This is a genomic window from Paraburkholderia sp. 31.1 (genome assembly GCF_014397645.1).
Lineage (GTDB): Bacteria > Pseudomonadota > Gammaproteobacteria > Burkholderiales > Burkholderiaceae > Paraburkholderia > Paraburkholderia tuberum.
The window spans coordinates 1-92,028 of the sequence record NZ_VZQN01000034.1 but is presented as its reverse complement, the minus strand read 5'-3'; the positions used below and the strand labels follow the sequence as shown (position 1 = coordinate 92,028).

The 92,028-nt window shown below is 62.5% G+C and carries 81 protein-coding genes and 6 pseudogenes; 40 read left to right on the top strand and 47 right to left on the bottom strand.

The window, feature by feature from the left end:
* Nucleotides 1–183 (top strand): hypothetical protein (locus F6X37_RS36435; RefSeq protein WP_222944927.1); only part of this gene is annotated, 183 nt, incomplete at its 5' end.
* A gap of 163 nt (nucleotides 184–346) precedes the next feature.
* Here the strand turns inward: F6X37_RS36435 and F6X37_RS24940 are convergent.
* The 9 genes and pseudogenes from F6X37_RS24940 to F6X37_RS24900 all read right to left on the bottom strand — a co-directional run bounded on the left by F6X37_RS24940 (nucleotide 347) and on the right by F6X37_RS24900 (nucleotide 9,384).
* Nucleotides 347–907: a phosphonate degradation HD-domain oxygenase gene (locus tag F6X37_RS24940; RefSeq protein ID WP_184054891.1), complete on the bottom strand. Its 561-nt coding sequence runs from the start codon at nucleotides 905–907 to the stop codon at nucleotides 347–349.
* A gap of 3 nt (nucleotides 908–910) precedes the next feature.
* Nucleotides 911–1,830 (bottom strand): annotated as a pseudogene (locus F6X37_RS24935) (aldehyde dehydrogenase family protein).
* Nucleotides 1,827–3,092 carry a phosphonoacetate hydrolase gene (phnA, locus tag F6X37_RS24930; protein ID WP_262420011.1) on the bottom strand — a complete coding sequence of 422 codons (1,266 nt, stop codon included), beginning with the start codon at nucleotides 3,090–3,092 and terminating at the stop codon, nucleotides 1,827–1,829. Before phnA ends, F6X37_RS24935 begins: the two are co-directional and overlap by 4 nt.
* A 121-nt stretch (nucleotides 3,093–3,213) precedes the next feature.
* Complete coding sequence (locus F6X37_RS24925; protein WP_187613139.1) at nucleotides 3,214–3,957, bottom strand: phosphonate utilization associated transcriptional regulator; 744 nt, start codon at nucleotides 3,955–3,957, stop codon at nucleotides 3,214–3,216.
* 107 nt (nucleotides 3,958–4,064) lie between these two features.
* Entirely contained in the window at nucleotides 4,065–4,928 is an 864-nt protein-coding gene (gene phnV / locus F6X37_RS24920) for a 2-aminoethylphosphonate ABC transport system, membrane component PhnV (RefSeq protein WP_187613138.1), read from the bottom strand.
* On the bottom strand, nucleotides 4,918–5,880 hold the full coding sequence (locus F6X37_RS24915) for a 2-aminoethylphosphonate ABC transporter permease subunit (RefSeq protein ID WP_184068117.1): 963 nt from the start codon (nucleotides 5,878–5,880) through the stop codon (nucleotides 4,918–4,920). Before F6X37_RS24915 ends, phnV begins: the two co-directional genes overlap by 11 nt.
* Nucleotides 5,858–6,958, bottom strand: a complete 1,101-nt coding sequence (phnT, locus tag F6X37_RS24910; RefSeq protein ID WP_090806214.1) for a 2-aminoethylphosphonate ABC transport system ATP-binding subunit PhnT — start codon at nucleotides 6,956–6,958, stop codon at nucleotides 5,858–5,860. The genes F6X37_RS24915 and phnT overlap by 23 nt, the downstream gene beginning before the upstream one ends.
* Before the next feature lie 73 nt (nucleotides 6,959–7,031).
* The gene (gene phnS / locus F6X37_RS24905; protein WP_187613137.1) at nucleotides 7,032–8,123 is read right to left on the bottom strand and encodes a 2-aminoethylphosphonate ABC transporter substrate-binding protein; all 1,092 of its coding nucleotides are present in this window, start codon (nucleotides 8,121–8,123) and stop codon (nucleotides 7,032–7,034) included.
* A 505-nt stretch (nucleotides 8,124–8,628) separates the two neighbouring features.
* Nucleotides 8,629–9,384: a DeoR/GlpR family DNA-binding transcription regulator gene (locus F6X37_RS24900; RefSeq protein WP_184068108.1), complete on the bottom strand. Its 756-nt coding sequence runs from the start codon at nucleotides 9,382–9,384 to the stop codon at nucleotides 8,629–8,631.
* 295 nt (nucleotides 9,385–9,679) lie between these two features.
* Here F6X37_RS24900 and F6X37_RS24895 point away from each other — a divergent pair, with 295 nt between their 5' ends.
* Together F6X37_RS24895 and F6X37_RS24890 are read left to right on the top strand one after the other, a co-directional pair.
* On the top strand, nucleotides 9,680–11,236 hold the full coding sequence (locus F6X37_RS24895) for an ABC1 kinase family protein (protein ID WP_187613136.1): 1,557 nt from the start codon (nucleotides 9,680–9,682) through the stop codon (nucleotides 11,234–11,236).
* An 86-nt stretch (nucleotides 11,237–11,322) separates the two neighbouring features.
* Nucleotides 11,323–12,190 (top strand): annotated as a pseudogene (locus F6X37_RS24890) (DMT family transporter).
* Nucleotides 12,191–12,226: 36 nt separating this feature from the next.
* Here F6X37_RS24890 and F6X37_RS24885 read toward each other — a convergent pair.
* Complete coding sequence (locus tag F6X37_RS24885) at nucleotides 12,227–13,174, bottom strand: L,D-transpeptidase (RefSeq protein WP_187613135.1); 948 nt, start codon at nucleotides 13,172–13,174, stop codon at nucleotides 12,227–12,229.
* A gap of 450 nt (nucleotides 13,175–13,624) precedes the next feature.
* Here F6X37_RS24885 and nadE point away from each other — a divergent pair, with 450 nt between their 5' ends.
* Entirely contained in the window at nucleotides 13,625–14,485 is an 861-nt protein-coding gene (nadE, locus tag F6X37_RS24880) for an ammonia-dependent NAD(+) synthetase (RefSeq protein WP_187613134.1), read from the top strand.
* A gap of 111 nt (nucleotides 14,486–14,596) precedes the next feature.
* Here the strand turns inward: nadE and F6X37_RS24875 are convergent, their stop codons facing one another.
* From F6X37_RS24875 to F6X37_RS24855, 5 genes are all read right to left on the bottom strand, one after another.
* Complete coding sequence (locus tag F6X37_RS24875; RefSeq protein ID WP_090806224.1) at nucleotides 14,597–14,863, bottom strand: hypothetical protein; 267 nt, start codon at nucleotides 14,861–14,863, stop codon at nucleotides 14,597–14,599.
* A gap of 427 nt (nucleotides 14,864–15,290) precedes the next feature.
* Nucleotides 15,291–15,653: a hypothetical protein gene (locus F6X37_RS24870; RefSeq protein ID WP_187613133.1), complete on the bottom strand. Its 363-nt coding sequence runs from the start codon at nucleotides 15,651–15,653 to the stop codon at nucleotides 15,291–15,293.
* Between the two features lie 79 nt (nucleotides 15,654–15,732).
* A complete protein-coding gene (locus F6X37_RS24865; protein ID WP_187613132.1) occupies nucleotides 15,733–16,404 on the bottom strand; it encodes a hypothetical protein in 672 nt (223 codons plus the stop codon).
* Between the two features lie 183 nt (nucleotides 16,405–16,587).
* Nucleotides 16,588–18,252 carry a S10 family peptidase gene (locus F6X37_RS24860; protein WP_187613131.1) on the bottom strand — a complete coding sequence of 555 codons (1,665 nt, stop codon included), beginning with the start codon at nucleotides 18,250–18,252 and terminating at the stop codon, nucleotides 16,588–16,590.
* Between the two features lie 80 nt (nucleotides 18,253–18,332).
* Nucleotides 18,333–19,892, bottom strand: a complete 1,560-nt coding sequence (locus tag F6X37_RS24855) for a protease pro-enzyme activation domain-containing protein (RefSeq protein WP_187613130.1) — start codon at nucleotides 19,890–19,892, stop codon at nucleotides 18,333–18,335.
* 311 nt (nucleotides 19,893–20,203) lie between these two features.
* Between F6X37_RS24855 and F6X37_RS24850 the strand changes: the two genes are divergently transcribed.
* Nucleotides 20,204–20,716 (top strand): DUF1993 family protein, encoded by a 513-nt coding sequence (locus tag F6X37_RS24850; protein ID WP_187613129.1) that lies wholly within the window; start codon nucleotides 20,204–20,206, stop codon nucleotides 20,714–20,716.
* A gap of 35 nt (nucleotides 20,717–20,751) precedes the next feature.
* On the opposite strand, the gene F6X37_RS24845 is transcribed toward F6X37_RS24850, so the two are convergent.
* Both F6X37_RS24845 and F6X37_RS24840 read right to left on the bottom strand, forming a co-directional pair.
* Nucleotides 20,752–21,078, bottom strand: a complete 327-nt coding sequence (locus F6X37_RS24845) for a YnfA family protein (RefSeq protein ID WP_187613128.1) — start codon at nucleotides 21,076–21,078, stop codon at nucleotides 20,752–20,754.
* Between the two features lie 161 nt (nucleotides 21,079–21,239).
* Nucleotides 21,240–21,920: a LysE family translocator gene (locus tag F6X37_RS24840; RefSeq protein WP_187613127.1), complete on the bottom strand. Its 681-nt coding sequence runs from the start codon at nucleotides 21,918–21,920 to the stop codon at nucleotides 21,240–21,242.
* A gap of 154 nt (nucleotides 21,921–22,074) precedes the next feature.
* Between F6X37_RS24840 and F6X37_RS24835 the strand changes: the two genes are divergently transcribed.
* Together F6X37_RS24835 and F6X37_RS24830 are read left to right on the top strand one after the other, a co-directional pair.
* The gene (locus tag F6X37_RS24835) at nucleotides 22,075–22,545 is read left to right on the top strand and encodes an Lrp/AsnC family transcriptional regulator (RefSeq protein ID WP_018425024.1); all 471 of its coding nucleotides are present in this window, start codon (nucleotides 22,075–22,077) and stop codon (nucleotides 22,543–22,545) included.
* Between the two features lie 86 nt (nucleotides 22,546–22,631).
* The gene (locus F6X37_RS24830) at nucleotides 22,632–22,865 is read left to right on the top strand and encodes a hypothetical protein (protein ID WP_013091435.1); all 234 of its coding nucleotides are present in this window, start codon (nucleotides 22,632–22,634) and stop codon (nucleotides 22,863–22,865) included.
* A gap of 70 nt (nucleotides 22,866–22,935) precedes the next feature.
* Here F6X37_RS24830 and F6X37_RS24825 read toward each other — a convergent pair whose 3' ends face one another.
* On the bottom strand, nucleotides 22,936–23,412 hold the full coding sequence (locus tag F6X37_RS24825; protein ID WP_090806238.1) for an OsmC family protein: 477 nt from the start codon (nucleotides 23,410–23,412) through the stop codon (nucleotides 22,936–22,938).
* Nucleotides 23,413–23,459: 47 nt separating this feature from the next.
* Entirely contained in the window at nucleotides 23,460–23,861 is a 402-nt protein-coding gene (locus F6X37_RS24820) for a hypothetical protein (RefSeq protein ID WP_187613126.1), read from the bottom strand.
* Nucleotides 23,862–24,012: 151 nt separating this feature from the next.
* Between F6X37_RS24820 and F6X37_RS24815 the strand changes: the two genes are divergently transcribed.
* From F6X37_RS24815 to F6X37_RS24800, 4 genes are all read left to right on the top strand, one after another.
* The gene (locus tag F6X37_RS24815) at nucleotides 24,013–26,016 is read left to right on the top strand and encodes a bifunctional DedA family/phosphatase PAP2 family protein (RefSeq protein WP_187613125.1); all 2,004 of its coding nucleotides are present in this window, start codon (nucleotides 24,013–24,015) and stop codon (nucleotides 26,014–26,016) included.
* A gap of 788 nt (nucleotides 26,017–26,804) precedes the next feature.
* Entirely contained in the window at nucleotides 26,805–28,046 is a 1,242-nt protein-coding gene (locus F6X37_RS24810) for a phospholipase A (protein ID WP_187613124.1), read from the top strand.
* Nucleotides 28,047–28,342: 296 nt separating this feature from the next.
* The gene (locus F6X37_RS24805) at nucleotides 28,343–29,575 is read left to right on the top strand and encodes a hypothetical protein (RefSeq protein WP_176078987.1); all 1,233 of its coding nucleotides are present in this window, start codon (nucleotides 28,343–28,345) and stop codon (nucleotides 29,573–29,575) included.
* A gap of 16 nt (nucleotides 29,576–29,591) precedes the next feature.
* Nucleotides 29,592–32,189: a response regulator gene (locus F6X37_RS24800; RefSeq protein ID WP_187613123.1), complete on the top strand. Its 2,598-nt coding sequence runs from the start codon at nucleotides 29,592–29,594 to the stop codon at nucleotides 32,187–32,189.
* Nucleotides 32,190–32,225: 36 nt separating this feature from the next.
* On the opposite strand, the gene F6X37_RS24795 is transcribed toward F6X37_RS24800, so the two are convergent.
* From F6X37_RS24795 to F6X37_RS24775, 5 genes are all read right to left on the bottom strand, one after another.
* The gene (locus F6X37_RS24795; protein WP_187613122.1) at nucleotides 32,226–33,332 is read right to left on the bottom strand and encodes a porin; all 1,107 of its coding nucleotides are present in this window, start codon (nucleotides 33,330–33,332) and stop codon (nucleotides 32,226–32,228) included.
* Nucleotides 33,333–33,439: 107 nt separating this feature from the next.
* Nucleotides 33,440–34,699 (bottom strand): MFS transporter, encoded by a 1,260-nt coding sequence (locus F6X37_RS24790; protein WP_187613121.1) that lies wholly within the window; start codon nucleotides 34,697–34,699, stop codon nucleotides 33,440–33,442.
* A gap of 92 nt (nucleotides 34,700–34,791) precedes the next feature.
* Nucleotides 34,792–35,754 (bottom strand): PDR/VanB family oxidoreductase, encoded by a 963-nt coding sequence (locus tag F6X37_RS24785; RefSeq protein WP_187613120.1) that lies wholly within the window; start codon nucleotides 35,752–35,754, stop codon nucleotides 34,792–34,794.
* A 14-nt stretch (nucleotides 35,755–35,768) separates the two neighbouring features.
* Nucleotides 35,769–36,551 carry an SDR family NAD(P)-dependent oxidoreductase gene (locus F6X37_RS24780; protein WP_187613119.1) on the bottom strand — a complete coding sequence of 261 codons (783 nt, stop codon included), beginning with the start codon at nucleotides 36,549–36,551 and terminating at the stop codon, nucleotides 35,769–35,771.
* Nucleotides 36,552–36,655: 104 nt separating this feature from the next.
* The gene (locus F6X37_RS24775; protein WP_187613143.1) at nucleotides 36,656–37,930 is read right to left on the bottom strand and encodes an aromatic ring-hydroxylating dioxygenase subunit alpha; all 1,275 of its coding nucleotides are present in this window, start codon (nucleotides 37,928–37,930) and stop codon (nucleotides 36,656–36,658) included.
* A 141-nt stretch (nucleotides 37,931–38,071) separates the two neighbouring features.
* Here F6X37_RS24775 and F6X37_RS24770 point away from each other — a divergent pair, with 141 nt between their 5' ends.
* Nucleotides 38,072–38,860 carry an IclR family transcriptional regulator gene (locus tag F6X37_RS24770; RefSeq protein ID WP_187613118.1) on the top strand — a complete coding sequence of 263 codons (789 nt, stop codon included), beginning with the start codon at nucleotides 38,072–38,074 and terminating at the stop codon, nucleotides 38,858–38,860.
* 306 nt (nucleotides 38,861–39,166) lie between these two features.
* Here F6X37_RS24770 and F6X37_RS24765 read toward each other — a convergent pair whose 3' ends face one another.
* On the bottom strand, nucleotides 39,167–40,651 hold the full coding sequence (locus F6X37_RS24765) for a mannose-1-phosphate guanylyltransferase/mannose-6-phosphate isomerase (RefSeq protein WP_187613142.1): 1,485 nt from the start codon (nucleotides 40,649–40,651) through the stop codon (nucleotides 39,167–39,169).
* A 306-nt stretch (nucleotides 40,652–40,957) separates the two neighbouring features.
* Between F6X37_RS24765 and F6X37_RS24760 the strand changes: the two genes are divergently transcribed.
* Complete coding sequence (locus F6X37_RS24760) at nucleotides 40,958–41,197, top strand: NAD-dependent epimerase/dehydratase family protein (RefSeq protein ID WP_262420010.1); 240 nt, start codon at nucleotides 40,958–40,960, stop codon at nucleotides 41,195–41,197.
* 12 nt (nucleotides 41,198–41,209) lie between these two features.
* Here the strand turns inward: F6X37_RS24760 and F6X37_RS24755 are convergent, their stop codons facing one another.
* Together F6X37_RS24755 and F6X37_RS24750 are read right to left on the bottom strand one after the other, a co-directional pair.
* Nucleotides 41,210–42,478, bottom strand: a complete 1,269-nt coding sequence (locus F6X37_RS24755; protein WP_316251997.1) for a glycosyltransferase family 1 protein — start codon at nucleotides 42,476–42,478, stop codon at nucleotides 41,210–41,212.
* A gap of 323 nt (nucleotides 42,479–42,801) precedes the next feature.
* Nucleotides 42,802–43,812, bottom strand: coding sequence for a GlxA family transcriptional regulator (locus F6X37_RS24750; protein WP_187613117.1), 1,011 nt, complete (start codon nucleotides 43,810–43,812; stop codon nucleotides 42,802–42,804).
* 477 nt (nucleotides 43,813–44,289) lie between these two features.
* Here F6X37_RS24750 and F6X37_RS24745 point away from each other — a divergent pair, with 477 nt between their 5' ends.
* On the top strand, nucleotides 44,290–45,057 hold the full coding sequence (locus tag F6X37_RS24745; RefSeq protein ID WP_187613116.1) for a class I SAM-dependent DNA methyltransferase: 768 nt from the start codon (nucleotides 44,290–44,292) through the stop codon (nucleotides 45,055–45,057).
* Between the two features lie 223 nt (nucleotides 45,058–45,280).
* On the opposite strand, the gene F6X37_RS24740 is transcribed toward F6X37_RS24745, so the two are convergent.
* Both F6X37_RS24740 and F6X37_RS24735 read right to left on the bottom strand, forming a co-directional pair.
* A complete protein-coding gene (locus F6X37_RS24740; protein ID WP_187613115.1) occupies nucleotides 45,281–46,441 on the bottom strand; it encodes a DegT/DnrJ/EryC1/StrS family aminotransferase in 1,161 nt (386 codons plus the stop codon).
* Nucleotides 46,438–46,959 carry a hypothetical protein gene (locus tag F6X37_RS24735; RefSeq protein WP_187613114.1) on the bottom strand — a complete coding sequence of 174 codons (522 nt, stop codon included), beginning with the start codon at nucleotides 46,957–46,959 and terminating at the stop codon, nucleotides 46,438–46,440. The genes F6X37_RS24740 and F6X37_RS24735 overlap by 4 nt, the downstream gene beginning before the upstream one ends.
* 396 nt (nucleotides 46,960–47,355) lie before the next feature.
* Between F6X37_RS24735 and F6X37_RS24730 the strand changes: the two genes are divergently transcribed.
* On the top strand, nucleotides 47,356–48,306 hold the full coding sequence (locus F6X37_RS24730) for a GDP-L-fucose synthase family protein (protein ID WP_187613113.1): 951 nt from the start codon (nucleotides 47,356–47,358) through the stop codon (nucleotides 48,304–48,306).
* 170 nt (nucleotides 48,307–48,476) lie between these two features.
* Here the strand turns inward: F6X37_RS24730 and F6X37_RS24725 are convergent, their stop codons facing one another.
* The 12 genes from F6X37_RS24725 to F6X37_RS24670 form a co-directional block, all read right to left on the bottom strand.
* Nucleotides 48,477–49,535, bottom strand: a complete 1,059-nt coding sequence (locus F6X37_RS24725) for an IS630 family transposase (protein WP_187613112.1) — start codon at nucleotides 49,533–49,535, stop codon at nucleotides 48,477–48,479.
* 38 nt (nucleotides 49,536–49,573) lie between these two features.
* The gene (locus F6X37_RS24720) at nucleotides 49,574–50,740 is read right to left on the bottom strand and encodes a glycosyltransferase (RefSeq protein ID WP_187613111.1); all 1,167 of its coding nucleotides are present in this window, start codon (nucleotides 50,738–50,740) and stop codon (nucleotides 49,574–49,576) included.
* A complete protein-coding gene (locus F6X37_RS24715) occupies nucleotides 50,725–52,107 on the bottom strand; it encodes a hypothetical protein (protein ID WP_187613110.1) in 1,383 nt (460 codons plus the stop codon). Before F6X37_RS24715 ends, F6X37_RS24720 begins: the two co-directional genes overlap by 16 nt.
* A gap of 45 nt (nucleotides 52,108–52,152) precedes the next feature.
* On the bottom strand, nucleotides 52,153–53,271 hold the full coding sequence (gene gmd, locus F6X37_RS24710; RefSeq protein ID WP_090806278.1) for a GDP-mannose 4,6-dehydratase: 1,119 nt from the start codon (nucleotides 53,269–53,271) through the stop codon (nucleotides 52,153–52,155).
* Nucleotides 53,272–53,328: 57 nt separating this feature from the next.
* Nucleotides 53,329–55,575, bottom strand: coding sequence for a polysaccharide biosynthesis tyrosine autokinase (locus F6X37_RS24705; protein ID WP_187613109.1), 2,247 nt, complete (start codon nucleotides 55,573–55,575; stop codon nucleotides 53,329–53,331).
* Nucleotides 55,576–55,952: 377 nt separating this feature from the next.
* Nucleotides 55,953–57,950, bottom strand: a complete 1,998-nt coding sequence (locus F6X37_RS24700; protein WP_187613108.1) for a hypothetical protein — start codon at nucleotides 57,948–57,950, stop codon at nucleotides 55,953–55,955.
* Between the two features lie 99 nt (nucleotides 57,951–58,049).
* The gene (locus tag F6X37_RS24695) at nucleotides 58,050–59,477 is read right to left on the bottom strand and encodes a lipopolysaccharide biosynthesis protein (protein ID WP_187613107.1); all 1,428 of its coding nucleotides are present in this window, start codon (nucleotides 59,475–59,477) and stop codon (nucleotides 58,050–58,052) included.
* A 141-nt stretch (nucleotides 59,478–59,618) separates the two neighbouring features.
* Complete coding sequence (locus F6X37_RS24690) at nucleotides 59,619–60,770, bottom strand: glycosyltransferase (protein WP_187613106.1); 1,152 nt, start codon at nucleotides 60,768–60,770, stop codon at nucleotides 59,619–59,621.
* A 50-nt stretch (nucleotides 60,771–60,820) separates the two neighbouring features.
* Complete coding sequence (locus F6X37_RS24685) at nucleotides 60,821–61,690, bottom strand: glycosyltransferase family 2 protein (RefSeq protein WP_187613105.1); 870 nt, start codon at nucleotides 61,688–61,690, stop codon at nucleotides 60,821–60,823.
* On the bottom strand, nucleotides 61,653–62,291 hold the full coding sequence (locus F6X37_RS24680) for a putative colanic acid biosynthesis acetyltransferase (protein WP_222944926.1): 639 nt from the start codon (nucleotides 62,289–62,291) through the stop codon (nucleotides 61,653–61,655). Before F6X37_RS24680 ends, F6X37_RS24685 begins: the two co-directional genes overlap by 38 nt.
* Nucleotides 62,292–62,357: 66 nt before the next feature.
* Nucleotides 62,358–63,908: a GMC oxidoreductase gene (locus tag F6X37_RS24675; RefSeq protein WP_187613104.1), complete on the bottom strand. Its 1,551-nt coding sequence runs from the start codon at nucleotides 63,906–63,908 to the stop codon at nucleotides 62,358–62,360.
* Nucleotides 63,898–64,713 carry an aldo/keto reductase gene (locus F6X37_RS24670; protein ID WP_187613103.1) on the bottom strand — a complete coding sequence of 272 codons (816 nt, stop codon included), beginning with the start codon at nucleotides 64,711–64,713 and terminating at the stop codon, nucleotides 63,898–63,900. Before F6X37_RS24670 ends, F6X37_RS24675 begins: the two co-directional genes overlap by 11 nt.
* A gap of 635 nt (nucleotides 64,714–65,348) precedes the next feature.
* On the opposite strand from F6X37_RS24670, the gene F6X37_RS24665 reads away from it, so the two are divergent.
* The 4 genes from F6X37_RS24665 (at nucleotide 65,349) to F6X37_RS24650 (ending at nucleotide 68,580) form a co-directional block, all read left to right on the top strand.
* Nucleotides 65,349–66,602, top strand: coding sequence for a glycosyltransferase WbuB (locus F6X37_RS24665; protein WP_090806297.1), 1,254 nt, complete (start codon nucleotides 65,349–65,351; stop codon nucleotides 66,600–66,602).
* A 93-nt stretch (nucleotides 66,603–66,695) separates the two neighbouring features.
* The gene (locus tag F6X37_RS24660; RefSeq protein ID WP_187613102.1) at nucleotides 66,696–66,911 is read left to right on the top strand and encodes a hypothetical protein; all 216 of its coding nucleotides are present in this window, start codon (nucleotides 66,696–66,698) and stop codon (nucleotides 66,909–66,911) included.
* A 429-nt stretch (nucleotides 66,912–67,340) separates the two neighbouring features.
* The gene (locus F6X37_RS24655; protein WP_187613101.1) at nucleotides 67,341–67,604 is read left to right on the top strand and encodes a hypothetical protein; all 264 of its coding nucleotides are present in this window, start codon (nucleotides 67,341–67,343) and stop codon (nucleotides 67,602–67,604) included.
* A gap of 70 nt (nucleotides 67,605–67,674) precedes the next feature.
* Complete coding sequence (locus F6X37_RS24650) at nucleotides 67,675–68,580, top strand: GlxA family transcriptional regulator (RefSeq protein WP_316251996.1); 906 nt, start codon at nucleotides 67,675–67,677, stop codon at nucleotides 68,578–68,580.
* 399 nt (nucleotides 68,581–68,979) lie between these two features.
* Here F6X37_RS24650 and F6X37_RS24645 read toward each other — a convergent pair.
* Nucleotides 68,980–69,399 (bottom strand): annotated as a pseudogene (locus F6X37_RS24645) (transposase); the annotation flags it as partial.
* A gap of 136 nt (nucleotides 69,400–69,535) precedes the next feature.
* Between F6X37_RS24645 and F6X37_RS24640 the strand changes: the two are divergent.
* Both F6X37_RS24640 and F6X37_RS24635 read left to right on the top strand, forming a co-directional pair.
* Entirely contained in the window at nucleotides 69,536–69,838 is a 303-nt protein-coding gene (locus tag F6X37_RS24640) for an ArsR/SmtB family transcription factor (protein WP_018424976.1), read from the top strand.
* Between the two features lie 83 nt (nucleotides 69,839–69,921).
* A complete protein-coding gene (locus tag F6X37_RS24635) occupies nucleotides 69,922–70,980 on the top strand; it encodes an alkene reductase (protein WP_187613099.1) in 1,059 nt (352 codons plus the stop codon).
* A gap of 91 nt (nucleotides 70,981–71,071) precedes the next feature.
* On the opposite strand, the gene F6X37_RS24630 is transcribed toward F6X37_RS24635, so the two are convergent.
* Nucleotides 71,072–71,599 carry a GNAT family N-acetyltransferase gene (locus tag F6X37_RS24630; protein WP_187613098.1) on the bottom strand — a complete coding sequence of 176 codons (528 nt, stop codon included), beginning with the start codon at nucleotides 71,597–71,599 and terminating at the stop codon, nucleotides 71,072–71,074.
* A gap of 150 nt (nucleotides 71,600–71,749) precedes the next feature.
* On the opposite strand from F6X37_RS24630, the gene F6X37_RS24625 reads away from it, so the two are divergent.
* The 4 genes from F6X37_RS24625 to F6X37_RS24610 all read left to right on the top strand — a co-directional run bounded on the left by F6X37_RS24625 (nucleotide 71,750) and on the right by F6X37_RS24610 (nucleotide 74,995).
* A complete protein-coding gene (locus F6X37_RS24625) occupies nucleotides 71,750–72,397 on the top strand; it encodes a VTT domain-containing protein (RefSeq protein WP_187613097.1) in 648 nt (215 codons plus the stop codon).
* A 120-nt stretch (nucleotides 72,398–72,517) separates the two neighbouring features.
* Entirely contained in the window at nucleotides 72,518–72,970 is a 453-nt protein-coding gene (locus F6X37_RS24620; RefSeq protein ID WP_187613096.1) for a MarR family winged helix-turn-helix transcriptional regulator, read from the top strand.
* A 45-nt stretch (nucleotides 72,971–73,015) separates the two neighbouring features.
* Complete coding sequence (locus tag F6X37_RS24615) at nucleotides 73,016–73,594, top strand: isochorismatase family protein (protein WP_187613095.1); 579 nt, start codon at nucleotides 73,016–73,018, stop codon at nucleotides 73,592–73,594.
* Nucleotides 73,595–73,645: 51 nt separating this feature from the next.
* A complete protein-coding gene (locus F6X37_RS24610; protein WP_187613094.1) occupies nucleotides 73,646–74,995 on the top strand; it encodes an MFS transporter in 1,350 nt (449 codons plus the stop codon).
* Nucleotides 74,996–75,035: 40 nt separating this feature from the next.
* Here the strand turns inward: F6X37_RS24610 and F6X37_RS37090 are convergent.
* A pseudogene (locus F6X37_RS37090) lies at nucleotides 75,036–75,300 on the bottom strand (LysR family transcriptional regulator); the annotation flags it as partial.
* Between the two features lie 230 nt (nucleotides 75,301–75,530).
* Here F6X37_RS37090 and F6X37_RS24605 point away from each other — a divergent pair.
* From F6X37_RS24605 to F6X37_RS37080, 3 genes and pseudogenes are all read left to right on the top strand, one after another.
* The gene (locus F6X37_RS24605; RefSeq protein ID WP_187613093.1) at nucleotides 75,531–76,934 is read left to right on the top strand and encodes an MFS transporter; all 1,404 of its coding nucleotides are present in this window, start codon (nucleotides 75,531–75,533) and stop codon (nucleotides 76,932–76,934) included.
* Between the two features lie 51 nt (nucleotides 76,935–76,985).
* Nucleotides 76,986–77,141, top strand: a pseudogene (locus F6X37_RS37085) (gfo/Idh/MocA family oxidoreductase); the annotation flags it as partial.
* Nucleotides 77,132–77,218, top strand: a pseudogene (locus F6X37_RS37080) (3-dehydroquinate dehydratase); the annotation flags it as partial. The pseudogenes F6X37_RS37085 and F6X37_RS37080, both read left to right, overlap by 10 nt.
* Before the next feature lie 37 nt (nucleotides 77,219–77,255).
* Here F6X37_RS37080 and F6X37_RS24600 read toward each other — a convergent pair.
* A complete protein-coding gene (locus F6X37_RS24600) occupies nucleotides 77,256–78,335 on the bottom strand; it encodes a hypothetical protein (protein WP_187613092.1) in 1,080 nt (359 codons plus the stop codon).
* A 119-nt stretch (nucleotides 78,336–78,454) separates the two neighbouring features.
* Here F6X37_RS24600 and F6X37_RS24595 point away from each other — a divergent pair, with 119 nt between their 5' ends.
* The 5 genes from F6X37_RS24595 to F6X37_RS24575 all read left to right on the top strand — a co-directional run bounded on the left by F6X37_RS24595 (nucleotide 78,455) and on the right by F6X37_RS24575 (nucleotide 82,597).
* Entirely contained in the window at nucleotides 78,455–79,360 is a 906-nt protein-coding gene (locus tag F6X37_RS24595) for a LysR substrate-binding domain-containing protein (protein WP_187613091.1), read from the top strand.
* 98 nt (nucleotides 79,361–79,458) lie between these two features.
* On the top strand, nucleotides 79,459–80,133 hold the full coding sequence (locus F6X37_RS24590) for an HAD-IA family hydrolase (RefSeq protein WP_187613090.1): 675 nt from the start codon (nucleotides 79,459–79,461) through the stop codon (nucleotides 80,131–80,133).
* Between the two features lie 34 nt (nucleotides 80,134–80,167).
* Nucleotides 80,168–81,316: a DSD1 family PLP-dependent enzyme gene (locus F6X37_RS24585; protein ID WP_187613089.1), complete on the top strand. Its 1,149-nt coding sequence runs from the start codon at nucleotides 80,168–80,170 to the stop codon at nucleotides 81,314–81,316.
* 143 nt (nucleotides 81,317–81,459) lie between these two features.
* Nucleotides 81,460–82,296: an RNase A-like domain-containing protein gene (locus tag F6X37_RS24580; RefSeq protein WP_187613088.1), complete on the top strand. Its 837-nt coding sequence runs from the start codon at nucleotides 81,460–81,462 to the stop codon at nucleotides 82,294–82,296.
* 7 nt (nucleotides 82,297–82,303) lie between these two features.
* Nucleotides 82,304–82,597: a contact-dependent growth inhibition system immunity protein gene (locus F6X37_RS24575; protein ID WP_184071466.1), complete on the top strand. Its 294-nt coding sequence runs from the start codon at nucleotides 82,304–82,306 to the stop codon at nucleotides 82,595–82,597.
* A 29-nt stretch (nucleotides 82,598–82,626) separates the two neighbouring features.
* Here F6X37_RS24575 and hpaR read toward each other — a convergent pair whose 3' ends face one another.
* Nucleotides 82,627–83,034 carry a homoprotocatechuate degradation operon regulator HpaR gene (gene hpaR, locus F6X37_RS24570; protein ID WP_018424961.1) on the bottom strand — a complete coding sequence of 136 codons (408 nt, stop codon included), beginning with the start codon at nucleotides 83,032–83,034 and terminating at the stop codon, nucleotides 82,627–82,629.
* Nucleotides 83,035–83,225: 191 nt separating this feature from the next.
* Here hpaR and F6X37_RS24565 point away from each other — a divergent pair, with 191 nt between their 5' ends.
* The 7 genes from F6X37_RS24565 to hpaI all read left to right on the top strand — a co-directional run bounded on the left by F6X37_RS24565 (nucleotide 83,226) and on the right by hpaI (nucleotide 89,241).
* Nucleotides 83,226–83,999, top strand: a complete 774-nt coding sequence (locus F6X37_RS24565; protein ID WP_187613087.1) for a fumarylacetoacetate hydrolase family protein — start codon at nucleotides 83,226–83,228, stop codon at nucleotides 83,997–83,999.
* The gene (locus F6X37_RS24560; RefSeq protein WP_090806337.1) at nucleotides 83,996–84,754 is read left to right on the top strand and encodes a fumarylacetoacetate hydrolase family protein; all 759 of its coding nucleotides are present in this window, start codon (nucleotides 83,996–83,998) and stop codon (nucleotides 84,752–84,754) included. Before F6X37_RS24565 ends, F6X37_RS24560 begins: the two co-directional genes overlap by 4 nt.
* A 40-nt stretch (nucleotides 84,755–84,794) precedes the next feature.
* Entirely contained in the window at nucleotides 84,795–86,252 is a 1,458-nt protein-coding gene (gene hpaE / locus F6X37_RS24555) for a 5-carboxymethyl-2-hydroxymuconate semialdehyde dehydrogenase (RefSeq protein WP_187613086.1), read from the top strand.
* Nucleotides 86,253–86,334: 82 nt separating this feature from the next.
* Nucleotides 86,335–87,198, top strand: coding sequence for a 3,4-dihydroxyphenylacetate 2,3-dioxygenase (gene hpaD, locus F6X37_RS24550; RefSeq protein ID WP_187613085.1), 864 nt, complete (start codon nucleotides 86,335–86,337; stop codon nucleotides 87,196–87,198).
* A 19-nt stretch (nucleotides 87,199–87,217) separates the two neighbouring features.
* Nucleotides 87,218–87,616 carry a 5-carboxymethyl-2-hydroxymuconate Delta-isomerase gene (locus tag F6X37_RS24545; protein ID WP_090806343.1) on the top strand — a complete coding sequence of 133 codons (399 nt, stop codon included), beginning with the start codon at nucleotides 87,218–87,220 and terminating at the stop codon, nucleotides 87,614–87,616.
* Nucleotides 87,617–87,623: 7 nt separating this feature from the next.
* The gene (gene hpaH / locus F6X37_RS24540) at nucleotides 87,624–88,427 is read left to right on the top strand and encodes a 2-oxo-hept-4-ene-1,7-dioate hydratase (RefSeq protein WP_187613084.1); all 804 of its coding nucleotides are present in this window, start codon (nucleotides 87,624–87,626) and stop codon (nucleotides 88,425–88,427) included.
* A 10-nt stretch (nucleotides 88,428–88,437) separates the two neighbouring features.
* Entirely contained in the window at nucleotides 88,438–89,241 is an 804-nt protein-coding gene (gene hpaI, locus F6X37_RS24535; RefSeq protein WP_187613083.1) for a 4-hydroxy-2-oxoheptanedioate aldolase, read from the top strand.
* A gap of 21 nt (nucleotides 89,242–89,262) precedes the next feature.
* On the opposite strand, the gene F6X37_RS24530 is transcribed toward hpaI, so the two are convergent.
* Nucleotides 89,263–91,584, bottom strand: coding sequence for a bifunctional diguanylate cyclase/phosphodiesterase (locus F6X37_RS24530; RefSeq protein WP_187613082.1), 2,322 nt, complete (start codon nucleotides 91,582–91,584; stop codon nucleotides 89,263–89,265).
* Between the last annotated feature and the right edge of the window lie 444 nt (nucleotides 91,585–92,028).

Genomic DNA, 92,028 nt, shown 5'->3' with positions numbered 1-92,028 from the left:
CATTCCGCATCAAGCGCCCACACTTATCGACTGTTAGTTTTTAAAGATCGGTCCGCCAAACCCGCCGCGCCTGAACCACCACTACCCGGCACCGCTTCGTTTGCGTCGCTGCGTCTGCAGCAGAGAAGTGGGATTATGGAGAACTTCCGTCGGATCGTCAACAGGTTTTTATCACTCGCCTAACCTGCCCACGCCGCCGAAGCCCACGCCATCAAAGGCTTCCCGCTTCTCCGCACCCCGGCGTCCGGAGCGCGAAAGAGCGGCATTCTAGTCGCCGACATCGGGACTTGCAAGCGATATTTTGACCGCTCGGCGCGCAACCTACCGCGACCCAAAACACCTCGACTCACGCAGTCGCATGCGCGCGCATCGCCCGTTCGACCACGGCCAGATAATGGTCGATCCCCGGCGTCGCGCGATCCTTCTCTTTCGCGCGATCGTCCCATCGGCGCAAACGCATCGCGTCTTCGGCGTACGGTTTCTGCATAAACGCCTGCGCCTCTTCCCTGCTGAAGACCCCGCCCTGCAATTGCAAGCTGCGCACCGAGTCGGCGGACAGCTGGCCAAAATAGGTGGCGTCGATCGCGCACAGGCAGCGCTTCGCGTCGACGTGCAGGCGAATCGGCTCCAGCACCGCGTCCGACAACACCGGCCGCAAAAACGGCAAGGCGAAATACTGATGCAGATCGTCGACACCCCGTTCCGTCGGCGTCTCCCCTTGCAGGTTCAGCAGATGGCCGAGGTCGTGCAAGAACGCCGCGGCGACCAGTTCGTCGCTCGCGCCTTCCGCCTCGGCGAGCGCGCCGCTCTGCAACGCGTGCTCGAGCTGCGTCACCGGCTCGCCGCTATACGCGAGGCTGCCGTGTCGCTCGAAGAGCACACGGATATCGTCGAGACTCAATGCCACCTGTTACTCCCAAGGTAATGAAAACGTCTTCAGATTGGTAAAGCTCTTCATCGCTTCCTGAACGCCTTCCTTGTAGCCTAGCCCCGAATCCTTGATGCCGCCGAACGGCGTCAGCTCGATCCGATAGCCTGGCACTTCCCACACGTTGACGGTGCCCACGCGCAGCTCATTAATGAAACGCGTGATCGCGTCCTGCCGGTTCGTACACACGCCCGACGACCGCCCGAGCGGTGTTCCGTTGCTGATGCGAATCGCATCGTCGAGCGTGTCGAACGCGATGACCGGCGATACCGGCCCGAAGGTTTCCTCGCGCACGAGTGTCATCGACGGATCGACGTTGTCGAGCACGGTCGGCGCATACAACGCGCCGCGGCGCTCGTTGCCGAGGCGCAGGCGCGCCCCCGCGGCCACCGCCTCATTAGCGCGACCTGGTTCATCGGATGATTGAACGGCGTGATCGCGACGATCACGCCCGCGAGCGGCTCGCGCTGCGAGAACACGCGACGCCTTTTGCCATGCGGCGTCAGATCGCACGAGAAACGCTGACCGTCGTCGCGCAACGCCTCGAACGAGGCAAAGCGGAACACGTCGGCGACGCGGCCGATCTCGTAGCGCGAGTCCTGCTTCGACAGACCCGACTCGAGCGAAATCAGATCCGACGCCGGTTCGATCCGCTCACGCAGCAGCACCGCCGCGCGCTCGATAATCTGCGAACGCTCGTAGCGCGACAGCGTCGGCCGATACGCGAGCGCGTAGTCGAACGCGGCGCGCACATCGTCGATGCTGGCGAAGGGCACCGTGCCGACGCGCATGCCGGTATAAGGATCGAACACGTCGAGCGTCCGGGCGCGCGTCGCGCGCTCGCCGCTCAGCCGCAGCGCTTCGGCGCGGAACTCAGGATGGTCCCGCGGCGCCGTGTTCACGATGTCGACACGCGATTGAGCGCGACGTCGAAGATATCGAAATTGCGCAGCCGTTTGCCTTCGCTGCCGGTGGCTGATGGCTGAACGCGCCGGTTGAACAGCAGCGGCACTTCCTGCTCGGAAATCCCGCCGTGCGAGCGCAACGGCACGGTGAGCCCGGACAGGTCGTGCTCGTCGCGCCGCGTGCCGAGCACCACATGCTTCGTGCCGATCACGACCAGATCGCCGATGCGATCCTCAGGCAGCCCGAAGCGCGCACACGCGGCGCGTCGATCGAGCACGACTTCGATTCCCGGCAGGCGGCCGATCCGCGCAATCACGGACGCAGCATCGACCTCGCGCGGCAAATAGACCGTCGCGAACGAACCCAGCGCGCCATGATGCACGACGTACGGATCGGTGATCGGCAGAATCACGCGCGCCGTCGACGCGTCGAGCCAGTCGTCGAGCAAGTCCTGCAGATAGATCACGTTCGGCTCGCCGGTCTGCGGATCGTGCTTCGCGTTCATGCCGTGATCGGCGGTGAGGCCGATCACCCAGCCGAGCGCGTCGAGCTTCGCGAGATAGCCGTCCATCATCGCGTAGAACGCGTTCGCGCCTTCGGTGCCGGGCGCCCATTTGTGCTGGATATAGTCGGTCGTCGACAGATACATGAGGTCGAGCTTGCGTGTCTGCGCGAGCCGCACGCCGGCCGCGAACACGAATTCCGACAACCCCGCGCTATACACGTCGGGCAATGGCAGGCCAACCAGATCGAGCACGTCGTCGATGCCGTTTTCCTCGCGCGTCACCTCGTCGGCTTTCTCCGCCGAAAAGCAGATGCCCTTCAACTGCGAGCCGAGCAGCCCGCGCAGTTTGTCCTTCGCGGTGACGACGGCGACCGCGGCGCCCGCGTCGGCGGCGGCCGCGAGCAGCGTGGGCGCGCGTAGGTAGGCGGGATCGTTCATCATCACCGCCGCGCCCGCGCCGTCGTTCGCGTGGGTGTCCCAGAAGTAGTTGCCGCAGATGCCGTGCACGGACGGCAATACGCCGGTCACGATCGACAGGTTGTTCGGGTTCGTGAACGACGGGATCACGCAGTCGCCGCGAAACGCCGCGCCGCCCTCGAGCATCGAACCGATGAACGGCGCGACGCCGGCCGCGACCGCCGCTTCCAGGTACGCAAACTCGCAGCCGTCGACACAGACAACGACCGTCGGTTGCGAAGGCAGCCGGTAGCTCCGGCCGTTGACCTCGATCGTGCGTTGCTCGGGGTGTGTCATCGCGTGGTTTTCCATTGCCGGGGTTGTCATTGCAAAGTCTTAATCGCCGGGTTGTCTGTTCGTGGGGCGAAGCTGCCGCGGCGTTTGCCGGTACGCTTGCCTCGGCATCATCGCCGCGCCGTCATCGCCCGCGCGAGCCGGCCGCACCCGCGCCTGCCGGGAGGCGCTGCTCGTGCGCCGCCTCGCAGGCCGCATGCGCGCGCTGCAACCCGCCCTGCACATGCGCGCGCATCAACTGCGCGGCCTGCTCCGCATCGCGCGACGCGAGCGCTGTCAGAATCGCGCGATGCTCGGCGAGCGAGCGCGCCATCGCGTCGGCCTGCACGACTAGCGCCGCACGCCGAAACAGGCTCAGCTCGCTGACGAGCCTGCGATACGTGTCGTACAACTTCGTGTTGCCCGCCGCCGCGACCAGCGCATCGTGAAACGCGACGTTCGCGCGCGCATACGCATCGTGATCGTGCGACGCGAGCGCCGCGCGCATCGCGTCGACCCAGTCGCGCAGCACCGCGAGCTTGCCCGCATCGATGCTCGACGCGAGCATCCGGCACGCCCCCTCTTCGAGCACCGCGCGCACCGCGTAAATCTCGTCCGCCTCCGCGAGCGACACCGTCCGCACGAACACGCCGCGATTCTTCTCGGTGCGCACCAGACCCGCCTGCTCTAGCGCGCGAAACGCCTCCCGCACCGGCCCGCGCGACACCTGCAATCGCACCGCCCAGTCGGCTTCGTTGAGCTTGTCGCCCGGCGCCAGCATGCCGCCGACGATATGCCGCTCGATCTCGTCGCGCACCAGCGTCGTCAGCGAATGGCGGCGCAGGACCTCGATCGGATCGACGGAAGCAGAGTGCATATATTCTGTCATTTTGACAACTTTTGCCACATCTACATCGATGCTCACCGGTTCGCGCGCGTGCTTCAGATCAACGAAATCGCTCGCCGATCACTCGGCTCAGTCGGGGCTCAGTCGGCTCAGTCGATCCGGCGCCGCGGAGCGCGCGCCGCGATCAGCAGCAGAGCGACCAGCGAGACCAGCAGCAGAATCAGCGACAGCGCGGAAGCCGGCAGGTAATAGCCGCGTTCCACCTGCCCGACGACGACGATCGGCACCGTCGCGAAGCCTGGCGGATATACGGTCAGCGTCGCCCCGAGTTCGCCGAGCGACAGCGCAAAGCCGAGCGCGAGACTCGCGCGTATCGCCGGCACCAGTTGCGGCAACACGACGCGGCGCAGCACCATCGACGGCGGCGCTCCGAGGCTCGCGGCCGCTTCGCGCAACACGGTCACCTCCGGGCGCAGCGCGGCGGCCGCGCAGCGGTAGCAGAACGGCAGTACCAGCGCGAGCTGCACGAACACCACGATCGCCGCCGAGCTCGACAGATCGAGCGGCCGTTTGTGATACGCGATCAGCACCGCAAGGCCGAGCACGACGCTCGGCACGCCGTTGGGCATCATCGCGATCGTGTCGATGACGGCGCCGAGGCCGCGCCGGTCGCGTCCTTCGAGCGCGAGCGCGAGCCACAAACCGAGGATCGTGCCGAGCACCGCGACGCCCATGCCGACTTCGAGGCTGGTGGTCAGCGCGTCGAAGTCGCTCGAACCGAGGCGCTCGAACCAGCGCATGCTGAAGCCGTCGGGCAGGATCGTGCCGGACCAGTGCGACGCGACGCTCGATAGCGCGACGACCAACACCGGCAGCACGAACAGCCAGAAGCACAGCAGCGCGGCAAAGCCGAGAAACAGACCGCCGAGCAGTCGCACCGCGAGGCTGTGCCGCACCGGCCGGCCCTTCTTGTGCATGACCGGCAGCACGGTCGGATCGAGTTCAACGGCCATGACCGGCTCCTTTCACCTTGCGACGATTGACGCGCCGGTACAACGCGTACAACGACAACGACATCAGCAGCATCACGACCGCGCCGGCGGCGGCGGTCGGCAGATCGAGATCGACGGTGGCGGCGCTGTAGATCGCGACCGGCAGCGTGATCAGATGGGCGCTGCCGAGCACCAGCAGAATGCCGAACTCGTTGAGCGTCAGCAGAAAACACAGGATCGTGCCGGCCGCGATGCCCGGCCACGCGAGCGGCAGAATCACCTTGAACGCGACCATCAGGCCGTTCGCGCCGAGGCTGCGCGCGGCTTCGATCAGTCGCTGGTCGAGCAGCGCGAACGATGCCAACGTCGGACGCACGACGAACGGCGTATAGAACACGACTTCCGCGAGAATCACGCCGCCGATGCCGAACAGAAAATCGAGCGGCGGCGCCTGCAGATTGAACAGCCGCTGCAGCCCGATGCTGACCGAGCCTTGCGAGCCGTACAGAAAGATCAGCGTGAACGCGACCAGAAACGACGGGAACGCGACGAACAGTTCGAGAAAGCGCGTGACCATGCGCGCGCCCGGAAATGGCTTGAAGAACAGCAGCGACGCGAGCGCCACGCCGAGCAGCGACGCCAGGCTCGCACTCGCGAACAGGATGCCGAGCGTGGTGCCGATCACGCCGCGCGTTTCGGGGTTACCGAAGAACGTTACGTACGCGTGGCCAGACAGGCCATGCGCGCCGGTCAGACTCAGCATCACGAGCCGCACCAGCGGATAGATGACGAGCGGTCCGAGCACCACGACTGCAATGAACAGCAGATGCCATTGCGCGAGGCGCTCGCGCCGCTTGACGGCGGCCGCGTGCGCCGCCGCGCTCGCGAGACGGCGCGCGGCGGCGGCTTCGACCTCGGCTTGCGCGGCAAGGTCGAGCGGGTTGGACGTATCAGGGCTTGATAAGGACGACATCGCCAGCCTCGTAACGCAGGGAAACACGCGCGCCCTTCTCTGGCGTCATGCCGAGACCACGCTGCAGCGTGACGAGCACGGGGTCGTTCGGCAGCGCATCGAGCACGACCGATACCGACAAGGCCGCGCCGTACCACTCGACCGACGCGATCGCGCCGTGCAACTGCCCCTCTCCGAGCGGCACGATGCGCAGCGCCTCCGGACGCAGACACGCGACACGTTCGCGCTCGTTGTAGCGCGCGTCGTCCATGCCGAACGCGACCTGTGGCGGCAGCAGATTGGCCGCGCCGAGGTAGCGCGCGACGAAGCCGTCGGCCGGCGAGTCGTACAGCTGCTGCGGCGTGCCGAGCTGCGCGATATGGCCATCGCGCATCAGCAGCGTGCGGTCGGACAGCACGAGCGCGTCGTCCTGATCGTGCGTCACGCAGACGATCGTCAGATTCGGCAGGCGTTCATGCAGCGCCTTCAGTTCGGAGCGCACCGACGCGCGCAGATTGGCATCGAGCGCCGACAGCGGTTCGTCGAGCAGCAGCACGTCGGGCTCGATCACGAGCGCGCGGGCGAGCGCCACGCGCTGCTGCATGCCGCCCGACAGTTGTGCGGGCATCACGTGACCGGCATCGCCGAGCTGCACGAGCTTCAGCACCTCGGCGACGCGGCGCGCGACGTCGCGCGCGGGAATACGCCGCGCGCGCAACCCGAACGCGACGTTCTCGAATACCGTCAGATGCGGAAACAGCGCGTAGCTCTGGAATAGCAGTCCGAGGTTGCGCTTGTGCGGCGGCATGTGCGTCAGATCGCGGCCGGCCACCGTCAGCGTGCCGGCCAGACCGTCGGCCTCGATGAAGCCCGCGATGAAGCGCAGCAAGGTCGTCTTGCCGCAGCCGCTGCGCCCGAGCACGGTGAGCAACTCGCCGCGCCGGATGGTCAACGACAGATCGTCGAGCACCGTGCGCGCGCCGAAGCGCACCGTCAGGTGATCGATCTGCACGCCGCCCGGCGCGTCCGAACGCGCGGCGTCGAGCGCATCCAGCGGAGCGCCGGGCGCAGTGGGGTGAGCGAGACTGGCCGTATTCACCGGAGTCGTCCTCCAACAGGATTAATGCTGATGCGGCGCCGCGCATTTCGTGCGAAGCGCCGCCTGAATCGACTTACTTCGGCTTGACCACTTCGATCTCTTTGCCCGACGAACCGATCACGTCGCTCTTCCAGCGCGCGGTCCAGTCGGCCTTCTTCGCCATCACGTGGTTCCAGTCGACCGGAATCAGCTTGACGCCGCTGATCGCCTGCTTGACCGCTTCGCCGTTCTTGCCCGCGAGCGGCACGTCGCTGCGACCCGGAATGCCGAAGATGTCCGGCACCTTCGACTGCACTTGCGTCGACATCAGATAGTCGATCAGCTTCTTGCCCTCGGCCTGGTTCGGACCGTTCTTGATCAGCGCGATCGCGTACGGCAGCTGGAACGTGGTCGGCTGACCGCCGGGCGTGGCGGCGAGGAACACCGGTTTCAGCGACAGGCCGCCGTTGGCCGCGTCGTCGAGATCCATCTGCAGATCGCCGTTGGCGACCGCGATCTCGTTACGCGACAGCAGCACGTCGAGATAGCCCGTGCCCTTGGTGTGGAACTTCGCGCTCTGCTCGAGCTTCTTCAGATAGTCGAACGCCTGGTCTTCGCCCATCAGCGACGAGGTCAGGATGATCACCGCCATGCCGTCGCCGGCGGTCGCCGGATTCGAATACGCGACCTTGCCGGTGAAGTCCGGGTGCAGCAGGTCCGCGAACGTCTTCGGCTCGGTTTTCGTAACTTCGGGGTTGATCGCGAACGAGAAGTAGTTGTTCACGAAGGTCGCCCACGCGCCGTTCGGCGCCTTCGCGATGGCCGGCACGTTCTTGTAGTTGGCGCTCTGGTACGCCTGCAGCAGGCCGCTCTGGTCGGCCTGCTGAATGAACGGCGGCAGGGTGACGAGCACGTCGGCCTTCGGCTGATCCTTCTCGATGGTCGCGCGATTCACGACTTCGCCGCTACCCGCCGTGACGATATTGACCTTCACGCCCTCCTTCTTTTCGAAGGCCGGCAGCACATCCTTGTACAGATTTTCGAGGCCGTCGGCCGTGTACAGCACGACGGCGTCGGCCGCATGAGCCTGCATCGCGGCACCGCCGAACGCGGCCGCGGCGACCAGCGCCGGCAGCAGTTTGCGCGCGAGGCCGGTCGCGGCGTGAAGGGAATTCGTCTTTTTCATGTCGCTCTCTCCGAAGCTAAAAACCAGACGGTCGGGATAACCCATACCTGTAGTGATTGAACGGCGGCACGCGCCGCTTGCGTGTTGCCCGCTGCGGTTGCCGCGCCGGTCTGTCGTGGATTGCAGATTGCCGACAACTTTGCCGCTCCTCGCCCAGCCTGACTGACAGCCCCTATCACACCCGCGCTGCCTGCCGCGCCTGAGCGGGCACGGCAAGAATCACAGGTTTCGATGACAAGGCCATGACGATTGCGCCGAATTCCAAAAAAAGACACAAATTGCCAACTCGCGCCAACCGACGGAATTCGTCGCGCCACCCCAAAGCGGACCCCGCGCGCCGATCCCGTGTGGATCGTACATGGCGAAAATGACGATGTATGCACGGTGCGTCGGGAAAATGCGGAGGCGGCGGGTGGCTTTTTTGTATTTAGATTTTGGCGGGCGCGGAATGTCGCTCAGCGCGAGCGGCGTACGAACGCGGCGGGAACCGCCCCGCCAGCCCGTCTCAGGCGATCAGAATCTCCGGACCATGCGCGGTGATCGCCGTGCCAAGCGCGCGCTCGGGCGCCAGTTCGGTGACCAGATACCGCGCCGACTCGATCCCGTTGATGCGCACCGGCGTCACGCGTCCGAATTTCGAATGATCGGCGACGACGACCACCATGTCGGCCGCGGCGATCATGCGGCTGCGTACCTCGGCCGCCATGCGGCTGTAGTCGGTGAGATAGCCGTCCGGCGAGATTCCGCCCGCGCCAATGAACGCGAAATCGGCGTGGTACTGCGTGAGCTGCTGAACCGTGTCGAGGCCGAAGGTCGCGTCTTCGATATCGGACAGCTCGCCGCCGAGCAGCGTCACGCGATTGTCGTTGCGTCGGCCGAGCAGCAAAGCGATGCGCCAGTCGTTGGTGTAGACCGTCAGCCGATGCCGGTCGAGCAGCGCCCGCGCGACCGACTGCGTAGTACTGCCCGAATCGATGATCAGCGACGCGCCGTCCGGCACGAACTCGGCCGCGCGCTCGCCGATCGCACGCTTCGCGCCGGCGTTCTCGGCTTCGCGCGTATCGAGATCGGGCTCGCGCCGATCGCTCGACAACGCGCCGCCGTGTGTCGTCACGAGCAGGCCGCGGCCGGCCAGCGCGTTGAGGTCGCGACGGATCGTTTCGCGCGATACGTTCAGTTCGCGCACCAGTTCGGCGACCGACAGCGCGCCGTTCTTTGCGACTTGCGCGAGGATGTATTGATGACGTTGTTCTGCGAGCATCTGAGAAGGCCGGAAGCCGGCACGCTTGGGTTTCGCCGTGGTTGAGGAAGGCCGCCGTATTGTATTACGCGTATTGAGCGTCGTCGGTGCTGGCGTGCAGGTGGCGCTCAGGGTGGCGTGGGGGCGCGTTCATGGCGCGCTCGGCTTGCATCGAGCCGCCCTTGCGCGCGAACACGCCAGCCATCGCGCCGACCTGCTAACCTTGACGGCTGGACTCGCCGGCCATGCGGCGAACGCAACGCCGCCGCCCGGCCGAGTCCCGCGCACAACGCCTCGCCCGTCAACCGAACCGCCGATGCCGCCACTGTTTCGCCGTCTACTGCTGCTGTTCCATGCGCTGCGTTACGGCGCGCGCCTGATCTGGCTCGCCGCCCCGCCCGACCACAAGCTGCACTGGATGATCGAACTGATCGGCCGCGTGCATGCGTCGGAGCGCAGCGGCGCGCAGTTGCATGGTCTGCTGCCGGCGCTCGGTCCGCTCGCGAGCCGCTTCGCGCAGACGCTCGCCAGGCGCCCCGAGCTCGCGAGCGGCACGCTGCATGACGCGCTGGACGCCATCGATCACATGGAAGTGCCGCTGTCGCCGGACGACTCCGCGCTGGCTTTGACTCGCGCGTTCGGCCGGCCGCTCGGCGAGCTGTTCAGCGCGGTCGACCTCGTGCCGGTACGCAGCGGCTTCGCCGAGCAGACCCATTTCGCGCGGCTCGCGATGCCGCTCAAAGGTCATCACGAAGTCGCCGTCAAGCTCGTGCGCGCGCAGCAATTGCAACAGATCGGCGATGAACTCGCTTTGTTGCGCTGGGTCGCGCGCTGGCTCGAAAAGCTGTCGCGCGTCGCGCGCCGGCTGCAGTTGCGCGCGCTCGCGCAAACCTTCACCGACGACATCCTGCGCCGCTTCGACCTGCGCGCCGAAGCCGCGAATCTGAGCCAGACCGGCCACCATTTCGACGGCGACAAGCGCATCGTCGTGCCGGACGTGATCTGGGAGCTGTGCACCGACCACACGCTGACGATGCAGCGCGTCAACACGCTGTCCGCGAGCGACCTGCCCGGTCTGCACGCGCACGGCATCAAGCTGGCGCCGCTCGCCGCGCATATCGTCGAGGTCGTCACCGAGCAGGCATTCGAGCATGGCTTCTTCCACGCGACGCTCGATGCGCGCCGCGTGCGCGTCAGCATCGAGCCGGACACGCTGGGGCGCCTCGTGCTCGCGGAGTTCTCGATCATGGCGACGCTGTCGAGCGACGAGCGCGAATTTTTCGTGCACGGCGCGACCGCGTTGTTCGACCAGGACTACGGGCGGCTCGCCGACATGCATCGCGAGGCCGGCCACGTGCCGGACGACACGCGCGCCGAGCTGCTCGAAGCCGAGTTGCGCACGCGCGCCGAAGCGCACTTCGCGGCGGCGCCCGAGGATCGCTCGGCGGGTTCGCTGTTTCACCATCTGCTGCACGGCGTGCAACGGTTCGACGGCCACGTGCCGGGCGCGCTCGCGACCGCGCAGCGCTCGTTCCAGCAGGCGGAGATGCTCGCGCGGGCGCTGCATCCGGGCATCGATACATGGAACATCGCGCGCGGCGTGCTCGCCGATATCGCGCGACGCGATCTCGATCATCGCGGCTGGCTCAAGCGACTGTCACACGAGCTGCCGCATCTCGCGCATATGCTGCCGCGCGTGCCGCAACTGGCGGTGCGCTATCTGCAGCAGCACGATCGCACCGGCACCCCGCAGCAGAACGCGCAACTGCTCGCGGATCTCGCGCGCGAATACCGGCGCACGCGCTGGCTGCTGTGGGCATGCGTCGTCTGTGGCGGCGTGCTCGGAGCGGGGATGACGCTGCTCGCGTGGTGACGGTCCCGCGCGCGCGTTGCAGCTTTGAACAAGACGCGCGCCGCCCGTGCCGCCAACATGGCGGCTTTTTCACGCCTCCCGCCTCGATGCTCGCTTCCTTTCTTGCCGCCGTCTTCGTCGTGCTGTGGTCGACCGGTTTCGTGGTCGCCCTCGCGATCACGCCTTATGCCGATCCCAATCTGTTTCTGCTTGCCCGCTTCGGCGGCACCGCGCTGGTCTTCGCGCTGGCCACGCTGGTCGCGCGCGCAGCCTGGCCGACCGGACGCGACTTCGGCAAGCACCTGGCCGCGGGCGCGCTGCTGCAAGGCGTCTATCTCGGCGCCGGCTACTGGGCCGTCGCGCAAGGTCTGAGCGCCGGCGTGATGGCGCTGCTCGGCGCGCTGCAGCCGCTCGCGACGGCCGCCGTCGCCGCGCCGCTGTTCGGCGAGCGCTTGTCGCGGCGCCGCTGGAGCGGCATGGCACTCGGCCTCGCCGGCGTCGTGCTGGTGCTCGCGCCGAAGCTCGCTGCCGCGACGCCGCCCGCGCACGGCAACGCACCCGCGTGGCTGGTCGTGCTGATATCGATCGTCGCGGTGGGGGCGATCACGGCGGGCACGCTGTTCCAGAAGACCTCGCTCGCAAAGGCCGATATTCGCAGCGCGCGCCGTGCAGAACGTCGGCGCGGCGATCGTCGCGGGAGTGCTGGCGCTGGCGCTCGATGAGCATCGCTGGATCGCGTCGCCGACGCTGTGGGCATCGCTCGCGTGGGGCATCGTGATGCTGTCCGGCATCAGCGTCACGTTGCTCGTCTGGATGGTCCGGCGCGGCGATGCGGCGCGCGCGACTGCTCTGCTGTTTCTTGCGCCGCCGCTTGCCGCGCTCGAAGGGTATCTGGGGTTCGGCGAAACGCTGCTGCCAGTGCAGATCGCCGGATTTGCGGTCGCGCTGGCCGGCGTGTTGTTGGCGAGGTCGTGAGGGGCGCCGCGCGCCAGTATTGCCACCAAGCGCCCGTCAGTCGGCCGTATCCGCGCGCGCGGGCATTTTCGCTCGCGCAACCGCGCCCGGTGCTGGCGACCACGCCGGCCGACTCTTGCGCTGCGAATCGACCACGACGATAAAACGCCCCGCCCACGGCATGATCTGCCGGTCGCTTTTCAGCACCCACAGCGATTGGCCGGAATCGACGAGCTGCGCATATGCTGCGTCGAGAATCCCGTAGTGATCGAGAAACGTGTTCAGCGATGCGGGAATCCGCACGCAGCCCTTCGAATGACGAATGCCGAGCAGCGGTTCGAGCCGCTCGGGGTCGGTTGCGTGCATCTGGAAGCGCATCTGCGACATGCCGCCCTTGCCCCAGCCGCGCTCACCCAGCGCCCAGCCGAGGTCGAAGATGCGCATATCGCGCCGTCCGTAGCCGCGAATATGGTTTTCGTTCTGCGTGCCCTCGGAGCGGAAATCCATGTTGTCGGGCGTATGTTCGAACACGCCGAGCGGCGTGATGAAGTGGTCGTACTCGCCGGGCCGTCCCGTGGATACCGGCGATGCGCCGATCATCTGCCAGTTGTCGGCGGGCGCCGGGCGGAAGTAAATCAGGAGCGCCTGCACGTTCGCATTGCGATCGACGAGCACCACGTACTCGCCCGACAGATTGCCAAGCTCGTTCTCATTGAGCGCCGTCTCCAGACGGTTGGCGTACGCGCGCTGCGCCGCGACGGGCAGTCTGAGCCGGCGCGTCACGTCCCGCGCGAATACGTCGCGCAGCAGGAACGCCCGGCGCGGATCGACGACGCCAGCCGCGTCGGGCGCGGCGATGGTGGCGGCGTCGATCGTGGGCAACGGCCGGCTCGCGCCATTCCACGCGTTGGCCGGATTGGCCAGATTCACCGTATGCGCCGCTGATGTCGCGGATGCAGGTGACTGAGCGCTACCGGGCGCCGCCGCATGAACCGGCGCCGCCATCGCACCGGCACTCGAGACGACGGCTGCGCAAACCCACGCGCAAATCCTCAGGCGGTTCAATCCAGGCTGGCCAGGCCGATCTGGGTATCTCATCGCGTCTTGGAGCAAACATGATTATTATTGATCGCACGCCGGGTCTCTGCGGCGTTCGGCACGACCGATGTTACTCAGCGAAGCGAGGCGTGTCGATGAAAATACCTTCTAACCTGCGAACTCTTCAAAAATGATCGGCTATTTTTCGACAATCGACATGCCAGCGAAAACGCAATTAATACGCAATTAAATCGGTCATCGGAAAATCAAACCCCAAAAGGCAATATACGATTTCGTTCGACGAAAGGTAGACCGAAGACGGCGTCACGTGCCGATACGCACGCCGTTTTTCAACCTGCTTGCAATCTGTTTCAAGCCACTTCAATCGCTTTTTCTCTCGCGAGGACAACAACGATCATGGCTCAATCCGATCCAGCCGCGCGCCAGGCCCGCATCGCGACCGAAATGCACGTCGCCGCCGAATTCGACGCAAGCCGCGAAATCGAGCGCCGGGTCGATTTTCTGGCGAACTATCTGCGCAACAGCCACCTGAGAACTTATGTGCTCGGCATTAGCGGCGGCGTCGATTCGACTACGGCCGGGCGTCTCGCGCAACTCGCGGTCGAGCGTTTGCGCGCGAACGATTACGACGCGAGTTTCGTCGCCGTCCGTCTGCCTTACGGCAAACAACGCGATGAAGCGGATGCGCTCGATGCATTACGCTTCATTCGCGCCGACGAAAATCTGACTATCGATATCAAACCCGCAGCCGATGCGATGCTCGAGTCGCTCGATAAAAGCGGCGTGTCGTTCAAGGACGAATCCCAGCGGGATTTCGTGCACGGCAATATCAAGGCGCGCCAGCGGATGATCGCGCAATACGCGGTGGCTGGCGCGCGCTCGGGCGTCGTGATCGGAACGGACCACGCGGCCGAATCGGTGATGGGCTTTTTCACGAAGTTCGGCGACGGCGGCGCCGACGTGCTGCCGCTCGCCGGGCTCAGCAAGCGCCGCGTGCGTGCGGTCGCGAATACGCTCGGCGCGCCCGACGCGTTGGCGCATAAGGTGCCGACCGCCGACCTCGAGATGCTGCGGCCGCTTCGTCCCGACGAAGACGCGTATGGCATCCCATACGACGCGATCGACGATTTTCTCGAAGGCAAGCCGGTCAGCGATACCGTGCGTGACGTGGTCCTGGAGTTTTACAACGCGACGCGTCACAAGCGGGCGCTGCCGTATACGCCGTTCGATTGGCCGGCGTCGCCGGATGGGCAATGATGCGCCCGCGAACGGCGCTCTCAAACGAATAAAGGCGGTGGACATGCGCGCGTCGTCGCGCCTGTCCACCGCCTTCGAAAACAATAGAGCTTACTGCGCCATCCGCGGCGCTTACTGCTCGGGCGGCGGTTCGTCGCTGAACAGATCGGCGCTCGCTTCGAGCGGCTGGCCACCCAGTTGCTTGCCTTGAATCTGCCGCGCGATCACGTCGCCGACATACGGCACACTCGCGTCGAGTTCGATCGTCGCGTAGGCGCCAGGCTTGCCGGCGTCCACCACCTCGACGTGTTTCGCGTAACGGCCGAGTTCGCGCTTCAGAAATTCCCGCACATCCTGCTCGCTGCACGATTCGGCGATATTGCGCACGGTCAGGTTCATGCGGCCTACCCTCGCCGCGCCTGGCGGTCCGTCCGTCGGTCTGGGCTTGCGATACGCACCGGTCGCAGCGCGGCACGCTGCTTCGTCTGAGTCGCGCCGAGTGCGCGAAGTGCGACGACGCCGGTCGCGCCGGCTAACCCCATAGCGAGCCATGACAAGTAAAAGGCCATCGTTCAAATCTCCTGTGCGAATTGCATCCTGTTGTCAGGATAGCCCGCTTCGACAGCGAACACACTGTGACGCAGCGTCGTAGGCAATGGCGAAACGTCCCCGTCGATGCACTGTACCTGAATCGGTCGCGCCAATCCTGGGAAGACATCGGCTGCCTCGGCACCTTGCATGCCTGGCCAGCCCCGGCCTGGCACGCAGACCTATCGTCGAAGGCAGCGTGCGGGGGACGTGGGCAAAGGCGGACTGATCGCGCCGATCAGTCCGCCGCTTGCACGTTCGCCGCGCTCACCCACCACGCATTCTTACCTTGCGGCAGACGGACCAGCACCGCGGAAGGATCCTCGACGCCGTCATCGGCGATCTGGCATACCGGCAGGCCGTCGGGCAGACGCTTCACTTCGCCAGCGGCCTCGAACAGCGCGATTCGCTGCGCATCCAGCGGGCGCAGTTGCCGATACACGTCGAAGCTGAGCGCTGCGGGCACGTCGCCGCGAATCTCGAGCTCATTGGCGCGCGCGCAATGCGGGGGCGCGACGGCAACTGCGGCGGCGCTGCCGCTCAGGCAGCCGCTCAGGCAGCCGATCGTCAGCGCGACGGCGGCGAGACGGGAATGGATCATCGTGTTTCTCCGAAAAAAGTGAGGGGCAGCGAACCGTGGTTCCGCGCGGAATGCGCAAGCGTGCGGACGCGCGGCGCGCTCAACGCTGGCGGGCATGCGCGTCGCGTCGGCTGTCTTCGCTGTCGACGCCATCGTCGTCGCGAGTCGCGAACTCGAGCCGGCTCACGTCGCAGGACGCCTGGCCAAAGCCCGCATACACCGCCGACCAGTTGCCGACGATCACCGCTTGCGCCTGCGCGAGACTCAGCTTGCCTTCGCAGACGCAACGCTTGAGCAGCGCCGCCGCGCGTGCCTTGCGGCGCTCGCCCTGCGGGCCGGACCACGGCAACAGATCGAGATTGGCCGGCGCATCGGGCGATCCGCCGAGCATGACCGGCACACGCCGGTCGAGCGCGAACGCGGCGACGTCATCCGCATCGATGCCGCGTGCGGCAAGCATGCGATCCTTGTGCGCCATCAGTTCGTCGAACGGCGGCGCGACGGTTTCCGCATAACCGGGGCGGCAAATCGTCTGGCCGATCGACTGCTGGGTCACGCGTTCGTCGAGCACGGCGCTCGGTTGCGCGGCGGCATCTCCGATGCGCAGCGCGAGCAGTGCGCCAACGGTGACGAGCAGCGCACGGTGCGTGATGCGCACGCGCGGACGAAGGACGCGCGTGCGTCCGAGCCGCGGCGCGTTGGCCGTGTCATTGCTGCTGGTCGTGTCGCGGGAAAGACCGCGCCGATGGGTGTCTGCGATGCCTGCGTTCATTCGTCGGCGCGCCGGCGGCGGCACGCGGTAGTTCAATTCGCAAGGCAATTAAAACACATTCAATATGGATGAGTACAAAAGCCGGACATGAGGGCGCGGCGTTTGCCGGCTCGCGGCAGCCGCCGCGAGCCAGCGCAGACCAACCCAGCGCGACGTCGCGATGAGTGGGGCGCCCCGCCGCCTCTACTTCGCCACCCGCGCCTGCAACGCGCGGATCCGCCCGAGCGCCTGCGCGTTCGACACCGTCTCTTCGTACATCTTTGCGAGGTCGGCTTTCAGCGCGGTGCGCGAACCGCCATCGAGATAGACCATATGCCCCGACGGATAGAACCGTGCCGACAGGTTCTGCCGCACCTGCTGACTGACCAGCGGCATCTGCTGCAGATCGAGCACGGTCTGATAGAACGGCGTGACGAAATCGAAAAAGCCATTCGCCGACAGCACCTTGAGGTCGGGATTGAGCGCCATCACGGCGGCAAGGTCGCCGGCCGTGTACAGAATGATGTTGCCTGTCGAGTCGAGCCCCTTCTGCGCGCCGGTTGGATCGATATGGCCGAAATCCCAGTACTTGAACGCCTGATCGTTGAGGTCGGTGAACGACGAGTTCGACGTGTACTTCAACTGCTCGTTCAGATAGACGTTCCACATCGTCGTGTAGACGCCGGTGACCGCGGTCATCGTCGGATCGTTGCCGCCGGAGTTCGGGTCGATCTTGCCGGCGATGCCGGTGTCGATCGCCGTTACGCGGCCGTCGTAGGCGCCGAGCGCGAGGCCTTGCGACTTCAGCAACGTGGTCAGGAACAGCGAATTGCCGCGGCTGTCGTAGCCCGCGATGTCGAGGCTCCACGCGAGCAGCGTCGTTTTGTCGATGCCGGTGTATTCGCTGAGCTTTTCGGTGGTCGCGGAATCTGTGGTCGGGAACTTGCGCAGCGCGGCCAGGTAGTCGGTGCGCGCGAACTGCGCGACCTCCTCGGCGAACGCGCCGAGATCGGTCGGCCGCGGCGCGACGCCGAGCTTCTTGTGATACCACGCGTCAGCGGCCGCCGTGGGCAGCGCGCCGACCGGATTGCCCGATTGCGTGTAATCGAGAATCGACGATTGCAGCGTAATGCCGTTCAGATCGACCCCATCCTCGTGCAGCCGGTACGCGAGCACGCAGCTACGCGCCGTGCCGTAGGACTCGCCGAATAGATACTTCGGCGAATTCCAGCGGTTGTTCTTCGTCAGAAAACGCTTGATGAACTGCTTGATCGAATCCGCGTCCTGATCGACGCCCCAGAAGTCGCGATTCTTCTTCGGCGCGATCGCCGCCGAATAGCCGGTGCCGACCGGATTGATGAACACCAGGTCGCTCTTGTCGAGCAGACTGTCCGGATTGTCTTCGAGTGAATAAGGCGCGGGCGGCGTGAACCCCGGCATCGACGTCTTGATGCGGCGCGGCGCGAACGAGCCGAGCAGCACGAATACCGACGACGACCCCGGCCCGCCGTTATAGAAAAACGTGACCGGCCGCGTTTCTTCCTTCTGATGGTCCTGCGTGAACGCGACGTAGAACATCCTCGCCGACGGTTGCGAGCTGCTCGGATCGACGATCACCAGATGGCCCGCGGTCGCCGTGTAGTCGATCTTGTGAGCGCCGATCGTCACCGAATGATGCGTGATCGCGGCCGTCTCGACTGTATCGGTAACCGAATCGTCCGGGCCGTTGCCATAGGCGACCGGGTCGAAGAGCGGCTGGTCGCCGGCCTTGTGCGGCGCGCTCGTGGCGGTGGACGCGCCTGCCGAGGCCGTGGCATGCGTGTTGTGCGGCGAATGCTGGCTACCGGAAGCTGATTCTGTATTCGTCATGATCGCTCCAAGGGTTCGTTTTACTTGCCATGCGTCCTCGTTCTTACGTCTCGTTGTTGTGTTATGCGCTGCGTTGCAGACTATAGTGCGCCCGCCACCTTCCCGCCATTGGGGCTGCCCAGTCCCGTGCAGGCATCCCACCCCTTCGACGCCGCGAAGCTGCCGTTGTTGCCCTGCGTGATGTCGTTGCAGACGCCCGGCGCCTTGTACAGCTTAGCGTTGACGAAGCCGGCCGGCTGTCCCTTCGCCGCGTTGATGCGCGCGATCAGCGCCGCCCACAGCGGCGCGACCGCGCTGGTGCCCCCCACCACCGTTTGCATTCCGTCGACCAGCACGTCGTAGCCGGTCAACGGCGAGGCATCGCCCGCGACATCCGGCACGCCGCGCCCGCCGAGCGGCTGGCCGCCGCCGCCCGTCGCCGTGACCGACAAACCCTGCTGCCACGCCGGCACCGGAAACGCGCGGCTCACGCCGCCGCCGCTGGCCCCACCCTGCTCGCCGTCGTTCCACACGACCTCGCGCGTGATCGTCGAACCGGACGAGCTCAGGTGCGTGCCGCCGCAAGCGAGCACATACGGGCTCGACGCCGGGAAGTCGACCGCGTCGCCGCCGCCCGAGCCGTCGCTCGATCCGCTGTCGCCCGAGGCCGCGCAGATGGTCACGCCGAGCGCCGCCGCCGATTGCAGTACGCTGTTGAGCGCCTGCATCGACTGGCTGGTCCACACCGATTCCGGCGCCCCCCAACTGATCGAGATCACCGACGGCTTGTTAGTTGTGTCGTGCACCGCGCGGCTCACCGCGTCGATGAAGCCGGCGTCGCTGTTCTGCGTGAAGTACACGGCGATGGCCGCGCCCGGCACGATGGCGCCGACGATCTCGATGTCGAGCGTGACCTCGCCGTCCGGCCCGTTCGGATCGCCGCTCGGCTCGTTGCCAGCCTGGTCGACGCCGACCGGGGTCACGGTCGGCTCGCTTACACCGAGGCTCGAGAAATAGGTCTTGAGGTCCGACGTGTTGTAGCCGCCGCCGAGTTCGATGATGCCGACGCACTGACCGCCGCCGTCGCCTTGCGGAAACTGGTAGAGCGAGGCGAGCTGCGGCGGCGAGTACGACGTCTGCCCGGCGCGCGCCGGCACGAACGGCGGCCGGATGCGAAAGTGCGGACGCGCCTGCGGCCGGTTGTCGAGTCCGAGCACCGCCTCCACCACGCCATGCAGATCGTCCGGCACGCTGATCGTGCCGGTGCGGCCACGGAACTGGCCGGCCGCGTGATGCCGGTAGAGCTCGAGCTTGACCTCGAACGCGCTCTGGAACTGCGCGATCGTGCCGCTCAGCAGCACCGAGCGCGCCGCCGGATCCTCGCGCGCGACGGTGAGCCCATGCGCGGCCGCGAACGCGCGGACCTTCGCGATGTCATCGGGCGCGGCGCCGTAGTCCTGGGCGAGCGCCTCGCGCGACAGCGGCTTCACGCTCGCGTCGCCGGCTTCGATGCGTTTCATCAAGGCGTCGAACTGCGCCTGCTGCTGGCGGCGCAGCATCACGAAGACCTCGATCCGCTCGGCGGGATCGCATTGCCCGATGATCGTCGTGCCCTGCGCGACCTTTCGCTCGCTGCCCGGCAATGGATGCTTGGTGACCATGGTATCGACTCTCCTGTTAGCGTGGCTTAGCACGCGGTCATGCACGACCGCGCAGCCCGGCGGCGGCCAGGCACGCCACGCGCCTGCATGAAGCGCATCGTGGCGATACGCGGCAGGGGTTGTTCAAGAACTTCGTCCACGCGTCCGACCAAAGCATTCGAACACAGTTCCGGCCAGCGCGACAGTCGTCCGCATGGCCAGGGTCTAATGCGCGGCGTGGATGCGACACGCTATGATGCTGCAGCGGCATTCCCGCCGTTTCATTGCCGCGCGCGCCGCCTGCGCGCACGATCGAGAAATCAGAGGAACCCATGTCAATTTCGATGTATCAAGCATCAGTGCCTGTGCTGATTCGCGGCCTCACGAACCTGCAGGCCATCCTGGTCAAGGCCGAAGCGCACGCGGCCGCAAAGCAGATCGAACCGTCGGTGTTCACGAATGCCCGGCTCGCGCCGGACATGCTGCCGTTCGTGCGCCAGGTGTATATCGCGAGCGATACCGCGAAGGGTTGCGCGGCGCGCCTCGCCGGCGTCGAGCCGCCGAAGTTCGACGACGTCGAGCAGACTTTCGATGAACTGCAGGCCCGTATACAGAAAACGATCGATTACCTGAAGGAATTCAATGCGGCACAGATCGACGGTTCGGAAAGCCGCACCATCACGCTGAAAATGCGGACGGGTTCGATCGAGTTCACCGGAGCGTCATATCTGTTCGGTTTCGTGCTGCCGAACTTCTATTTCCACGTGACGACCGCGTATGACATCCTGCGTCATAACGGTGTCGAGCTCGGTAAGCTCGACTATCTGGGCGGGATGCAGCAGTAAACGGAGCAGGCGGGTCGTCGATCGCGCGGCCGCCCTCACGCGTGCAGGCGCGGCTGGAATGCGATCACCGCCATGCCGGCCAGCGTCAGCGCGACGCCTGCCGCGTCCCACGGCGTGGGCCGCACCTCGTCCACGACCCACAGCCACGCAATCGCGACCGCCACGTACACGCCGCCGTAGGCCGCATACACGCGGCCCGCTGCGGTGCCATGCAGCGTCAGCAGCCACGCGAATAGCGCGAGGCTTGCCGCGCCTGGCAGCAACAGCCACGCGGAGCCGCCCTGTTTTAGCCAGCGCCACGGCAGGTAACAGCCGAGAATCTCGGCGACAGCGGTCACGACATACAGCAGGAAGGTTTGCATCGATGAGCGTGAGAAGGTGGTTGTGTCGCCGCGCGTGCGCGCGGCCGACCGCGCTATCGGCTTTATTAACACAATCACTTGGCACCGCGGCCTTTGCATCGGCTGTATGCGCACGCGCGACGAATGCAAAAGCCAGCTCCAAGTTTCAATCCAGCGAAAGTTCAATCGAGCGAAAGCCGCAGCGCGAAGCCGATCAACGCAGCCGAGAAGGTCCACCGTTGTACCGTCTGCGCCAAAGGATGGACGCGCATCCAGTTGGCGATGCGCGCAGCGCCGATCGCATACAACGCGTCGAAGCATGCGCCGATCACGAGCAGCACGACACCAAGCTCGATCATCTGCCACGCTACCGGCCCCGCTTCCGGCCGCGCGAATTGCGGCAACAGCACGGAGCAGAACAGTAGCGCCTTCGGGTTGAGCAGGTTCGTCAGCAGACCTTTGACGAACGCGGTCCGCAAGGGCCGCACCGCATTGCCCGCATCGCTCGAAGCAGTGGATTCCACTCGCGGCGCACCGGCCGCTTGCCCGTCGCGCGACCCGGCCGGCAATGCGAACCCGGGCGAGCGGAAGATTTGAATCCCCACCCACGCGAGATAGACGGCGCCGGCATAGCGCACCGCGTCGTACAGCCACGGCGCGTTGCGCAGCAGCGCCGCCATGCCGCACGCCGACAGCGTCACGTGCGTCGCGCGCGATACGCCGAGCCCCGCCGCGGCCGCGAAGCCGCTGCGCACGCCGCGCGCGATGCTGGTTTGCAGGATCAGCGCCATGTCCGGCCCAGGCACCGCATAAACGACAATCAATGCCGCCACGTAGACGGCCAGCAGGTGAGCGGAAATCATCGGCGCCTCCTTGTTGTTCGAGGCTCCATGTTGCTATCGGATGCGGAGCGTTTGCTGGCGACTTTCAGTCCTCTGCATTCAAAAAATAGCGGAATGCGCTAATATTTCGACATCTGACGACGCCTTCCACCACCCTGCAGCCCCCCTCCCGACCATGTCCACGGACGATCTCGACAAAACCGACCGCGCGATTCTCGCCGCGCTGCAAAACGACGGCCGCATGTCGAATGCGCGTCTCGCCGAGATGGTCGGCCTCAGCGAGACGCCTTGCGCGCGGCGTCTGAAACGTCTGGAGAACGATGGTTACATCGACCGCTACCGCGCGGTGCTGTCGCGCGCCGGGCTCGGTCTGGGCGTGATCGCGTTCGTGCTCGTGCGCTTCGCGGTGCACGACCGCGTGGTGGCCACGCGCTTCGAGCGCGAGGTGCAGGCGATCCCGCGGATCCTGTCGTGCCACAACGTGTCGGGCAGCGCGGACTACATCCTGCAGATCGTCGCCCGCGACCTCGACGACTACGGCACGTTCATGCGCGACGAACTGCGCGGCCTGCCGGGCGTGACGTCGGTGGAATCGGCCTTATCGTTGCGCGAAGTGAAAGCGTTTGGCGGTCTGCCGCTGTCCTGAGCGCGAACGTGGCATAGTCCCCCCTTTAGTCCCCTTTTGAAGCGGCGCGAGCCGTTCCGACGCAACCCGACGACCCCGGAGTTCTCATGGATCACGACAAGGCGCGAGCCGAAGAAACCGCCGCAATGGAACGCGTGTTGACCGCCACCAAGCGGGTGCAGACCGCGTTCGCGTCGCTGCAATCGCAATTCCCGCCGGCAGGCAGCGGCAAGCCCTCGCAATTTGCGTTGCAGACTTTCGACGCCGCGCTGCAGGAACTCGAAGATGCACAAGCCGCGTTCGACGAACTGCTCGGCGATCTGCTCGACGGCAATCGTTGAGCGCTAGCGAGCGTCTGGCCGGCGCCCCGCTCGCCAGCCGGCTCGCACGCTTCGCGCCGCCGCATACGCGTTAACGCGCGTCCGTCTCCACCACCGGCTCGCAGAGAATCGGAAAATTGACGGAGTTCGCGACGTAGCACTTCTGATGCGCGACGTGATGCAGATGCGTGGCCAGCTCGACATCGCCGCTCGCGCGGATCGTCACGCGCGGGCGCAGCACGATCTGCGAAAAGCGGCCTTCCTGCGCGGTATCGAGCATCGTGCCTTCGGCGTCGTCGCGATAGTCGAGCACGACGATGCCCGCCTCCGAGCACAGATGCAGATACCACAGCTTGTGACACGCGCTCGCCGACGCGACCAGCAGGTCCTCGGGATTCCAGCGCGTCGCGTCGCCGAGAAACGCCGGATCCGACGAGCCCGGAATGTCAGGCTTGCCGCCGGAAGAAATCACGTGATCGCGGTCGTAGTCGCGGTAGCCGGAGGTGCCGCTGCCGCGGTTGCCGGTCCATTTCACCGATACGTGGTACTTGTGCTCGCCGTGCGCCATTCGCTTCCCCTTTGGTCGGATCGGACCTGCATTCTATCCGCGCCACACTAGCGCGGCGGCGCCGCGCGGCCGGTCACGTTCGGCGCGCGTGGGTCGGGATTCATATAGAGCGCCGTGCCGTTCGCGCGCATGTTGTTGAGCGCGGCGCCCGAGCCGGTCGCGCCACCCGAGCCGAGCCCGTACGAGCCGCCCGCCGACATGCCGGGCCCCGGCATGGCACTCGGACTGACGCCGGTACCGATGCCCATCGCGCCGCCGACAGCCGCATTGCCGCTGCCCCCGCTGCCCCCGCTGCTCCCGCTGGTGCCCGCGTTCGTGCCCGCATGAGTGCCGTTTTGGCTGCCGCCAGGATTGCCCGGTTGCTGGGCCTCTACCGTTGCAGCGGCCCCCACCGTCAACAGCGCCGCAAGCAACGCCGACCACACGATCCCACCTGTTGCTGTCTTCATCGCTACCCTCCAACCGCATCGATCCGCCGAGCACGATATCTATTCTGAGCCGATCGCGCGACCGATGCAGCGGCGCCGCTCCCGCCCGCGCCCACGGCGTGTCCGTGCGCGTTATGATCGATCGTTACGCCCGAACGGCCGATCGCGCACGATGGAGCACGCCTACATCCACCTTTTGCATCTGCTCGCCGGCCACTCGACGTGGATGCTCGCGGTCGTTTTCCTCGCCGCTTTTTTCGAAGCGATCGCGGTCATCGGCACCTTCGTCCCCGGCAGCACCGCGATGTTCCTCGCCGGCGCGGTGACGGGCACCGGCTCGCTGAGCCTTGCCTGGGTCTTCGTGTGGGCGATCGTCGGCGCGGTCGCCGGCGACGGCGCCAGCTTCTGGCTCGGCGATCGCTACAGGGAGCGCATCGTCACGCTGTGGCCGTTCCGCGCACACCCCGGCGTACTCGACGCGGGCCAGCGCTTCTTTCTGAAGCATGGCGCGAAGAGCGTCGTGCTCGCCCGCTTCATCGGCCCGCTGCGGGCGATCGTGCCGGTCGTCGCGGGCATGATGGGCATGCGGCCGCTGCGCTTCCTCTCGATCAACGTGCTCTCCGCGCTGCTGTGGGCGCCCGCGCACATCCTGCCCGGCGTCGTGTTCGGCGCGTCGGTGCTGCTCGCGGGGGCGGTGTCGTTCCGGCTCGTCGTGATCATCGCGATGCTGGCGTGCATCGTGTGGCTCAGCTTTCGCGGCGCTGGGTTTCTGGTGTCGCACGCGAATGCGTGGTCGAGCGCGGCAGGCCGTCATCTCGGCAGCTGGGCATGCCGCCATCCGGGTCCGCTCGGCCGCATCGCGCGCCGCATGCTCGACCCCGACACGCCCGATGCGACCCACCTGCTCGCGATGTCGCTGATCGTGCTGGTGGCCGGCGCGCTTTTCTTCGGGATCCTTGACGACGTCGTCAGCGGCGATCCGCTGACGACCATCGACCTGTCCGTTTATCACTTTCTGCAATCGATACGCACGCCGTGGGGCGACACGTTGCTCGCGGCGCTCGCGACGCTCGGCAGCGGCATCACACTGTTCGCGCTGGTCGTCACGGTTGCCCTGTGGATGGTGTGGGAGCGGCGCTGGCGCACGATCGTCTACTGGCTCGCGGCGGTCGTGTTTTCCCAGCTGCTGATTCTCGGCCTGCAACTCGCGATGCGCCGCGCCCCGCCCAACGAACTCATGAGTGGCCACTTCGTGTTTCCGAGCAATCACGTCGCCGCGACGGTGATCATCTACGGCTTTCTTGCGTTTCTGCTCGCGCGCCGGATCGGCAAGCTCGGAGGCGTGCTGGTTGCCGGCGCCAGCATCATCGTCGTGATCGTGGTCGCGCTCGCGGGCGTCTACTTCGGCCGCTACTGGGTGTCCGACGCGATCGGCGGCGCGGCGCTCGCGTATGTGTGGGTCGCGCTGATTGCGCTGACGGCGATCTGGAGGCATCCGCAGCCGCCGCCGCCGCGCCGTTTCATGCCTCTCGTGGTGCTCGCGGTCGTAGCGCTCAGTGTCGGCCTGCAGCTCGGCCTCGCAATGCCGACGCCGCCGGACGGCGCGCCGCAACCACCCCCCGTGCAGTTCACGCAGACGCAGTGGAAGCTCTCCGGGTGGAAGCGGCTGCCGTGCTTTCGCTCCGACATGGGCGGCGATCGCAAGGAGCCGCTGACGCTGCAATGGGTCTCCGAGCCCGCTTCGATACGCGAGCAGTTGCGCGCGCAGGGCTGGGTCGAGGGCACCGACGTGTCCGCGCACAGCCTGCTGTCGCTCGCTTCGCCCGACGTCGCGGCGGTGTCGCTGCCGGTGCTGCCGAAGCTGAACAATGGCGTGCCGTCGTCGCTGGTCTTCGTGCGACCGGGCAATTCGCGCGAGGAACGCTACGTGCTTCGCTTCTGGCCGAGCGGCTACGCGGTCGACAACGGCACCTCCGCGGCGCCGCTGTGGGTCGGCGCGTTCACGCACGAGCGGCTGACGCGGCCCTCCTGGCCGCTGAACATTCTGCGCATCGATCACGACGCGAGCCCGTTCGACGCGCCCACCAGGTCGGGCGTCGAGCTCGGCGCGACGGTTCTCGCGGAGGTCGATTGTCACGGCGTGCCGGTGTCGCTGCTGGTCTCGCCGAGGCAATGAGCTGCACATCCAGGCACATCCAGGCAACTTCAGGCATCTCAGGCATCCCCAACTCGACGGTTCGATAAAGGAGACAACCGTGGGCCGCTTCGGAAGTCCACATCGACGTACCCGGCGCCGTCTATCAGCAATTGGCGCCACGGGCGAAACGCCTGCTGCACCATATGCCGCGCGTGAGCGAACTCGACAATGCAAGCGCGCCGGAGCAATACCGGAAATTCGCCTATTGAAGAAAGCATTCAGTCGCCGCATTGGCCGCGCAACGAATTGTCACGAAAGCGAATCGCCAATTGACGCGCAATTGCCATAACGGAAATGACTGAGGCGACCGCGGGGATACACCGGGTCGCGAATGACAATCGATTTGACATTTAAGCCTTCGTTGCGCAAATGCAACGACACACCGGCATTATCCCCACTTCCCCCCGCTATTTGCACCGATAGCGCTCCTAATTCATTTTTCCACTCACGCAATCCGTAATCGCACTGGCAGAATGAGCAGAATGCCAGATAGCGGGAACCGGCACGCGTCGCCATTTCCGCACTGAAACACGGCGGCCGCGATTTTCTACCCAATTGCACGCATTAACGCTATTGTCTCTTTGCGACCTGAACTCGTAGACCACCAGGAGCTTCGTGTGCGGAATCGATCGATGTCTCGCGTGAAGAAAGACCGCCAGTCCGCCGTTCGCAGCCACCGCTCGCGTGTTTCCCGATTATCTTCAAGTCCGCTTTCCGGCTCGGTTTCCAGCTCGCTTTCCAGGCTTCTCCCCTGGTTATCGCTTTGCATGACTGCGCTGGTGCTCGGCAGCTACTCCGCGTATAGCGTCGCCGGCGTTTCCGTATTGCGTCCGCCGCGCGAAGCGCTATCGAGCAGTCCACTCGAAGTGACGATCGTCTATGCCGGCGATCAACCCGGTGGCACCGAAGTCGACGTGCCGGCGCAATTGAATATCGCGATCAGCAATACCGACGTGGTACCGCATCGGCTCGCGCTCACGCGCGAAAGCGGCGCACCCGAGCATCTGAAGCTCGCCGCCGGCGAACTGAAGGCAGTGCGCTATACCGGCACGTGGCCCGAATGGGCGCGCGGCGCGATGCAGATCGACGTGCCGGATCTCGACGTGTCGCCATCGTACGTGCTGCTGACGCGTCCGCCGCGCTCCGGCAAGGACGCGGCGCTCGCGTCGGCCGGGAGCGCCAATGGAGCAACGGCGGCGGCCACCGCGAGCGGCGCACCGTCGTCGACGAGCCTGATCGCGTCGTCGCCCGCGCCATCACGACCGGATGCGCCCGTGCCGCAAATCAACACTTTCCTGAGCCGCTTCTCCGCCTTCGAACCGATGTATTTCGCCGATGGCGGCGGTAGCGAGTCCCTCGCGAAATTCCAGCTCAGCTTCAAGTTCCGCCTCGTCGTTCCGGACGACCCGCGCTCGCGTGGTTTCGCGGACAACCTGTACTTCGCCTATACGCAAACCTCGCTGTGGGATCTCAAGAAGTACTCGGCGCCGTTCCGCGACACCAGCTATATGCCGGCACTCTTTTATTACCTCGAAGACACCGGCTGGAAGAGCACGTGGTGGAGCAGAATGGGCGTGATGGCCGGCTACGAACACGAATCGAATGGACGCGACGGTCCGGAATCGCGCGGCGTCGACTATGTGTTCCTCAAGCCGATCTGGGATTTCGGCGACATCCACAGCTACCATCTGACCATCCAGCCGAAGATTTATTACTATACGCACATCGCCGGCGAGAACCATGACATCGCCGACTACCGCGGCTACGTGGACCTGCGGTTCATCTACGGCAGCCCCGACGGCGCGCAATTGGACACGACGCTGCGCAAAGGAACGCAAGGCGGCAAAGGCAGCGTCGATACGCAGTTCACCTATCCATTGGCGAAGCTGATCAATAGCCGCTGGGGCGGTTATCTGTGGCTTGGCTTCTTCAGCGGTTATGGCGAGGACATTCTCGACTACAACCAGCATCGCTGGATCGCGCGAATCGGCTATAGCATCACACGCTAATCCGGAATTCGCCCGGCATGCAAGCAAAGGGCCGCCGAGCGGCCCTTTTCCATTCGATGACGGCCCCCGACGCGCCCTAATACATCGAAACTTCTGCCGTAATCCTTCAAAAGTTTGCCCAAAGCCGACCTCCACCCGGCGGGCAACCCGTCATGGACCGCTCGTGAATGCTGTGTGCACGAACAGACGGGCATATCGGTGTGGATTTCTCTAGAGTTGAAGGGTCGCCGGTCCAACCGGCTGGCCACGCCGCGCGCTGACTTTTCCAGCGTCTAATCAAAACCACGGAAAAACCAATGAAAACCGCTCTCCTTAAAGACGTGTCGCCTGTTTCAAACGAGCCAACCGGACTTCTTTTGCATCGGAATAGTGCACCGCTTGCGCTCAAGCACGAAATTCACCCGGAACAGATCCGGGACAGCCTGCCGGCCCGTCAGGGAGGAGTCGGCTTTCTGTTCCACGCGACCGATTGGGAAACCCTTTCATTTTCTTTTCACAACGTTCGCGAACGAAGCGAATCGTTCGAAGAGGAGTTGTGGAAAACCAGGCCTTTCATCGCATCGCCGATCTATTCGGGCGCGCAGGTGATCGGCGCGAATATCGCCTGCCCGGTGCCGCTCGAAATGTGGCTCGGCAGCCCGCGCGGCATCAAGCGCTTTCGCGAGACGCAATTCTTTCCGGCGCTCGAGCTCGCCCGAAAGGCGGGCTTGAACATGGTCGCGATGGGCGCGTCGACGCCCTACGCGTGCAACTACGGCGCGCTGCCCCGGCCGGTCAAGCCGCCTCACATCACGACGGGCCACGCGGCGACCGCGGCGATGCTGAAGGACTGGGCGATGCATTGCTGCGAACAGCTCGACCTCGAGCTCGGCAACACGAAGCTCGCGCTGTTCGGCGCGGCCGGCCGGCTCGGCACGACGGTCGCGAAGTATCTGCTCTACAAGGATGCGCCGAAGGAGCTGGTGCTGATCGATCTGCCCGACAAGATCAACCTGCTGATCGATCAGGCGAACGAGCTGCTCGCGTCGGACCTGCTCGGCAAATCGAAAGTATCGGTGCATACGTTCAGCCCGGACACGCCGCTGCCGGACTTCGACGGCGCGATTCTCGCGAGCAGCACGAGCGTGCCTTACCTGAGCGCCGCCGATCTCAAACGTGCGCAATTCTGGATCGACGACTCGCATCCGCGCGCGGCAAGCGTCGCAGCGGAACTCGCATCTCGCGGTCATACGCTCTATATTGAATGCTTCGCGCGCGGGCCCGCCGGACTCGACACCGCGTTCCCGTTCAGGCTGCCATCCACCCGCGATTGCTATACCTGCTTCGCCGAAGGCTATTCGGCATGGCAGGAAGGTATCGCCTCCGATTTCATCATTGGCAGCCCGCCCGTGTGGTCGGTCTCTTATACTCATGGTCTGCTGAAGAAGTATGGCTTTTCGGTCGGACCGTTTCACGGCAAGAACGGCGATTCGCTCGCCGAAGTCGTCGAATCACAGCAATTCAATACGCATGAAATGATGGGTTCCTAATGAACTCGGAGGCCTGATGGCGATACTGCGCGAAAGCATGCGGGATATGCTGGAACGAAGCAGGTTCGCAATTCGATGGGGAGGCGCACTCGGCCTCCTGTGTCACCCCATCTATTACGTCGTCTGGACCTACATCCTTCCGCAGCCTTACGACAACCTGCTGCTGCGGCTCAGCGCGGCGGCCGTCTGCATTCCACTGCTGTTCCATGCGCGCTGGCCGAGGCGCTACAACCCCGCGCTGCTGATCTACTGGCATTGCTGTCTGATTTACGTGCTGCCGTTCGTCTGCACGTTCCTGACCGTCAGAAACGGTTTCTCCACGATGTGGATGATGACCGAGGTCATGATGATCTTCATTCTGGCGCTGTGTATCGACAACCCCCTGCTGCTAATAACGTGCATCGGTATTGGCGTGTTTTCCGGCGGGCTCGCCGGCGTGTGGAGCGCGCCGACGCCGGTCGTTCTCAGCGCGCAGGACAAGTCCAATCTCGCGTTGCTGCCGGTGGTCGTGCTGTGCAGCATGGCGTTCAGTCATGCGATCAGCAAGGGACGCATCTTCGTCGAAAAGAACCGCGCGTTGCAGGCGCTCGCGGGGTCCATCGCGCACGAGATGCGCAATCCGCTGAGCCAGTTGCGGCACGTGCTCGACCGCGTCGAGGAAGCGCTGCCCGCGGCGACCGAAGCGGGCGCGGCGCCGACGCTAACCGACGGCACGGCCTCGCTGATGTACAACCACCTCGCGCAGGGGCAATTGTCGATCGAGCGCGGCCTGCGCATCATCGCGATGACGCTCGACGAAGTCGCCGCGAAATCGATCCGCCCGGATAGTCTCAGCTACCTCCATGCTGGCGCGACCACGCGCAAGGCGCTCGCCGAATACGGCTTCGACAACGACAAGGAACGCGCGAAGGTGAGCGTCGTCGTCAGGCGCGACTTCGTGTTCAAGGTCGACGAGACGGTCTATCTGTTCACGTTGTTCAACCTGATCAAGAACGCGCTGCATCACATCGTCGCGTATCCGCAGGCGACGCTCACATTGACCGTCGACCGCGACTCGGTGATCGTACGGGACACCGGCCCCGGCATCGCGCCGGAGATCCTGCAGCATCTGTTCGAGCCGTTTCGCACGGCCGGCAACTCGGGCGGCACCGGGCTCGGGCTCGCGTACTGCCAGCGCGCGATGCGCGCGTTCGGCGGCAGCATCGACTGCGAATCGGGACTCGGCAAGTTCACCGCGTTCACGCTGCGCTTTCCACCGGTAGCGGCCGACGAGGTCGAGGAGCACGAGCGGCGCCTGTTCGAACGGGCGATGCCGGCGTTCAAGGGCAAGCGCGTGCTCGTCGTCGACGACGACGACACGCTGCGCGCCCGCACCCGCCGCGTGCTGACGCAGGCCGGCGCCTATGTCAGCGAGGCGTCGGGCGGCGAGCTTGCGCTCGCCACGTTGCGGCGCGCGCCGCTCTACGATCTCGTGTTGATGGACATCAGCATGCCCGCGATGGACGGCTACACGACGACCGAGCGCATCCGCGCCGACAGAGACTGCCCGAACCGCAACGTGCTGATCGCCGCCTATACCGCCGAACCGGGCATCGCGGTGCGACTGCGCGCGCGGCGCGCCGGCATGGACGAGATCATCAGCAAGACGTCGAGTGTGCAGGAGCTGCTCACCGCGTTGCAGACCCTCTTCGACAACGGTGCGCATCATCAGCCGGGCGAACTGCCCGATGTCTTCGCCGGCAGAACCTTTGTGATCGCCGACGACGACACCTACAGCCGGCTTGTCGCGAAGGCGTATCTGGAGCGCTGCGGCGCGAGCGTCGTCGAGGCCGACCACGGTCAGGCGGTGCTGACCAAACTGCACGAAGACGGCTTCATCGACGCGATCCTGATGGACGTGAACATGCCGGGCATGAACGGCATCGAGACGACGAAGTCGATTCGCGCGCGCACCGATGCCTACGCGACGCTGCCTATCATTGCGCTGACCAGTCACACCGATGCCGAAGCGGTGCAGGCCTGCGTTGCCGCCGGGATGAACGAGGTGTTGATCAAGCCGGTGCAGGCCGGCTCGCTGTACGCATGTCTCGCGCGGCAGTTCGGCACACGCGGCGCGCTGGTTGCGGACGCTCCGCAACGAATCACGGAAACCGCGGGCGGAGCCGCGCAAACGGATTTTGCGGCGACGCCGGTGGCATTGCCCCCCACTGCGAACGCGCCCGCGGCCGCCACCATCGCTGAAGAAAGCCTGCTCGACGAAGCGCACCTCAAGGAACTGGTCTCGCTCGATCTGCTTGACGAATCGTTCCTGAACGGCATCGAACAGATTCGCTCGCTCGTCGTGCGCCTCGCAGGCAACAGCGCGGCCGTCGATATCAAGGCGACGCACGCGAGCTTGCATGCGTTGCTTGGCGTCAGCGGCAACATCGGCGCGAAGGCACTGCATCGCTACGCGCGGCAGATCTATCCACGCGTGATCGCCGGTGAGTGGCCAGTGGAAACCGACTGGCACGCGCAGATCCGCGCGCTGGGCGCGCGCTCGACCGACGCCTTGCAGCGGTATTACGCGTCGGCGAAAGGGCGGCGCGATCATCGCGACGCGCTGAGCGATTGAGAGGGCGGCCTCGGTCGCCCTCTTTGCAGCGTTAAGTCAGAACTTGTGCAGCACGCCGACCGCAACAGCGAGCTGGTTCGCGCCGGTCTTCACGGTCGTCGTCGCGACCGAAGTCGCCCACCCCGTCGCACTCAGCGCGGCCTTCGAGCTGTTGATCACATACGTGATGTCGGTATACAGCGCCGTGCGCTTCGACAGCCAGTAGTCCGCGTTGACACCGGTGCTCAATGCGTGCGCGTCGACCTGGCGATACGCGTGGTAGTAAGTCGCGGCTGCGAGGTCCAGCGCCGGCGCCACCCTGTAACGCACGCCCGCGAACGCCATCGACTGCGGCGGCGATGCGGCGAGCGTCGACCGGACGTCGTTCAGCAGCAATTCGTAGCCGCCGTACAGCGTCGCCTTGCCGATCTGATACGAACCGCCGGCCACGTAGCGGCGCTCGCTGTCGCCCGATGACGCAATGGCCGAGCCTTGCCGCTGCTCGTACACGAACGTCAGATTCAGCGGCCCCTGCACATAGCGTCCGCCGATGTCGTACTGCTTGCCGACGCGGAACGAGCCCGCCACCGGCACGTTGTAGGTGACTGCGTCGTAGCCGAGGCTGTAGAGCGCATTCAGCTCGAATGGTCCCACATGGCCGAGATACGACACCGCGTTATCCGCGCGACCGACGAACTGCGCGTCCTGCGCGGAAAGGCCGTAACTCGAATAACCGAGCGGGTCGAGCGCGAGGAAGTAGCGATACATCGGCGTCATCTGCCGGCCGAGCATCATCGCGCCGTAGCGGTCCGATTCAAGTCCGACGAACGCCTGCCGGCCGAACAGCCGCCCTCCTTGCTGCAGGGCACCGGTATTCATCGACATGCCCGATTCGAGCGTGAAAATCGCCCGCAGTCCGCCGCCGAGATCTTCCTTGCCCGTGAAACCCCAACGCGAATTCAGCCGGTTGCCGGTGCCGAGAGCGACCTGCGTGCCCGACGATCCCTGCGACGTGACAGCGTGAGTCACGTAGGTCACCCCCGAGTCGACGATGCCATAGAGCGTGACCGACGACTGCGCATGCGCCGCGCCGCTGATGCCGATACCAATACCACATGCAAAAAGGACCTTCGACGGCCTGGCGAGAGGCTTGTGCTTCACCATGTATCTCCTGCTGGAAAGTGAGTTGTTTTGTGATGCGGATTAGTTATCGTTCGACCCCTGTCGTCGCGGTAGCCGGCGCGGGGCCGCGTCGGCTACCGGAGAATCGGTCATTCGCGTGCGATGTGCGGGTCGACGAAGAACATCGCGATGACCGCGATAGCGGGTCCGATCGCGAGTGTGAGGAGCGCGAGCATGAACGAATGGCTCGCGCCATACAGCGAGCCGACCACCATCGGCGACACCGCGCTGCCGGACTGCCAGATAGCATTGGTCCAGCCGGCGCTCGCGCCCGCGAGACGCTTGCCCGATGCGTCGCTGACCTGAGCCATCAGCACCGGCAGATAGCCGAACGAGAACGCACCGAGAATCGGCGCGACCAGATAGAACTGATGCACCGTCGAGCAGTAGCCGAACACCAGCAGCGCGATCGCGAAGGCGATCAGGCAACCGATCGACATCATCCGCCGCGACACACCAGGCAGGTCGGAGATCCAGCCGAGAGTCGGCTTCGCGATCACCGCGCCAATGCCGAACGAGGCGACGATCGATCCGGCGACGATCGGCGCAATGCCGTATTGGCGCGTCATCAGTGCGTTGCCCCATGCACCGAAGCCGACGGTCGCCCACAACCCGCCGCAGCCCGCGATCGACAGCGCGATCAGGTTACGGTTGCGCAACAGGCCAAGCATTTCCTGGAGGCTGTTGCGCGCGGGCTTCGCTTCGTTCGAAGGCCGGTTCTTCAGCAGCAGCAACGTGACGATGCCCCACGCGAACGTGACGATGCCGAGCATATGGAATGCGTTCGACCAGCCGTGCCGCGCGGAAAACGACGGCACGACCGCATTTGCGATCACGACGGCGAGCGACGTCGCGGTCGTGTAGAGGCCCATTGCGCGGCCACGGTCGCGCGTGAACCATGCGGGAATGATCTTCATGCCGGCCGAGTAGTCGGCGCCCGCCGCGAAACCCATCGCGGCCTGAATCACGATGCCGAATGCGAGCGAATGCGTATAGCCGAACGTGAACGTGAGCACGCCGAGCGGCAGCAGCGCAAGCGTGAGCATCGCGCGACCGCCGAGCAGATCGGTCAGCATGCCGCCAACCACGTTCGCGATCACATAGCCCGCGTAAAACGCGGTCACGAACGCACCGAGCATCGACACGCCAATGCCGAGCGACGCGCCGACCGGCGCGGCTACCGTACTCCACGCGACGCGGACCACATAGCTGAGCAGAAACGCGGCCCAGACGATGAACAGCGCGACCCAGCGATACGGGCTCGTGTCGGCGCTACTCGCCGCCCTCGCATCGTTCCCGGTCCAGACGCTCGCGGGCATACCCTCCGACGACGCCAGATTCTTCTCCATGACTCCTCCGATGCCGGGCGTGCCAGCGGCCGCCCGTTTTCTTTCTGATGGATGGCGCCGACCGCGCCTGGCGGCCGGGCCGGCGATTACGGTTACAGATCGAGCACGAGCACCCTCGACTTCGCGCGTGAACAGCACGGCAGGAACTGATCGTTGCGGGCCTGCTCTTCTGGCGACAGGAACAGGTCGCGGTGGTCAGGTTCGCCTTCGAGCACCCGCGTGACGCAGGTGCCGCAAATGCCCTGCTCGCACGACACCGGCACGTCGACGCCCGCCGCCGCGAGCGCCTGGGTGACCGTGCAATCGGCCGCAATCGACACGACGCGGTCCGAGCGCGCGAGCCGCACGTCGAACGACGCACCATCACCCGACGGCTGCGCCGCCGCGAAGTATTCGTAATGCAGACGCTCGTCACTCCAGCCGAGCGAGCGGGCCGTGTCGAGCACCGCGTTCATGAAGCCCTGCGGACCGCACACATATAGATGCCGGTCCGCGACGGCGTCCGTCAGCAGTGCATTCAGATCGAGCATGCCGTGCGCGTCGTCGAAGTGGTATTGCACGTTGTCCGCCCACGACGACGCGGCGATTCGCTCGACGAACGCCGCACGGCTCTTCGAGCGCGCGCAGTAATGCATTTCGAACGCCGCGCCCATTGCCGCCAGCTGCTCCGCCATGCAGAGAATCGGCGTCACGCCAATGCCGCCCGCGAGCAATAGCGGCGTCGCGTCATGCCGGGCGAGCGGGAAGTGATTGCGTGGCACGCCGATGCGAATCGCGTCGCCTTCGTTCACCGCGTCGTGCATGCGCTGCGATCCGCCGCGCGAATCGGCGGCGCGCAACACCGCGATCTGATACCGGTGACGCTCGCGAGACGCGTTGCACAGCGAGTACTGCCGCACCGGCCCACCCGGCACGTAGACGTCGATGTGCGCGCCCGCCTCGAACGGCGGCAGGTCGCGGCCGTCGATGTCGACGAACTCGAAGCCGGCAATCCCGTCGGCTTCGTCGCGTCGTGCGGCGACACGCACCATCAGCGTGGAATCGGTCATGTTCATGCCACCTCCTCCGCTCACATCGCCGACAGGCCGCCGTCGACCATCAGCGTCGTGCCGGTTATGTACGAAGCCTCGTCGCTCGCGAACCACAGGATCGGCCATGCAATCTCTTCGGGCGACGCCCAACGGCCGATCAACGACGTGTCCTGGCGTTGCGTCTTCAGCACTTCGACGCTTTTACCCGATGCAATGGCCCGGTTCATGTGGAATTCGGTCAGCGTCGAACCCGGGCACACCGCGTTCACGCGCACGCCGTTCGCGGTCTCCTCGAACGCGAGCGTGCGGGTCATCGCGAGCATGCCGGCCTTGGTCGCGTCGTACAGGCCCATGCCCTTGCGGCCGGTCACCGCGTAGCACGACGACACGTTGACGATGCTCGCGCGGCCCGCGCGACGCAGGAACGGCAGCGCTGCCCTGCAATAGTTGGATGTGCCGACCAGATTGACCGACACCATCGCCTGCCACTCGGCCGGCGTCGCGTCGGCGAGCGCGCTGTAGTTGCGCATCGCCGCGTTGTTCACCAGCACGTCGAGCCGGCCGAACGAATCGGCGGCGAGTTGCGCCGCGCACACCGCGTCGGCGTCGTGCGACACGTCGGCCGCGAACGTCTCGACACGCGCGGACGGATCAGCCGCCTTCAGTTCGTCGGCGACACGCGTGAGCGCCTCCGGGTTCGCATCGACGAGCACCACCGCGGCGCCCTCCGCGCAGAACACGCGCGCGGTCGCGGCACCGATGCCGCCTCCGCCGCCGGTGATCAGCGCGACCTTGTCCTCGAGTCTTTTACGTTGCTGCATTGCATGCCGGCGCGCAGCCGGCCTCCTTTTGCGGAATGGGCAGAAGGTCCAATCGGACCAGACGACGACACGCGGGCCGGACCAGAGTCCGGCGCCGCCGTGCATCAGATCGAGTAGATCGGCTGGTCCTTGCCGTCGTGCAGATGGATCACCGCCCATTCCTGCGGCTTCTGATCGCGCGGCAGCAGCACGCCGGCAGCACGTACGCGCTGCTGGTCGGCGTCGATCGCGGGCGGATCGGTGTCGGGCACCAGCGCCGTTGCCGCCTCGTACATCATGCGGCGCGCCATCACGATCGCGCGGTCGGTCGGCAGCAGCTTTTCCTTGCTGTGATCCTGGATCGGACCCATGCTTTCCTGCAGCGACGCATCCTGCATCGCAAAGCCGAACACGCCCGAGTACGCGCGCTTTTCCTTCTGAGCCTGGCGGTCGATCAGGTAGTCGTTGTCCTTGTTCGCTTTCGGCCGGAACGTGCCACCCTCCTCGTAGTCACAATGAATGCCCTTGCCGGCGTTCAGGTCGGCCAGTTCCTGCTCGTCGAGCGGACGGTCCGGGCGGAAGTTGAGGCTCCACGCCCAGCAGGTGTGATCGTCGATCGGCACCCATACGTGGCCCGCGAGCGAGTGATCGCCGAACGGCGGGATCAGCGTGTACCACGGGAACAGCCACTGCGTGACGCGCCAGTAGTACGAATCCGGCTCGCCGTTGCGGCGGCCGAACAGCGTGAGGCCGAACGGCTGCTTCTCGATCTCGAAGATCACGTTGCCGTCCGCCTTGATGTAGTCGAGTGCCTTCGTGCCCTGGTGCATCGGGTCCTCGTCGACTTCGTAGCGGTGTACATACGACACGTGACTCGTGTCGATGCCGCCTTCCATCGCCTGCAGGTAGTTCGATTCCTGCAGCCGCTTCGAGACGAACACGTGGCTCTCCGGCAGATTGCACCACTCGAGATCCGGCGGCGCCGGCTGGCGGTCCTTCGGCCCCATGTATGCCCACACGATGCCCGCGCGTTCGATGCACGGATACGCGGTGATGCCCATGTGCTTGCACGCCTGCGGCGCGGACGGCACTTCCACGCAGTTGCCGTTGCGGTCGAATTTCAGACCGTGATACGAGCAGCGGATGCCGTTCTCTTCATTGCGGCCGAAGTACAGCGACACGCCGCGGTGCGAGCAGAACTCGTCGATCAGCGCCGGCTGGCCGTCGGAATCGCGAAAAGCGAGCAGCTTTTCGCCGAGGATCTGCACGCGCACCGGCGGGCAATCAGGCTCTGCGATTTCGCTGGCGAGGAGCACCGGCACCCAGTAGCGGCGCATCAGATCGCCCATCGCCGTGCCTGGGCCAGTGCGAACCAGAGTTTCCGACATGTTTTTGTCCATCATTCCTCCGAATCCTGTTGTCCGTTGTATGAGAATGTAGTCTCATTGTACGGACAGATTGATCGACGTCAAGTTCTTGCGGCTAGGGACTTTCACTACAATGTGCAATCGACGCGGACCGCCGCAGAAAGGAAATTTCAAATGGAAGAAAAAAAACCGCACGAAAATGTGCGGGCAGTCGAACGGGCGCTAGAAATTCTTCTGGCGTTCCGACCCGGGGACAAAGAATTGACCGTCGCGGAGCTGCTGACCCGCGTGGACCTGAGCCGACCGACGCTGTACCGCCTGCTGAATACGCTCGAACAGAACGGCTTTCTCGCCTCGTCGGGAGAGCCGCAACGCTTCAGGCTCGGCAGTTCGGTCGCGCAGCTCGCGCACGCGTGGATGGCGAACAATACGATCGCGCAGCTCGCGCAGCCGATGCTGCGTGAGCTTTGGGAAGCGACATCTGAGACGGTCGCGTTGTTCGTGCCGGAGGGGACGTACCGGATCTGCGTGGCCGAACTGGAAAGTCCGCAGCCGCTGAGTTTCCGGCGCGGGGTCGGCTATCGCGAGAAGCTCGTGCTCGGCGCGAGCGGCCGCACGATTCTTTCGCAGATGCCGCTGTCGCAGGACGATCTGCGGCGCTATCTGACCGATCCGGATCAGGACGTCGCGGCGCTAGCCGCCGATCTCGACGCGGTCCGCGCACGAGGCTTCGGTACCAGCCATCACGAGCTGATCGCCGGCGCAGTCGCGGTAGCCGCGCCGTTCTTCAACGGCGCGAACCAGGTGGCAGGTTCGGTGTGCATCTTCGGGCCGAGCGTGCGCGTAACCGATGAGCGCGTCGCGCAGTTCGCGGAGTTGCTCAAGCGCGAGGTGGGCAATCTGTCGCGTGCGCTTGGGCATCAAGGGGAAACTGGACGGCCGCCGGGTACGGCACGTCGGTGAAATCGGCCTCAAAGGCGCTGGCCAACGCCGGGAGCGTCGTCAGAAAGGTCGACGCTTTGCTCCGGCTCCCGCTGATTCAGGGCTGAAGCCGAAACCAGCCGGATGGCACGCAGTTCGACATTCACGAGGTTGGAGTGTGATGTGCCCGGAGGGCCGACGGGTTGCTGAACGTAACCGATAATCAGATGGGGCACATCTCCCGGATCGCAGTGTCCGGCGCAGCGCGCATAAAGGATGAGGCCGGCATGACACCGGCGGATAGAAGTTGGTGAGACGTTGGTGTCTCACGTGCGCATCAACCGAGGGTCAAATTCGGCCGTAGCAGTCGTCCAGGCGCACAATATCGTCCTCGCCGAGATAACTGCCCGATTGAACCTCGATGATTTCGAGCTGCACTTTGCCCGGATTCTCCAAACGATGCTGCACGCCGAGCGGAATGAAGGTCGATTGGTTTTCTGAAAGAAGAAACTGGTCCTCGCCCCGTGTCACGAGCGCGGTGCCGCGCACGACGATCCAGTGCTCGGCGCGATGGTGGTGCATCTGCAATGACAGGCGAGCGCCTGGCGCAACCACGATGCGCTTCACCTGAAACCGCTCGCCGCGCTCGATCGCATCGTAGAAGCCCCACGGACGGCGCACCTTCCGGTGCGTCTCGGCTTCAGGCGCGCGCTGCTCGCGAAAGCGCGCCACCAGCGTCTTGATGTCCTGCGCGTGTGAGCGGTCGGCGACGAGCACGGCGTCGTCCGTGTCGACGACGACTACGTTGGAGGTGCCAACGCATGCAACCAGCCGCCCGCCCTCGGCGCGCACATAGCTCGAGGTCGCGCCTTCGAAAACGACACGCCCGCTCGCGACGTTGCCGAGCCCGTCCTTCTCCATCGCTTCCCACACGGCATCCCAGGATCCAAGGTCCGACCATCCCGCCGCCAATGGCACGACCACGCCTTTGCAAGGCGAGCCGGCCGCGCCGATGTGCTCCATTACCGCATAGTCGATGGAATCCGCCGGCACACGGCCGAACTGAAACGGGCAAGGACGAATGAAGTTGTCGTCCGCCTTGCCTTCCGCGAACGCCGCGGTGCAGGCCGCGTGCATGTCGCCGTTGAGCTTGGCTAGCGCTTCGAGCCACACGCCCGCTCGTACGATGAAGATGCCGCTGTTCCACCAGTAGGTGCCTGCAGCGACGTACTGCGCGGCGAGTTCGGTCGTGGGCTTTTCGACGAAGCGGTCGATCAGATGTGCGCCGTTTTCGAGGGCGTCGCCGATTCGGATGTAGCCAAAGCCGGTATCCGGCCGTGTGGGCGCAACGCCGAGCGTCACGATCATGGAGCGTTCGGCATATTCAGCGGCAATTGCGATCGCACGATGCAGCGCCGGAATGTCTGAGATGGAATGGTCAGACGGCATCACCACCATGATCGCGTCGTCATCCTGATTAACGGCTGCGAGCGCCGCGAGCGTGAGCGCCGGCGCCGTATCGCGCCGCGCAGGCTCGACGATAATCTTCGCAGAGACGCCGCACGCCCGCACCTGCTCTTCTGTCTGGAACCGGTGTTCCTCCCCACACACGATAATCGGCTGAGTGTCGACGTCGAAGCCGCCGACGAAACCCGCCATCCGTGTGACGGTAGCCTGCAGCAATGAATCCCGTCCGACCACATCGATCAACTGCTTTGGAAACTGCTCACGCGACATCGGCCAGAGGCGCGTGCCCGATCCGCCTGCGAGAATGACCGGGACGATGCGCCGACAGGAGTGCCCGAGCGACGCTTCTGCGATCGCCGCTGCCATTGCGTCTTCAGAACTCACCGCGTCTTCCATCATCCACCCCTCTGGTCTTGCGTCGAACACGTACTTCCCGGCATCGCCAATTCGATTCATCGGTTATGGGTTCGCCGTGAAGCGCACTTTCTCCTGCTCTCCCACCTAGGGGCCCCGCTTGATGAAGAGAGAACGACCTCACGCGTCTGCAAGCATAGGAGCAGTTCCAGGGTCACTAGACGGGTTGACCGAATATGCCATGACGTTGGCTGAAGCGAGTTTCGCGGTACCGGGTGGTCTCACACGCACCACCTGATTGCTCTTCTTTGGTTCATCATGCACTTATCCAAAGTGTTGCCCGCAGCCCATAAAGGTACGGCACACGAGGCAAAGCTCAACGGGGTTCAGTCGATTTCCGTCTGGAGCTCCGGCTCTCCGAACCGGGAGTTCCCGCACGTCGACGACCCCGGGTCCGCCGCACTGGCCTTGCTCGACGCCGACGGTGCCGAAGGCGTGTTCAATATCGGATACGGACGGGGACACTGCAATCGCGGATCTTGCCCGTCTCGTCTATGACCTCACCGTACTCTAATTCATCCAGACTTCCTCTCCCCAACACACCGCACGGGTGCGATATCGTTCGAGCACCCGCGCTAGCGTCGACAAGCGGGCTGCGTCATCGTTGCTCGCAAGACGCCGCGTGCCGCGCTCGATCATCAACTGGCGCAATGCAGGCTGGTCGATCAGACTGAAAAGCGCCTCCGCCATGCTGTCGGGCCGAGCCAGATCGACCAGCAGTCCCGCGTCGCCGACTTGCTCGCGCAGCGCCTCGAGGTCCGGGTAAAGGACCGGTACGCCCAGACTGAACGCCTCGAGTGGCGGCAGATTGGTCGGGCCGAAATATGTGGGCATCACTAACGCGATCGACTCGCGATACAAGTAAGGCACGTCGCCGTCCGGAACGAAACCGAGAAAGAACACACGCTCGCCCAGACCGAGATCGGCAGCGACCGAACGCACGTATCTCATGTTGCCGAAATCGCTTCCTGTGAAGACCGCACCTACACGGATGCCATAGCGGGACTCCAGCGCGTGCAGTCCCTTCAACAGAAACACATGGTTCTTGTGCGACCAGAACTGCGCGGGATAGTAGACGTATTTCAGATCGCGCGGAATTTTGTACTTCGTCTTGACATCGACGAAGTGCTCCACGTACGCCTCCTCGGAAAGCACTGTCGCGCGGGCGGGCGAGAATGGCATCAAATGCACGCGTTCGCTGTCTACTCCATATCGCCTGACAACCTTCTCGCGGCCGGCCTGCGAATCGACGAAGATGCCGCAGGCCTTCTTCAAGGCAGATCCGTACAGAAATTCGCGACGCTCGAATTCGTGCTTGATCCGGACTTCGGGAAACTCGACGTCGTCGCGGTGGGACAGATCCCAAACGGTGAACAGGTAGTTGAATCGATCAATCGCCAGTGCGAGGTTGGACGGCGTTGTGAAGTACGCAATGTCCGCGCGCATCACCGAAAGCAAGCGGTCCACCGAAGCCATCTTGCCCGGTTTCCGCAGAAACGCGCGCGGGCCTCCACGGCTATATATTGAACCGAGTCTCGCCGCCAGTCCGCGCAAGCGGGGCACCGGGAAAAAAATAGGCTCAATGCCGCTGCGTCGCAGATCATCGATGGTGGATCGCCGCGTCGTCACAAACTCAACCGCGCAAAGTTCCGGCGGAAGACTCTTTAGCAGCAAGGCAGCATTCTTCGCCTGCTGATAACCCCCACCAGAGGTATGTTCATAGTCTATAAACGCGACCATGCGAATAGGCCGTTCCAAGGAACCGTTTGAATTCGTCACTCCTCGCTCCACGTTTCTTGGCCATCTATATAACGATTGCAGCGCTCGACAACGGTTTTCGCGCTCGGTTTGAATTTAGATTGCGCGAGCTTGCTGGTGCCGTTCGTGACTGATTAAGGCAGGTATTTGGCCGGTCCGACGGCTTCCCGATAAAAGCCCTTGTGCAAGGCTCATATGACGCTCATGCGGCCCTCGGACATCGAGCTTCCGAGGCGAACAGATGCGTGAAGATCCGTTTCTCCTCGAAAATATTTGAATCTGAATGCCGACCAACTGATTCGAAGGCCTCCTTGTCTCGCGGCGAAGCTTTCCCTCGCCAGCTCCTAAGCGGACATCTCCACAGGATCGGCCGTGGCGCCGCTTTTCTTTCGACAGCGGTATTCCGTCGCCGACATCGAGAATTGCCTCCTGAACACTTTCGAAAGCCGCTCGCCGTTCGTCAGTCCAACCCTGCGAGCGATCTTGTCTATCGGCAAGTCGCTTCTGGCCAACAGTTCACAACTGAGATCGAGGCGCGCTCGCAAAAGATATTGCGACGGTGTCACTCCCATCTCGCGCTTGAACAGACGCAGGAAGTTCCGCTCGCTCATCGCCACCGTACGAGCCGCGTCGCCTATTGAAACCGGGCGTCCGCAATTTCGCTCGAGCCAGCGCGCGGATTCCTGTGCCTTTTCCGCCTGCGTGTTCGTTCCCATGGTGCTCAGCATGGTCGTCAAATTCTGATCTTTGGAGACGGTGAAGTGATCGGCAACCGCTGTCGCGATGTCGTATCCGAGGTCCCGCTTCACGAGCGCAAGCGAGTTGATCAGCGCATCGCCGCCTTCGGTCGACGCCGCGACGTTAGACGTCTCCGGACTCCAGATGCCCGGATCGACCGAAGCCCAATCGCGGCGAGAAATGCCCGCTGCCGCCAGCAGCAAGTCGCCGTTGCCGAGAGGGTTGACGACGCCGGTCTGCGAACATGCTATGGTCAATAACCCAATGAGCACCTCGTCGGCGGCTGCACGCTTTGCGCCGGGTCCGCCCGCAATATACAGTGCGTCGAAGCCTTGGAACCGCTGGCCGCCCAGGCGCTCGGTCCAAACGCAAACGGATGACGAACAGGCTATCATCCCACCGCAGGCAGAGACTAGACGGACGCTGTAAGTTGCGTTTCTTCTCAGACTGCGAGACTGAATCTCGTTGGCGATATGAAGCACCTCGGCAAGGGTGCCCGCTTCCAGCAGCGAAAAACCGTCGTACAACAAAATTCCTATGAGCTTGACCGCGCGTTCTTTAAATCGGTGGAAAATACCGTTATCTCCTGCATCGCCTAAGCTAGTAGCGTGGGACATGCCGTTACCTCCATTTTGCTTCGGTTCTGGATCGCTGCTCTGGCTTGCGTTGGAACGCTGTGGAAAGCGTATGACCTCGTGAGCTTAGTGCCATATTCGATCCACCATTGCCGTGGTGTCCGCCAAAAGCATGTTTCTGGCCGAGAACGTCGCTCCCAGTATCAACAAGACCAAAACATCGTCTGATTTCTTTAGCGCTGAAAGTGAAAACCATAAAGCCGCTCATCAGGGTTTCCCGACCCACAGGACTTGCTGAGCGATAGACCGATCAGACGGCGAATGCTTCAGCAAGGAAACGACCGGTCAACACCTTGCTGAAAACAGTCATGCATGTAGTCTGAAAATCCCCGCTAGTTACCCTTTCTCATGAGCACCCTGAGCTTTGGCTTTGGCTTTGGTTGCCTTCGAATAAACAAGAGTGCGTTCGCGTCACGCGTGACTTCGCCACCGCCATACGACCAGACATGGAGTCGCTTCATGAGCTTCAGCACGAGATATTCGCAATACTATGATCTTTTCTATCATGACAAGAACTACAAGGCGGAAGCGTCGTTTGTCACCGGATTGCTCGGGCGGTACGGAATAGTTGGAGGTCACGTGATGGATCTAGGTTGCGGCACCGGACGCCACGCGGCGGAATTCGCAGCCGCGGGATTTTGTGTTTCTGGCGTTGACATGAGCGCCGGTATGCTTGCCCGAGCCGCTGCCAGGTGTACCACTTTGCCAGGCGCAGTAGCGAAGCGACTGACGTTTCAGCAAGGCGACGCGCGGATCGTCCGCACGAATGAACTCTACGACGCAGTCGTGTCGCTCTTTTATGTTGCGAGCTATCAAACGACCAACTCCGATTTCATGGCGATGTGTCACACCGCCGCGACGCACCTGCGGCCATCAGGACTGTTCGTGTTCGATTGCTGGTACGGTCCCGCGGTCCTCGCCGCTCCGCCCGACGTACGCATCAAACGCGCCTCCAGCGAAGAGACCGCGGCGATACGAATCGCCGAGCCCACGATGCGTCCTCATGACAATACTGTCGCGTTCAACTACACCGTCCTGCTAACGGATTTGAAAACGCAGTCGGTCGAGACCGTCCTCGAGACGCATGTGATGCGCTACATGTTCAAGCCCGAGATCGAACTGATGCTGGACCTCAGCGGATTCGAGGTCCTGGACAGTTTGAAGTGCATGGGCGGCGAGTTGAGCGCTACCGATCTCTCAGCGACATTCGTCGCGAGAAAACGGTGATGCTCGGAAACAGCCCGAGCGAGAAAACGTCGGAAAATACAACGAATGGCATGTCATAGCCAGCCTCGTCGATGAGTCGAGGCTGAACCGCCAGGCAGTCCTGCGCTGGCTAAGCGCATCGCGTCAAAGCGGCTCGCCGAAAGCCGCGTGCCACCACCTGCCACCCGGATCAAGTGTTTGTTCCGTTGCGTGACGGGCCATATTTGCTGCGGCGAGCAGTGGGTCAGCACCGCGCTGAACTTGACCTGCTGTTGCAGAAACTTCGCGAAAAGGCGGTGGCCAGCATGTCGCGCACCACGCCCACCGTGTAGTCCTGCTGTGCTTCGGTAAGCGCGAGACCACTCGGCAGATACAATCCCCTGCGACTCATGCGTTCGGCAATCGGGAAATTCTCTCCCTTGAACATCCCTTGCTTGAGAAAAACCGGCTGTTCGTGCATCGGCCAGAAGAACGGCCGCGCGCTGACACCTTCCTCCGCCAGCATGGACCGGAGCTCGTCGGCATCAAAGGGCAAGCTGTCGTCCAATACCATACCGAAGACCCAATAGATATTCTCGGCATATGGCAATGCCACCGGCGCCATCCCGATTCCCGGCACTCCCCGCAAAAGGCTTTCGTAGCGGCGGCCCAACTCGCGCTTTCGCGCGACGTGCGCATCTAGCTTCTCGAATTGCGCTAGCCCGACAGCCGCCTGGAGGTTGCTCATCCGATAATTCCAGCCAAGCTCTTCGTGGACGAATCGCCTCTCTGGCTTGAAACACAGGTTTCGCAAACTTCTCGCGCGCGTAGCCAGTTCGTCGTCGTCGCAGACGATCATGCCCCCCTCCCCCGTCGTGATGTGCTTGTTGGCGTAGAAGCTGAAGCACGATATATCGCCGAAACTGCCGCACTTCGCTTCGTTATAGGTTTGTCCGATTGCCTGCGCAGCATCTTCGATCACAACGAGGCCGTATTTCCTTGCGATATCCAGCAACGGAGCCATGTCCACCGGCAGACCGAAAGTGTGCACGGCCATGATCGCCCGTGTCCGGCTCGTGATAGCGCTTTCGATCTTCGTCACGTCCATGTTCCACGTATCCGGACTTGAGTCGACCAGTCTCAAGCGGGCACCGGTGCGAACAATGGCCGATGCGCACGATATGATCGTGTGCGTGGGGATGATAACTTCGTCGTCGGGACCGAGCCGCAGAGCCACCGCCGCCACGTCCAACGCAGCGCTGCCGTTCGCGACGGCAATCGCGTGTCTGCGGCCGACGTAACCCGCCATCGCACGTTCGAAACGCTCGACGAACGCCCCGTCCGAAGAAATCCACCCGCTTTCAATGCATTCGTTCAGATAGACGCGCTCCTTTCCGTCGAGCAGCGGTTCGTTGACCGGGATCATCGCGCGCCGTCCTTAACTTCAAGCTCGACGCCTGGGCCGTTACTCGCTTCACTGCATCGGCTCAGGTGTGCGGACGCGAAGCGCAATTTTTCCTGCTCTCCCATATAGGGCCCTTGTTTGACTTCGAAGAAAGACGCGTCCTCGAGCATCTCGAAGCCGTGACCACCCGACGCCAGCAAGATGACATCGCCCGCGTACAGTACACGGCTCGACAGGTAGTCCTTATCGGGCGTATAGAACTTCACCAGGACACGGCCACGCTTGACGAAGAGCACCTCTTGCGTCCATTCGATCTGCCGCACCAACTTGCAGTGAAGATGCGCGTCGATCACTTTTCCGGTGGGATGTTCCATGTACGCGAGTTGCTGAGGAAACTCCTTCGGCGTAAAGAAACTCACACCACTTCTCGAGAACGAATCCCGGATGATCATGGCGAGCGTTTCACCTTCGAACGAGACTACTTCGACATTCGAGTCATGAACGACCTCTGCGTTGCCCGTTATCGGTAGAGCTTCCATTTTTTTTCCTCGAAGAGAGCCGATAGTATCCCGACACACCGAACCTTCCGGGAGCAGGGCCGCTTACGACATAAATTGGCCCACGGAGATCCTTCATGCGTCCCCGAAGCATAGGATCGGTTCGACGGTCACACGGTCAGATGGCCGAATACGGAATGAAGTTGGCTGACCGGGGTATTACGTTGCAGCGTCACCTCGCGCATCTTTATATCCTCGGCAACGACCGCGCAGAGGTGCACATGGACCGCGCCAATATATTGGCACCGTCCGCCATGACCTTGAATGGTCCATATGCATTGCTAAGCTGATGAAACCGCACGTCGTAGCCCTTTGAATCAGGTGGCGGGGCAACTCACGTTCCGACCGACGTGTCTCTCTCGACTATTGGCCATTCACATGAACAGAAACTCTCGCATCTATGTCGCCGGACATAAGGGAATGGTCGGCTCGGCTCTCCTTCGGCGCCTTGCCAGTTCCGGATATGATCACGTGATCACGGCCTCGCGACAGTCGCTCGACTTGCTGGATCAGCGCGCCGTGATGGATTTTTTCGCTCGGGAGCATATAGACGTCGTCCTCCTGGCCGCAGCCAAGGTCGGCGGAATTCATGCCAATTCGACTCAGCCGGCTTCGTTTCTCTACGAGAACCTCGTCATCGAAACCAATGTGATTCATGCAGCATTCAAGAGTCACACGCAGAAGCTCGTCTTCTTCGGTTCATCGTGCATCTATCCAAAGCTTTGCCCTCAGCCCATAAAAGAGGATTACCTGCTCACGAGCGCTCTCGAACAAACCAACGAAGCCTATGCCATCTCAAAGATCGCGGGTCACAAGCTTTGTGAAGCGTATAACAAGCAATACGGAACGCGCTTCATATCGGTGATGCCCACGAATCTCTATGGCCCCAACGACAACTATGATCTTCAAGGCAGCCATGTGCTGGCCGCGCTCATCCGCAAGGCGCACGAGGCAAAGCTGAACGGACTCGAATCGCTCCCGGTATGGGGCTCCGGATTGCCGAGACGGGAATTCCTTCATGTAGACGATCTGGCGTCCGCGGTTCTCGTCCTGCTGAGCAACGACCTGGTCGAGGGCATGTTTAATGTTGGATATGGAAAGGACATAGCGATTGCCGACCTCGCACGACTGATCTGCGATGTCGTCGGTTTTTCTGGATCGCTGAGATTCGACTCGTCGAAGCCCGATGGGACGCCGCGAAAGTTGCTCGACGTATCGAAGCTCGCCGCTCTGGGTTGGGCGCCCACGATTACGCTCAGAGATGGCATCGCCTCAACCTACGCCGACTTCGAGAATGACGTGCAGCGTACCGGGCTCGCCAGCGCCTGACGAATTCACGCGGCGTGCGCGATCCTGCACCACGGATTGAAGTTCCGCCCCTGGTATCCAGGGCACCCGTCTGCCGACTGCGGTTCCTGTCCCTCAATGCCAGCAAATCATGTCACGTTCAAGGCCACGACAGGTCATTCCGGTTAGAGCGGCTTGATCAACGCATCGGCCTAGTCCGTTGAACCGGATGAATTGCACCGGATTCGCCGCGATGGATCGGAGTACTTCCATTTCAATGGGCGCGCCTGCTTGTTGTATTGACAGATATAACGCATGAGCTTTTTGTTGAGATCCTTGGTGCTGGTGAATACGCCACGCGCAATGTCGTCGCGCTGGATGCGTGCAAACCAGTTCTCGACCTGATTCAGCCATGACGAATACGTCGGGGTGTAATGTATCGACACTTTCGGATGGTCAACCAGAAATGTTTGAACGGCGTTGGTTTTGTGGCTGCTCACGTTGTCGCAGATCACGTGAATCTCCTTTCCGCACGGCTGTGCCCATACCACCTCCGTGAGGAACGCAACAAACTGGGCACTGGTATGGCGGGGCGCGGTTTTGCCCTGCACCTCACCGGTGGCAACATTCAATGCGGCGAACAGGCTCAGGGTGCCGTTGCGTTTGTATTCAAAGCCATGGCTCTCGGCGCGTCCAGGCGAGAGCGGCAACATCCGGTCCTTGCGATCCAGCGCCTGGATGGCTGTCTTCTCGTCCACGCAGAACACCACCGCATGCAACGGCGGATTGAGGTACAGCCCGATCACGTCGGCTGCCTTCGCCTCAAAGTCGGGATCGTTGGACACCATGTGGGTATCGAGACGATGTGGCCGAATGTCGTGCTTGCGCCAAATACGCTGCACCGTCACGAAGGCCATGCCCAACTGTGCCGCCAGTTTGCGGCTGCTCCAGTGTGTCGAGCCGTCGGCCGGCTTACGTCGCAGTGTGTAGTCGAGCACTCTCGCTTCAAGGACCGCCAGGTCAGGTCGCGGTGCCCGGCCTGGATGTCTGCCGTACAACCCAGCCAAACGCTCACAGGTGAAACGCATTTGCCACGTTGTAATGAAACGCGAATCGCAACGCAATTCCGCCATGATCGCCGCACGCGAGGCTCCTTCGTCGAGCAGCAAGATCAACCGCGCACGCCTCACCTGGCCAACGGCCATCGTGCGGCTGCGCTGCATCGACATCAGCTCTTCGCGCTCGGTTTCACTCAGATTCATTTTGCCCATGCACTATTAGCTCAGTGCAATTTCATTGGTTCAATGGACTAGTCCTTGATTCGACTGCTCAAAGCCCTGGATATCGACCTTTCTAGCGCGTCTCGAGTCAGAAGTTGGGCGGCTGCTTTCATTGCCCGCTCGATGCTCATGCGTTTGCGGCGATACGTCTGCTCTGCGTTTGCCAACGCATCAGCGATGGACCTTGCATCCGCGGAAACAAAGCATATGGCGTCGTGAATCTCCTTCATGCTCATCGGGGGAAGTTCGGTGGAAATGACCAATCTTCCCGACGCGACATATTCGACAACCTTGAAAGGAAAGACCCCATTACCCATTTTCTCTATCGAAACATGCGGGTTCACCAGCACGTCACAGTCGGAGATCAATTTGAACAAGACTCTTTCGTCCACCCGACCGTGGAAGTGCACCGGGTAATCTTCGGCGGACAGCCTGACGAACTCGCGTGCCAGCGGACCCGTTCCGCAGACGTGAAACATGAGGCGTCCGCCGGACTTCCGGATCAGGTCGAGAACCACGTCAGCACCCTTCTCGACGCTCAGCCCACCGAAATAGCCAACCATCGTTCTAGCATCTGCCGTTCGCGAGAATGGACGCCGCTGTCCACAAGCCTCAATGAGATCGTCCGACACCACGCCCGGACACAGCACCACGGGACAACCGCTGCGTTGATGTTCGCGTGTCGATAAGTGATCGTTAACCGCAAGACATAACGATGGAGCGGGTAACACGTATCGCCATGCGATGAAGTCGAGCAACGGCTTCGGATGCCAGCGGCGACGAGAAAGCAGCCAATCTTCGAACTGGAGGATCAGACGCGCACCGAACCGGTGCGTCAGCACGCGAGCGAGCATCGACTCGAACGCGTAAGCGTTATAGATCCATACGGCTTCGGGCTTGCCGACCTTCGCTATCTCATCGCTCAGCGCCGAGACTTCGAAGAGGTTCAGCAGCTTGCCGATGGACCTTACAGGGTAGCAGCGAAGCGAAATCTCCCGAATGCGTTGCGTGCCGATGACGGAATCCCGACATTTTCTACGTGACCATCCTGCCTCTACGTGGCCCGTATTGATCAAAAGAACATCCTCGGAAAGTTGCGATGCCAACGCCAGAAAAAACTCCACCTTGCGTGCGGCGCCCAGATTCACATTCGCCCCACGATTAGAGGCGCTGTAAGGCGCTATGAAAACAAGCATTTCTGCTGCTCCACGTCAGCGACTCCTGGTTCAGTGCCACGCAAGTCAACGCCACGTGATCGACGCGTGGACAAATACGCGCCGAGAGAGCACCCGTAGATGTCCCCAAAGCAGAGCATCAGCGTCGTCACCAGTGGATACTGCTCGAATAGGTTGATGTCCATGCAGGCTGCAATCGTGATCCCAACGAACACCACATATCGAACCGACTGACGCCTCGAATGACGCGGACGGATGCGCCAGAAAAACGCCGTCGCACCCGTCGCGAAAATTAGCATACCCACAATTCCGATTTGAAACTGCATCGTCACGAAGGCGTTATCGATGATCTGATTGAACCGGTATTGCTCAGGGTCGACGCCCGCACGCTGGAGGAGCATGACGGCTGTGTTCGTGCCTACGCCGAGGCCCCGCCCCAAAAAGAGTTCTCCCGGCGTTGCCTCTGACAACTGCTCCGCTATCTTCCCGAGGTTGGATAAACGACCGCCTTCGTCGAGTTGATCAGTCAGCACATCACCGCGGCCGACCGCTTCCACCATGTGAGAATAGCCAACGATTGCGAGGCAAATAGCGATCGGTAGCGCAGTCACCACCAGCAGCATCCGATCATTACGGCTCAGCCGTCCCGCAAGCGTTTCCCAAACTACTACGCCGACGATGGACGCGATACTGAGCATAGCGAATCGCGTTCCCGAAGAGACGGCAATCGCGACTGCGAGGCAGAGCAATATAAGCCGATAACACAGCCGGGCGCGGTCCAGAATGAGCACCATGCTTGCAAGCGAAATCGCATACATGCCTGCTAGCGCCGCGTTACTGAACAGGCCCGTGTACCGATCCTGCGTAAATAGAACTTGTTGTATTTGTCCGAGTTGTATCCATTGTCGCAGAACAACGTAAAAGTCCAATGCGGCAAGCGCGAGCAACGCGAGGACGAGGGCCGTTTGTCCCTGCTTCTCGGCCGGCAGCAAACTCGCGAACAAAAACAGGCCGAATGACGCATGAATCAGCAGAACCCAGCGCAATCCCGCAGGTAGGAAGAACAATGGCGTCCAACCTGCGATGAACGGCACGAGTCCCACCGATACGATGCAAAGAATCCACGTGAAGAACATCAGAATAAACGTACGCATTCCCCCCCGAAAGCGATTCAAACCGAGCGCAAGAGGCCACCCGACTCCGATCAAGGCGATGCTCGCGTCCTTCACGTACTTGACAGCACCTGCGTCATCCATGGCGGCCGAATTTAGGTTCCAGACGTTGATTGCTCCGGTGCCGAGCGCGCCAAGCGCCTGATCCGCGTATTGAGCCAAGCCTGCCGCGAAGACCGTAAAGACTGCGAGTGAAAATACGAAACGCGGCGACATTCCACACGCTCCTGAGTTACATGCCGACTCGGCCAAACTTCGTCCTTACTCGTGATGCTCCAACGCCCTGTAGCCAGCCAGCGTGATCAGCGCATCCCGCTTGGCGATCTGATAGTCGGACAACACCATTTCCCTCACAAGAGCGCCGAACGTCACGGTCGGTGCCCATCCCAGCTTCGCGTGGGCTTTCGACGGATCGCCGAGCAAGGTCTCGACCTCTGTCGGTCGAAAATAGCGAGGATCCACTCGCACGATGACCGTCCCGGGCGCGACCCGGCATTCCCGGCCGCTCACACTTTCGACGATCCCGACTTCATCGACTCCGCTTCCGTCAAACCGAAGCTTGATGCCGAGTTCGCACGCCGCCTGCTGAACGAATTCGCGCACGCTGTATTGCACGCCAGATGCAATGACAAAGTCTTCCGGCTCGTCCTGTTGCAACATGAGCCATTGCATCTGGACGTAATCGCGCGCGTGTCCCCAGTCGCGTTTCGCCGACAAATTGCCAAGGTAAAGGCAATTCTGCGAACCGATTGCAATACGTGCGAGGGCGCGCGTAATTTTGCGCGTAACGAACGTCTCGCCCCGAACGGGCGATTCATGATTGAACAGAATGCCGTTGCAAGCGTATATGCCATACGCCTCGCGATAGTTGACCGTGATCCAGTACGCGTACATCTTCGCTACCGCATACGGACTGCGCGGATAAAATGGCGTGTTCTCCCGTTGCGGCACTTCCTGCACGAGTCCGAACAACTCCGATGTCGACGCCTGATAGAACCGGGCGGTCTTCTCGAGGCCCAGAATTCGCACGGCTTCCAGCATGCGCAGCGCACCCAGGCCGTCCGCGTTCGCCGTGTACTCAGGCTCTTCAAACGAAACCGCAACGTGGCTTTGCGCGGCGAGGTTATAGATCTCATCCGGTTGCACCCGCTGAATAATTCGCAAGATGCTCGACGAGTCGGTCAGGTCACCATGGTGAAGATGAAAGCGGCGCTGCGATGCATGGTCATCCTCGTATAAATGGTCGATGCGATCCGTGTTGAAGAGCGAGGTGCGCCGCTTGACGCCATGCACTTCATATCCTTTGTCGAGCAGGAATTGAGCAAGATAAGAGCCATCCTGGCCTGTGATACCGGTGACCAGTGCAACCTTGTTCGACATGGTTCCTTCTCCTTGTTTTGATACTTCGCTGTGTGCGTGATACTTCTTGCGATTCGTTCAGGCTGTCCTGACATTGGACTCGCCGCCGCTTTTGCCGTACCCGTCCGACCTGCCGTAGCCTGAACCGTATCGCGCCTTGTCGAGCGGAACATCGGTAAAGAGAGTTCCTGCCACGTTCACGCCACTACTGCGCAACCGGTTGAGCGCCTCATACAGTTCGTCCACCGGATGCCGACCGTGCCGAACGACCAGCAGCGTTGTACCGGCCTGCCGGCCGATCAGCGTTGCATCGGTGACAGCAAGCACAGGCGGCGTATCGACGACGACAGCGTCATACCGCCGCGATGCAACATCGAGTATCTCGCTCAGTCTCCGGGTCGTGAGCAAGTCCGCGGCGTTTGGCGTCTCGCCCCCGCGCGGGATCAGGTCGACGCAATTCATGACATCGCGCACGACCACGTCGTCAAACGCCGCACCTTTTAGCAACTCGGTCAAGCCGGGGCCGCCAGCCGGGTTGAAGGATCTGTGTATGTCGCCCATGCGCATGTCGGCATCGATCAGGAGCACCTTTTTCCCGCCCGTCGCCAACACGATTGCAAGATTGGCCGCGACAAACGACTTTCCTACCCCGGGACGGGAACTTGTGATCATCACGACATTGTTCCTGACTTCCGATCCGATCGATTGCAACGCTGTTCGCAAGCTTCGCACGCCTTCGACCGCGACATCCCCCGGCCATACCGCAGCAAGCACATGTATGCCCGGAGCCTTGCGGCGCATTGCCTCCTGCAAACGAATTTGCCGTTCGCTGTGCGGCACGACAGCGCAAACGGGTATTCCAAGGGCTGCCTCGATCTCGGCGCTTCGCTCGATTCCACCAGACACCGCCTTGCGAAGGAACGCGGTGACGATTCCCAGTACAAGCCCAAGCACGGCAGACAACGACAATAGTACCTGCCAGTTAGGCTTGCTCGACTTCTCGGCGGGCACCGCGAGATCGACAATGCGCACGTTGCCTACGTTGCCCGCCTTGACGACACGAAGCTGTTGCGCACTGTTCAGGAGATTCGTATAGAGGTCTGTGTCGACCTGAACGTTGCGCATCAGACGCACTGCGTTTTGCTCCTTATCCGGCAAACTGGCAACACGCTGGCTCAGCGCTTCGCGGTCTTGTTGCAATCGGGCGATCTTCGAGTCCACCGCCGTAAGTAGCGGGTAACCCTCCTTGTAATGCTGCGAGATGTCGTCGCGCTGCTGCAAGAGTCCGCGCAAGGCGGTATCGAGATCGACAACCTGTTGCAGCAACAACCGGCTTTCCACACTCAGATCGACGGTTCCATTGCTATTACGAAAGGCGTTGTACTTATCCTCGGCTTGCTGTAATTCGTCCCGCAGCTTCGGCAATTGACCCTCGAGGAAGAGAAGCGAGTGTTCGGCCTCGGACGTACGCCTTGCAAGATCCTGAGCGAGATACTGCTGAGCAACCGCATTGACGATGTCCGCAGTGCGCGCCGGGTCGGGTCCCTCCAGGGCAACACCGATCATGCCGGTTTGCGACTTTCTTTCTGAAATGACCAAAGCATCTTTCAGCGCGAGAATCGTGGCCTCTACCGAACTTGACTTCAGTGTAAATTCACCGCCGGGAGAAGCGGATAACTTATTGACGAGAAGATGCACCTTGCCGTCGCCGAAAGGCACTACCAGCTCGTGGCCGACTTCTCCTGTTCCGAGCGTTTTGCCGTCAGGTGCAATCAACTTGAAGTACGGGGCCTGTCTCGCCTTTACGATGAATTCGTGGCCGATTGCAGCATGAGGAACATCGAATTTCAATACTTCGATCGACTCGTCGCTCCAGGCGAACTGCCGCAGTCCAAACAGGGGTTTCATGCTGGCGGATCCGCTGCGGAGTCGCGCGATCCAACGGCCAATAAGTGGGAAGTACCGAGGTTGCGCCGTAGTTTGGAGATTCAGTTGCTGCACCGCCTCGCCGACCACCATGCGTGAGCGAATGAGTTCCATCTCGGCGTCTGCACTGGCTTTCACCCTCGAATCGAATATCGAGGCGAGCCGGCCCAACGCTTCGGCTTCGGGAGAGCTGGACGCGGGTGTGCCAATCTGTATGAGCGCATCGGCCCGGTACAAGGTCGGATGCATCAGGCCGTACAACGATCCCAGCGCGAGAACGCCGAGCGCAATCATGCCGATTAGACGCCAGCTCTCGCCGATTGTGCGAAGGTAATCCGAGATGGAGATCTCGTCGCCCTGCAGCGGATCATCGCGCGTGATCTGTTTCCTTGAGGCCATGGTTTCTCGGGTGGAGTGCTTTGCGCCCGCCAGCGGGATAACGCCAGGGGCAACCAGTTACGGGAGCGACGACGCGACGCATTGACCGTGCGTCCATTTAGACAGGTACTCTGCTACTACTTCAATGACTGAAATTCGAGAATGCGGAACATTCGCCGCCGCAGTCTATTTTAGATAAGCCTGCTGCTTGCGCCGTGTCGAGACCGAAATTGCCAAGATGTTGTCGGGCATGATAGGACGGTCGTTTAGAATGAAACGATCCACTGGCCAGTAGCGTGACCCTTGGTGTCGTGGGTTGGAAATTCGTTTCATTAATCGGTTTTGCTGCCAGCGGTGACGAAGTGCTGCTTGAAGAGGCGTTCAGATGCGGGGTCGGTCTAAGTCTCGAACGGTCGGTTGCCGATCATCACGACGTGGTGTGCGCCATGGACAGTAGCTCGTAGTTCCAGCGTGTTCCGCGGACTTACAGCAAAACGCAGGACATCGCTTCCCGACACGAGCGTTCCAACCGGAGCGCTCGTACTATTACGCGAAAGCTGCAGCAGATAGAGACCGGACGACGCGCTCTCTACGCGGTTCGCATCGCGTGACACCAGCACCATGACTGCATGCCCTTCTTCGTCCTTCGGGCAGGAAATCTCAGTGTCGAAACTGCCGCCATCGAAATGCATGGTGTAGAGGCCCAATCCACCGATCCGATGCCTGGCATCCTCCAATGCGCGAAGCGCTCCACTGCGTATCGTCACATCGTCGGTGAAAGTGGTGGCAGGCAGGGTGTAGCGAGGCTGCGGTTCTTTGAAAACACAGTCCGATGACTGGACGGATCCGACAGGGCCGTCAGATCGAACGACCGAAACGCCGAAAGACTGCTGGATGTTGACACCGGAAACGCAGGAGGAGACGTCGAGTTCTCCGATGAACCCCGGGACGAGGACGCCATGACCAAGGTAAGGATCGTCCCATCCGGCGCCAACGGCACCGGTTCGCTTGCGATGGTCGCGATAGCCGACGCGTTCCATATAAACGCCGTTGAAGACAGCCGATTGGCATGCATCAACCAGCACCGCTGGACGCGGCGAGTAAGCGTGCGTTATTTGCATGAAGACATTGCTATTCGACGGGCGCGCATAGCGCGCCATGACGCGTATGCAGAATCCGCAAATGCCCCGATAGGGATACGCCCTGGCCGGTGACGCGGCATTAGTCGGCGCGCTGAGTCTGCGCTCGCTGTTGATTGATTTGAAGAACGTGGCATCGAACCATTGATCGATCTTGCGCTCATCTTCGCCATAGACGCGGTCATAGATGTTACGTACGTTGATGATGGTGCACTTGTCCGCGAAGCCGCCTCGTTCGTTGTAGTCGTCGTTGCGATCGACCCATTGCCCTCCGACAAGAACAGGGACGCCCGTGCGCAGCGCCTCGATATTGCTGAACGTGCACTGTTCCAGCACAGCCGCATAGATACCCACCCCGCAGCCGATAAAGTGAAGTCTGTCAAAGATGCAGCCTGCGAGCGTCGCGGACAGGGCGCCAAAAGCCATGAAACAATCCACGCATGTCAGATTCTCGAGCCCTGCATCCATCGCCGTGTCGAATTGATCGAGCAAGCCGAAAGTGACTGGCTGCGACGCGTCCGCCATGCCGTAGCGATAGTTGCCCTTCACCACGGCGTTATGTCCATATAGTTTGACCCCCGGCCATACGCCTACGCAATAGGGCTGTCGCATGGCAGGCTCAGACGGGAGTCTCCTGCCTTTTCCCTGCTTAACCGTGCCATCGTCGTGACAAGGGATGGCCAGCGTTCCGCGCGCGGCTGCAAGGTAGAACGTGCCGTTATCAAGCACAACGCACTGAGTCCGGCCCGTCGATGCATAGAGCGATCCTGCGAATGCGACGGCGCGATTGATCGCGTCACCGTCATCCGTCGTGCCGTCACCGCGTGCACCGAACCATCGGGCATGGATGTCGCCCTCGAATACGCGCTTCCAACGCTTTCCGCTCTTCGAAACCAGCACTGTGCCACCATTGTCCCGGCTCAAGACGTCGGTAGGATCGAGCCAATAATATGCAGCATCCAAATCGCGTTCGCCCGCAGCGTGCTGGAAAACGAGCAGTCTCGTAAGCGATCCGCCGTAGTCACGCAAGCTGGCGTAGCCCTGAATCGGACCTTGCGCAAGCACAAATTCAGCGAGGTGTCGGATTTCGGTGTATGCGAGCGAAGACCTGGTGACTATCACCCTGTCGTCGGGCGACAAGTCGCTCACGGGCTGCATCGAGGTCGAACCGCTCTGCGTGTGCGACGGCTGCAGTCCCGATGCCTGCCGCTGCGCCGCTTGTGCAGATGCGCCAGACAGGCCGAAGCAGGCGGCCATGATTCTCCTCAAGGCTCCACGTCTGTTTTTGAGCGCGTCTCCCGCCAACCGCAACTTTTCCTGGAAGTCGGCCATACGTTCAGAAGGAGGGTGTGAGAGTCACGAAAGCGGACCGAGCGACGCGTGCGCAAGAATCTGCTTCCTGCAGAGGCCGATATAGACGCCATAGTCGGCGATGATGCTCGCAATGATGGACGACCAGACCACCCATTCCACTGTGCCGAACTTCAAGAGCAGACATACCTTGAGCGGAATGGATACCGCGCTAAAGATCAGCACGGCAAGCAACTGGGGGCGTAATTCGCTCATTCCATTCAGAAAGATGGTGAAAGCGTTTCCCATTGCTTCGACCACCGCCAGCATCCCCGCCGCGCACAGCAATGGGAAAGGTACAGCCAGGTGATTGCCCGTCCAAACCTTCAGAAGCCAGGGGGAAGCTGCCAGAATCAGCGCGCTTGTCAGCACCGCGATGCCGCCCGTGACGCCCATGGACACCTTCAGCGTGTGCCTGATGAACATCTTCTCACCGCGCGAGTGTGCGTCGGCATAGAGACCCCAGAGCGGCCCCGACAGCATGGCCATCCCGACTGTGATCGCCTGGAACAACCGCTGCGCAACGGCCAGTCTCGCCACTTCCTTCGCGCCGAGAATGTTTGAAACGATCAGGGGATCGCATGCGCTGCCGCATATCATGCCAAGTTGAAGAATAAGGAACATGCCGCTCGTCCGCAGTAGCAGCCTCGAGTCTTGCCACCCCGTTTCCAGCCATATGCCGCGATGAACGCGAAAAATCCGCTCCCGGCGAAGACGCCAAACGAGAATCAACGTCGTGCCGACCTGCATGCCATAGGTAGAAAGCACGAGATACGGCAACGGTGCGCGATAGCGGTTGCAGAGATAAAGAAGCGGTAGCGAGAAAAAGTATCCGATCGCAGCAGCGATATGTGGCTCCCATGCTCGCTGAAGACCATAAAAAACCTTTCTCACGCCGCTTAGTGGGATGTTCACGCAAAACAGCGTGACGAAAACCACGGTTGACTCCACCGCTTCTCTTGTGACGTCTGCCGATTCGATCTTGAGCAGCCTTTGGAAGTCCAGCAACCTCACGGCACCAACGAGCACAGCCCCAGCGGCTGCGCCGATCACCACGAGCAGCAGTACGCCGCGAGTCGCAATCGTTTGCAGTTTCTCTTGATCACCGCTCGTTTTCGCGTCCGCAACCAGGTTGACGAGGCCATTCGCCACGCCAAGGTCAAGCACCGACAACATCACTGCGAGGCTTGATATTGTCATCCAGATGCCAAAGCGCTCTTGCCCGAGATACGGAAGCGTCAAAGAGACCGAGAGCAGCACTACCGCAAAGCCCATCGCGGCACTCACCGCATTGCATGCAGCGGAACGCGCGGCGCGCACATAGCGATCCCTGTCGCGCCCTTCCGAGGCTCCGATACCAAACGGCAAGCGACGAAAACAGAGCCGCAGGATGGAGACCGGTGCGCGCACGAAAAAATTATCTGCAAGCGGCATTGGAGCGTGTGATCCTCTGACGCTGCTCTTCCGCGAATGAGATGTCCCGGAAGGGGCAGCAACGGTTGAGCGTAAAATCGCGCTGACGAACTCAACTTCCTGCGACAGCCATCCTGCACGCGTGTGTTAAAGCAGAAATGCTTACGCGACCTGCTTGCTCATCAACGCGATATAGTTCTGCGCGACTCTGGAGATATGAAACCGATTGTTGAAACACCGCTTTGCCGAACATTGCATCGCAACCTTCTCGTCGTCCGGCAGCATTGCCCATTGCGTCAGAAGGCGGGTGATACCCTCTCGCGTGTCGTCGTCCACGAACCCGGCTCCATCGGCAATGACCTCCTGCCAGATTCCGACCTTGTCGGTCAAGAGCACCGGCACGCCGCACGCTAGTGCTTCGGCCACCACCACGCCGAAGTTTTCCTGATGCGAGGGCAAAACCATGACGTCGGCAGCGCGCAGCAGGGACCACTTGTGCGCCCCCGTTACCATGCCAGGCCAGCTGACACGATCCGCGATGCCGAGCCGCACGGCCTCGCGACGCAATCTCGCCCCGAGTCCATGATCATCGGGGCCTGCGACGACGAGGCGATAGTCGGTGCTCAAGTTCTGGAGATCGCGAAACGACTGGATTAGCAAGTCGCAGCCCTTCTTCTCGTGAATTCGCCCGAGAAAGAGGATAATCTTGCCCGGCGTCGCTAGCGAATGCCGCTGCGCAACGTCCAAGTTTTCCGTCGAAGGTGGCGGTGCCGTGCCAATCATCATCATCAGCTCCTTCGCCCTGTACAGCGGAAACGCCAGGCGCGCCAGTTCGCGCTCACTGTCGGTGGTGAAGAGAACCCCCTTCGCATTGCTGATGACATGACGCTCCACAAATATCCAATAGACTAGCTTCTTGGCATGTTTCAACGGGCGGCCGATGTTGAACCATGGATCGAGCATGCCGTGCGGCATCACGAAATATGGGATCTTTTTCGGAAGAAGCGAAAGAACGGCCGCCGCGCTGTGGAACTGCCATATGCCGTCTACGATAATTGCATCGTACTTGTTCGCATGCTGTGTCAGCCACCCAACAAGCCTGAAGTTGAGCGCGTATTTGCCAGCGTGGTGGCCTAGCCTGACAACCAGATCGAAAGCATTGTCGTCCGATTTGTCAGCATCAATAGATGAGTCAAGACAGACAATGTCGGTAGTGTGTCCGGAAAGCCGGAGCTCCGTCGCGAGCCGTTTGAGCGCCTCAGCAGGACCACCATATCTTCGCTCGATTGACGAGATAATGTGAAGGGTTCTCAAGGCGGGATCTCCGGCTCAAACTGACATTCATCATAACGCGCATGCGCGGTTCAACTCTTCAATTCTTCGCTTAACGTAGGGCGATCGACTTGCGTTCTCGCCGCCCTCATCTTCTCCCTGACTTTCAGAACGATGAAGTACTCATAGACCGACTGCAGCGTCGCATACACCAAGCCCGGGTGTCCGTCGAGGAAGCCTCGACGAACCAAGTAAAGTAGAACGAACTTGATCACCGGGCGGCATGGAAGTTGGTAGAACAGGCGCTTTTGATGATAGCGGCGAGTCTGGAAATCGGCCGCAAACAGCGCCTTGGAAAGGCTGAACTTGTTGCCGTTCGCCTTATTGCGAAGGAACTGATCTGCTTCCAGCGAACTGTAGGCGTTATGCCGTGAAAGCCAGTGCGATAGCCCCTTGCTGAAAGGGAAGTGATCGAGATAGCCGTCGAGCCGGCCAGTCTTGCCATCCACCACGGTGACGGGATTGACGAGCCGTTCATAGTGGATATGCTGGGGCCTGAAAAGCCGAACGAAGTACGGTGAAGCCTGCACGTGCCTGAGCCATCTGTCATCGAAGAAATCGCGGCGTCTAATCTGAAACGCCACCGCATCGCCGGCGTTCGAGACCGCCGTTTCAATCTCCGGTACGAGCAATGGGGGAACGCGCTCGTCGGCATCCAGATACAGCACCCATTCGTGCTTGAATGGGATGTTTTTCAATCCCCAGTTCTGGTGAGTGGACCAGTCGTCGAATGGTCTGGAGATCACGTTCGCGCATACCGAGCGAGCGTACGCGACGGTCCCGTCTGTGCTGAGCGAATCAAATACGTGGATGTCGTCGGACCACCCGATGACGGTCTCAAGACAACCAGGCAAATCCTGTTCTTCATTCTTCGTCAGCACTAGTACAGACACTTTGCTCATTGGGCTCTCCATGCTTGACTCTAAGAGAAATCTTCCGTGCTGGCATGCCGGCATACACAGTCCACTCATCCAGCAGACTCCGCGTTACCACTGATCGCGCGCCTACAACCGCTCCCGGCGCGATATGAATGCCAGGGCAAACGAAGACTTCAGAGCACACCCACGCGTCCGATCCGACAATAATCGGCTTTGCCGTTAGCTGAAACGTCGGATGGTTGTAGTCGTGACTTCCTGTACAGAGCTGCGCGCCCTGCGATATCGTGCAACGCTCACCTAACGTGATGCGTTCGATGGAATACAAGTTCACTCCATTGGCAACGCCTGTAAAGTCGCCGATCGAAAGATTCCATGGCGCCCAGATGCGCACACGCGGATAGACGTGAACACCTGCGCCTATAGTGGCCCCGAATAGTCGCAGAATCCAGCGACGCCACGCATGAAAGACACGCGGCGTCGGCGCGAAGAAGACGATATAGATGACGCCCCAAAGAACCCTCAGAAATCTGTTCGACAACGAAAATGAAGGTCCCTGTCTCGAATTCACGCCTTTCAGGATTATGCTCGGACGAACGCCTTCCCGGTTGATTGCATCTTTAGGCATAGACTCCTCTCTCAACGGACCATCGTAGCGTCCACACGGCTCAATACCCGCGGTTGGCGGAAAGCATCAAGCTTTTGGCGGGGTGCTGCCGGCAGCGTGCTGATTGACACATCGCATCCCCAGCAGCAGGAGCATCATAGTCGGATTCGCCCCACCTCCCGTCGGCAAGACTGATGTGGCAAGCAGCTGGACATTCGCGACACCGAAGAGGTTGAGGTTTTTGTCCACCACGCCATCGGCGGGGCAAGCACCCATGCGAGTCGAACCTGTGGGATGGAAAATGCCTTCTGCGTTATCGATGTTGGCCCAGATTTGCTGTGGCTCGATCGATTTCCATACGCCAAGCGAGGCGAATTTGCTCGTTCTCCAAGTTCTTTTAAATAGTTCCGATGTCTCGATTACGTTTTCTTTGTCTTCCGCGGACAACCTCCAGTTGATCTCAGCGAGTGGCAAGCCGAAGCGGTCGCAGCACGTATCGCTGAGAGTGATACGATTGTTGGGAGATGGAAGCTGCTCAACCACCGCATGGACAATCAGGCGCGAGTGGGCGGGAAACAGTAGACGTTTGTTCACGAGCCTCCACCACATGGCGCGCGCAAGCCAGGGGGTATTCGCAATCAAATCGAACATTACTCGTGGCGGCGGTGACTTACGACGCTGTACATTCCGGAATATCTCCCGTAGCACATCAAAGCCACCGGGTTTCTCAACCTCGAACCCGATGTGGCAGAAACCTGGCGGCAGATGCCGCCGCGCCTCCGCTTGTGGCGCTAGCTCGAAACGAATATTGCGCATTGAACCGGCGGCGCCGAATCGAAAGCCGACGATCTTATTTAGCAAAGCGCTTTCGGAGGCGACGATTTCCGCTACTTCTGCGGAAATATGATCCGTGAAGTTATGACCGAGCGCAGACGTAAGGGCGGAGACGGCTCCATTGTTCTGACGGTCGATTAGCAATGCCAGACGGGTTGTTTCGATTGCGCCAGCGGCGACGATGAGCTTCCTCCCCGAAATAGCTAGCCTGTCACCATTTGGCGATACCGCTTCCAGTCGGACGCCTTCAGTCTGAGTTTTGATGTTGACGACATGGGCATTCAACCAGACCTGAAGGTTGGCTGCCGCAGCGACGTCAGCGTCCAACAACGCCGCTACATTGCGCTTCCGGAATTCTGGCCACTTGGCGAGACGATTGACATGGGTCCCACCGAGTTCGAACGGAAAGGAGACGTCGGAATACGGGCCCGGCTCCAGGGAGAATAGCCGCTCGACGTCACCGATGAAAGGGGTTAGTTCATCGAGTGAGATCGGCCAGTGGGCATTGCAGAGATCAGAGTTTTGGAAGGGAATGAGGGCACCGCCCCATCGCATCGAGGTACCGCCCAGGCATCGGAAGCGTCCGTGCGAGGCGCCCTTGTAGAACATCCCCTGCTGGACGACTTCATTGAGCGGATGCGTGTCCTCTTCCTGGCGCAATCCGCCGGTTTCCAGGCAGATGACGGTTGCGCCTGTCTTCCGCGCCAGTAGTACGCTGATCGGTAGGCCGACGGTTCCCGCGCCGATGACTATGAAATCGGCTGCCCGCGAAATCGCGCCCTGCCCGCCCAGGTCATTGAGCATCGGCCGTTTCCTCCACGAGCCGGGCATATTGCTGCAGCCTGGCCAACTGCTTCGTGCTCACGATGATTGCGCCATTGGTATTGCGAAGTAGTGCCCGACGCAGAACCTCTGTCACGGACAGCGGCGCCCCCTCCTTGCGGGACGCGGAGACATAACCATAAGTGATCTGGAAGGGCTTGCGGTAGCAGGTCAGTACGTCAGCCTCGCGACCGGTGAGACTGTCGTGGACCTGAATGAAACGGGTCAGTTCGGAGCCGGCAGCGAGGAACGGTTCGACCTTATCCGTAGTTAGCGCGAGGCCGAAAGTACGGACCGTTCCGTCGCGTAGGAGACTCTCGAGCCATTTTAACCATTCATCAGTATTGAGCAGGGAAAGTTCAGGCTCGTGCAGCGCGTAGATGTCGATAGAGTCACGCTTCAGACGACGCAAACTGCCCTCGAGTGTTCTCTTCGCTCGGGCGACTGAGAAATCCACCGTTGGACCCGAGATGGTCTTTATAAAGCGCCCTGTCGCCTTGCGAACAAAAACAGCGGCCCCGCTTTGCTCCTCGCCGCCGGGCGAATAGATACCGACTTTGGTGGTGACAGTGACCTCCGGTCGTGCTTTGAGAACGTGGCCAAGATCGCGCTCGGCCAAGCCAAAGCCATAGTAGGGGGCCGTGTCGAAATGGGTGAACCCGGCGTCCACCGCAGAGAATAATAGTCGTCGCCTTGCTTTTTCGGAGCCACTGTTGAAAAGACTGGCGGTGCCGAATATGAATCTCGAAAGTACGATGGGAGTCCCGGTCAACTGAACGCTTTGCACGATTAGCTCCCGCTAAATGCTCGTCAAGCCCGCGCCTTGAATTGAATGACGAGAATGTTCTACCCACGATCAGCGTTACCGCGGCGATAAGACGTCAGTTCCTTAGTAAGGTCTGTGCGTAGTCCGCCAGATTAACCGTGTCAGTATCCATGGCATGGTTGTACGAGCTCTCCGTCAAATCCGCTGTATACCGAGCACTGGATGGGTTAGCACAGCGTGTTCACGCGATCGCATGTAGCGAACTTGAATCTTGTCGACGTAAAAGGAATATAAGCGCCGCGCCCTGATGCCCCCGGTCAAGACGGAAATCGGCAAGAAGTTGTCGGCTTTCGCCCACCGCGAGTGGCAAGAGACCGGCACCAGGCCTCCTGCGCCCACACGACTTGCGATCATATGTCCTCGTTGGCGAAGCCCATCTAGGCGAGGCACGACAAGCATTTGTCCGACCGGGCAATTTGATATCTGCGATCTTCGAATCAAAAGGCGAACGCGCAGCTTTGACACAACGCGAATACGAATGCGACTGCGAGCAAGCCACGGAACGATAGCCTCCATCAGAGTCCGAACGCATGGGTCGTACGTTCCCGTGCCCAACGCAGACTTGATCTTCTTTTTCCCAAGATGTGGATTACTCAATGAAAGTGCTGATAATCTCGCTCAACTATGCCCCAGAGGTGACAGGGGTGGGAAAGTACTCCGCGGAGCTTGCGGAGTGGCTCGCATTACAGGGACACACGATACGCGTGATAACCGCGTCTCCATACTATCCTGAGTGGCGCATCAAGGCTGGCTATAACGCGTTGACGTACTCGACTGAGCAAATCAACAACGTTTCCGTCATACGCGTTCCCTTCTGGTGCCCCAAGCGCCCGTCGGGTCTGAAGCGCGTGCTACATCTGATGAGCTTCGCGGTCTTCGCGAGTCCGGCCGCTCTGTGGCAGATCGCGTGGCGTCCGCACGCCGTGTGGCTCGTAGAGCCACCTTTGTTCGCGTCTCCCGTCGCGTTGTTCGCCGCCCGCGTCGCCAGCGCCTCATGTTGGCTTCATGTACAGGACTACGAAGTCGACGCAGCGTTTCGACTGGGCATACTGAAAGGCCATGTCGCAAGAAAGCTGGCTTTGCGCGTGGAAAGATGGTTGATGTCACGCGCCGACGTCGTCTCGACACCCTCCGCAGCGATGACACGGCTCGCCGTGCAGAAGGGGGTCTCCTCGGAAAAAGCTTTCACCTTTCCCAACTGGGTCGATACTCAACACGCGCATCCAAACAGCACGGACAACCCCTATCGCGCGCAGCTCACCATCGGCCACGGAGCGCTGGTCGTCCTCTACTCAGGCAATCTCGGACTGAAGCAAGGTCTGGAAATCATTGTCGACGCTGCAAAGCTTCTCACGTGGCGCGCGGACATCATGTTCCTGATCTGTGGCGCTGGACCAGCAAAAGATGTCCTGCTCGAAAAGGCCCGTGACGTACCGAACGTCAAGTTTCTCGGGCTGCAACCTAAAGAGCGGTTCAATGAATTGCTATCGGCTGCGGACATACACGTCCTTCCACAGCTTGCGGGCGCCGCGGATCTCGTCATGCCTTCGAAGCTTGGCCCAATGCTGTCGAGCAGCCGACCGGTAATTGCGACTGCGAATGAAGGTACCGAGTTATGGAGCGTCATCAACTCGGTCGGCGTCGCAGTCGAGCCCGGCTCTTTCACGGCATTGTCACACGCCATCCTTCGTCTCGCCGACGACCCGTCGCTTCGTGAGCGCCTTGGCACCCTCGGACGGCAATACGCCGCATCCAATTTCTCGAAAGAAACGATTCTCCTCCAGTTTGAGGCACGGCTTCGCAGCTCAGTTCTCGGCAAACGAGACCTCGGAGACCGCGCGACGACGTAGGCCCACTTAACAGTCTTCGGATCCGGTGCTAGCGCAAATGAGCGAGATCCAGCTTGCTTCGTGGACCTCACAAGGTATCCTAAGGAGGCAGGGATGAATTCAGAATGGCTTAGTGCTGACCTTCCCGTAGACTGGACGGATGAGGAGTCGGAGTTCTTTATGCGTGCAGTGGAGGCGATCGCACTGGCCTACAAAGAACAGACCATCACGCTTGAAGAGGCCGGAGACCGGATTTGTATCGTTGCGGTCACGAGACTCGGTGAAGCCATGGGCATGGATGATTCAATCGGATGTATTAGCCGGGACTAGATCTGAAGCAGCCGGGACTAGATCTGAAGCGGCTTCGCCTTGCAGCGCTTTTCGTCCACCAAGACGTCAACACCAGGACTTTTGCAGACCTTCCCTACTAACTCACCAAGGTATGCGGCCAGTTTAACGCGCCGTAGTTTCATTAAGTCAAAACTTAGCCCTGTCCGGCCGATAAAGGTTGAAAGTAATTGGTGCGATTTTTTTTCACGCGGTAAGTTATGGCGTGTAACGATATTTACGTGGCACAACTGCTTATTATCTCGCCAGTTTATTTTCAAAGTCTACTATATGAAGAATGCGCTTGAACCAGGAATACCGATATATGGGAACCTCGCTGGTTCTCATTGCTTGTTATTACTATTTTCTTTCTGATTACCGGGGTTACTGCCCATATTGCAGTGACGCCTCCGCTATTTTGAAGCGGACACCTTGCATCTCGACATTGAGGCAAGGCCGCTGCATTTTCCGCTGGCAGTCGTTTTTATCGCGCGCCGCGACCTGGATGCCGGGCTTGCATCACCGCCCTTCGGCAACGTATTTTTCTCGCCTGAAACCTTGTCGACTAAAAACGGCAAGGATAAATCTGAAAACGAGAGAATCGAAGTCCGACACCACATGGAAATCCTGGCTTTTTTCCGTGTGACGAATAGAAACCTGCCGAACTGGAGGCCGCATGACGCCAATCTTATCTGACGCGCTAGCACCGCTTGATTGTCCGAGACAGGACATTCGGTCTGTTCAGTGTTCGACAATCGTGAAGCACGTGGCGATTATTTTGTATGACGGATTTTCGTTGCTGGACGCCGGCACGCTCGCCGAAGCTCTGCATGTCGCTAATGAATTACAATCGCAAAGTTCGAATCATTCCGTGACATATCGCGTGAACCTCATCTCGGCTGGCGGTGGAGCGGTTGCGTGCTCGTCATCGATGATGGTTTGGACAGAGCATTTTTCCACGCGCGATTTCGATCGTCTCGACAACCTCTTCGTTCCCAGCGGAAGTGGTGTCGCGCACGCCTCCGTCGACGACAACCTCATTGATCTGTTGCGACTGGTTTGTGCAAGAGGCGTCCGTGTCACCGCGATCGGGAATGGGCACATGGTTTTGTCGGCTGCCGGCGTGGCGCGGCGCGATTGGCCTTCGATGAAGCATGATATCCGTCTCCGATCGTTATCCGCGAGCGCTGCGGAGCATGATCGCGATCAGGCTTTGGTGACCTCGCTCGCACTGCTCAAGATGGATCTGGGAGCGGAGTTGGCCGCGCGCGTGGCGGACCGTCTCGGCTCGGATGGCGGGCGTACATTGGCCCCCGCGTTCGAAGAGATGGATGGAAAGACGCTCGCCGAGAAAGCACGTGCGTCGGCGCGTTGGATCGTCCAGAATTGCGCGAAGCCCATATCGGTGGGCGATGCGGCGCGCACGTCTTCGATGAGTGAGCGCAATTTCCTGCGTCTGTTCAAACGGGAGCTCGGTGTTACGCCTTCAAAGTACCTTCTTGGTGCGCGGCTCGATCTTACGTGCAAGCTGCTCGCCAACAGCGATCTTCCGGTGGACAAGATCGCTCGTAGAACCGGTCTTAGCAACGGAGAGAGACTGTCGAAGCTTTTCCGTAAAGAGCTCTCGATGTCGCCTACTGAGTTCCGGGCGCAGAGTCGACGAAAGAGTTGACGTACGAACAGCAATCCAGATGCGCAAGTGGGGAGTCACGTCAAGCGCACCGGTGAACCGCCCCGGGAATCGTGAAGGCTGGTTGGTTTAAGTTAATGCGAGTTCGGCGACCGTTGTTTCAAGTTGCCGATAGTAGTTTGTATATGAACGTCTCCCGTTTGAGCAAGCTCTCTTGTGCGTAGACGGACAGGATGGGTTGCAGCTGTATATTCGGCCTTGCTGCAGCTGGTTCTTCCGCTGCGGGCCACTATGGAATCCGCTGACCCGCACCTCATTTTTCTCACGAGTTCGGAGCTCTTGGAGCCATTCAGGTTTAGCGAATCACGGTCCGACCTGTGTTGCCATCACTCTCGATTGCCAACGCAACCTTCGACGCTCCACTTCAACAGAGTCAATTTCTTACGAGACGTTTCCCACTTCCGCTGGATGTATGCTCACGTATCCCTTCTGGTACGGACGATCATTGGCTAGTACCGCCCAGATCGTGCGCGCCATTCTGTTTGCCAGTGCGACAATCACCACGTTCGGATGCCGCCGCTTTTTCATCTGCTCGACCCACGCGCCTGGTTCTTTCGCATTTATCAACACACTGCGTGCACCGTGGATTAGCAGCGTTCGCAAATATGTGTCGCCGCGCTTACTTATGCCGTGAAAGTTTAGCTTGCCACCCGAACCGGTCTGCTTCGGCACCGACGCCCGTCCTTTAGCCGTAACTTCGCCGTACTCGGTTAGCCGTCCGCGCAAGCCGTTGATTTGCATGGTCCGGAACTTCACAAGTTGCTCGCGCATGCGATGCAGCGCCAGCATTGCCTGCTGCATTCGATACCTATCGCCCCATTCGCAGTAGTGTTTTCAAGCATATCGTTAAATTCCGATATATGATTCGTTCTGTAGCGATGCATGTCGCGCACGCCATGCGGCGTGCCGGTTGCCGAATCACCTGAAAACCATCCACATGACGCCCGATTTCGACGCGATCCACAAAGCGCTGGCCAACCCGGTCCGCCGGGAGATTCTCGGCTGGCTGCGCGAGCCGCACGCGCATTTTGCCGATCAGGAGTTGCCGCTCGACCACGGCGTGTGCGCGGGCAAGATCGACTCGCGCTGTGGTCTGTCGCAGTCCACCGTGTCGGCGCACCTGGCCGCGTTGCAGCGCGCGGGGCTCGTCACGTCGAAACGGGTTGGTCAATGGGTGTTTTTCAAACGCAACGAGCCCGTCATTCAGGCGTTCCTCGAATACATGAACACGAAGCTCTGAGCGCCGCATTCGCATCGCCGCGCTTCCTTTTTCACGCAGTTTTTTGAGGCTCGGGCCTTGCCCGCCGCCAAAGGTGAACTCTTATGCCGACTCTTTTCGATCCGCTGCAAATTGGCGATATCACGCTGCCGAACCGCATCATCATGGCGCCGCTCACGCGTCAGCGCGCCGAGGAAATCCGCGTGCCGAACGCGTTGATGGCGCGCTACTACGCCGAGCGCGCGAGCGCCGGTCTGATCCTCAGCGAAGCGACATCGGTCACGCCGCAAGGCGTCGGCTACGCCGAAACGCCGGGCATCTGGTCGCAGGAGCAGGTCGAAGGCTGGAAGCTCGTCACGCAGGCCGTGCACGACGCGGGCGGCAAGATCTTCCTGCAACTGTGGCACGTCGGCCGTATTTCGGATCCGGTGTTCCTGAACGGCGAGCTGCCGGTCGCGCCGAGCGCGATCGCGGCGGGTGGTCACGTGAGCCTCGTGCGTCCCGAGCGTCCGTTCGTGACGCCGCGCGCGCTCGAGCTCGATGAAATCGCCGGTGTCGTCGAAGCGTTCCGCAAGGGCGCGGAAAACGCCAAGGCCGCGGGCTTCGATGGCGTCGAAGTGCACGGCGCGAACGGCTATCTGCTCGACCAGTTCCTGCAGGACAGCACCAACAAGCGTACCGATGCCTACGGCGGCCCGATCGAAAACCGCGCGCGTCTGCTGCTCGAAGTCACCGACGCGTGCATCAGCGTGTGGGGCGCAAACCGCGTCGGCGTGCATCTCGCGCCGCGCCGCGACGCGCACACGATGGGCGATTCCGATCCGGCCGCAACGTTCGGCTATGTCGCGCGCGAACTCGGCAAGCGCAAGATCGCGTTTATCGCGGCACGTGAAGCGCTCGGCCACGACCGCCTCGGCCCGCAGTTGAAGGAAGCGTTCGGCGGCCCGTATATCGCGAACGAGAAGTTCACCAGGGAAAGCGCGCAGCAGGTGCTCGACTCCGGTGAAGCGGATGCGGTGGCCTGGGGTCAGCTGTTCATCGCGAATCCGGATCTGGTGCGCCGCTTCGCTGAAGATGCGCCGCTGAACAAGCCGGTCCCGGCGACGTACTATGCGCGCGGCGAAGTCGGCTACACCGATTATCCGGCGCTCGAAACGGTGTAATCGGTAGCGACAGCGGGCTCATGTCCGCTGTATGAAATGACAAAGCGGCGGGCGTGACTGAATTCCAGTCACGCCCGCCGCTTTTTGTGCGCTAGACAAGCTCGCGCCGCATAAACACCCGTTTCGATTCATCGAGTCCGCGCGCGATATGCGCGTCGCGCCGCGCGAGCAACGCCGCGTCGAGCTCCGACGTGTCGAGATCGCGAAACCCGAGCCGCCGGTAATACGGCGCATTCCACGGCACGTCGCGATAGGTCGACAGCACCAGTTGTGTCAATTGTCGCGCGCGCGCGATTCGCGCGACCTCTTCGATCAATGCCGCGCCGATGCGCCTGCCCGCGTGCGAGCTCAGCACATCGAGCTCCTGAACGTAGATGCGCGTCGGCTGCGGCTCGAACATCACGAAGCCCGCGCAGATCGTCTGCTGGTCGAGCGCGACGATGATCTCGCGCGCCTCGATCTTGCGCTCGACGACCTCGCGCGCCATAGGCGGCGCGTCGGCAATCCCGGTCATGCCGACGCTGACGAAACGCTGGCCCGCTTCGAATTCGATGGCACGAATCGTTTCGGCTTCGTGCAAAGAGGCAAAACGGAAAGTGATGGCGGAATCGTGCGACATGGCGTTGCGTCCGATGAAGACCGCCCGAGTTTGACATCGGCACCGCAACATCGACAAGCGGCATATGGCATAAACTCGCGCAAGCGCCCTGCACGCATGCTCGCGGGACTACACTCATCACATCCGAACGCCACCCGAGGCCACGCCAAGATGAACCTGATGAATGTGCTGCAGATCGCGCTGCACCTCGACCAGCACCTGAGCGCGCTGATCGTGCAGTTCGGCACGGCAATCTACGCACTGCTGTTTGTCGTCGTGTTCGTCGAATACGGTTTTCTGCCGCTGTTCTTTCTGCCCGGCGATCCGCTGATCTTCATCTGCGGCGCGCTCGCGGCCACCGGCGCGTTGAACGTGTGGATCATCGCGCCCGTGCTGTTCGTCGCGACGGTGGCCGGCAGCAGCGTCGGGTACGCGATCGGCCATGCGGTCGGCGACAAGGTCTATATCCGCAACTACTACTGGCTCAATCGCGATGCGCTGCGCCGCGCCCACGTGTTCAGCGAGACGCGTGGCCGCCTGACCTTCCTGCTGTCGCCGTTCATCGCCGTGGTGCGCACGTTCGCGCCGTTCGCCGCGGGCGTGTCGCGCATGACGTTCTCACGCTTCGTCGCGTTCGTCACCGCGGGCGCGGCGCTGTGGGTGGTCTCGCTGATCGCGGGCGGCTATCTGTTCGGCAACGTGCCGGTGGTGCGCGAGCATCTGAGTTCGCTGGTATTGCTGGGCCTCGCGCTCGGCGGCGCGATGCTCGTCGGCGGAGCGGTATGGCGCTTTTTCAACCGGCGCATGCGGGCGCGCTGAGGCCATCGTGGCGACGTTTCGGCGTACGGCCTCCCGCCACCTCAAAACTTGACCCGGGCGAGATACGAAGGTAACCTTATCAGGAAACCTTCACATCATGTCATCGCACGAGTTCACCGCATGACCCAATCCCCTCCCGCAGTTACGCCGGAAGAACTTCATACGCTCGCCGAAGATCTGCGCGTGCTGGCGGGCAAGCTGCGCCGGCGTCTGCGCGAAGAGTCGCATGTCGGCGACTTCACGCCGTCGCAGGTGCAGGTGCTGAACTTGCTGGAACGCGAAGGCCCGGCCACCGTCACCTCGCTCGCGCGTGCGCACGGCATGCGGCCGCAGTCGATGGGAGAAACGCTCGCGGTGCTGAAAGCCGCGGGGCTCGTCAGCGGCACGCCCGATCCTAACGATGGACGGCAGACGGTTCTGTCGCTGACACCCTCCTTTCGCAAGAAGGTCAAGGCAAGCCGCGCGGCACGCGAAGACTGGCTGTACCGCACGATTCAAACGCGTTTCACGGCAGCCGAACAGCAACAACTCGCGACGGGCGTCGATCTGCTGAAACGCCTCGTCGATGTGTAACTCGCGATTCGCGCACACGCGTCTCGCCACTCGCAGGAGCACTTCATGGCACTCACGACTCTCGACGCCAAAACCGCACTGGTCGTCGTCGACCTGCAGCGCGGCATCGTCGCGCTGCCCACCGCCCCCCATCCGGCCCGCGAAATCGTCGAACGCTCGGTTACGCTGCTCGATGCGTTCCGCCGCCACGGCCTGCCCGTCGTGCTCGTGAACGTCACCGCCGGCGCACCGGGCCGCACCGACCAGGGTCGCCACTCCGCCGACTTCCCGCCCGATTTCGCCGACCTTCTGCCCGAACTGAAGCAGCAGCCGTCGGACCATCTGGTCACGAAGCGCACGTGGGGCGCCTTCACGAACACGGACCTGGCCGCGTATCTGCAACAGCAAGGCGTCACGCAAGTGGTGCTCGTCGGTGTCGCGACCAGCATCGGCGTCGAATCGACCGCGCGCTTCGCGAGCGAGGCGGGCCTGAACGTCACGCTCGTCGTCGACGCGATGACCGATCTGAACGCCGACGCGCACACCAACAGCATCACGCGCATCTTCCCGCGCCTCGGCGAAACCGGCACGACGCGGGAAGTGCTCGATCTGCTCGAACGTTCGCGCGCTGAAAGCCTGAATTGAAGCGGGCCGCTACCCGCATGCGCCCCACCCCGCGTTGAGGAAACCCCTGCCGTGAGCACCACGTTCCGTTCGCTGCGCATATTCAACTATCGTGTCTGGGCGAGCGGCGCGATCGTCTCGAACATCGGCACATGGATGCAGCGCACGGCGCAGGACTGGCTGGTGCTCACCGAGCTTACGCATCACAACGCGACGGCGGTGGGCATCGTGATGTCGCTGCAGTTCGGGCCGCAGATGCTGTTGCTGCCGCTCACCGGCTACGCGGCCGATCACTTCGACCGCCGCAAGCTGCTGTTCGCGACCCAGGCGGCAATGGGTACGCTGGCGCTCGCGCTCGGTCTGCTCACGGTCACGGGGCTCGTGCAGCTATGGCAGGTCTACGTATTCGCGGGCCTGCTCGGCTGCGTGACCGCGTTCGATTCCCCCGCACGCCAAACCTTCGTATCCGACCTCGTCGGCGAACGCGATCTCGCGAATGCCGTCGCGCTGAACTCCACGTCGTTCAACGCCGCGCGCATGCTCGGGCCAGCGGTCGCGGGTCTGTTGATCGCGTCGGTGGGCAGTGGCTGGGTGTTTCTGATCAACGCGCTTTCGTTCGTCGCCGTGCTCGGTGCACTGCGCATGCTGCGGCTGGACCAGTTACATATCAAGCCGCGCAATGTGCGCTCGCGCGGCAGCTTCGTCGAAGGCTTCAAATATGTCTGGACACGCCCCGATCTGAAGGCGGCGCTCCTGATGCTGTTCCTGATCGGCACCTTCGGCCTGAACTTCCCGATCTTCATCTCGACGATGTCCGTCACCGAGTTCCGTGCGGGCGCGGGAGAGTACGGCGTGCTCAGCTCGACGATGGCGATTGGCTCGGTCACCGGCGCTCTGCTCGCCGCGCGCCGCGCGCGGCCCACCATGGGGCTGCTGCTCGGCGCCGGCGCGATGTTCGGCGTCGGCTGCACGGCGGCTGCGTTGATGCCGAACTACGTGCTGTTCGGCATCGTGCTGATCGCGATCGGCGTGTCCACGCAGACCTTCACCACCTCGACCAATAGCCTCGTGCAACTGACCACCGAACCGGCCATGCGCGGCCGCGTGATCGCGATCCTGCTCGCGATCGCGCTCGGCGGCACACCGCTCGGCGCGCCGGTGGTCGGCTGGGTCGCCGACCGTTTCGGGCCGCGCTGGGCGCTCGGCGTCGGCGCTGCATCGGGCTTCGGCGCCGCGCTCGTCGGACTTGTCTATCTGATGCGATACCGGCAACTGCGTTTCTATCGCGAAGGCTGGCGCCTGCGTTACAGCATCGAAGATCCGCGGCCCGTCACGGCCACCACGGTCATTCCCGACTCCGTAACGACGGTTCAGCGTAGCGAGCTGGACGAGGCGGAAGAGGATACGGCTTCGAGCGTGTAAAAGCGCAAGCGTGTGAGCACCGGGTCCTGGCAGGCGCAGCTCAGAGTCCGCCCACGCCGCGCGTCACCCGTGCACACGGTCCGTGCGTCAGTTGCTCCCTGAGAAACTCGATGCACACCTGAATCCGCGCCGACGACGACAAGCGCTCGGCCGTCACCGCCCACACTCCCGTATCCCTCCTTCGCCTACTGCACGACGATGTCGCTCAGATTCGACGCGACCGTGCCCGTCACCTTCACGCTCCTTTCGCCATGCGGCCCGCTCAGGCGCCAGACCCCGAAGCGGTCGTCGCGGCCGCGAAACAGCGGGGCAAGGGGCAGTCGCTTGAAGCCGGTTTGAATGCAATGCCCGGCGCACTCAGGCCGTGGTTAACCCGGAGTGCGCCGCGGCAGCTCGTGACACGCGTCGATCCATCCCGTTGTGCCGCACCGCGGCAACGAGACCAGGAAAATCCCGGCTTGCGCGGCGCCCGTTTAAAGGCGCCAATGATTCAGCCGTAGAAGCTGACAAAAACATTTCCCATTCAGGAGACGTCATGCAAACGAACGCATCGGCAAGCAGCGGGCATAGCTCGCAGGCGCGCAAGGCTACCGCCAGCGGCTGGATCGGCTCGGCACTCGAGTACTACGATTTCTTCATCTATGCGCAGGCCGCCGCCCTGATCTTTCCTCAGCTGTTCTTCCCTTCCGGTAATCCCAGGATCGCGATCGTCGCATCGCTCGCAACCTACGGCGTCGGCTACGTCGCGCGGCCGATCGGCGCGGTCGTGCTCGGGCACTGGGGCGATACACACGGGCGCAAGAACGTACTGCTCGTCTGCATGTTCCTGATGGGTCTGTCGACGATGGCGGTCGGTCTGCTGCCGACCTATCAGCACGTCGGCTTTCTCGCGCCGGTGCTGCTCGTCGTGCTGCGACTGATCCAGGGTTTCGCGGTCGCTGGTGAAATCTCGGGCGCCAGTTCGATGATCCTCGAACACGCGCCATTCGGGCGACGCGGCTTTTACGCGAGCTTCACGCTGCAAGGCGTGCAGGCCGGCCAGATTCTGGCCGCCGCGATCTTCCTGCCGCTCGCCTATTTCATGAACGACGCATCGTTCAATGCGTGGGGCTGGCGCATTCCGTTCCTGCTCAGCGCGGTCGTGCTGATCGCCGGGTACATCATCCGCCGCGAAGTCGAGGAAACGCCTGCGTTCGAGAAGGAGGACGCGAGCGGCGGCGTGCCGCGCTCGCCGATCGTCGAAGCATTCAAGTACAACTGGGGCGACATGCTGCGCGTCGTGCTGTGCTCGCTGATGAACGTGATCCCGGTCGTCGCGACGATCTTCGGCGCGGCGTACGCGGTGCAGCCGTCGTACGGCATCGGCTTTTCGAAGAGCCTGTATCTGTGGATTCCGGTGATCGGCAACATCGTCGCGGTGCTGGTGATTCCGTACGTGGGCAATCTGTCCGACCGGATCGGGCGGCGTCTGCCGATCATCGTCGGCGCGCTCGGCGCAGGGCTGCTTTCTTTCGCGTATCTGTACGCGATCAGCATCCACAACGTGCCGCTTGCGATGGTGGTGTCGATCCTGATGTGGGGCGTCATCTATCAAGGCTACAACGCGATCTTCCCGAGCTTCTATCCGGAACTGTTCCCGACCCGTTCGCGCGTCTCCGCGATGGCGATCGGCCAGAACATCGGCACGACGATCACCGCGCTGCTGCCGGCGCTGTTCGCCTACGTCGCGCCGCCGGGATCGCACAACGTGCCGCTGACGATCGGCGCGATCACGTTCGCCATCACGATCGTCTGCGCGATCGCCGCATGGAGCGCGCGTGAGAACTTCCGTGTGCGGCTTGGCGACCTCGGCGAAAAGAACGTCGTGCCGCTCGACAAGCTCAGCTACGACGCAATGCGCGCGCAGAGCATGGCCGACGCGAAAAAGGCCGCTGCTTGAGCCCGCTTGCCCTTTAACGCGTCTTGATCAGGACTCTCAGGGAACCCGCTCATGAACCGCACCCGGATCGCCGTCGCCGGCGCGGGGTACATCGGCCGCGCCCCTCTGGCGCTCGCGCAGCAAAGCGACGCGTGCACGCTGTCGGCGATCGTCGACCCGTCGCCCGCGGCCGCCGCGCTCGCGGCCGAGGCGGGCGTGCCGCTCTGGTCAAAGGACAGATTTGCGGTTTCGGCGTGGACAACTATCTGCTCGGGCTGCGCGCGGCGGTATCGGCGGCGGGCTAGCCACGGGAACGCGCCGCGCGGCGCTGGCCTCGCGCGGCTAGCGCCATGTTTCGGTCAACTCGTTGGCCAGCACCATCTTCTGGCGCACCGCCTCGACGAAGGCCGCGTCGATGCCCGCCTGCGCCTTCAGGAATTTAAGCGCAGCGGAATGCACGGCGCGCAACGCGCCGCCGTCGATGCCCGTCATACGCGCCGCGCCGCGGCGCGTTTCCTCGACCAGATCGCGCGCGCTCGCGAAGTCGGGCGACAAGCCGCATTGCGCGTCGAACGCGGCGCGCAGACCGGCCGCGTAGTCGCGCGACTCGCCGAGCCGCTCCATATCGATCAGCAAATCGACGCCCTCGCCCATGCGCAGTGCGCAGAGGATCCACAACGCAATGAACGCGCGATACGCGTTGTCGCTGTCCACCGTGCGCGCGAATTGCTCGCAGGCGACGGCATACGCGTCATCGGGCATCGACGGTAGCGGCGGCAGGCGTACGCCGCACACGCCGATCGCTTCGCGCACCAGCGGGTCCATCTGATTCAGACCGAGCACGCGAAACGGCGCGGCGACAAAGAACGCATTGCTCCACTGCTGCCGCAGCATCCAACCCGATGCGAACTGCGACGCGGGATTGCGCAGCACGCCCACGTGCAGCGCCTCGGCAAACGCGCGCTTCAGCCACGGCAGACGACCGCCCGTGCGGCAAAACTTGAAGACGGGCACGCGGCCCTGCTCGATCGTGTGCTCGCTCAGCGCGCGCAGATAGGCCTGCAGTGAAGGGAATGTCGCATCGGGATCGCGCGTAAAGCGATCGATGCTGAAGCGCCGGTCGTAACCCGCCACGCCGCGCGCATCTTCGCGCAGAAACGGGCGGTATTCGTCGAAGTAGGGTGCGGCGAGCGGCGGGTGCCCCGAGGTCAAGGTCGGCCGCGAGGCGGGCAAGTCGGCGGGTTTGAGATCGGCGAGCACATTGCTGAGCGGCTCGTAAAAACCGGCCGCGCGCTCGTGTTCGCGCAGCCGCGACCACACCCACGTGCCCGCGCTGCGCCAGCCCGTGTGCAGAAAAACCGCCTGTTTCAGCGGAGTATTGGGCGTGGCGTCGTACGCGGACGACTGATGAGGCAACGGCATGGGACTTCTCTTCCAATGATTGGATCAATAGGCTGGAAGCGCCACTTTACCCTGTGATCGATCCGGACGCATTATGCTGCGAGATTCCGCGCTCCCGCCATTGCACCCAGCTCGCACCCATGAACGATTCGGCCGATATCCGCTTCCTGCTCACGCTGCGCGCGAGCGGCAGCCTGATCGCCGCCGCGCGCCGACTCGCGCTGTCGCCGTCGGCGGTCACGCAGCGCCTGCAGCAACTCGAAAAGAAGCTCGGCATGCAGCTCGTGAACCGCAGCGCGCGCCGCCTGCAATTCACCGACGAAGGGCTGCTGCTGTGCGAGCGCGGCGCCGAACTGATCGAGCGGTTCGACGCGTTGTTCGACGATCTGCAAACGCGCCGCGGCGGCCTCGTCGGCACGCTGAAGATCAATGCGCCGCTCGGTTTCGGACGACGCCATCTGGCGCCGCTGATCGGCGAGTTCCAGCAGCAGAACCCCGACATCGACGTCGCGCTGACGCTGTCCGACCGGCCCTTGACCGAAACGCTCGATCGCTTCGATATCGTCGTGCATATCGGCGAGCTGCCGCCGTCGAACCTGGTCGGCTATACGATCGCGCCGAACGCGCGCTTGGTCTGCGCGGCGCCCGCGCTCGTCAGGCGAATCGGCCAGCCCGAATCGCCGGATGCGTTGAGCCGGCTGCCGTGCATCGTGCTGCGCGAAAACAATGAGGACGTGTCACTGTGGCAGTTCAGCAAGGGCCGCACGCGCCGCGGCGTGCGCGTGTCCGCGCATCTGAGTTGCAACGACGGTGACGTGATCCGCCAATGGGCCTGCGAGGGACGCGGCGTGATTCTGCGCTCCGAATGGGACGTCGCCGAGGATCTTGCGAAGGGCAAACTCGTGCGTCTGCTGCCGGGCTGGAAAGCGCCGGACGCGAACGTGATCGCGCTCACGCATCAGCGGGCGGGACTGCCCGCGCGCACGCGCCATTTCATGCAGTATCTGCAAGGCCGCTTCAGGCCGTTGCCACCGTGGCGGCGGTGATTCAGTCCATCTGAATCTAACAGTCAATCTATCTGAACGCTGAAGTACTATCGAAAACCTATAATTGACTCATCCTCAACAGCCGGCCCCATGCAATCATGACTGCCGCCGCCCATTCCACCGACACCCCCGCCTACCCCGACGCGGTCCTGTTCGACCTGCTAACCGCCCTGCTCGACTCGTGGACCTCATGGAACCGTGCGGCAGGCTCCGACGAAGCGGGCCGCGCATGGCGTGCCGCCTATCTGCGTCTGACATACGGCTGCGGCCGCTACGTTCCCTACGAACAACTGGTGCGCGAGGCCGCCACGCAAGTCGGTTTGTCCGAATCGGCCGCGAACGCGCTCGAGGCGAACTGGCTGAACCTGACGCCGTGGCCCGGCGCGCTCGGTGCGTTGCGCGCGCTCGCGCCGTACTGCAAGCTCGCTGTCGTCACCAATTGCTCGACGCGGCTCGGCTCGCAGGCGGCCGCGCTCTTGCCCGTGCGCTGGGACGCGATCGTGACCGCCGAGGAAGCCGGCGTCTACAAGCCGGACCCGCAACCGTACCGCCTCGCGCTCGACAAGCTCGGCGTCGAGCCGCGGCGCGCCGCGTTCGTCGCCGGCTCGAGCTATGACATGTTCGGCACCGCCGCCGTCGGCTTGCGGACCTACTGGCACAACCACGTCGGCCTGCCGCTCGTCACGGGAGCGCAGGCGCCCGAGGTCGAAGCGGCCTCGCTCGATGGGCTGGTGCCGTGGCTCGCAGGCTTTGGCCGCGATCGTCGTCACTGAATCTCCAACCTCACCTCGCTCCTCAGGTGCAAACATGAAACTCGAACAGATCGAAACCCCGGCCGCGCTGATCGACGTCGCGCGGATGCAGAAGAACATCGCGCGGATGCAGGGGCTGATGAATGCGCTCGGCGTCGCGTTCCGGCCGCACGTGAAGACCACCAAGTGCATCGACGTCGTGCGCGCGCAGATCGCCGCCGGCGCGCGCGGCATTACGGTGTCGACGCTGAAGGAAGCGGAAGCGTTCTTCGCGGCCGGCGTCGACGACATCCTGTACGCCGTCAGCATGGTTCCGTCGAAGCTGCCGCGCGCGCTCGCGCTGCGCCGCCAGGGCTGCGAACTGAAGCTCGTGGTCGACAATCCGACCGCCGCCACGGCGATCGCCGCGTTCGGCGACCAGCACGGCGAAACGTTCGAGGTCTGGATCGAGGTCGATACGGACGGACATCGCTCGGGCATCCAGCCCGAACAGCAGACGCTGCTCGACGTCGGGCGGATTCTGCACGAGAACGGCGTGAAGGTCGGCGGCGTGATGACCCATGCGGGTTCGAGCTACGAGTTGAATACGCCTGAGGCGCTCGCCGCGCTCGCGGAGCAGGAGCGCGCGGGCTGCGTGCGCGCCGCCGAACGGTTGCGCGAGGCAGGCATCGCGTGTCCGGCCGTCAGCGTCGGTTCGACGCCGACCGCACTCGCCGCGCGGCATCTCGAAGGCGTCACCGAGGTGCGGGCCGGCGTCTACGTGCTGTTCGATCTGGTCATGCACAACGTGGGCGTTTGCACGCTCGACGACATCGCGCTTAGCGTACTCACGACCGTGATCGGTCATCAGGAAGACAAAGGCTGGGCGATTCTCGACGCGGGCTGGATGGCGTTAAGCCGTGATCGCGGTACGTCGCGGCAGTCGCACGATTTCGGCTATGGGCAGCCGTGTTTGCTCAATGGCACGTTGCTGCCGGACTATGTCGTGAGCGGCGCCAATCAGGAGCATGGGATTCTTGCGGCGGTTCCGGCCGATGCGCGAGCCGATGCACAGACCGACGACATCGCGCAGCGCTTTCCGATCGGTATGAAACTGCGCATTCTGCCGAACCACGCTTGTGCGACCGGCGCGCAGTTCCCCGAGTATCACGCGGTTGCGCCGGACGGCAGCAGCGTCGAATGGCAGCGATTTTACGGCTGGTAGGTCGGCGGCTTCAAAACATGCCCGGAGCACTCGGCACACTCAAGGAGAACCAACGGCTTCTGGCAGAATCATCCATCGCCCATAGACGGACGTGAATCCCGCCGTTAGCGTGGAATCTCCACAGGAATACAGAGGATTCTTGCATGTCCGAGTTGAATGAACCAGACGGCGTTCGCGTCGTGCTGAGCGCCCCGCAACTGGCGGCGGTGCTGACCCGCCAGTCGATCAGTCAGACCGAAATGCTTTCTAACCGGCTATGGGGCGGATTGCAACTCGTCGGCGGTTTGCTGGAAATGGTCGGTGCTGGGGCATTGTGTGTCATGCCAGAACCGACCATGGCGAGCAAGGCCGGGTGTATTGTGTTCGGCGCACATGGGTCTGATACGGCGTCGGCGGGTTTGCGTCAAATCTGGACGGCCCGGGATACGGCCACGCTGACACAGCTGGGCACGACGAAGCTGGCCGAGACAATGAGGGCGGGTCCTGACGCGGCGAACAACATCGGCCTCTTTCTTGATTTAGCAGTCTCGGTGGGCGTGGCCGGATCGATCAAGGCAGTACGGGCGTCCGAGATCACGATGGGCCGGTTCAGGCTGATGCAGCACGAAGCAAAGCCTGGCAGCCGCTTTGGCGGGCATACATTCGAAAAGCATGTGGCGCGGACTGAAGCACAGTTGCGTGAGCGACTGGCGCGCGAACCAAAGCGCCGGGTTGTTTCATCGTTCACTGATCTACAAACGGCAGAGTGGGCGATTTCCAAGGTCATACAGGACAACGCGGCCCGGATAACGACGTGGGCGCAATCTCATACCGGTTCCATACGACTGGAACTGTCGGGCGATGCAGGTAGGCAGGTAGGGTACGGGGTCATTCGCAAGACGGGGGAGATGGTGAATCTGAGCAAGGTTCACATGTTCTTGATCCGGAAGGAATATAACGGCATGCCATACTACGTCCTGACCGCCTACCTGATGCCATGAGCTTACTGTGAAAGACGAATCACCTTACCCGAATCTGGATTTTCTGATTCATGGCTATTTCAATGAAGATTTCGATTTATGGGGCAACGACGTACAGGAAATTGTCACGTGCTTCAAAAAAGAGAGCGACAAGACCCTTCATAAGTTAGTCGTGGATGAAATCGATCGTTTTGAAAGCGACCATTCCGCCAACCTGGACGGATATTTTGAGGAAATCTATGGCCTCTACGTTGATCCCGAACCGTGGGGTCACACGACCGCCTCATTTCTCGATGAAGTGAAGCGTCTCCTGAGAGAGTAGATAGCCCCAAACCTGCCGCGAAACGTCGGTCACTCATCCTCTTCCGACAACCCCGCCAACAGATCGTCGACCGCGCGATACACGCGCTCGACGATCTCCGGTCCCACCTTGCGCTCGAGCTCGCGATAGTGCGCCTCGAGATCCTTCGAAATCACGCGCACCAGTTCGACGCTCGTATCGGTCAGCGACACGAGCACGCGCCGCTGATCCTCCGCGAAACGTTCTTTCGTCACGAGTTCCATGCTCTCCATGCGCGCGAGCACGCCGGCCATGCTCGGGCTCGAAATCGTGCAGATGTCGGAGATGTGGCGCGGCTCCATCGGGCCGTGCTCGTTGAGCGCGCGAATCACTCGCCATTGCTGCTCGGTGAGTCCATGCGCGGTGATCAACGGACGAAAACGCTCCATCATTTTTTCGCGGGCGCGTAACAACAGCATCGGCAAATTGCGGTGCAAAACTCGGGTGGACGCAGCGGACATGGTGGCAAGGAATCAGAAAAAAACAGCTGTCGAAGCTTACGGGAAAACCCGCGATCAACCGGCAGCCTATTGACCGTCAATGATATCAAGCGGGATACTACTAACATCTTAGTGTTTTCGCCAAACTTTCGCCACGAGGCTGCGCATTTATGTTTGCCCTTGCCGATCATCTGCTGCATCCCGAAGGCGACGCGCTGCCTCGCGACGTGGACGCGCACACCGCGGCCGCGTTGCTGGCACGCGGCGTTGCGTGTCGCGCACCGGTCAGCGGCGCCGTGTACGGCGCCTTGCTGAACGATCGCGCCGCCTTGAACGCGCTGGGCGACGCAGTGCATGCGGCACCGTACAAGGCGCCGCCGAAAGCGCCGATTCTGTATCTGAAGCCGCGCAACACGCTGGCCGGGCATCGGGCGCGCGTGGTCGTGCCGGATAACACGCTCGGCGTCGAGGTCGGCGCGTCACTCGGCATCGTGATCGGCCGTACCGCGACGCGCGTCGGCGTCGAGCGCGCGGCGGACTACATCGCCGGCTATACGCTGGTCGGCGATCTGAGCGTGCCGCATACCAACGTGTATCGCCCGAACGTGCGACTGCGCGCATGCGACGGCTTCTGCGTGATCGGACCGGCGCTCGTCGCCGCGCGCCACGTCGCGGCGCCGGATCGGCTCGACATCGCCGTCTCGCTGAACCGCGCCGAACCGTTCACGGCAAGCACCGCAACCTCGGTGCGCAACGTCGCGCAATTGCTCGCCGACGTCACCGATTTCATGACGCTGAACGCGGGCGACGTCCTCACGCTCGGCGTCCGGCACGGCTCGCCGGTCGCGCACGTCGGCGATACGGCCACGCTGTCGATCGGCACGCTGCCGCCCTTGACCATATCGTTCATCGGCATGGATCAACACAACGGAGAACCGTCATGATGCGCGGCCGCGTCGCCTATGCGGGAGCCATTCACGAAGCGTATCCGCACGAGCAGGGTGTCCGCCTCGCCGACGGCCGCGTGCGTCGCGAGGACGAAGTGGTCTGGCTTGCGCCGATCGAAGTCGGCACGATCTTCGCGCTCGGCCTGAACTACGCCGAGCACGCGAAGGAATTGCAGTTCAGCAAACAGGAAGAACCGCTGGTGTTTCTGAAGGGGCCCGGCACGGTGCTCGGCCATCGCGGCGTCACGCGTCGCCCCGCCGATGTCACGTTCATGCACTACGAGTGCGAGCTCGCGGTCGTGATCGGGCGAACCGCGCAAAACGTCGCGCGTGAAGACGCCATGCAGCACGTGGCGGGCTACATGATCGCGAACGACTACGCAATTCGCGACTACCTCGAAAACTACTATCGCCCGAATCTGCGCGTGAAGAATCGCGACGGCGGCACGGTGCTCGGCCCCTGGTTCGTCGACGCCGCCGACATCGCCGACGTCACGCAGCTCGAGCTGCGCACGTTCGTCAACGGCACGCGTCAGCAATGCGGCAATACGCGCGATCTCGTCACGGGCATCCGCGCGCTGATCGAATACCTGAGCGGCTTCATGACGCTCGCGCCCGGCGACGTGATCCTGACCGGCACGCCCGAAGGCATCGTCAACGTCAACACGGGCGACGAAGTCGTCTGCGAAATCGACGGCCTCGGCCGTCTCGTCAACACGATCGCCTCGGACGCGGACTTCGGCCGCGCCTGATCGACAGCAAAAATCCACCGAACAGCGAAAGGACAAGGCAATGCCGATCGACCATCTGATCAACGGCGAGGCGTGCACCTCGAGCGACTATTTCGAAACCGTCAATCCGGCCACCCAGGAAGTGCTCGCCGAGGTCGCACGCGGCGGTGCGAAGGAGATCGATGCGGCCGTGCAAGCGGCCAAAGGCGCCTTCCCCGCCTGGGCCGCGAAACCCGCCGCGGAACGCGCGAAGCTGATTCGCAAACTCGGCGAGCTGATCACGAAGCACGTGCCGGAAATCTCGGAGACCGAAACGAAGGACACCGGCCAGACGATCTCGCAGACGCGCAAGCAACTGGTGCCGCGCGCGGCCGACAACTTCAGCTATTTCGCCGAGATGTGCACGCGCGTCGACGGCCACACGTACCCGACCGACTCGCATCTGAACTACACGCTGTTTCATCCGGTCGGCGTGTGCGCGCTAATCTCGCCGTGGAACGTGCCGTTCATGACGGCCACCTGGAAGGTGGCGCCCTGCCTCGCGTTCGGCAACACCGCTGTGCTGAAGATGAGCGAGCTGTCGCCGCTGACCGCTTCGATGCTCGGCAAGCTCGCGCTCGAAGCGGGCATCCCGGCGGGCGTGCTGAACGTCGTGCACGGCTATGGCAAGGAAGCGGGCGAGCCACTCGTCGCGCACCGCGACGTGCGCGCGGTGTCGTTCACCGGGTCGACCGCGACCGGCAATCGCATCGTGCAGACCGCGGGCCTGAAGAAGTTCTCGATGGAGCTTGGCGGCAAGTCGCCGTTCATGATCTTCGACGACGCCGACTTCGAACGCGCGCTCGATGCCGCGGTGTTCATGATCTTCTCGAACAATGGCGAGCGCTGCACCGCGGGCTCGCGCATTCTCGTGCAGCGCTCCATTTACGCGCGGTTTGCCGAGCGCTTCGTCGAGCGCGCGAAGCGTCTGACGGTGGGCGATCCGCTCGCGGACAGCACGATCGTCGGCCCGATGATCAGCCAGGGGCATCTCGCGAAAGTGCGCAGCTATATCGAACTCGGCCCGAAGGAAGGTGCCACGCTTGCGTGCGGCGGGCTCGATACGCCCGAGTTGCCCGACGCCTTGCGTCACGGCAATTTCGTCACGCCGACCGTGTTCGTCGACGTCGACAACCGTATGCGCATCGCGCAGGAAGAGATCTTCGGACCGGTCGCGTGCCTGATTCCGTTCGACGATGAAGCCGAGGCGATCCGTCTCGCCAACGATATTTCGTATGGTCTGTCGAGCTATCTCTGGACCGAGAACACGGGCCGCGCGTTGCGCGTGGCGGCCGCCGTCGAAGCCGGCATGTGCTTCGTGAACAGCCAGAACGTGCGCGATCTGCGTCAGCCGTTCGGCGGCACGAAGGCGTCGGGTGTGGGCCGTGAAGGCGGGACGTGGAGCTACGAAGTGTTCCTCGAACCGAAGAACGTCTGCGTGTCGCTCGGCTCGCATCATATTCCGCGCTGGGGCGTTTAATCGCGACGTCAAACGAAATTGCTAAAGCATGGGACCGGAGTAAGAGCTGACGCTCTAACGCCGCTCGACACGGGAGACCGCGATGGGCAAACTCGCGTTGGCAGCAAAAGTTACACACGTGCCGTCGTTGTATTTATCCGAGCTCGACGGTCCGCACAAGGGTTGCCGTCAGGCCGCGATCGACGGACACCATGAAATCGGCCGACGCTGCCGCGAACTTGGCGTCGATACGATCGTCGTGTTCGACGTGCACTGGCTAGTGAATAGCGAATACCACATCAATTGCGCGCCGAAGTTCGAAGGCGTGTACACGAGCAACGAGCTGCCGCATTTCATCAGGAACATGCCGTACGCGTATCCGGGCAATGTCGGGCTCGGTCAGCTGATCGCGGACATCGCCAACGAAATGGGCGTGAAAAGCCGCGCGCACAGCGAGACCACGCTCGAGCTCGAATACGGCACGCTGGTGCCGATGCGCTATATGAACGGCGATCAGCACTTCAAGGCGGTGTCGGTGGCGGGCTGGTGCATGTGGCACGACCTCGCGACCAGCGCGCGTTTCGGCCTCGCGGTACGTAAGGCCATCGAAGAACGCTACGACGGTACCGTGGCCATTCTCGCGAGCGGCTCGCTGTCGCATCACTTCGCGAACAACGGCACCGCCGAGCAGTTCATGCACAAAGTGTGGAGCCCGTTCCTCGAACAGATGGATCGCAGCGTGGTGCGCATGTGGGAAGCCGGCGACTGGAAGACCTTCTGCGACATGCTGCCGCTCTACAACGAGAAATGTTGGGGCGAAGGCGGCATGCACGATACCGCGATGCTGCTCGGTGCGCTCGGCTGGGATCGTTACGACGGCAAGGTCGAAGTCGTCACGCCTTATTTCGGCAGTTCGGGCACCGGCCAGATCAACGCGATCTTCCCGGTCACGCCGCTACCCGTCTGACACTCGCGAAGGAATCGCCATGCCTCACTTGACACTCGAATACAGCGCCAACCTCGCGGACGCGCAACGCCTCGGCGAACTATGCAAAGACCTCGCGCAGTGCCTCGACGCGCAGCGCGATAACGGCGAGCGCGTCTATCCGCTCGGCGGCATCCGCGTGCGCGCGCTGCGCTGCGACCAGTACTGCATCGCCGATGGGCGGCCCGACGCCGCGTTCCTGCACGCGAATCTGAAGATCGGCGCGGGCCGCCCGGAGGCCGTCAAGAAGGCGACCGGCGACGCGCTGTTCGCGCTGATCAAGCAGCGCTTCGCCACTGAGTTCGAACGGCAGGGGCTCGCGTTGTCGCTCGAAATCAACGAGTTCAGCGAAGCGGGCACGTGGAAGCACAACAATCTGCACGCGCGGTTCAAGGGCTGACATCATCATGCTAGACGAACAAACCATTCGCGACCTCGCCGCGCAACTCGATCACGCGGAAAAGACCCGCACGCAGCTGCGCCATTTTTCCGCGCAGTATCCAGAGATGACCGTACTGGACGGCTACGCGATACAACGCGAGTGGGTCAAGCTGAAACTCGCCGAAGGCCACGTCATCAAGGGCAGGAAGATCGGCCTGACGTCACGCGCGATGCAGCGCTCGTCGCAGATCGACGAACCGGACTACGCACCACTGCTCGACAGCATGTTCATCGAAAGCGGCCAGGGCATTCGCGTGGATCGCTTCATCGCGCCGCGCGTCGAAGTGGAACTCGCGTTCGTGCTGAACAAACCGCTGAAGGGCCCCGGCGTCACGCTGTTCGCTGTGCTCGACGCGACCGCGTACGTGAGCCCGGCCGTCGAAATCATCGACGCGCGCATCGAGCAGTTCGATCGCGAAACACGCGCGCCGCGCAGGGTCCATGACACGATCTCCGACTTCGCCGCGAACGCGGGCGTCGTGCTCGGCGGCCGGCCGGTGCGTCCGCTCGACGTCGACCTGCGCTGGGTCGGCGCGCTGCTGTACAAGAACGGCGCGGTCGAGGAAAGCGGGCTCGCGGCGGCGGTGCTCAACCATCCGGCCACCGGCGTCGCGTGGCTCGCCAACAAAATTGCTCCGCATGACGAATCGTTGAATGCGGGCGACGTGATCCTGAGCGGCTCGTTCACGAGCCCGATTCCCGCCCGCGCGGGCGACACGTTCCACATCGACTATGGCCCGCTCGGCGGCATTGGTTTGAATTTCATCTGAACGCATCGATATGTCCTTGCCGAACAACCCCTTCAAGCGCGCGCTCGCCGAAGGCAGACCGCAGTTCGGCCTGTGGGCCGCGCTCGCCGACGCCTACGTGACCGAGCTGCTCGCCACCGCCGGCTTCGACTGGCTACTGATCGACAATGAGCACGCACCGAACGACGTACGCAGCACGCTGTCGCAATTGCAGGCGGTCGCCGCGTATCCGTCGCATCCGGTCGTGCGGCCGGTACGCAGCGACGCCGCGCTGATCAAGCAGTTGCTCGACATCGGCGCGCAAACGCTGCTGCTGCCAATGATCGACACGGCCGCGCAAGCGCTCGATGCGGTCGCGGCCACGCGTTATCCGCCACAAGGCATTCGCGGCGTCGGCAGCGCGCTCGCGCGTGCGTCGCGCTGGAATCGCGTGTCCGACTATCTGGACACCGCCGCCGACGAACTGTGCGTGATCGTGCAGGCGGAGACCGTGCAGAGCCTCGACAATCTCGTGGAGATCGCGCATGTGGATGGCGTCGATGGCGTGTTTTTCGGGCCGTCGGATCTGAGTGCGTCGATGGGATTGCTCGGCAAGCCGGGCGACGCCCGCGTGCGCGACGCGATTCGCCACGGCATCGACACCGTGCGCACCGCTGGCAAGGCAGCGGGCGTGCTCGCCCCTGATCCCGCGCTGGCGGCCGAATATCTGGCGGCGGGCGCGACCTTCGTCGCGGTCGGCACGGACACCGGCTTGCTGAGCCGCGCGGCCGCGGACCTCGCCGCGTCGTACAAGAACCTGGCGGCGAGCGCGCCGCAGGTCAAAGGCGGGTATTGAAGCGAAAGCCTTTCACTTCCCCTACTCGCCCGCCGGCCAAGGCAAGCCTCGCGCCGACCAATCCAGCTCGACCCCCATCACACAGCGCCCGCTCGCCAGCTGCACGGCAAGTGTCACTGCGATGCACGGCCGCCCGCTCGCGAGCGACAGATAAGGATTACTGGTGACCGCCTCGCCGGGCAGCAGCACCGCATTGCGGAAGTACGGCCGATGATCCCAGCGCGCATCGCGCGGATTCGCGACCGGCTGCAGCGACGCCGCGTCCTCGCACCACGCCGGCCCGCGCACCTCGTGACCGATCTGGCGGCCGGTGTCGTCGAGGATGAAACAGCTGATGCAACGCTTGAAGGTGGCGAGCAGCGCGAACGCGTCGTCCATCATGGCGCCGGCGCGCAAGCCGTCGGCCGCGCGCCGCAGTTCGAGCCGGTACGGCTCCATTTCGGATTCGAACAACGCATGCTGATGCGCACGGCCCTGCGCGATCACGTCGAACGCATCGTCGATCTGGCGATGCACCGACTCGGGCGGCGCGATCTCTGCCGCGGGCCGCCCTAGCAGATAGCCCTGCGCGAAATCGACATTCGACTCGACCGCGAGAATCAGCTCGTCGGCCGTCTCGACACCTTCGACGACCACCAGCATCCCCGCCTGGTGCAGCAGCGACACGAGTTTCGGCAGGATCGGCTGCTGCGTGCCGTACGTGGTCGCGCGGATCAGCTCGCCGTCGAGCTTGACGAGGTCCGGCCGGATCCGCAGCAGCCGGTCGAGATTCGACTGGCCCGCGCCGAAGTCGTCGACTGCGATCAGGAAGCCGTGCTGGCGATAGCGCGCCGCCGCGCGCGACATCTCGTCGACGCTGCCGCCATGCGATTCGAGAATCTCCAGAATCACGCGCTCGGGTTCGAGCCCCGCGGCGCGCACGATCTTCGTCAACTGGTCGGCGTAGCCTTCGGCGACGAAGGTGGACGGCAGGATGTTCAGGAACAGCCACGCGTCGCCGGGCAGCGCGCGACGCGCGTTGCCGAGATGCACCGCGTGGCTCGCGCGGTCGAGCGCGCCTTCGTCGCTCGACGGCTTCGGCGCGAACATCACGACCGGCGGCACCAGCGTGCCGTCGTCATGCTCTCCGCGCAGCAGCGCCTCGAAGCCGACCTGCTTCTGATGCGATAGGCTGTAGAGCGGCTGAAAGTGCGAGATCAGAAAGAAGTCTTCCCAGCGGTAGCGCGCCGGGTCGGCGCTCGGATCGCCGAACGGTGACTGCAGCGCGTCGAACGGCAGCGCGCGCTCCGCGCAGACACGGTTGCGCCCCGTCTGCTTCGCGCGCAATAACGCTTCGTCCGCGCGATCGAGCAGCATCATGAAGCTTTCGCCGCGCCGATGCTCGGCGACGCCGAAGCTCGCGGTCAGATGGCCGTCCGGCCGTTCGATCGCGGCGATGTCGAGGCGCAGCCGCTCGGCGATCTGCAGCGCGCCGGTGAGATCATTGTCGAGCAGCAGCGCGAATTCCTCGCCGCCGATGCGGCTCACGCTTGGGTAGAGCGCAACCGCGTCCTTCAGCACCTGCGCGACCTGGAACAGCGCATGGTCGCCGACCGCATGACCGAAGCGGTCGTTGAGCGACTTGAAGCTGTCGATGTCGAGAAAGATCGCGCTGATCTGCGCCCCTGGCGCCAGCGTCTCGAGGCGTCCCTCCGCGTGCTTGACGAACGAGCGACGATTTTGCAGGCCGGTCAGCGGATCGGTCGCCGCGAGTTGCGCGAGCTGGCTCTCGAGCAGAAAGTGATTGCGCCGGAAACGGTAGAAGCCGAAATGGAATACCACCGCCGTCGGCGCACCGATCGCGATGACCCACGTCCACACGGCCGCGTCGACCTCGGGCGCATGAGCTTTGCCGCGCAGCAGCGCGATGGCCGCCGCGTAGAAGACCACGCTGCCGGTGACGAAATGCGCGGGCGTGAGCCATAGCGGCGCCGCGCAGATCGGTATCACCACGAATGCGGGCAATAGCCACGGCAACGGATGCGCGAGGCCCTTCGCATTCAGCACGAGCCCGGCGATCAGCACCAGTTCGTACGCGACGCCGATCGCGCCGAACAGCGCCGTCGACTTCGCGCGCGGGATCGCCAGCACCAGCAGCGCGAGCAGGAGCGCGCATAGCAGCCGGTACGCGAGCGGCCCGGCCGGTGCGCCGACCAGTTCGCGCGCCGTTACCATGCACAGGAACGCAACCACCGTGAAGCCCATCGTCACGAGGGAAAGCGGCCGCTGATGGTCGAGCGAGCGCCGGTGAAAGCGCTCACGCATGCTTGGCTCGGGCAGGTGCTGCGTCGGGATGGCAGACATAGATGGTTGATCAGGGTTTCCGGTCACTCCGCCAATAGTTATCGGCAAACGTTCGATAAACATTTATGGCTAACGTAACACGACGTATAAATTCGGCGCCTGCGTGCCGAACGACGCCGCGCCGATCTTTCGCGCGACTCACCATTCGCCGAATGGATGATTAAAAGACTAAAGCTCAAAGCAGGCCGGATTGCCGGCTAATACATCTATGGTTCCGCAAGCCTTTTCGCGCGCCAGGCGAAGATTAACCTTTCAATTTCTTTTAAGCAGCAAAAATTACGCAATTCATGTGGCTCGATTGCGCGCTTATTACCGTATAAGTGTTCACGAAAATCTGATTTGAAAATCTGAGCCGAATCCGTCGAGCAGTTTTTTGACCTCGGCATCGATGGTTTCCTTGGTCCAAGTGACGAAGCGGCGCCAGTGATGCTTGGCGTGCTTCCA

Coding starts and splice junctions, on each gene's coding strand:
- F6X37_RS24870 (WP_187613133.1), bottom strand. CDS start 15,653: ATGATCCATTCCCGTCTCGCCGCCGTCGCGCTGACGATCGGCTGCCTG.
- F6X37_RS24680 (WP_222944926.1), bottom strand. CDS start 62,291: ATGCCTAAAGATGCAATCAACCGGGAAGGCGTTCGTCCGAGCATAATC.
- F6X37_RS24830 (WP_013091435.1), top strand. CDS start 22,632: ATGGATCACGACAAGGCGCGAGCCGAAGAAACCGCCGCAATGGAACGC.
- F6X37_RS24800 (WP_187613123.1), top strand. CDS start 29,592: ATGGCGATACTGCGCGAAAGCATGCGGGATATGCTGGAACGAAGCAGG.
- F6X37_RS24875 (WP_090806224.1), bottom strand. CDS start 14,863: ATGAACCTGACCGTGCGCAATATCGCCGAATCGTGCAGCGAGCAGGAT.
- F6X37_RS24860 (WP_187613131.1), bottom strand. CDS start 18,252: ATGACGAATACAGAATCAGCTTCCGGTAGCCAGCATTCGCCGCACAAC.
- hpaH (WP_187613084.1), top strand. CDS start 87,624: ATGCTAGACGAACAAACCATTCGCGACCTCGCCGCGCAACTCGATCAC.
- hpaE (WP_187613086.1), top strand. CDS start 84,795: ATGCCGATCGACCATCTGATCAACGGCGAGGCGTGCACCTCGAGCGAC.
- F6X37_RS24625 (WP_187613097.1), top strand. CDS start 71,750: ATGAACCTGATGAATGTGCTGCAGATCGCGCTGCACCTCGACCAGCAC.
- F6X37_RS24590 (WP_187613090.1), top strand. CDS start 79,459: ATGACTGCCGCCGCCCATTCCACCGACACCCCCGCCTACCCCGACGCG.
- F6X37_RS24620 (WP_187613096.1), top strand. CDS start 72,518: ATGACCCAATCCCCTCCCGCAGTTACGCCGGAAGAACTTCATACGCTC.
- F6X37_RS24715 (WP_187613110.1), bottom strand. CDS start 52,107: ATGTCGCCGCGTTTCGTATTTTCACTCGCAGTCTTTACGGTCTTCGCG.
- F6X37_RS24630 (WP_187613098.1), bottom strand. CDS start 71,599: ATGTCGCACGATTCCGCCATCACTTTCCGTTTTGCCTCTTTGCACGAA.
- phnV (WP_187613138.1), bottom strand. CDS start 4,928: ATGGCCGTTGAACTCGATCCGACCGTGCTGCCGGTCATGCACAAGAAG.
- F6X37_RS24785 (WP_187613120.1), bottom strand. CDS start 35,754: ATGAACATGACCGATTCCACGCTGATGGTGCGTGTCGCCGCACGACGC.
- hpaD (WP_187613085.1), top strand. CDS start 86,335: ATGGGCAAACTCGCGTTGGCAGCAAAAGTTACACACGTGCCGTCGTTG.
- F6X37_RS24730 (WP_187613113.1), top strand. CDS start 47,356: ATGAACAGAAACTCTCGCATCTATGTCGCCGGACATAAGGGAATGGTC.
- phnS (WP_187613137.1), bottom strand. CDS start 8,123: ATGAAAAAGACGAATTCCCTTCACGCCGCGACCGGCCTCGCGCGCAAA.
- F6X37_RS24585 (WP_187613089.1), top strand. CDS start 80,168: ATGAAACTCGAACAGATCGAAACCCCGGCCGCGCTGATCGACGTCGCG.
- F6X37_RS24600 (WP_187613092.1), bottom strand. CDS start 78,335: ATGCCGTTGCCTCATCAGTCGTCCGCGTACGACGCCACGCCCAATACT.
- F6X37_RS24855 (WP_187613130.1), bottom strand. CDS start 19,892: ATGGTCACCAAGCATCCATTGCCGGGCAGCGAGCGAAAGGTCGCGCAG.
- F6X37_RS24565 (WP_187613087.1), top strand. CDS start 83,226: ATGTTTGCCCTTGCCGATCATCTGCTGCATCCCGAAGGCGACGCGCTG.
- F6X37_RS24640 (WP_018424976.1), top strand. CDS start 69,536: ATGACGCCCGATTTCGACGCGATCCACAAAGCGCTGGCCAACCCGGTC.
- phnA (WP_262420011.1), bottom strand. CDS start 3,092: ATGACACACCCCGAGCAACGCACGATCGAGGTCAACGGCCGGAGCTAC.
- F6X37_RS24815 (WP_187613125.1), top strand. CDS start 24,013: ATGGAGCACGCCTACATCCACCTTTTGCATCTGCTCGCCGGCCACTCG.
- F6X37_RS24840 (WP_187613127.1), bottom strand. CDS start 21,920: ATGATTTCCGCTCACCTGCTGGCCGTCTACGTGGCGGCATTGATTGTC.
- F6X37_RS24685 (WP_187613105.1), bottom strand. CDS start 61,690: ATGAGCAAAGTGTCTGTACTAGTGCTGACGAAGAATGAAGAACAGGAT.
- F6X37_RS24700 (WP_187613108.1), bottom strand. CDS start 57,950: ATGGCCGCCTGCTTCGGCCTGTCTGGCGCATCTGCACAAGCGGCGCAG.
- F6X37_RS24740 (WP_187613115.1), bottom strand. CDS start 46,441: ATGATCCCGGTCAACGAACCGCTGCTCGACGGAAAGGAGCGCGTCTAT.
- F6X37_RS24820 (WP_187613126.1), bottom strand. CDS start 23,861: ATGAAGACAGCAACAGGTGGGATCGTGTGGTCGGCGTTGCTTGCGGCG.
- F6X37_RS24695 (WP_187613107.1), bottom strand. CDS start 59,477: ATGCCGCTTGCAGATAATTTTTTCGTGCGCGCACCGGTCTCCATCCTG.
- gmd (WP_090806278.1), bottom strand. CDS start 53,271: ATGTCGAACAAGGTTGCACTGGTCACCGGTATCACAGGCCAGGATGGC.
- F6X37_RS24615 (WP_187613095.1), top strand. CDS start 73,016: ATGGCACTCACGACTCTCGACGCCAAAACCGCACTGGTCGTCGTCGAC.
- F6X37_RS24675 (WP_187613104.1), bottom strand. CDS start 63,908: ATGCTCAATGACCTGGGCGGGCAGGGCGCGATTTCGCGGGCAGCCGAT.
- F6X37_RS24850 (WP_187613129.1), top strand. CDS start 20,204: ATGTCAATTTCGATGTATCAAGCATCAGTGCCTGTGCTGATTCGCGGC.
- F6X37_RS24560 (WP_090806337.1), top strand. CDS start 83,996: ATGATGCGCGGCCGCGTCGCCTATGCGGGAGCCATTCACGAAGCGTAT.
- hpaI (WP_187613083.1), top strand. CDS start 88,438: ATGTCCTTGCCGAACAACCCCTTCAAGCGCGCGCTCGCCGAAGGCAGA.
- F6X37_RS24900 (WP_184068108.1), bottom strand. CDS start 9,384: ATGCTCGCAGAACAACGTCATCAATACATCCTCGCGCAAGTCGCAAAG.
- F6X37_RS24665 (WP_090806297.1), top strand. CDS start 65,349: ATGAAAGTGCTGATAATCTCGCTCAACTATGCCCCAGAGGTGACAGGG.
- F6X37_RS24770 (WP_187613118.1), top strand. CDS start 38,072: ATGGAAGAAAAAAAACCGCACGAAAATGTGCGGGCAGTCGAACGGGCG.
- F6X37_RS24720 (WP_187613111.1), bottom strand. CDS start 50,740: ATGCTTGTTTTCATAGCGCCTTACAGCGCCTCTAATCGTGGGGCGAAT.
- F6X37_RS24805 (WP_176078987.1), top strand. CDS start 28,343: ATGAAAACCGCTCTCCTTAAAGACGTGTCGCCTGTTTCAAACGAGCCA.
- F6X37_RS24790 (WP_187613121.1), bottom strand. CDS start 34,699: ATGGAGAAGAATCTGGCGTCGTCGGAGGGTATGCCCGCGAGCGTCTGG.
- F6X37_RS24745 (WP_187613116.1), top strand. CDS start 44,290: ATGAGCTTCAGCACGAGATATTCGCAATACTATGATCTTTTCTATCAT.
- F6X37_RS24925 (WP_187613139.1), bottom strand. CDS start 3,957: ATGACAGAATATATGCACTCTGCTTCCGTCGATCCGATCGAGGTCCTG.
- hpaR (WP_018424961.1), bottom strand. CDS start 83,034: ATGCTGTTGTTACGCGCCCGCGAAAAAATGATGGAGCGTTTTCGTCCG.
- F6X37_RS24835 (WP_018425024.1), top strand. CDS start 22,075: ATGTCCACGGACGATCTCGACAAAACCGACCGCGCGATTCTCGCCGCG.
- F6X37_RS24750 (WP_187613117.1), bottom strand. CDS start 43,812: ATGTCCCACGCTACTAGCTTAGGCGATGCAGGAGATAACGGTATTTTC.
- F6X37_RS24795 (WP_187613122.1), bottom strand. CDS start 33,332: ATGGTGAAGCACAAGCCTCTCGCCAGGCCGTCGAAGGTCCTTTTTGCA.
- F6X37_RS24580 (WP_187613088.1), top strand. CDS start 81,460: ATGTCCGAGTTGAATGAACCAGACGGCGTTCGCGTCGTGCTGAGCGCC.
- F6X37_RS24530 (WP_187613082.1), bottom strand. CDS start 91,584: ATGTCTGCCATCCCGACGCAGCACCTGCCCGAGCCAAGCATGCGTGAG.
- F6X37_RS24605 (WP_187613093.1), top strand. CDS start 75,531: ATGCAAACGAACGCATCGGCAAGCAGCGGGCATAGCTCGCAGGCGCGC.
- F6X37_RS24660 (WP_187613102.1), top strand. CDS start 66,696: ATGAATTCAGAATGGCTTAGTGCTGACCTTCCCGTAGACTGGACGGAT.
- F6X37_RS24775 (WP_187613143.1), bottom strand. CDS start 37,930: ATGGACAAAAACATGTCGGAAACTCTGGTTCGCACTGGCCCAGGCACG.
- F6X37_RS24545 (WP_090806343.1), top strand. CDS start 87,218: ATGCCTCACTTGACACTCGAATACAGCGCCAACCTCGCGGACGCGCAA.
- F6X37_RS24595 (WP_187613091.1), top strand. CDS start 78,455: ATGAACGATTCGGCCGATATCCGCTTCCTGCTCACGCTGCGCGCGAGC.
- F6X37_RS24780 (WP_187613119.1), bottom strand. CDS start 36,551: ATGCAGCAACGTAAAAGACTCGAGGACAAGGTCGCGCTGATCACCGGC.
- F6X37_RS24735 (WP_187613114.1), bottom strand. CDS start 46,959: ATGGAAGCTCTACCGATAACGGGCAACGCAGAGGTCGTTCATGACTCG.
- F6X37_RS24915 (WP_184068117.1), bottom strand. CDS start 5,880: ATGTCGTCCTTATCAAGCCCTGATACGTCCAACCCGCTCGACCTTGCC.
- F6X37_RS24895 (WP_187613136.1), top strand. CDS start 9,680: ATGCCGCCACTGTTTCGCCGTCTACTGCTGCTGTTCCATGCGCTGCGT.
- F6X37_RS24810 (WP_187613124.1), top strand. CDS start 26,805: ATGACTGCGCTGGTGCTCGGCAGCTACTCCGCGTATAGCGTCGCCGGC.
- F6X37_RS24635 (WP_187613099.1), top strand. CDS start 69,922: ATGCCGACTCTTTTCGATCCGCTGCAAATTGGCGATATCACGCTGCCG.
- F6X37_RS24825 (WP_090806238.1), bottom strand. CDS start 23,412: ATGGCGCACGGCGAGCACAAGTACCACGTATCGGTGAAATGGACCGGC.
- F6X37_RS24765 (WP_187613142.1), bottom strand. CDS start 40,651: ATGGCAGCGGCGATCGCAGAAGCGTCGCTCGGGCACTCCTGTCGGCGC.
- F6X37_RS24725 (WP_187613112.1), bottom strand. CDS start 49,535: ATGGGCAAAATGAATCTGAGTGAAACCGAGCGCGAAGAGCTGATGTCG.
- F6X37_RS24865 (WP_187613132.1), bottom strand. CDS start 16,404: ATGAACGCAGGCATCGCAGACACCCATCGGCGCGGTCTTTCCCGCGAC.
- nadE (WP_187613134.1), top strand. CDS start 13,625: ATGGCTCAATCCGATCCAGCCGCGCGCCAGGCCCGCATCGCGACCGAA.
- F6X37_RS24760 (WP_262420010.1), top strand. CDS start 40,958: ATGCACTTATCCAAAGTGTTGCCCGCAGCCCATAAAGGTACGGCACAC.
- F6X37_RS24845 (WP_187613128.1), bottom strand. CDS start 21,078: ATGCAAACCTTCCTGCTGTATGTCGTGACCGCTGTCGCCGAGATTCTC.
- F6X37_RS24885 (WP_187613135.1), bottom strand. CDS start 13,174: ATGGCGGCGCCGGTTCATGCGGCGGCGCCCGGTAGCGCTCAGTCACCT.
- F6X37_RS24705 (WP_187613109.1), bottom strand. CDS start 55,575: ATGGCCTCAAGGAAACAGATCACGCGCGATGATCCGCTGCAGGGCGAC.